Genomic DNA, 113324 nt, shown 5'->3' with positions numbered 1-113324 from the left:
TCTAGCATCCACGGCCGCACGCGTCGTCGAACGCCTCCCCGGCCCGGTCGACGTCGTGCTCACCGGCGGAGAAACCGCGCGGCTGGTGCTCGACGCGCTGGGCGTGCGCGCGCTGACCCCGGTCGGCCAGATCCACCACGGTGCCGTGCACAGCCGCACGCCCGCCGGTACGTCCGTGGTGACGCGCCCCGGCAGCTTCGGTGAGAGCGACAGCCTCGCAAGGATCGTCGAACACCTCCGTCCCGCTGGAATCGAAAGGTTGACGAAGTGAACAGTGCCTCCACCACCCCCGTGATCGCCGTGACGATGGGCGACGGCGCCGGTGTCGGACCCGAGGTCACCGTCGGGGCGCTCCTCGACGAGGCCACCACCGGCCGGTGCCGTCCCGTCGTCATCGGCGACGCCGAGCGGCTGCGGAAGGCCGCCGGCATCCTCGGTGTCGACGCCGAGGTGGTCGCGGTCGACTCCGTCGACGACGCGGTCTTCACCCCGGGCCGGATCAACGTCATCGACCTCGGTCTGCTGCCCGCCGATCTCCCGTGGGGCGCGGTGTCCCCGGTCGCCGGTGACGCCGCCTACCACTACGTCCGCGTGGCCAGCGAGCTGGCGACGAGCGGTGCGGCGCAGGCCATCTGCACCGCACCGCTGAACAAGGAGGCGCTGCACGCCGCCGGGCACGTCTTCCCCGGCCACACCGAGCTGCTCGCGCACCTGACCGGCACCGACGAGGTGTCGATGATGCTGGCGACCCCGGCGATGAAGGTCATCCACGTGACCACCCACATCGGACTGATCGACGCGGTCGCCGCGATCGAGCCCGGCATCGTCGAGCGCACCGTGCGCCGCGGTGACCGGACGCTGCGCGACTCGGGCGTCGAGTCCCCGCGCATCGGCGTCTGCGGCATCAACCCGCACGCCGGCGAGAACGGCCTGTTCGGCTACGGCGAGGAGGACGAGAAGATCGTCCCCGCGCTGGACAAGCTGCGCGCCGACGGCATCGACGCCCAGGGCCCGCTGCCCGCCGACACCGCGTTCTTCCTGGCCACGCGCGGCGAGTACGACCTCATCGTCGCGATGTACCACGACCAGGGCCACGGCCCGGTGAAGGTGCTCGGCATCGAGACCGGGGTGAACATCACCGTCGGCCTGCCCGTCATCCGGACCTCGGTCGACCACGGCACGGCCTTCGACATCGCGGGCACCGGCAAGGCGGGCACCGAGAGCATGGTCGAAGCCATCCGCCAGGCCGCGAACCTGTGCGCGTGAGCTGAACGGGAGGCGAAGCGATGCCCAGTGGTGCGCAGGAGCGCCGGGCCGCGATCCTGCGGCTGGCCGGCTCCTCCGGATTGACCAGCGTCGACGAGCTGTCGAGCACATTCGGGGTGACGACCTCGACGATCCGGCGCGACCTGGCGCAGCTGCAGGCCGCGGGCCGACTGGCCCGGACCTACGGCGGCGCGATGCCGCTGGCGCACGAAGCGCCGCTGCGGCAGCGCAACGGCGAGGCGACCGAGGCGAAGCAAGCCATCGCCCGCTGGGCCGCCGACCAGGTGCGGCCCGGCGAAACCGTGCTGCTCGACTCCGGCAGCACGACCACGGCTCTCGCCCGCGAGCTGTCGCACCGCAGCGACCTGACCGTCGTCACCACGGGGATCACGGTGCTCCACGAGCTCGCCCACGCGGATCTCCAGGTCGAATGCCTGGGCGGGGCGTTGCGGCAGCTCAGCCAGGGGCTGGTCGGCCCGCTGACCGAGGCCGCCCTGGAACGCCGGACGTTCGACCGCGCGTTCCTGGGCGCCGACGGCGTCACCGCCGAGCACGGCATCTGCGAGGCGGATCTGGAGCAGACCCGCCTCAAGGAGCTCATCGCACAGCGAGCCGACCACGTCTACGTCCTGGTGCACGCCGACAAGCTCGGCCAGCGACCCTTCCGGGCGCACACCCGGTTGAGCCCGCACTGGAGCCTCGTCACCGACGACTCGGCCGACCCGGTGATCACCGCTCACTTCCGAGCCCGGGGCCACGACGTGGTCGTCGCCGGAATCAGCTCAGCTTCGGGGTGAGCACCACCGGGAGGGTGCGCGGGGCGTGGACGTGGACGCTGCGGCGGTAGGTGAGCTCGGCCGGGTCGGCGACGACGCGCAGGTTCGGGTGGCGGCGGAACAGGGCTCCCAGGGCGACTTCGCCTTCCAGGCGCACCAGGGCCGCGCCGAGGCAGCGGTGGATGCCGTGCCCGAAGGCGAGGTGGCCGCCGGTGTCTCGGTCGGGGTCCAAGGTGTCCGGATCTGGGTAGTGGTCCGGGTCGCGGTTGGCCGCGCCGGTGGAGAGGGTCACCGATTCACCCCTGGCGATCTTCACGCCGCCGATCTCCACGTCTTCGGTGGCGAAGCGCAGCGAGGCGTTGAGCGCCGGTGACAGCCAGCGCAGCAGTTCCTCGACCAGCGAGGGCGCCTTCGCGGGGTCGGCGAGGCGGGCGCGGGCGGAGTCGTCGTCGACCAGCGCCCGGACGCTGTTGGTGATGAACACCGCGGTGGTCTCGTGGCCCGCCATCAGCAGCAGCATGGCCATCGCGACGATCTCCAGGTCGGAGAGCCGGTCGCCCTCGTCGGAGGCGGAGATCAGCGCGGACAGCAGGGCGTCGTCGGGCGCAGCCCGCTTGGCGGCGACCAGCCCTTCCAGGTAGGTGGCCATCTGCGCGGAGGCTCGGGCGAGCTCTTCGTTCGGGCACTCGTCGATGAGCACCGTGGACAGCCGGGCGAACTCGTCGCGGTCGATCTCCGGGACGCCGAGGAGTTCGCTGATCACCACCATCGGCAGCACGATCGCGAAGCGGGCCACCAGGTCGACGGGCTCGTCCTGCGGCAATTCCGCCAGCAGTTCCTCGGCGAGGGATTCGACGCGCGGACGCAGGGTGGCGATGCGGCGGGTGGTGAACGCCTGGGTGACCAGGCTGCGCAACCGGGTGTGCTCCGGCGGGTCGAGCGAGGTCAGCATGTGCGACATCGGGGCGGGAAGTCCGGGTGGGGCGGAGGCGCGCTCCTCGGCGGGCAGGCTGGAACGCCAGTCCTTGGCCAGGCGTTCGTCGGTGAGCCCCGCCTTCACCTCGTCGTAGCGGGTGACCAGCCAGCTGCGCCCGCCCTCGAAGTCGACCTCCTGGACGGGGCAGGTCCGGCGCGCTTCGGCGAAGGCCGCGTGCGGGTCCTGCCAGTAGTGCTCGGTGAAGGAATCCTTCTGCGTCGCACCGGTCATCGGGTTCTCCATTCCGTGAAGTGCCGCGGTCAGCGCAGGGCGTCGCGGTAGCGGCCGAGCGCGCGCAGCGCCATGCCCTGCGCCAGCGCCGGGTTGCTGTAGCGGCTGACGTGGCGGACGTACTCGTTGACGCTCTCCGAAGGCCAACCACCGCCGGGTTCGCGCTGGTCGAGCAGCCAGTTCAGCCCGTCGCGCACCGACTCCGGGGAGGCGCCGGCGGCGAGCAGCCCCGAGATCGCCCACCCGGTCTCCTCGACGGTGGCGGGCGCGCCGTGCCCGTCGCCCCACGAGCCGTCGTGGTCGCGGGCCTGCTCCAGCCAGGTCTTCGCGCGCCGCGCCGGTTCCTCCTCAGCGCGTCTGGCATTGGAGAAGGTTTCGAGCACGGCGGCGGTGGCCATCGTGTGGTGGCGGTACCAGACGGATTCGAAGGAGCCGTCCGGCAGCTGGGCCTTGGCGAGCCAGTTCAGGGCGCGCCGAACCCTGCTGTCGTCGGCCGGGATCCCGGAGTCCAGCAGCGCGTCGACGGCCTGCGCCGTGGTCATCGGGCACGGTCCGCTGTTGGCGACCTTGGTGTTGCGCACGCACAAACCCCACGAGCCGCGCGAGTCCTGCAGGCGGGTCAGCCAGTCCACGCCCAGCTCGACGGACCTCGCCTGCGCGTCGCCGGGCATCCGGCACAGCACGGACAGGATCTCGCTGGTCTCCAGCGTCGACGGCCAGCCCGCGGTCCCGGCCCAGCCCCAGTAGCCCGGCGGGCAGCCGAAGGCGAGGAACGGCCGGTGCTGCTGCAACCGCACGAACAGCTCGGTGGACGCCGCCAGCCTGGGGTCGTCGGCGTAGCCGGCCTCGGCGAGCCCGCGCGCGGCGTACATGGTCCACGCCGCGTCGAGCGGGCCGGTCTGCCACCAGCCGTCGGGGTCCATGGTCTTGCGGAACCACTTCACGGCGGCGTCGACGAGGTCCGGCGCCAGCTCCGCGCGGGCCAGCCCGGTGCACACCAGTCCGGTGACCCACGCGTTCTCGCACCAGGCCCCGGTCGAGCCCTCGTGCTCGTGCACCTGCCGGATCGCCTCGAGCGCGTTGGCCTCTCCGAGCCTGGCCAGCAGGCGGTGGAAACGGTTGAGCGGCTTGTGCCTGGCCTGGGCCAGCCCGAGCGCGAACGCCATCGGGATCCGCAGGTCGAACAGCCTGCGGTACAGGCTCGGAACGAGCGCCACTTCCAGCGGGAACCGGCGCATCTCCTCGTGCGACAGCCAGCCGACGAAGCCGTAGTACTGCCGGCACCAGGACACCACCTCGGGGTGCGGGATCGCGTCCAGGCCACCGAAGTCCGCCATCCACCGCTGACCGGAGCGCACGGCCTCGGCGCTGCCCTCCGGGTCGACCAGGTGCAGCACCGCCGAGCTCACCGCCGTCGGGCCGGCTTCGCTGTCCAGGCCCGGCACCATGGCCCAGCCGCCGTCGGCGTTCTGGGTGCGCCGCAGCCATCCGGCGCCGGCCTCGATCAGATCGGCGCTGCCCCGCGGGTCGGCGTGGTGCAGCGCGGACAGCGCGCCGACCGTGCCCAGCGTGGAGGTCAGGTTGTCCTCGCAGTAGTCGAACACGCCGTCGGCGCGCTGGGCCAGGAACAACGCCTCCGCGCCCTCGCTGATCGCCTGGTCGAGGGCGTCCGGCTCGGGCTGCACCGTCGTCATGCGGTTTCCTCCAGTCCGGCCGTGCGCTAACCGGGCACGGCCTCCTCCGCAAGGATGTCGCCGAATTCGCGGCTGCGGATCGACTGATGAGATTCGTTGCCCGCTGGCCCGTTTCGGCTGGCCGGACTCTACGCGAGCACATCGGGTTTGGACCACATCCGCAGAGGTTTCGCGTTGATTTCCGCGAGGTTCCGGCAAATTCCCGGTTAGCCGGTAAATTCTCGTCTCGTCCACAGTGAACCGTTCGGGCGTCTGCGGACGTGGTCAGCGGATTTACCGGTATTCCCTTGAATTGACCCGTCATCAGCCTTTTCTCAGCGGGAATTCGTTGACAGCGCGGGGATGAGGAATGAAGATCGTCCTCGTCAGGCCATCGGAGAGAAGGACGCACTTGGACCCGCTCGTCCATTCCGCCTGATTCCGGTCTTCCACGTTCCGCGTCGAGCCTGCGCGCTCGCCGGAGTGATGCGTGCGCACGTCATGAACGGAGATCAGCCTGTGCCCACCATTCGGCACCAGTTGTCCCTCAACGAGAACTTCGCGGCACCCCTGCCCGGCGTGCGCGAGGCCATCGTGCACAGCTCCGACCGGGTCAACCTGACGCTCGACGCGATGTCGGCTGGGCTGACGCGCGCCATCGCCGAGCACGTCGGGCTGGACTCCTCCGAGGTGTTCGTCGGCCCGGGTTCGGGGGCGCTGCTCCAGCAGTTCCTCACGACCTTCGCCGGTGGTGGCGAGAGCGTCCACGCCTGGCCCTCGTTCGAGATGTACCCGCTGCTGGTGCGGTGCGCGGGTGCGACACCGGTCGCGGTGCCGCTGCGCGATGACGCCCACGACCTGGCCGCGATGGCCGACGCGGTCACCGACCGCACCAAGATCGTGCTGCTGTGCAACCCGAACAACCCGACGGGCACTGTGTTCGCCGACGACGAGCTGCGCGCGTTCCTCGACCGGATCCCCTCGGGCGTGCGGGTTCTCATCGACGAGGCGTACGCCGACTTCGCCGAACGATCCGCGATCGCCCGCGGCATCCAGCTGACTGCCGAGGATCCCCGGGTGTCGGTGGTGCGCACGTTCTCCAAGTCCCACGGGCTGCTGGGGTTGCGGGTCGGTTATCTCGTCGCCAACGAGTCGGTGGTCACCGCGCTCACGCCGAACTCGTACTTCTTCCGGGTCAGCACCGTGGCGCAGGACGCCGCGCTGGCCGCCTTGCGCGCCGAGGACGTCATGCGCAAGCAGTGCGCCGAGGTCGCCGCCGAGCGCGACCGGGTGCGCACCGGGTTCGCCGAGCTGGGCCTCGACGTTCCCCGCAGCCACGGCAACTTCCACTGGCTGCGGTTCGGCGAGGACAACGACGCGTTCGTGCGGTTCTGCGACGAGTTCGGCGTGCAGGTGCGCACTCTCGCCGACGGCGCCGGGGTCCGGGTGACCGTCGGCACCGCCGAGGCCAACGACCTGGTGCTGGATCTGACCCGGCGCTTCCTCGCCGGTGACAGGGCAGGCGCCCCTCGGACGGATAGCGCGTGAGATGACCGACGACACCGGAATCGGCTCGCCGGAATGGGCGGAGCAGCTCAGCCGCGAGATGCGCAAGCGGTGGTCGGCGGTCGCCGATCGCACCGAGCAGATGGCCGGGCACGCCCTGCTGGCGCCCGGCAAGATGCTGCGGCCCGTGCTGCTGCTCAACTCCGCCGAGGCCACCGGCGGTGACAGCGCCCAGCTGCTCCCGGCCGCGCTGGCCGTGGAGTACCTGCACGTGGCCACCCTGGTGCACGACGACATCATCGACGACGACCGGCTGCGCCGTGGCCGTCCCACCGTGCACGCCGAGTACGGCATGGCCGACGCGCTGGTCACCGGCGACTTCCTGATCCTGAACATGGTCACCTCCCTGTCGGAGTGCACGGCCGTGCCGTCCGCTGCGGTGCTCGAAGCGGCCCGCGTGCTGGCCGGTGCGGGTTCCGACGTGTGCCGAGGTCAGGTCCGGGAAGCCGAGATGGCGGGCGACCTGAGCTGCCCGGTGAGCGACTACCAGGAGATGGCGGCGCTGAAGACGGGTGCGCTGTTCCGGGGTGCCTGCCGGGCGGGCGCGGTGCTGGCGGGAGCCACCGGCGAGCACGCCGACGCCGTCACGCGCTACGCCGAGCACCTGGGCGTGGGTTTCCAGATCTTCGACGATCTCCTTCCCTACCTGGGCGATTCGACCGGAAAACCGGCCACCAGCGATGTCGCCAACCTGCGCCCCACCCATCCGGTGCTGGTCGGCCACGAGGTCGCCGACGAGCGGGGCAGGAAGCGCTTCGCCGAAGCGCTGTCGGGCCGGTTGCCCGCCGAGGAGTCCCACGCGCTGATGCGCGAGCTGCTGATCACCACCGGGGCGTTGGAGCGGAGCAGGCAGCGCGCTGCCGAGGAGATCGCGGCGGCGCGGGACAGCCTGGACGGACTGCCGGGTGCGGTGGCGGTCGAGCAGATGCGCGCGATCGCCGACCTGGCCATCGACCGGAGCCGGTAGGCCGTGCACGGCCGCTGGGCGCGCACGCGCCGAACCCTCTGGGCGCACGTGCAGACCTTCCGCCCGTACACGCTGTGCTACCCGGTGCTGGTGGGCGTGGCGGGCGCGGGCGTGACCGGTGAGGCCGGGATCGCGGAGTTCGTCATCGCCGGGTTCGGCACGGCGTTCGGCTGGCTCGCCGCGCACTACCTCGGTGACTACTTCGACCGCGAGCTGGACCGGGTCGCCAAGCCGCAGCGGCCGATCCCGTCGGGCCGGCTGGCACCGGGCACCGCTCTCGCCTGCGGGATCGGCCTCGCGATCGCCGCCACCGCACTGCTGACCTGGGCGAACTTCCGGGCGCTGCCGCTGGTCGTGGTCGCGCTGTCGGGCGTGGTGGCCTACAGCCGGTTCTGCAAGGCCCGAGGGCTGTCGGGGAACCTGGTGCGCGGGCTGATCACCGCCACGGCGTTCCTCATCGGCGCGATGGTGACCGCTCCCCTGCCGGGGTGGACCGCGCTCGCGCTGTCGCTGGTCTTCCTGCTGCACGACACGGCGTCGAACCTGGTCGGCACGATGCGCGACGTCGACGGCGACCGCGCGGCCGGGTACCGGTCGGTGCCGGTCCAGCGGGGGCAGCGCTACGCCGCCCGGCTGTCGGTGCTGCTCTACGCCTCGGCGATCGGCCTCGCCGCGCTGGGGCTCGCGCTCCCGCACCGGACCGGGTACCCGGTGCTGCTGGCGGTGGCGGGCTGCGCCGGGCTGATCGCGGTGCTGCCGCTGCTGCGGCTCGCGCCGACGCTGAGCCAGGCCCGCGCGCTGCGGGCCCACGAGGTGCTGGTGGCCGAACGCCTGGTGCTCGCCGCGGCGATCCTCGCCCGCACCGTTCCCGCAGTCCCCGTGGTCGCGTCGCTGCTGCCGGTGCTGGTGTTCAGCGTCTGGACGCAGGCGGCGATGCGCTCGCGCCACGAGATCGCCGACGAGGAGGCCCTGCCGACATGAGCTCCCCTGCCGCAGAACGCGCGGACGTCGTGGTGTGCGGGGCGGGTGTGGGCGGCCTGGCCGCCGCGCACGCGCTCGGATCGCTGGGCCTGCGGGTCGTGGTCGCCGAGAAGCGCCCGACGGTCCCCAGGATCCCCAAGGGCGAGGTGCTGCAGCCCGGCGCGTTGCGGATCCTCGATGACTGGGGCATCAGCGAGGTCCTGGAAGACCGAGGTGCGGTTCGTCTTTCGTCGCTGGTCGCCGTGGAGGCCAGGGGCCGGATGGCGCTGGACTACGCGCAGCTGCCGGAAGGCGCGAACTGGCTGCTGTCGGCCGACCACGAGTCGATCCTGACGGCTCTGGCCGACCACCTGCCCGACACCGTCGACCTCCGCCGGGCAACCTCGGTGCAGGACGTGGTCCGCGACGACGACGGGCACGTGGCGGGCGTGGCGCTCAAGGGCTCGGGCGAGGTCCGCGCGCCGCTGGTGGTGGCGGCCGACGGCGTGTCCTCGCGGCTGCGCCGGGCCGCGGGCATCGAGGCCGACCGCGAGGACTACCCGCACCGGCTCGTCGCGCTGGAGATCCCCGACGTTCCCGACGCCGCCCGCGAGGTCGTCGCCCACACCACCTCGCGCGGCCTGCGGATGCACTACCCGCTGCCGGGCGACCGGGTTCGGCTCTACGTCCAGATCGAGCCGGACGAGTTCCGGGGCGTGGACCACGACGCGGTGCTGCACTGGACCGACGAGCTGATCGCCGAGCTGCCCGACCTGGCGGTCTTCGGGGACCGGCTCCGGGCGTGCGCGGCGGACCGGCAGACGCTGCCGGTCTCGCACTTCGAGGCCTCGGGGCTGTCGGCGCCGGGCATCGCGCTGGTCGGCGAATCGGCCCACTCGGTGCACCCGATGGCGGCGCAGGGCATGAACAGCGCCATCTACGACGCGCACGCCCTGAGCTCATGCCTCGCCACGGAGTCCGATGTGGACACCGCGCTGCGCGAGTACGAGTCCCTGCGACTGCCCGAGATCACCCAGATCGGCAAGATCAGCCACAACGCCGCGCGGATGCTCACCGACCTGTCGTGGGCGGGCCGCGCGATCGGACGGCGGGCGCTGCGCAACACCGGCGCCAACCAGCGGCTCAGCTTCACCGTCATGCACAACCTGTCCGGCCTGGGCCTGCACCCGCTCTCGCCGTTCGACCGGCTCTGCCAGCTCGGACTGCTGCCCGACCCCCGGTCGCGGCGCCGGCCTCGGTGGGCATGAGGACCGGCGCCGCGCACGCCTCACGGCCTGCCGCACTCCACGACGACGAGACCGCCCGGCCAGGTCCGGGTCTCGATCACCTTCAGGCCCGCCTCGCCGGCCAGCACATCGAAGTCGCCGACCGCGCGCTCCTGGCCGCCCAGCAGCACCAGCGACTGCAGGTCGAACGAGGTGTTCTGCTTGGCGTGGTCGTCGCCCGCGAGGACCTCCACGATGACGACGCGACCGTCACGGGCGGCCTCGGCGCAGCGGCGCAGGATCGCGGTCGCGTTCTCGTCGTTCCAGTCCGTGAGCACGCGGGAGACGAGGTAGACGTCCCGGCCCTCCGGCAGCGCGTCGAAGAAGCTGCCCGGGACGAACCTGGCCCGCTCCGCAACCCCGGCCTCCGCCAGGAACACGTCGGCTTCGGCGGCGACCGCGGGCAGGTCGAGGACCTCGCCGTCCAGGTGCGGGTTCGCCCGGACGATCTCGGACAGCAGCGCGCCCTGACCGCCACCGACGTCGATGACGGTCTTCACCGGAGCCCAGTCGAACTCCTCGGCCAGCACCGGGCCGGTCTGCCAGGCGTAGGCGGTCATGACGTCGCCGAAGAATCGCCGCAGGTCGTCGTTGCGCTGGTAGTCGTCCCAGAACGGGGTGCCGTGGACCGTGCCGTAGGCCGAGCTCCCGGTGCGGACGGAGTGCAACATCCCGCTGAAGGCCATGTCCATCCGGGCACCCGGCCCGTCCAGGACCAACCAGTCCTTGAGCCACTTGCCGTCCTCGGCCAGCAGCCGGCGCGACAGCGGCGTCAACCCGTAGGCGCCCTCACCGGTCTCGGCGAACAGGCCGATGCTGACGAGGTGGCGCAGCAGCCGTTCGAGGGATTCGCGGTGCGCGCCGGATTCGGTCGCGAGCGGGCCGATCTCGGTCGTGCCACCGGCGATCAGCTCCGGCAGCCGCAGCGTCACCGCGACTCGGATGGCGAAAGGTGTTGCCAGATCGATGAGCTTGGCGAGTTCGAGACTCGTCTCGCGCGATTCCTCGGGATCCATGGATCTCTGCTTTCTTCCGGATTGAAGACCCGTCCGCCTCCGTGCTTTTCATCCTTACCGACCGCCGAACACCGCGTCAACGACAGCGGCGAGAACAGGTCCGCACGCCGGGGAACCCGGCACGCGTTGGCGCGAGCCTGCCCGAAAACCGTTGAGCATCAATGGAAGTTGAGGTGGCCGTCCCATGACGAGCATCGACGTACGTCCCGCCTCCGGCGCGCTCGGCGCCGAGGTGCGCGGACTCGACCTGGAGTCGATGACCGAGGACTCCTTCGCGCAGCTGCACGCGCTGCTGGTGGAGAACCTGGTGCTGTTCTTCCCCGAGGCCGAGGAGCTCTCCCCCGAGGCGCACAAGGCGTTCGGCCAGTTCCTCGGCGAGCTGGAGGTGCACCCGTTCCTGCCCAAGCTGGAGGGGCACGACGAGATCGTCGTCCTCGACTCCGATCAGGGCGCGAAGGCCGATGTCTGGCACACCGACGTGACCTTCCAGTCGAGCCCGCCGATCGCCTCCGTCCTGCAGATCGTGCAGTGCCCGCCGCGCGGCGGCGACACGATGTGGAGCAACCAGCACCTCGCCTACGAGAACCTCTCGGCACCGCTGCGGGACTTCCTCGACGGGCTCACGGCCGTGCACGCCTTCACCCACCCCAACGGCACGGTCTTCGAGGCCGAGCACCCGGTGGTCCGCGCGCACCCGGTGACCGGCAGGCGATCCCTCTACGTCAACCGCATGTTCACTTTGCGCATCCCGCAGCTGCGCCGCGCCGAGAGCGACGCGCTGCTCGGCCACCTGTTCAGCTCGGCCGAACGCCCGGAGAACGTCTGCCGGTTCAGCTGGAAGCCCGGTGCGATCGCCATGTGGGACAACAGGGCGACCCAGCACTACGCGGTCAACGACTACGCCGAACGCCGCGTCGGCCGCCGGGTCACCGTCCTCGGCGACGTGCCGAAGGGCGAAGAGCCGCGCTGGCCGCGCCTCACGGATGCGACCACGGCAGCGGACTTCCGGAAGGACTCCTGACCCGCGCGCTCCCCGGGCTCCGCGCGCCCGGGGAGCACCCGCCGTGACCGGATCGGCGCATTGTCACGCTCACCCCAACACGGCTACGCTCGTCGCTTCTTCATCTGCCTTAGTGCGCAATGTGGGGATTGGGCTCATGAGCAGAACTCTCGCTCCGCTGAAGGACGACGGTCCGCCGTCCTTACCGCTGTTCCACGGGGTCGTGCAGGTCCTGGAACTCATCCGCGCGCTCTACGGGCGGCGGCACGAGCGGACCAGCAGCAGCGACAGCGGCGGTGGTCTGCCGATGCTGTGCCTGGTCCGGCCGCGGGAGCTGGAGGACCTGCTGCCGGCGATCGGTGAGCGGCTCAAGAGCGCCGAACCGCACCGGGTGCCGCACGCCTACATCCGCTTGGAGCCCTCCACGGCCGATCCCGGGGACGGCGACCGCGCGGCGCAGACCCCGCTGCCACCGCCCGAGGTCGACACCATCCGCGGACTGCTCGCCGACATCGCCGAGCAGCTCAACGGCCCGCTCAACGCCCAAGCCGGACGGATGCGCTTCCCCCGGTTGAGCCTGGCGCTGTGGTTGATGCGGCAGGACCTCTCCGGAACCGAGATCCCCAGGCGAGAAGCCGAGCTGCGCAAGCGCCTGTGGCGGCGCGACCCCGCGCAGCGGATCGCGGAGCTGATCAACACCGGCACCGCCGACGCCCCGGACCGGACGGTCTGGTCGGTCCTCAAGGTGCTCGCCCTCGTGCCGTGGCTGTGGTTCCAGCTCAAGATGCACTGGAGGCTGCCGCTGATCGGCGGCTACCGGTGGTTCCGTCGGCAGAGCTACCTGGCGCCCGAGGTGCCGGGGAACTTCCTCGGTTTCGCCGAGCGCCTCACCGAGAACGAGTGGAACAAGGAGGTTCCCGAGCAGGTCGCGAAGTTCCTGATCAACACGCTGCTGGAGGACCTGCGCGGTTCCTACCGCCGCTTTCCCTGGCGGCTGCGGGGCAAGTGGCGCACGACCTACACGACGGTGCTGCTGGACAACGTCACCCGCTCCAACGGCGGTTACGCGCTGCTCAAGCTGGTCAACGACATCCGCAACGAGACGGGCCTGGTCGATCCGCTGCTGCTGATCACCACGAGTTCGCTGGTCCCGCCGCACGCCGTCGAGCCGACGGTGGACAACGTCCAGGACGTCGTCTCCCAAGCGCACGAGGCCGACGAGCAGGGGTACCGCGCGTGGCGGCACAAGCTCGACGCGGCGCGGCGAGCGCGCACGGACATGACCTGGTACCTGCCGGTCGAGATTCCCCCGGCGGCGACCGGGGATTCCCGCAAGAGCGAGATCCGCCGCCACCTGGCCGCGGCGGACAAGTACACGCTGCCGCCCCCGCCGTGGTGGTCGCGGCGAACCCTGCCGGTCACGTTGCTGCTGGGGCTGGCAGGCGTGGGGATCTACGTGTACTCCTCGTTGAGCGTCGGCTATTGCGGCATCCTGTTCCAGCCGCCCTGGTACTGGCTCGGTGCCGCACCTGGGCTGACCAGTATGGAGAACAAGGCCGGTGAGTGCGTCGGCGTCACCGACGGCACCTTCCTCGCGGAGTTCATCGACGACGCACCACCCGGCCAGACCCAGCAGGCCGCGCAGGAGGCCGATCCGATCCTGACCGGCCTGCGCGCCATCGGTGACACGATCTCGCGGCAGAACCAGGCGGCGCTGGACAAGGCCGCGGAAACGGGCCGCCCGGTCCTCACCCTGGTCTACCTGGGCGATCTGTCCCCGGGAGCGGGCGCCTTCAACCTCTCGGCCCAGCACGAGACGCTCGCCGGTATCGCGGTGGCCCAGTACGACCAGAACTTCGAACCCAACACGCCGCTGGCCCGAGTGCTCATCGCCAACGGCGGCAAGGACATGGGCCACGGGGTGGAGGTCGTCGACCAGCAGATCGCCGAGCTCGCCAAGCGGGATCCGAGCATCATCGGCGTGATCGGCCTCAACTACAGCCGCGAGGAGACCTTCGAGGTCATCGAAAGGCTCGGTGCCGCAGGGCTTCCGACGGTCGCGTCGACGCTGTCCTACGACAACATCCCCGAACGCTCACCGCTGTACTTCCAGGTCTCGCCGCAGAACCTCACGCAGGCGCGGCGGGCCGTCGAGTTCGCGGGCGAGCAGGGCCGCACCGCCGGGGTCAAGATCTACAGCGACGGCGTCGACCCCTACAGCCGCAACCTCGGGAGCGACGTCGAGAACGAGTTCCGCCGGGTCCACCCCGGGGCGACGGTCCAGTGGCTCAACGAGGATCCGCACACCGCGGGCCGGGAAGCCTGCAAGACCGGGCAGGACGAGCTGGTGTACTACGCCGGGCGAGGAACCGAGTTCCGGGAGTTCCTGGACGGCGTGGGCAGCGGCTGCCCGACCGACGTCCCGCCCATGATCCTGGGCAGCGACGACGTGGCCAGCCACGTCGCCAACCGGGCGGCGCGCTTCGCCAAGATCGGCATCCCGTACTACTACCAATCGTTCGCGGTGGCCCCGAGCACGCCGGACCCGAACGACTCCGGGGAAACCGTGGTCGGCCCGGCGCTGGACTTCTACTGCACGCTCAACATCATCATCGCCGGGCACGATCCGGCGATGCCGCCCGACGAATGCCCGCCCAGGGAGGGGAACCTGTCCCTGGACGGGCACGCCGCGCTCGCCCACGATGCCGCGAGCGTCCTGCTCAGGGCGGCGAACCAGCTCGACCGGGGCGGCCCGATCCCGATCACCGCCGGGACCGTGTGGCGCCAGATCAACGCCAACCAGCACCAGACCGACGTCGACCTGCCGTCGAAGTACGGGCTGGTGACCGGCCAGATCGACTTCGGCAGCGACACCAACAACCGAGTCCCGAAGGACAAGTCGGTCTGGACCCTGCACGTAGACCAGGCAGGCCAGGTCTCGGTGCCTTAGCTCCTAGTCCCGGCGCTGGACGTAGAGGCGGTTGCCTCCGGGGCCGGTCCACTCCACGCGGACCACGCCCGGCACGGCGGCGTGCGGCAGGTTGTCGGGTTCGTGCCAGTGGCCCGCGACCGGGTTCCGGAAGAACGTCGCCCACAGCTGCCCGTCGGCGTCGACGAACAGGTTGTTGTGGCCCGCCCCGATGCCGGCGGTCCAGCGCTTCGAGTAGGGCCCTGCGAAGTGGTCCGAGACCGCGATGATCGCGTCGTACTGGTCCCGTTCACCGTCGGGCGTGTAGGCGTGGCGCGCGGTGTCGCCGCTGCCGGTGGTCTTGTTCCAGGCCGCGTGCACGAGGAAGTACTTGCCTCCGTGCTTGATCACGTGCGCACCTTCGAGGTAGGGCTCGGGCTCGTAGCGGGTCTGCTGGAACTTCGGGAGGTTCGTCTTCTGGACGATGTCCTCCATGTCGTCCTGGAACTCGGCGTAGAGGTCGTTGTGCAGCACCAGCCAGGCCTTGCCGTCTTCAGCGTAGAGGCCGCCGTCGATGTGGTAGTAGACGTTCGGATCGACGCCGTCGGGAGCACCGGGATTGAGCTCACCGAAGGGCTTTTCGAGGTTGCCCTCCACCACCCGGTACGGGCCCTCGACACCGCCCTCGCTCTTGAGCATGAACGAGCCGACCTTGCGCGACTGATCGCCCATGCACGCCACGACGTACCAGGTTCCGCGGAAGTGGTGCACCTCCGGCGCCCACACGTCCCCGCGCTTGTCAGCGCCCTCGCCCGCGTAGCGCTGCCACGACGCGACCACGGTCCGCCCTGGTTCGTTCTCGCCGACGAACTCCGGCGACCACACCTTGCCCTTCTCCGCGTCGGGCCGGATGCCGGTGGTGTCGGCCAGCTTCCACGGTCCGTCCAGGGAATCGGCGGTCCACACGAAGATGCCGTCGTTCCACGGCGACGCGGCAGGCAGGCCCGGGGCTCGAGTGGTGCCGGTGGCGACGTAGACCGGTTGGTCGTCGACGATGAAGCAGTTGACGTAGGTGTCGCGCATCCAGACCCGGCCCAGTTCCTCGTCCCGAGGACGGAGTTCGAGTTCGAGAACCCGGGAGTTGTCGTCCCTGGGCTCCAGGTCCACGCGGGTGTCGGCGGTTCCGTAGGGCTCCATCGGAGGCCAGTTCGGCGGATGTTCTTGCTGCGACGACGTTCCTCGACCCCATCCGGTGGCGGGCAGGAAGGTCGCCATCCCCAGTGCACCGGCGGCCCCGAGCAGGGACCGCCTGTTCAGATGCGAGCGGGTCTCGAAGTCGGACATCGGGATCTCCTCTTCGTAGCGCGCTGCTGACCGACATGCCCCCATCGGCCAGGTGATCGACGCTACCGGCTGATCGCCGTTCAGGAGCGCGTTTGGATCAGGGCGTGCGAGCCCGACGTCCGCCAGGGCTGTCCGCCCGCGTCCAGCGACGACGCGGTCGCGGGTTCCAGTCCGACGAGGACCTCGGACTTGAGGACGCGGAGCGCGGCCAGCGGCCCCGGGAAGTGCGACACCGCGTCCGCGAACGACCGCTCGACCGGCCAGTGGCGGTCACCGACGAGGCGGCGGTAGTTGAGGTCGCCCTTGAAGATCGTCACGGCGGCGGAGGCGAACTCGGCGCGCAGGTCGTCCGGCACGTCGCCGAACTCCAGCGGTGCGCAGAAGAAGGGATGCGCTCGAACCGCGATCTCCCCTGCTCGCAGGGCGTTCTCGACGCGGTCGCCGACCTGCGCGGCCTCACCTCCCAGACCGCAGAGGTGGTGCAGGACTTCCAGCACGTCGGTCGGGGTGGCGTCGGAGACGTAGTAGGGGCCGGGCTTGACGTGCAGGACGACCCGCTCGGCGCGCCCGGTGGTGAGCAGCCGGTCGATGAGCACGAGGTCGGCGGCGAGCTCACCCGCCGAGTTGTCGGCGACGAGGTGGACGACCCCGGGCTCGCCGAACAACGACCAGAACTCCTCGGGCGAGCCCGCGACCAGCCCCGAGGTGGCACCGCTCGCGTCGGTGGACAGCTGGAACGCCAGGTCGGCCTGGTTGCCCCACACCGCGGCCTGGACCACGGCGGCGTCCCGCTCGGCGTCGCTGAGATGCGGGAGCTCGTCGAGGGCCTTGAGCGTTTCGGCGGTGGCAGCGTTGTGCAGCTCGGCCCGCTTCATCGGCGCGAACGGGTCCACACCCCGCCACGGCCCCGGAGCGAAGAAGCCGGTCGCCGCCAGCAGCTTGCGGAAGAAGTAGCTCTCAGCCCACAGGAACGAGGTCTCCGCCCACGGCCGGCCGACCTGATCGGCGATCCACTCCGCCCACACCCCGTGGTCCGGCGCGTCGTCCTCCAGCGGCTCGACCACGCCCTCGGTCGACTCCCGCAACAGCGCGGACAACGCCTCCCGCACGTCGGGCCCGAACGGATGCGCGGCGCACAACCGCTCGATCATCACCGGATGCCGCTCGTGGAACACCCGCCACCCGAAGGACCCGACCTCACCGATCCCGATCAACGACGCGTCCACCGAACCGCCTCCACCAGAGCCGCAGGACCACCTCAACCGACCAGCGACCCTACCAACGCCCACCCCCACACCCCGGCAACCACCACACCCGACGAGGACCCCCGGTGCCGTTGCCGAGGGCCGCGGGGCAGAGGGCAGTTTTGGTCCGAACCATCCAGGATCAACGCCCGAGATGCCCGGTCAATTCAGACCAAAACCGCCCCCTGCTGCCACCTCATGCGGGTCAGAGGTCGGGGCGGTCCTCTTGGTCCAGGTGGGCCTCGATCCGGTAGTCGACCTGGATGTCGTGGTAGGTCACGTGCGCTCGGACCGGGTTCGGGAGGTTCGTGCGGTCGCTTCCGGAGGTGGAGCGGTCGTCGGTGTCCCCGGGGAAATCGACCCTGGTTTCGGGTACTTCGCCGAAGGTGATCTCGTCGGCGCGCACGGTGCTCGTGAAGGTCACGTCCGGTTCGTTCTCGGTCATCGGCGTCGTTCCCTCCTGGACGGACGCGATGTGCCCTCTCGGCTGCTGCGACGGGTGCCGCGCTCGGATTCCCCGGTCGTGCGGCGCCTTCGGGTCGGTTTTCTCTCGGATTCGCCCTCCTCGTCGGAACTTCCGTCGCCGACGACGTCGCGCGCTCCCCTGCCGACCTCTTCAGCCGTGCTCCCGACGTCCTCGACGGCCTCACCGGCGCCGCTCCCGACCTGCTCGGCAGCTTCACCGGCACCGCTCCCGACCTGCTCAGCGGCCTCACCGGTGCCTTCCCCGACGCTCTCGACGGCGCTGCCGGCTCCCGAGCCGACCTCCTCGGCGGCCGAGCCGGCGCCCTCGCCCACGCTCTGGACCGCACCACCGGCCCCGGAGCCGACATCCTTCACCGCCGAACCCGCGCCCTCACCCACGTTCTCCACCGCACCACCGGCACCAGCGCCGACGTCCTCGACCGCGGACCCGGCGCCCTCGCCGACGCTCTCCACGGCACTACCGGCTCCGGAGCCGACGTCCTTGACCGCCGAACGCGCACCTTCACCCACGTCCTCGACGGCTTCGCCGGCACCCGCGCCCACGTCCTTCACCGCGGAGCCTGCGCCTTCACCGACGTCCTCCACCGCGCGTCCCAGGCTCTTGGTGAGGTTCTCCAGGATCTGGGGGTTGCGGTCGATCGTCGTCAGGACCCGGTCGAGGACTTTGGCGACGTTGTCCAGCCGGACGTTGAGGTGTGCCTGCGCCTCCACGCCCTTGATCTGCAGCGCGACGCGGCCGAGCTCGGCGTCGACGCCGACGTTGAGCTTGAGCAGGTCGAGGACCTCGGCCTGCAAGGACACCCGCGCGCGGAGGTTCTCCACCTCCAAGCTGATCTCGTCGACCTTGACAATGGGGATGTCGAGGTAGACGTCCGGATATTCGTCCTTGTGCCGGTCACCTGAGGCGGACACCGGTTCCCCCTCGGTGCCGGCTTCCACCAGCTCCGCGCCGTGGCGGTCCTCTTCCGATCGCTCGTTCCTGTCGGCCATCATCGAATCCCCTCACTCCTGCACGGTCGGCAGGTGCGCTCTACGCTCGTTTCCAGCCTTAGTCGACGGGATTCTCGATGGAGAAGAGGCCTTCGACTCTACGCCCCGCAGCAGCCCGCTTCTAGCTACCTCTGCGAGCACCGGAGCCGGACGCACCGTCACGCTGATGCGGTTGACCAGTGCGAACGTCGTGACTGCTCAGGCCTGGACGATCACCGGCGTCGATGTGTGGACGCGCCGTTCCGGGGGTAAATCTGACTCAGGCTGCTGCTTCGCAGCCGGAGGATTTCATCGCTCCAGCAGGAGGTCGGGATGAAGCAGGGACCTCAAATCGCGACGGCGGTGGCGATCGGCTACGCCCTCGGTCGCAGCCGCAAAATGAAATTGGCGCTCATGATGGGCGGGGTCGTTCTCGGACAGCGCATGGGCGATCCCAAGGAGCTGCTGGCGAAGGCGGGCGGGACGGTGGCCCGCTCAGACGAAGTCGGCAAGCTCGGCAGCGTCCTCCGCGACCGCCTCGTCGACGCGGCCAAGACTGCGGCCGTCGCTGCGGCGAGCAACAAGCTCGATTCACTGGGCGACAACCTCTCCGAACGCGCCGCGAAAATCCGTTCTCCGCAGTCCGAATCATCGGAATCGGATGAGGAAGACCAGGAATCCGCTTCCTCGGGGCAGGAACCGGAGTCCTCAGACCAGCAGGCGAAGGAGTCGAAGACCCGGGAGCAGCGTTCCTCGACCGAGGATCAAGCTGCCCAGTCGGGCAAGCGAACTCGCGCACCGCGCAAGCCGTCGGCCCCTCGCGCCGCATCGACCGCCCCGAGGAAGAAAACAGCAGCGTCGTCCAGCGGCTCGAGGCGCAGGTCGGGTGGGAATGATGGCTGAGACCGACCAGCGCGACAAGGGACTGATGGACGAGCTCCCGCTCGACCACCTCAAAGAGGCCGGGCAGGAACTCCTCGAAGCCGTGGTCTCCCGAGCCGTCGGTTCGGTCACGGACAAAGTCACCGGCCTCACCGACAAGCTGACCAGCGTGGCCGACAACGGCGGGTCCGGCCTGACCGCAGCGCTCACCGGCGCCAAGGACCTGGCCGAGGGCAAGTCTCCGCTGAAGTCAGCGCTTAGCGCCGGGATGGCGGGCGCGAAGGACAAGGTCAAACAAGCCGTGGGTGGCGGCGGTAGTGGAGGGGGAGGCAGCGTGAAGGTCGTCAACATCATCGAGGAGTTCGACGTCGGTCTTCCGGTTCGCGTCGCGTACAACCAGTGGACCACGTTCGAGGACTACCCCAGTTTCACCAGGAAGGTCGAGAAGGTTGAGCAGGAGTCCGACGAGAAGCTCAACTGGCGGGCGCAGATCTTCTTCTCCCACCGCGATTGGGAGTCCACCATCGTCGAACAGGTTCCGGACGAACGGATCGTGTGGAAGTCGACCGGCGCCAAGGGCTACGTCGACGGCGCCGTGACCTTCCATGAGCTCGCCCCGACCATGACGCGCATACTGCTCGTCCTCGAGTACTACCCCCAGGGGTTCTTCGAGAAGACCGCTAACCTGTGGCGGGCGCAGGGACGACGTGTGCGGTCGGACTTCAAGCACATCAAGCGGCACATGATGACGCGCACCATCCTCGAACAGGACGAGACCGAGGGCTGGCGCGGCGAGATCCGGGACGAGGAGGTCGTCAAGACCCACGAGGAAGCGCTCGACGAAGAAGAAAAGGCGAAGAAGGAAGACGAGACAGACGAGCAAGACAAGACAGACGAGGAAGGCGAGGCAGACGAGGCAGACGAGGCAGACGAATTTGAGGACGAAGACGAGTCCGAAGACGAGGACGAGTCCGACGAGTTCGACGAGTTCGACGAGTTCGACGAGTTCGAAGACGAAGAAGAGGACGAGGAAGAGGAAGAGCGAGTACCCGCTCAGACCTCGCGGTCGAGGTGACCCGCTGCTCGTGATCAGGGCCACGTCGACTCCGCGCACGGCTGTGTCAACATCGTTGACGGAGTGACCCCGCCTGCGCAGGGTCCACGACCCGACCACGAGGAGTTGAGTGTGCAACTGAGCACCATCGGCCACGACGTCACCGACGGCGTACTCGTCGTCACGCTCAACCGCCCTGACCAGCTCAACGCCTTCACCCCCACGATGGCCGACGAGCTGGAGCAGACGTTCGTCGAGGTCAACGACGATGACTCCATCCGGGCGGTCGTCGTGACCGGCTCGGGCCGCGCGTTCTGCGCGGGGATGGACCTCAGCAGCGAGGGCAACGTCTTCGGCCTGGACGAGTCGCAGTCGCCCACGCTCGCCGACATGCAGGACCTCTCCTCCCCCGAGCTCCGCCGCGTCCGCGACACCGGCGGCCGGGTCACGCTGGCCATCCACGACTGCCGCAAGCCGGTCATCGCCGCCATCAACGGCGCAGCGGTGGGCATCGGCGCGACGATGACGCTGGCCATGGACGCGCGCCTGATGTCGAGCAAGGCCCGGTTCGGCCTGGTCTTCGGCCGGCTCGGCATCGTGCCCGAGGCCGCTTCGACGTGGTTCCTCCCGCGCATCGTCGGCATGCCGAAGGCCCTCGACCTCGTCTACCGCGCCGACATCCTCGACTCCGCCACCACCGCGGAGGCCGGTCTCGCCGACGCCGTCTACCCGCCCGAATCCCTGCTGGACGCCGCGCTGGAGCTCGCCGACGCCTGGACCAAGGGCAAGTCACCGGTCGCCACGGCGCTGACCCGCCAGATGATGCGCCGCAACAGCGCGCTCGACCACCCCCGCGACGCGCACCGGATCGATTCGCTGGCGATGTTCTACACGAGCATCGGCGACGGCGCCGAAGGCGTCGCAGCCTTCACCGAGAAGCGCGACCCGCAGTTCCGCGGCCAAGCCTCGGACCTGCCCGCCTTCTACGACGAGTGGCTGCACGACGACCGCTGATCGAACGTTCCCAGGTCGTTCAACGGGATCCCCCTATCTTCTCAATTCGGTTGCGGGCTGGGTGAGATCGCCCTAGCGTTGATCGAACGTCGATTTTCTGGGGGATGTTCGATGAGCGATCAACGATGGCGCCGAGTGTCCGCGGCGATCCTCGCCGCGGGCCTGGGCATGAGTGCACCCGCTGCTGCCTCGGCCGAGCCGGCCGCTGCGGATTCCAAACCGGTTCTGCTGGTCCACGGCTACAACGAGGGCGCCGACGCGGACTGCGAAGATCTGTGGGGCAGCGCCCGCGCCGAGTTCGACGGGCGCTCGGTGCGCACGATCGGCTACTACGCGGGCGATGAAGGCTGCAACGAGTACGTCGGCGGCCGGGGCGACAACGACAACGACACACCGATCCAGGACATCGCGAAGGAGTTCGCCAACCACATCTACTCCGACTACACGAGCAAGGGCCGGTCGGTGGACGTCGTGGCCCACTCGATGGGCGGCCTGGTCACCCGAGTCGCGGTGCTCGGAACGCGTGAGGGCTGGGACGGTTTCCCGCCGAAGGTCGACGTCGACGACGTCGTCACGCTGGGCACACCGCACGGCGGGATCACCAAGGACCCGTGCTCGGATCCGGCCGACTGCTCGCACCAGTGGTGGCAGATGACGCGCGCGCAGGACGGCGGCTCGGGGTTCATCAGCAAGCTCCACGAGTCCGCGGACGGTGCGAAGGACCGGGGCTTCGACGACCCGTGGGCCGAGGGGATCGACTGGAGCCTGGTCGGTTCCGAGGAGGACACGACCGTCGACTACGACCGCGCCATCGACAAGGGCTACTGGGCCCACCAGAAGTACGGTTTCGACGAGGACCTGAACAACAACGGCGATCCCGACTGCACGAGCCCGGACAACATCGACCACCAGGCGATCCGGCTGGTGCGCGACGGCGACTTCTGCCTCAGGTACTGGCACCACGGCAACGACGGCGGCCCGTTCACCACTGACAAGGGCTGGGCCCCGCTGGAGATCGCCCGCAACGCGATCAACCACAAGGGCGACAACCTCCCCCGCTGAGGTTCCAGCCCTCGCCGTGGTGTCACCACTGGGATGACGCCACGGCGAGGACTGCTGTGATCATGCCCGCGCCGATGAGGGCCGTTGCCAGCCGGACTCTGCGGAACTTCGTCGCGCCGAGCCGGGAGATGGTCAGCAGCTGCTGGCGGTACCAGCGTTGCGGGTCCCCGATGATCCGCTCGACGAAGCCCGTCATCTCCTCGTCGGTCATCCGTCTGCTGTTGTGAAACCCGCTGCCGCGCAGTTGCGGTCGCACCACGGCGAGCAGCAGGAGGACGGCCAGCAACATCAGCACGAGCGCGCCCCACAGCGCCATCCGTCCGGCCGCGGGCAGAGGGATGCGCTGGACCGCCGCCGCGCCGACCGTCACGATCGGTCCGAAGACCGCGAGCAGCACGCTCGCCTTCGTGTCGGTGCGGGCGATCGCGACGTCCGCCCGCGCCAGCTCCGCCCGCAGCACTTCGAGCGCGGCATCGCCGGTGTCCCGCTCCTCACCGTCAACCACAGCGCCACCCACGTTCACACCCCGTTCCGATCACCGCCGGTCCGGCTGTGGACCACCGCACGGCGACGATACGGCGAGGAACCGCCCGGGGTGCGGGGTTTCCAATTTCGCGCGAAATTCGAAACCCCGGCACCGCCGAGGAGGGGACTGGGTCCTGTTTAGGAATGCGGCGGTGCCGCTGTTTCAGGTGCGGGACTCAGCTCGCACCGCCGCGGGGTCTGAGGTGGTTCTCCTGTGAGGACGTGTCGATGTGGTGTATTGGCATACATGAGTCGGCGCGCCCGGAGCAGGAGGGCCGCCTCAGGTTCCGCTACCCGCACCGCCAAGCAAAGTGATTCCTCAACAGCTCTTACGCGTTCAGGTCGGCGCCGCGGGGTTCGCGGACCATGGTGACGGCGATGATCGAGATGACGCTGAGCACCATGATGTACGCGCCGACCGCGTAGGCGCTGCCCGTGGCCTGGGTCAGCGCCTCGGCGATGGTGGGCGCGAAGGCCCCGCCGAGGATGGCGCCGAAGGCGTATCCGATGGACACGCCGGAGTAGCGCACCTTGGCGGGGAACATCTCGGCGTACATCGCCGACATCGGCCCGTAGGACAGCCCGATGCCGAACGACAGCACCACGATGGCCAGCGCGAACAGCACGCCGCTGCCCGTTCCCATCATGAGGAACATCGGCAGCATCCACACGAACACGGCCGCGTAGCCGATCTGGAACGTGCGCACCCGCCCGATCCGGTCGGACAGCCCACCGGAGTAGACGGTGAACACCAGCCATCCGACGGCTCCGACGATCGTCGCCAGCAGCACGGTCGGCCGGGACAGCCCGAGGGTCTTGCCGTAGCTGAGGAAGTAGGCGATGACCAGGTAGCCGGCGGCGTTGTTGGCGACGAAGATCAGCGCGGCCAGCACGACGTTGCGGGTGTTGCTGCGGAACAGCTCCTGCAGCGGCGCCGAGGAGTGGGCCTTGCGCTCCAGCATCTCCTGGAACACCGGGCTCTCCTCGACCATGCGGCGCACCAGGTAGCCGAACACGATGAGCACGACCGACAGCAGGAACGGGATCCGCCAGCCCCAGGCGAGGAACTGCTCCTCGCTGGTCGACGAGCTGATCACCCACAGCACCCCGGTGGCCAGGATCAACCCGAGCGGCACGCCGGTCTGCGGGTAGGAGCCGAAGTAACCGCGCTTGCCGAGCGGCGCGTGCTCGACGGCCATCAGCGCCGCACCACCCCATTCCCCGCCCGCGGAGAAGCCCTGCACGATGCGCAGCACGATGAGCAGGATCGGCGCCGCGACCCCGATCTGGGCGTAGATGGGCAGCAGCCCGATCAGCGCGGTCGCCGCACCCATCATGATCAGCGTCATGACCAGCATCGCCTTGCGACCGAGCCGGTCCCCGAACCGCCCGGCGACGACCGCTCCGAGCGGCCGGAACAGGAAGCTGATGCCGATGGTCGCCAGCGACAGCAGGCTGGCCACCCCCGGTGCGTCCGCGCTCAGGGGCTTGAAGAAGTGCGGTGCGAACACCAGGCTCGCCGCCTGGGCGTAGATGAAGAAGTCGTACCACTCGATGGTCGTCCCGACGAGCGTGCTGGCGAGCAACCGCTTCTCATCCCGGGTGCGACCAGCGCCCGCGACGTGCTGCACGGAGTCCGACATGGCTGAACCTCGTTGTTCCGTCGTCCTTGTGTTGGGTGTCTGTCTAGTCGGGACGACGCGCCAGGTCGAGTGCTCGAACGCAACGATTCACGGCGAATCCGATGCCACGCCCACCGCCCGGAAGGCCCGCTTCAGGCGAAATGGCTTTCCGTAGTCGGATGTGCACGTTCCGTAGGAGTACGGGCACGGTCGACGCACCGTGCCCGCAGCGCCTCAAAGCGAGAACCGGTCGCCCTTCACCGCGTCGATGAACGCCGCCCACTGCGACGGTGTCGCCGTGAAGTACCCCGCGTCCGGCACCTTCGAGTCACGCACCGCAGCGTGCCCGGATAAGTCCCCCACCTCGATGCACTCGCCGTTGGGATGGCTGAAGCTCGACTTCCGCCAGCCGACCACGCGACCAACCTCCACGCAGTTCCCATTCGGTTGACTGCGGGACGACTTGCGCCAACCAGCCACGACCTCGTCCATCACTGCTCCTTGCCTTTCAAGAGACCCTTGATCAGCTTGATACTCGCACCAGCACCGAGCGCGACCTTACGGATTCCGGAGATGGCCTGGCGATAGGCGAGCACGTCGTCGGCATCGGGGACGAAAGCACCCGAGCTGAAGTGCTCAAAGTGCAATACGGGTGGGGCATCCGGGAAGTCGTAGAGCACAAACGGCCCAGCATGCCCGGGATGCCAGCCAATGCGGGGTTTGACCACCTGGATCGTGACGTTCTCCCTTTCGGAGAGAACCAGAAGATGGCGCAGCTGATCCTCCATGACTCCTGATGTACCGATCTTGTCCTTGAGCGCATCCTCGCCGATCAGCGCGATGAGTTCGACCGGATTCCGCTTGGTGAGCGCTTCGCGTCGGGCAATCCGCAGGGTGACTCTCTGCTCGATCTCGCTTGCGGGAAGGCCGCTCGCCACAGCGAGAGCCCTTGCGTAGTCAGCTGTCTGGAGCAGCCCAGGAAGCCCGAGCGGCGCCCATTCGACGATCGCCGAGGCGGAGCGCTCACACTCAACCGCTCCGGCCAACTGTTGCGGAATGCCCGGCATGCCAACAGTGAGCCAGTTCGGCTCGCTGGCATCCCGAGCCAACTCGATCAACCGTTGCTTCTCCCGGCCTTTTACGCCGGCAGCGGTCAGGAACGACGCCACATCTTCTGGAGTCGGCACTCGGCGTCCGGTCTCCCAGTGCGAAATCGTCCCGTGGCTCATCCCCAGACGTCGGCTCAGCTCACGCCCACTCACACCGGATTGCTCTCTGATGGTCCTGATAGCCGCTGCCAACGCGCGTGCGCGTGGCGTCATCAGATTGGTGTCTACAGGCATGAGACAGATCGTAGTTATGTCGTCTGAACAGCACAGTCATGCAATCGGGTAATTGATCAGTGTCTACAAGACAGACATGCTGGTTCGCGCCAACCAAACTATCTGGGGGTTGCGATGTACAAATTCCACTGGGTTCCGGCGAACGCAGCACGCCACGCGAGCACTGACCGCCGACCGGAAGGCGCGCTGGTCTATCCGAGCGGAACCGGGGTCACGACGTTGTGCGGCAAGGTCGATCAGGTCGCGGACAACTCCGAGATCGCATGGCTGTGGTCGACGTGTCCGGAGTGCTACGAAGCGGCCCTGCGGATAGCGAGGGCAGCAGACGGATGACGACACGTCCCTGAGTCAGGAACCGCTCGGCTGACTCACCCGCCGAGATACCGGTTCCAGGTCGGCCGGTGCGCCTTCCCCTCCCCGGCACCGGCCGACCACCCCTCAAGACAGAACGCCCGCTACGCGCCCAGCGCGCTGGTGGTGGGCGCTCCGATGATGACGACCAGGAAGAAGAGGAGGATCATCGCCGACGCCGCCAGGACCACGTACCCCAGCACCAGTCCGGCGATCGCCATGCCGTACCCGGACTGCGGCGGGTTCTTCCTGATGTCGCGCACGGCGATGTGACCGAAGATCACCGCCAGCGGTGCGACCCCGAGAATGCCCAGGACCAGCGCGGCCACCGACATGCCGTTGGTGGGCGCTGGGAACGCCATCGCGGGAGGCACCGGTCGCGGGTACGGCTGTTCGGCGGTCATGTTCGGATCCCCTCAGGCTGCTGTCCGGCTCTAGTACGGAAGGGTCCCGGCGGATCTTCCCGGCAGGCAGGGGCGAAAGGCCCGGCCGCAGGCAGTGCGCGCTGCCGACTCGCCTCACCAGCCACGACGCAGGCCGATCGTGTCGGCCGCATGGCCGATTTCACTTCGAGAACTGGCGTCGTTCCCGCGCCGATCCCCGCTGGTCGATCGGCGATCCCGACCGGTCGGCTCCCGCTGGACCCGCTCTGGACCCCCGACTAGGACTGCCCGGCGGGTTCGCGCTGCTGCTCCGGCCTGCGGAGCAGGCGATGGCCGCGCAGGCCGAGCCAGGTGAGCAGGGCCAGCACCGCCACGACCAGGTATTCGATCAGCGGGATGCGCACGATCTCGTCGAGCTCGGTGAGCGACCGGGTCGAGTACACCGCGATCGCCGCGCCGAGGTAGAGGACGACCAGCGCCCAGCGGGTGCCCTTCGCCAGGCCCAGGCCGTGCATCTGGGAGATGACGAAGACCCCCAGGAAACCGAAGAGGAACATCGGCCACATGCCGTCGGGTCCGGAGTTCATCACCGCGACCAGGGTTCCGTGCACCGCCACCAGCAGTTCCAGGGTCAGAGTCCACCAGCGGTTGGTGTGGGCTCGGGTGAAGAACAGACTTCCCTGCAGCAGCAGGAGGAACATGTAGACGAAGCCGATCAGGTGTCCGCTCGTGGTTTCCATCGGGTGGTACCAGAACGTGTAGACCGCGGCCCAGCTGAACAGGTAACCGTGGTACTTGCGGAAGAACCGCGTGATCTCCGCGGAGATCGGGGCGGGACGACCGAAGAACATGCCCCTGCGGCGGTTCTCCATGATCAGCACGACGATCAGCAGCACGATCACCGAGCCCTGCGAGCTGAAGATCGAAACGTCCTGCGCCAGTCCGTCGTAGAAGACCTGCGTCTGCACCTCGTGCAGCACGATGAATCCGAGGTTGGCCACCAGCGCGACCACGTTCACCGGATGCAACCCACCTGTGTAGGTCCGGACGTGCCGCTGCGCGTAGAAGATGAGTCCCCAGCTGACCAGCTGGTGCGCGGCGTAGCCGGCCCACGCCGATGCCCTGGTCCAGAACGTGGGCTCGGGGAGCTTCCAGTAGTACCAGGAAGCCCCCTGGTCGGGCAGCAGCGCGACGTCACCGAGCCAGCAGCCGCCCGCCCACACTCCCGCGGTGAGCATCAGGCACACCGCCACTCCCGCGCCGAGCACGGTGCGCACGTCGGTCAGCATGCCGACCATTATCGCCCGCCCCGACACCACTCCACCGTCCCGGGTTTCCCGCTGAGATCGGGTGTCGGATTTCCATTGAGACTCGGTGCTCGGGGCCGGGGGCGAGGTAGTCCGCTCTTGACCTGGTGTGATCGGGGTCGTAGCTTGCCTAGCAAGCGCTTGGTTCGGCGAAGGAAGTGGTGTCAGTGGCGATGCCGGGATCGGTTCCCGTTGCGGAGGCGGTGGACCGTCGCCAGGTGCGGAAGGTGGCGTTGTCCGGGCTGCTGGGCACCGTCATCGAGTACTACGACTTCCTGCTCTACTCGACGATGACCGCGCTGGTGTTCGGGACGCTGTACTTCCCCGGGTCGAACCCCGCCGTGTCCACCATCGCCGCGTTCGGGACGTTGGCCGCGGGCTACGTCGCGCGGCCGCTCGGCGGGTTGATCTTCGGGCACTTCGGCGACAAGCTCGGACGCAAGTCCGCGCTGGTCATGAGCATGGTGCTGATGGGTGTGGCGAGCGTGCTCATCGGCGTGCTGCCGACGTACTCGTCGATCGGGTTGACCGCGCCGGTCCTGCTGGTGCTGCTGCGCTGCGTGCAGGGGATCGCGGTGGGCGGCGAGTACGGCGGTGCGGCGCTGATGGTCATCGAGCACGCCGATTCGCGTCGCCGGGGAGCGTGGGTCGGCATCATGCAGGCGGGTTCGCCGCTCGGATCGCTGCTGTCGAACGGGGCCGTCGCGCTGGTGACGTTGCTGCCTCGGGAGGACTTCGTGTCCTGGGGTTGGCGGATTCCGTTCCTGGCCAGCGCGATCCTGCTGATCATCGGCCTGTACGTCCGGTTGAGCGTGGTGGAGAGCCCGCTGTTCCGGCAGGCGATGGCCGAGGCCGGTGAGCGGGAGTCGTTGCCGCTGCTGCGGGTGCTGCGGCGTCCGCGGGCGGTGCTGCTGGCGTGCGCTGCGGGGATCGGGCCGTTCGCGATGACGGCGCTGATCGGCTCGCACAGCGTCGCCTACGCCAAGGGGCTCGGTTACGACCTGCCGGACATCATGCGCGCGCACCTGCTGATCAGCCTCACCGGGCTGATCGGGATCCCGATCTTCTCCGCGCTCTCCGACCGCATCGGCCGGCGCCGGGTGCTGCTGATCGGCGCGTCCGGGGCGGTCCTGTTCGCGTTCCCGATGTACGCGCTGCTGGAGTTGCGGACCGTGCCGGCGATGATCGCGGCGCTGGTGGTCGCGCAGATCTTCCAGAACCTCATGTACGCGCCGCTGGCACCGATGCTCTCGGAGATGTTCGGGACCCGCGTGCGCTACACCGGGGTGTCGCTGGGCTACCAGATGGCGAGCCTGCTCGGAGCGGGTTTCACCCCGATGATCGCCGCCACGCTGGTGGCCGGCACCGGCGGGTCGAGCCTGCCGTTGAGCTGCATCATCGTGGGTGCGGCTGGTGTTTCGATCGTCTCGGTGCTGCTGATCTCCGAGACCCGGGGCCGGGATCTCGGGGAGGAGCGGTGAGCACGTTCGCCGAGATCGTCCGCTCGCGGGCCCGCGACGAGCGGATCGGGCTGTGCTTCGAGGAGCGGTCGTGGACGTGGGCGCAGGTCGTCGCCGAAGGATCGCGGCGTGCGGCCTGGCTTCGCCGGACGGGTGTTCGGCACGTCGGCTTGCTGCTGGAGAACGTCCCTGACCACGTGTTCTGGATCGTCGCCGCCGCGCTGGAGGGCGCGGTCGTGGTGGGCATCAACCCGACCCGGCGGGGCGCAGGGCTCGCCCGCGACATCCGGCACACCGACTGCGAGGTCGTCGTCACCGAGACGCGCCTGTCGGGATTGCTCGACGGGATCGACCACGGGGCGTCGGTGCTCAACGTCGACAGCGACCTCGACCGGCTTCCCGACCACGCCGAACTGCCGCCGGTTTCACCGGAACCGGGCCGAACGTTGTTGCTGCTGTTCAGCTCTGGTTCGACCGGGGCGCCGAAGGCGGTGATCTGCTCGCAGGGCCGGTTGGGCGCGCTCGCGGAGTCGCTGGCCGTGCGCACCGAACTCACGCGGGACTCGGTGTCGTACCTGTGCATGCCGCTGTTCCACGGCAACTCGGCGATGATGAACCTGGCGCCGGCGATGCACGTCGGGTCGACGGTGTGCCTGGCCCGCAAGTTCTCCGCGTCCGGATTCGCGCCCGACATCCACCGCTACGGCGTCACTTTCGTCAACTACGTCGGGCGCACCCTCGCCTACGTCCTCGCGCGGCCGGAGACCGAGGCCGACCGGCGCAGCACGCTGCGGCTCGCCGTCGGCACCGAAGCCTCACCGGACGACGCCGAACGGTTCGCCGAGCGCTTCGGCTGCCGGGTTTCCGAGGGGTACGGGATGAGCGAGGGCGTGCTGCGGATCAACCGGACCGCCGAGAGCCCACCGGACTCGCTCGGCCTGCCCGTGGGCGGACTGGACGTCCGGGTGCTGCGGGAGGACACCGCGACCGAATGCCCGCCCGCGGTGTTCGACGAGCACGGGCGGTTGAGCAACGCCGAGGAGGCCATCGGGCAGATCGTCGCCCTCGGGAAGGCCGACGCGTTCGAGGGCTACTACAACAACCCCGAAGCTCAGGCGGAACGCGTGCGCGGCGAGGACTTCTGGACCGGCGACCTCGCCTACCGCGACGCCCACGGGTTCTTCTACTTCGCCGGGCGCACCGCCGACCGGATCCGCGTCGACGGCGAGAACTTCGCCGCGGCATCGGTGGAACGAATCCTCCAGCGCTGGGAGCCGGTCGAAGCGGTGGCGGTCTACCCGGTGCCGGATCCGCGCACCGGCGACCAGGTCATGTGCGCCCTCCGCCTGCGGGACGATTTCGACCCGGCAGCCTTCGCGGACTTCCTCGCCGCTCAGCCCGATCTCGGCACCAAGTGGCTCCCCCGATTCGTCCGCATCACCGCCGAAATACCCCTCACGGCCAGCAACAAGACGGCGAAAACCCCCTTGCGCCAGGCGGCCTGGCGCACCGAAGACCCCGTCTACCACCGCCCGACCGCCGAGCTGGAGTACCACCGCTTCGCAGCGGCCGACCTGCACCGCTGGGAGAGCACCTTCGCCACCCGCGCTCGCGCAGCGCTGCTGCCACCGGAGCACGACTCACGACGCCGCTGAGGGCGGATCTGCTCAGGGCAGCGCGGGGCTCCGCGAGCGGGGTTCCGGCGGCATGGTCGGGTCATGGCCGATGACGAGAAGCAGCCGATGTTCGACCACCGGCTTCGCGAGAGGTTCTACGACCAGCGGGTCCTGGTGCTCGACGGTCCGCTCGAAGACGACAACGGGACGGTGCTGATCACGCAGATGCTGTCCCTCGCCCACTCCGATCCCGGCAAGGACATCGCGCTGTGGATCCACTCCCCCGGCGGCTCGGTGCCATCGATGCTGGCGATCCGCGACGTGATGCGGCTCCTCCCGTGCGACGTGTCCACGCTCGCGCTCGGACTCGCGTGCAGCGCGGGCCAGTTCCTGCTGTCGGCGGGCACTCAGGGCAAGCGCTTCGCGCTGCCGCACGCGCGAATCCTGATGCACCAGGGTTCGGCCGGGATCAGCGGTTCGGCCGTCGAGGTGGAGGTGCAGGCCGACGACCTGCGCTACACGCGGGACACGGTGCTGGGCATCATCGCCGAGGACACCGGCCAGCCTGTCGAGCGGGTCTTCGCCGACTCGCTGCACGACCGCTGGTTCAGCAGCGAGCAGGCCCGCGAGTACGGGTTCGTCGACCACATCGTCGACGGCCTGGGCCAGGTGATGCCGACGCGCACGCCCATGGGCCTCGGCGCGGAGACGGGGGTTCGGGCATGACCAGCTACACGATTCCCAACGTCATCACCCGCAGCACCAACGGCGAGCGGATCATGGACGTCTACTCGCACCTGCTCGCCGAACGCATCGTCTACCTCGGAACCCCGATCGACTCCGGTGTCGCGAACGCGCTGATCGCCCAACTGCTGCACCTGGAGGCCGACAGCCCCGATCGGGAGATCAACCTCTACATCAACTCCGAGGGCGGCGACCCGTCCGCGATGCTCGCGCTCTACGACACCGTCCGCTACATCAAGGCCCCGGTCGCCACGACCTGCGTCGGTCAGGCGGTCGCGGCCAGCGCGGTGCTGCTCGCGGCAGGAGCACCCGGTCATCGCGCGGTGCTGCCGCACACGCGGGTGGTGCTGCACCAGCCGGCCGCGCAGGGCCGGGGCACGATCCCGGACCTGATCCTGCAGGCGGACGAGGTGGTCCGGGTCCGCACCCAGCTGGAGGAGATCCTGTCCCGGCACACCGGTCGGGACGTGCCGACGCTGCGGCACGACACCGACCGCGACCGCGTCTTCGACGCGCAGGAGGCGGTCGCCTACGGCCTCGCGGACCACGTCCTGGACGAGCGGAGCTAGGCCGCCATCAGCAGCGGTCCGGCCGGGCGGCCGACCGGAGCGGGCGCCGCGGGCCTGCTGCGTCGGACCTGCCCGGCGATGCTGCCGAGCAGATCGGCCAGGTCGATGCCGAGCGCTCCGGTGACGGCGGCGATCATCTCGCTGGAGGGTTCCTTGCGGCCCCGCTCGATCTCGGAGAGGTACTGCGGTGACAGACCGGCTCGCTCGGCGACGTCGACGAGCCGGTCACCGCGGTCCTCCCGGGTCGCACGCAGGCTGCGGCCGAGCTCCTCGCGCCACAGCGGCTCGGGCTCGGCCTTGCGCTTGCGCTTGCGCTGGAAGTCAAGAACGTCCGCCATGCGCCCATCCTGACACCGGTCGAGCGCCCGGGATCGCGGTTCCGCTGACGGCGGAACCGATCAGCCCGGGCTCAACTCGCTGCCGTGCTCAGGGAGGAAGGGGATCACGAGTTCTGCTCGGCGGGGTCGTGGGTCTTCAAAAACTCCTCGAGCGCGGTGAGGTGATCGGTGTTGATCTGGTCGACGTCGGCGTCGACCAGTTCGCGCCAGACCGCTTCCCGAGCGCCGGGTTCGGTGTCCGGGGTGGCCCAGAACCGCACCTCGTAGCCCCCGGCGTGGGCGCGATCGACGAGCTCGTGCAACTTCTGCCGTTCGTCCTCCGGCATGCGGCCGACGCCTTGCCAGGTGAACAACCGGGTCCAGTTGTCGGAGAGGACCACGAGGTCGGCGCTGGTGGCACCGGCCGGGGGCGGAGTGACGATGCGGCCGTCTCCGGACGCCCAGCGGACCGGGTCGTCGAAGGTCTGGTTGGCCAGCTGGCCGGAGACGACGACCTCGACGGCACGGGTGGTCTCGCGATCGTTCGCCCACGAGCTGACCAGCTGCGGGCGGTCGTTGAGCTGGTCGGCGAGTACGTCCCACACCGCCTGGCCGCCGTCCTTGACGTCGACGTAGAGGCGCAGCGGCTCGGTGGATTCGTCGTAGATCTCGCCGCCGTTGGCACCGGCGATCTCGGCCAGGGGCTCGAGGTAGAGCGACTCCAGGGTGCGGCTGCAGTCGGGCGCGTCGTGGCCGATGCACAGCTCGCCGTTCACCAGCCAGACATCCGCCTCGACACTCCGGAAACCGTGCGAGAGCGCGTCGAACAACGGCCGCTGATGCTCGTAGTCGTTATGAGCGTGGGCGCGCTCCAACGGCTGCACCCCATCGGTGGGGCCGGGCACCGGCTCCGCGTGGGCATTGGTGGGCACGATGATGAGCGCGAGAGCGGTCTGGGCGGTCAGGAAGAATGTCCGAGATGCACGCATGCGCGCTATACGAGCAGCGCTAGCGGGCGCCGAGGTGGACTACCGGTAGCGGATGGGCCGCGCCTGGTCGACAACTCCACCACCGGAGGTTCGCGGACGATCAGTCCTGGACGAGTCGGCGGGTGTAACCGGCGGCCAGCAGGCGGCGGTAGGCCGCTTCGACCTCGGCGGGCACGTCCTGCGGGATCGCGAAACCGCGTTCGGCGTAGAGGGTGATGCGCTGGGTGTCGCCGACGAGCATGTCGATGACGCGGTCGGCGTCGCCGATGGCGCGGACGTAGTCGTCCAGCGGGGTGCGCTGCGAGCTGCAGACGATGTCGACCTCGGGCCAGATCTTCTTCGCCGTGGCGAAGGCGCGTCGCTGTTGGTAGGGCTTGGACACCAGCAGCAGGGACTCGACCTCGCGGTCAGCCAAGGCCTGGCGGGTGAACTCGATGTTCTCGGCGGTGTTGGTGGCCTTCGGCTCGACGACGATCGCCGCGTCCGGAACGCCGCGCCCGATCGCGTGCTCGCGGTAGTGCACGGCCTCGCCGCGCGGGAAGCGCTCCACGGTCGTCGGTGCGTTGGCGCCTGTGAACACGACCAGCGGGAACCACCCGCCGCCGTAGAGCTCGACGACGTGGTCGGCGACGCCGAGATCGTGGCTGCCGAGCCCGACTCCGACGTCGCAAGGCCGCAGCTCGTGCCCCATGTCGTGGTAGTTCCACAACAGCTCCGCGTCGGCGCGGTGCTCCTCCGGAACGACCGTGCTGATCCCCATCGGCGCCTCACCTCACGAGCCGAGCTGACCCCGCGAACCTATCGTCCGGTCAGGCCGCCGCGTCCTGGAGCTCGGTGGGTTCCGCGATGACGTCGACCATCGCGCCGTTGCGGGTGACGGTGATCTGCAAGGGCTTGCCGATGGCTTCGGCGAACATGAGCCGTTGCAGTCCCTGGGCGTTGCGGACCGGCTCGCCCGCGGCGGTCAGCACGAGATCGCCGGGGTGGAGGCCGGCGCGATCGGCCGGGCTGCGGCGCACGACGTCGACGACCCGCAGACCGGTGCGCTGGTCGATGCGCCGGGCCAGCTCCTCCGGAAGCGGGGCGGGCGTGGTGACCAGACCGAGGTAGGCGCGGCGAACCCGCCCGGTGCGCATCAGCGAGTAGATGATCCGGCGGGTCGTCGAGTTGATCGGAATCGCCAGTCCCACACCGATCCCGGCCACGGCCGTGTTGATCCCGACCACGACGCCTCGCGCGTCGACGAGGGCGCCACCGGAGTTGCCGGGGTTGAGCGCGGCGTCGGTCTGGATGACGTCCTCGATCATCCGAGCGGCGTGACCGCCGCCCGAGGGCATCGATCGTCCGAGGCCGCTGACCACCCCTGCCGTGACCGATCCGGTCAAGCCGAGCGGATTGCCCACGGCCACCACCAGCTGGCCCACGACGAGCTCGTCGCTGTCGCCGAGCTCCACCGGTTTGGGCGTCTGCCCGTCGACGCGAACGACCGCCAGGTCCGACAGCGGGTCGGCTCCCACCAGGGACATCTCGGCGCTGGTGCCGTCGGCGAAGTAGGCGGTCCCGCCGCGCGAATCGCCGAGGACGTGCGCGTTGGTCAGCATGAAGCCGTCGGCGGTGAACACCACCGCCGACCCCTTGGCCTCGCCCCAGGCTCCGCGAGTGCGCAGGCTCGCCACGCTCGGCGTGATCTCCGCGGCCACCGAAGTCACGGTGCGCGAATAGGCATCCATCGCCCCCGCGCCGGACGATTCGGGAGCTCCGTGCTCAGCCATCTCGACCTCCCCGCCTCAAGCCGTTGCCGGGATAACACCGCCCCACCACCAGGACATTCCCGAAACGCGCGGGGTGCGACCCGAACGGTCAGCGGTAGGCGCGGAGGAAGGCGTCGCTGCCAGGCGCTGACCGGCGGCGGGGTCACGGCTGGTGGGCCGCCGGGCGGGTGACCAGACCGCGCGCGACGATCTCCAGCACGGCCGCGATCGCCACCGCCTCCACCGCCAGCAGCCCCACCAGCACGAACAGCTGCACGGCACCGGCCTGAAGCGGGCTGGCACCGCCGAGCAGCATGCCGACGAACGCGCCGGGCAGGGTCACCATGCCCACGGTGCGGGTCTGGTCGAGCGCGGGCACCAGCGCCGTTCCGGCCACGGGACGGGCGATTTCGAGCCGCGAGTCGCGTTCGGACAGACCCAGCGACAACGCCGCCTCGACCTCGCCGCTGCGCTGCGCCAGCTCGTCGAGGAGCCGGCGACCGGCCAGCGCCGTGGCGGTCAGCGCTCCCCCGATCAGCTGGCCGATCAGCGGGATCAGCACCAGCCCGGTCAGCGGCACGGCCCGCGTCGCCAGCAGCACTCCCGCGACCGGTGCCACACCGGCGGCGATGGGAACGGCCGCCCACCACCACGTGCGGTTGCCGGTGATGCGCCGCCCCGCCGTGCGCGCCGCGATCGCGAACATCACCACGATGAACGCCGCCACCAGCCACGACCAGCGCACCACGGAGGTGATGATCAACGACACCAGCAGCAGCTGCGCGGCCCCGCGCAACCCGGCGGTGATCACGGCCCAGTGCCGCGCGAACCCGCCGAGGCGCACCACCGCGGCGGCCGCGACCAGCAGCAGCACGACGACGGCACCGAGCACCGGCGTCACCGGGATCGTCCCAGAACCCACCCGGCGACCTTACGGACGCGGCCCGTCGGATCCCGGTTGCCGGGGAGCGGCGGTGGACCCGCGCGGGATGAGAGTCGGGGCGCTCACCAGGGTTTCGCCGGTCCCCGAGCCGTCGTCGAGCAGCAGGCGCAGGGCGTCGGCGGCGATCTGCCGGAACGGCACCCGCACCGTGGTGAGCGGCACCGGCAGCCTGCTGACCACCGGGATGTCGTTGTAGCCGACGATCGACACGTCCCGGGGGACTTCCAGGCCCAGCGCGTGCGCGGCGGCGAGCACGCCGATCGCCGTGTTGTCGTTGACCGCGAACACGGCGCTCGGCGGGTCTGAACGATCCAGCAGCTGACGCCCGGCGACCTCACCGGCCTCGATCGAGAACGCGTCACCGGCGACCAGTGCCGGGTCGAAGCCGAGCCCGCCACTTTCCAGCGCTTCCCGGTAGCCCGCTGCGCGCCCTCGCGCGCTCGAGGCGTGCGCGGGTCCACCGACCAGGCCGATCCTGCGGTGTCCGAGGTCGATGAGGTGCCGGGTCGCCAGCTGCGCTCCGAGGCGGTCGTCGCCGATGGCGGCCGGGCTGCTGCCGTCGGTGCGCAGGGCCAGCGCGTAGGGGGTCTTGCCGACGTCGACCGGTTCGCCCACGCGGGCCGTGGTGAGGATGAGCCCGTCGACCCTGCGCCGCCGCAGCGACTGCACCGCCTTGTCCTGCACTTCCGGCAGGTCTTCGGTGGTCGCCACGACCGTGAACAGGTCGCGTCCGGCCGCGGCCTCGGTGATCGCCTCGTAGAGCATCGCCATGACCGTGTCGGTGAGCCTGGGAACGATCACGCCCACCGTGCTGGTTCCGGAACGGCGCAGGCCGGATGCGAGCGGGTCGCGGACGTAGCCGAGCTCGGCCGCGACCTCGCGAACACGCTCGGCCGTCGCGTTGGTGGAGCGCGGGAGGCGCTCGTCGAGCACGCGGGAGACCGTGGACTTGCTGACCCCGGCCGCTCGGGCCACATCGAGAATCGTCACCACACCCGGAGCCTACCGGAGGATGGGAACCTTCCCGGGATCGGTCTTGACAGTCGGCGAGTCGTGGCGCATCGTTCTGGGAACGTTCCCGCGACCGTTCCCAGAAATGGAGTCCCAGGCATGTCTCTCGATCTCCGCGGCCTCAACCCCGCTCCGGTCACGCCGTTCACGCCGGACGGCGAGGTCGACCACCAGGCGATGGCCAAGCTCGGCCAGTGGCTGGCCGGTCACGACGGCGTCAAGAGCCTCGTAGTGCTCGGCCACGCCGGCGAAGGCACCTTCCTGACCCAGGACGAGCAGGTGGCCACCATCTCCCAGCTGGTCGACTCCGTCGACGTCCCGGTCATCGCCGGGATCACCGGCGAAGGCACGCACGTGGCGGTCGAGGAGGCCAAGCGCGCGGTCGCCGCCGGTGCCGAGGCCGCGCTGGTGTACCCCTCGCACGGCTGGCTGCGGTTCGGCTACCAGCAGGGCGCGCCGCAAGAGCGCTACCGCGCGATCTACGAGGAGGCGGGCCTGCCCTGCATCCTCTTCCAGTACCCGGACGTCACCAAGGCGAACTACGACCTCGACACCCAGCTCGAGATCGCCGCCCAACCGGGCGTTTTCGCCACCAAGAACGGCGTGCGGAACATGCGTCGCTGGGACACCGAGATCCCCGTCCTGAGGCGGGAGAACCCGGATCTGCAGATCCTGTCGTGCCACGACGAGTACCTGCTGCACACCATGTTCGACGTGGACGGCCTGCTGGTCGGGTACGGCAACATCGCCCCCGAACCGCTGCTCGAACTCATCGCGGCCGGAAAGGCCCAGGACTACGCAGCGGCCCGCGCCGTGCACGACCGCCTGCTGCCGGTCACCAAGGCCGTCTACCACCGCGGTTCGCACATGGAGGGCACCGTGGCCCTCAAGCTCGCGCTCAAGGCGCTCGGGGTGCTGGAGGACGCGACCGTGCGCTCTCCCCTGATCGACCTCTCCGCCGAGGCCGAGGAAGAGATCGTCCAGGCGCTGCGCAGCGCGAAGCTCATCTGAGCCGACCTGCGGGCCGGGTGCGCGAGCGCATCCGGCCCTTGCCGGCCACCCGGCCGGTCCGGTGACAATGCCGTCCCCGAACGACCCCGCGACAATGCCGCGTGGGGGTGAGGAAGCACCATGTCCGACGCAGCACCCGCCCGGTTGAACAACGGGCCCAACGACACCTCCGGTTCCGCTCCGGTCGGCAGAGGCCGCCGAGTCCTGCGGATGCTCGCCCTGATGGGGCCTGCCTTCATCGTCGGCGCCTGGCAGTTCGGGCCCGGCAACCTCACCTCGGCGGTGCAGGCCGGGAGCCGCTTCGGCTACTCCCTGATCTGGGTCATCGCCGTCTCCACCGTGCTGATGCTCATCTACGCCGACATGAGCATCCGCATCGCACTCGTGTCGAAGGGCTCGGTCGTCCAGACGATCAAGGAGCACCTCGGCCGCTGGGTCGGCGGGCTCGCCGGGTTCGGCGTCTTCGCCATCACCCTGATGTTCTCCGTCGGCAACGCCGTCGGCTCGGGCCTGGGCCTGTCCCTGGTGTTCGGCGGCTCGCCCATGTGGTGGACGCTGGCGTGCACGACCGTCGTCGTCGGCATCCTCTTCGCACGGCGGCTCTACACGCTCATCGAGAAGCTCGTGCTGGTCATCGTCGCGGTCATGGCGGCATCGTTCGTCGCCACCGCGATCGTCACCCGGCCCGACTGGGGAGCCGCCGCCGTCGGGTCCGTGGTCCCGGTCGTGCCCGCAGGAGTCGGTCTGCTGATCGTCGCCCTGGTGGGCACGAACTTCTCCGTCAACGCCGCGTTCTACGCCGGCTACGCCTCGCGCGAGCGCGGACTTCGCCGCGAGCAGTACCGCGAAACCACCATCGCCGACACCATTCCCGGCATCGTCGCGCCCGGGATCATGACCGCACTGGTCATCATGGCCGCAGCGGCGGTCCTGCCCGGCGTCGGCGGCGAGGACGGCGCCACGCTCAAGCAGTTCTCCACCGTCCTCACCCCGATCGCCGGTGACATCGGGCGGACCATCTTCTCGCTCGGCTTCACCGGTGCCGCTCTCTCAGCGATGATCGCCAACGCCACCGCAGGCGGCACGCTGCTCTCCGACGGCCTCGGCTTCGGCAACAGGCTCGCCTCGTGGCGGGTCCGCGCCGGGATCCTGGGCGTGCTCGGCTTCGGCGCCCTGGTCACCGTTCTGGCCCGGGGCGAGTCGCCGGTCCAGCTCATCATCGCGGCGCAGGCGTTGACGGTCGTCGTCGCTCCCGTCCTGGCGGTGTTGCTGCTCGTCCTGGCAAACCGGCGCGGCCTGATGGGCGACCTGCGCAACAGGTGGTGGCAGAACGTCCTGGCCGCCATCGGGCTCGTCGCGATCGCCGCCGTCTGCTACCAGCTGGCGGTCACCAGCTTCTCCTAGCCGAGGAGTTCGCGACGTGCGGCCTGCGCCATGTCCGCCGCGTGGTGCAGGCCGCTCTCGGTGAAGCGAGCGTGGAGGCCCAGGAGCGCCTGATCGGTTTCAGCGGGCGGGGCCCCTCGCCGGGCTCGGCTCTTGACGAGGCCGAGGCGGGCGAGGGCCTCGCCGCGCGGTTCCGAGATGCGGGTGAACTCCTCGACTGTGTCGCGGTAGACGCGCTCGGCTTCGGCGTAGCGGCCCGCCCGGTAGAGGACGTTGCCGCGCATCTTGTGGTTGTAGGCCAGAGCCGCTTCCAAGCGCATGTCCCGGCAGGTGCGCTCGGCGTCGGCCAGCAGGTCCAGGGCCTCGTCGGGTTCGCCGCGCAGCGAGGTGAGGTCGGCGATGCCGCGCAGCGCCCAGGCCCGCCCCCGCTGGTCGTCGCCGTCGGTGGCGATCTGGCAGGCTTCGGTGAACATGGCCAGCGCGGTGTCGTGGTCGCCGTGGTGCCGGTGGATCTGCGCGATCCCCTCCAGCGCCCACACGACGTGCCTCGGCTGACCGATCTGCCGCGCCTCGTCCAGCAGCTGCTCGTGGAGTCGCAGGGTTCCGGCGAAATCTCCCTGCACGCGGCCGGTTTCGGCCAGTCCCGCCAGCGCGTACCCCCGAGCCATGGGATCGGTGCCGCGTTCGGCGGCCTCGACCGCGTGAGTCAGCAGGCGGTGCGCCAGCACGTAGCGACCGCGCTGCCGGGCGAGGGTGCCGCCGCTCCACAGCGCCCAGGCCATCGCGTCCTGGTCGACGGCCTCTCGTGCGGTGCGGTAGCTGGCGCGCCAGGCGCGTTCAGCGCGTTCCACCCTGCCCAGCCGCCTGCACGCCTCGGCGATGGCCAGCAGCGCGCCCGCGCGTTCACCCGGCGTGGTCGCCGCCGCGTCGTGCCGTTCGGCCTCTTCGAGCACCTCGTCCAGCGACGCGTTCACCGACAACGCCGCGAGGCCACCCCGGTACTCGTCCGCCTTGGCGTGCATGGAACTCCCTCCAGTAGGCGGATCACCCGGCCCTCCGAGGAGAACCGGATGATCATGTCCACTGGAGAAATTACGGTCGCGACGACCGCATGGCCTCAGGCCAAATCCCCGAAATGCGATGCGGAAACCCTGACCCCATCCCGTAAGACCAAAGTCGTAGGCCCCTGAGAGGCCGTGGCTCGTGGGGACGATCAGCCGAAGAGCTGCTGGCCCCAGAAGCCTCCTGGTTCCACTCCGGGCGGGCACGCGAACAGGGCGGAGCCGTTGTGCTCCAGGTATTCCATCATCGTGTCGTCACGAGCCAGCGCGCGCTGCATCGGGACGAACTGCCGATGGGGGTCGCGGTTGAAACAGACGAAGAACAATCCCGCGTCGAGCCTGCCGAGACCGTCGGAGCCGTCGGTGAAGTTGTAGCCGCGACGCAGGATCCGAGCGCCGGTGTTCTCGGCCGAAGCCAGCCGGATGTGACTCTCCTCCGGGATCGCGCGAAAGTCGACCGGGGCGAACTCGTCGGCGGCACCCAGCGGAGCACCACTTCCCTTGCTGCGTCCGACGATCTGCTCCTGCTCGGCCAGCGAGGTCCGGTCCCACGTCTCGATGTGCATCCGGATCCGGCGGGCCACCAGGTAGCTCCCGCCCACCATCCACTCCGGACCGTCGGCCCGGCGAACCCAGACGTGCTCGTCGAGCGCCGCGCCATCCTCGGATTTGATGTTGTTGGTGCCGTCCTTGAAGCCGAACAGGTTGCGCGGTGTGGCCTGGTCGCGCGACGTGCTGGAGGTGCGGCCGAACCCGAGCTGCGACCACCGGACGGACACCGTCCCGAAACCGAGGCGGGCCAGGTTGCGGATCGCGTGCACGGCGACCTGCGGATCGTTCGCGCACGCCTGCACGCACAGGTCTCCCCCGCACCTCGCCGGATCAAGGTTGTCCTGCGAGAAGTGCGGCAGTTCGGTGAGCGCGGCGGGGCGTTGCGGGGCGAGCCCGAACCGCCCGTCGAACAGCGATGGCCCGAAACCGATGGTGAGCGTCAACGCGGACGGCGGTAGTCCGAGCGCTTCGCCGGTGTCACCGGGCGGTTCCTGCTCTGCACCACCGGTCGCTCCGTGCTCGACCGCTTCCCGACCTGCCGTCATCCGCTCGGCCGCGCGGGTCCAGTCCTGCAGCAGGCGCACGAGTTCCGCGCGGTCGGAGGTCGTCACGTCGAAGGCGACGAAGTGCATGCGGTCCTGCGCCGGTGTGGTGATCCCCGCCTGGTTCGAACCGTGGAACGGCACCTGCTCGGCACCCGGCCCCTGCACGTCCCCACCACCGGAGACGGCCGCACCAACCCCGCCCCCGGCGCCGGCGATCGCCACGCCGGCGCCGGTGAGCCCGAAGAGCTTCCGACGAGAGACCGTCACCGCGCCACGACCCCCGCGGTCTTGCTCAGCGGCTCGCCGAGCGAGTTCACCGCCGTCGACAGCTCCTTGACCTGCTCCGGGGCCAGCTCCTGGTAGAGCTTGAAGCCATCTCCGGCCCGGTAGCGGTCCAGCAGGGACTGCACGGACCCGAAGTTGCGGTCGAGCTCGGCCAACAACGCCGGGTCCTTCGCCGACAGCACCGGGCGCAGCGAGTCGACGACCTGCTTCGCGCCGTCGACGTTGGCCTGGAAGTCCCACAGGTCGGTGTGCGAGAAGATCTCCTCCTCGCCGGTGACCTTGCCGGTGGCGACCTCGTCGAGCAGTTCCTTGGCCCCGTTTGCGGTGTCGGCCGGGGTGAGCTCGACGCCGCGCGCCATCGTCACGAGCTGGTCGACGTCGGCGACCAGCTGGTCGGCGATGGCAGGGGTGTCGGGCTGCGGTCCGGTCACCCACAGGTCCTTCTCCAGGCGGTGATAGCCGGTGAACGGCTGGCCGGGTTCGAGGTCGGCCTCCCGCCCGTCGATCTTCGGGTCGAGGTCGCCGAAGCTCTCCGCGACCGGTTCGATGCGTTCCCAAGGGAGTCGGGCCTTGGGGTACAAGACCTTGGCCTGCTCCACATCACCGGACTTGACCGCTTGGGCGAACTTCTCGGTCTCCGCCTTGAGCAGGTCGGCCTGCTGGTCCACGTAGGACTTGTAGGCGGCCACGGCCTGAGCGGACTCCGGGCTGGTCACCGCCTGCGCCGAGCCGGTCACGGTGAACTCGCCCCGGATGCCGTCGCCCTGCATGCCGGGTTTGCAGGCGGTGGTGTACTTGCCGCCCTGCGACACCTGCGCCACCAGCTGCCGGTTCATCCCGGGGCCGATGTTCTCCACCTCGCTGACGATCTTGTCGCCGTCGCCCAGCAGGTAGAACTCGGTGACCTGAGAGCCGACGTTGCGCACGTCGAAGGTGATCGTCCCGGCCGGTGCCGACGTGCTGGACACCTTGCAGGCGTCGTCGCCTGCTTCGACGCTGATCGCGCCGGGCGCTGCTCCCGGGCCGGCCTGCTGGCCGCACGAGGCGAGCAGCAGCAGGGACAGCGGAAGGGCGGTTCGCACGAGGGTTCTCACGACATCTCTCCTGTCGGGGTGGGGGCGGCGGCCCGCTTCGGCCGCAGGAACAAGGCGAGGACGGTCGCCACGTAGCCGATCCAGACGATCGCCTCGAAGACGGTGGTCTGCGGCGAGAAGTTGAAGATTCCCTTGAGCAGCGTCCCGTACCAGGACGACGGGGGGATCTGCTCGCTGACGTCGAAGGCCAGCACGTGCAGGCCGGGCAGCACGGCCGCCTCCTGCAGGTCGTGCACCCCGTAGGCGAGAACACCGGCGGCGACGAAGACCAGCAGCACGCCGGTCGCGGTGAAGAACTTGCCGAGGTCGACCTTGATCGCACCGAGGTACAGCAGCCAGCCGAGCGCCACGGAGGCGGCGATGCCGATCAGGAAACCGGCCAGCGGCAGGACCGTTCCGCCGCCGGCGGACTGGACGCTGGAGAAGAAGAACACCGCGGTCTCCAGCCCTTCTCGCGCCACCGCGAGGAACCCGACGGTGATCACCGACCAACCGCCCAGCTGCAACGCTTCGTCCATCTGCCCGCGCAGCTGCGCGGCAAGGGTGCGCGCGGTGTTGCGCATCCAGAAGATCATGGTCGTCACGAAGACCACGGCCAGGATCGACATCCCGCCGCCGAACATCTCCTGCTGCTCGAAGGACATCGTCGCCGAGGTGTAGGTCAGCAACGCGCCGACTCCCACCGACAGGGCCACCGCGGCGGCGACCCCGGCCCACACCAGGCGCAGTGCCCATCGGTGCTGACCACGCACCAGGAATGCGATCAGGATGCTCACCACGAGGACGGCTTCCAGTCCCTCGCGCAGCCCGATCAACGCATTGCCGATCAGCACGGGATCTCCTTTCCACCAACGTCTCTTCCAGACGCGTGGAAGGACCATAGGCATGCCTAACCTCAGGAGCAAAGATCTGTGCTTGCAGTCACCTGAGAATGAGGCGGATCCGGGACTGAAACTGTATTCGGCGACCACCGCGGAAGGCGTGTTCACCTGCCCGAACACCGGTTCCACCATTCTTCGAGAATCGATTGGGAAACATTCGGAGAGCTAATTTCCGCTTCCTTGAAATGTGCGGCAAATTGGGACAGAGCGACCAAAAGATCACTTCTCGGAATATTCCGGACATTTTCGCGCGCGATTCTCAGGAACGGAGATGAGGACGTGCCGATGAAGCCGATCCGCGCCCGAGATCGTTCGGGAAGAGGATCTCGTCGTCCTGCCCGAGCACGTGGACCGCGCGGTAGCCGACCGAGGGCATGGGACACCGACCGCGGCGACTCGGCCACAGCCGTCACCGCCCCTCGTCCGCGGCGGCCAGGACTGCTCCGCGCCAGCACGTTCTCGGAAGCGCGTTCGGGACCTGGTGGATCAGGATTGCGCCGTGGCAGCGAGGCCTTCGGGAGAGGAACGAGATCGATGAGGGAAGCGGTGCTCGCGCTGAGCGCGGTGTTCTTCGCCGGGATGGGGCTGTGCGCGCTGGTGGCACCCGCCGCGCTGGTGCGCCCGTTCGGACTGGTCGCATCGAGCGCTGTGAGTCGATCCGAGGTGCGCGCGGTGTACGGCGGTTTCGGCCTGGCGGTGGCCGGGGTGCTCGCCTGGTGCGCGACGGACGACGACGCGGTGCGGAACGGGGCGGCAACGGCGGTCGGCGTCGCGATGGCAGGCATGGCCGCCGGGCGGGTGATCTCCCGGCTGGTGGACGCTCCGGCCGCGTTCTACCCGATCTGGTTCTACTGCCTGGTCGAGGCCGTCGCGGGCGGACTGCTCCTCGGCGTCGTGCGAGCATGACCTCTGTGGCCGGCGAACGCGGGAAGCTCTGGTTGTGGCCGGGACAGGCCACCTACCTGGGAGCACCGCTGCTGTGGGACCAGCACTCGACACCGGTGCACTGCCTCGCGGTCGGCGTCGACGACGCCTTCGTCGTCCACTCGTCGGACGGTTCCTGGCGCCGCCGCAGCGCTCTGATACCGGCGCGCACCCGGCACCGGATCGAGGCCGGTTCGGGCCGGGTGCTGTTCCACTACCTCGATTCCGCGTCGACGCGCACCGATGACGTGCACAGCCTCATGACCGAGGCGTTGGGGGCGATCACCGCCACGCACCGCGACGAGGCGGCCGTGCTCGATCACCTGCACGACCCCGGCGAGGCCCGCAGGCTCCTCCTGGGCGACGCGTCGGGCGAGTTCGTCGACCCGCGGATCCGGGCGGCGATGAACTCGCTTCTCGCGGAACCGGAACGAGAGCGGGACGCCAGCACCGTCGCCGCGGAGGCGGGCTTGTCCACGTCCCGGTTCCTCCACCTGTTCTCCGAGCAGGCGGGAACGAGCTTCCGGCGGTTCCGGGTCTGGGCGCGGTTGCTGCGCGTGGGAGCAGCCGTCGAGGCGGGTGCGAACCTCACGACAGCGGCCACAGACGCGGGCTTCGCCTCCGCCAGCCACTTCAGCGATACCTTCCGGCGCATGTTCGGCCTGTCCGCGACGGCACTGCTGGCGAGCGGCGCCGAGATCACCACCGTGCAGGCGCACCCGATCGGGAGAAGCGCTCCAGCACAGCGGCGGTGAGGGCGGAGCGCTGCAGCATGCCGGTGACGGTGGCGTGCTCGCTGCGGGCGTGAGCGCCCGCGCCCACGGCGCCGAGGCCGTCGAGGACGGGAATCCCGGCGGCCTGCGCGAAGTTCCCATCGCTGGCTCCGCCGACGGCGGTTTCGCGGAGGTCGAGTCCGAGCGGGCGGGCGCAGTCGCGCCCCACCTCGTACAGGGCCACCACCTCCGGCGTGCGTTCGAAGACCGGCCGGTTCCAGCCACCGGTGACGGTGACCCGGGTCTTCGGATCGACGGGCTCCAGCGATGCCAGCGCGGCGTCGATGCGCTCGGCCTCGGCGGCGCTGGCGACGCGGACGTCGAGGTCGGCGACCGCACTGCCCGCCGTGACGTTCGCCCTGGTCCCACCGCGCACCACACCGACGTTCACCGAGGTCCCGGCGTCGAGGTCGGTGAGCGCCCGGCAGCGCAACACCTGGTGCGCGACCTCCACCACCGCGCTCGCGCCCGCGGTCGGGTCGAGCCCGGCGTGCGCCTCCTCGCCGGTGACGGTCACGGTGAACAGTCCGACGCCCTTGCGCGCGGTCTTGACCGCGCCGTCCGCGCTCGCCTCGAAGACCAGTGTCGCCCTGGACTTCCTGGCCTCCTCCGCGATGACATCGGAGGAGGCCAGGCTGCCGGTCTCCTCGTCACCGTTGAGCAGCAACGTCACCGGCGGCCTCGGCAATCCGAGCGCGTCGAGAGCCCGCATCGCCCAGACCGCTTGCACCAGACCCGCTTTCATGTCGAACACGCCGGGACCGCTGATCCGGTCCCCGTCCACGCGGAACGGCCAGTCGGCCAGCGTGCCGGTCGACCAGACCGTGTCGTAGTGCGCGAGCAGCAGGACCGGGTCGCCCCCGCTGCCGGGGTAGCGGCGGATGACGACGTCACCGGCATCGGCCCTGGTCAACCGCTCGTGCCCGGACGGCGGGCCGAGGCGCGAATCGAGCCAGTCGCACACCCACCGCAGGCATTCGTCCAGCGCGGAGAGATCGTCGCTGGAGCTCTCGTGGTTCACGTACTCGGCGAGATCGGCGATCATCTCGTCCCTGTGCTGCGACAGCCACGCGTGCGCGGCCGGGGCGGTCACACCAGGCTCCCGGCGATGCGGTCCAGCTCGTCGATCCGCTGCTCGGACATCGATCCGGGATCGTCTTCGAGCTCGCGCAGGCCCGCCATCACCGCCCGGAGCACGGGTGTCCCGATGCCCAGGCGGTCCGCCTCGGCGAGAACGGTGTCGTAGTGCGTGGTGACCTCGACCTCGCGGCGACGAACGGCGAGGTCGCGCCAGATCCCGCTGCGGTTCTTGGGCTGCGTGCGCAGCCACGCCGTGAGCCGGTCGACCGCCTGGGCGAGTTCGTCCCGGTCGGAGCCGCGCACGAACGCGTCGGGGTTGAACGCGTCGAACGGTTCCAGCCTGATGCCGAGGGCGTGCGCGACGTCGAACACCTCCCCCGCCAGCGCGCGCATCGCGGGGCGGTGGCGGTCGATGAGATCGGCCATCGCCTCGTCGGCGAGCGCGGTCGCGGCGAGCATCGCGCCGAACCCGGCCTTCGCCCACAGGAAACCCTCGACGTTGTCGCTGGCCTGCGCAGGGCCCCATGCCTGGAGGTCGTCGACGAGCAGTCGCACCCGCTCGGACACCGGTTCGCCTCCGGGCTCGCCGATCACGAGCGCTCCAGGCCCGCCGTCGGCGATGACGCCGGGCTCGGTGCGGTCGGCGAAGATGTTGACGAACGCCGCGAGGGTGCGCTCCCAACCGAGATGGTCGGCGAGCACGGGTTCGTTGAACCCGTTCTGCACCGACACCACGTAGCCGTCCGGGCCCAGCCGCGGAGCGAGCCAGCGGGCCGCTGACTCCGTGGCCTGGGCCTTCACCGCGAGCAGCACCCGGTCGAGCGGGCCGCTGAAGGCGTCCGGGACCGCTGCCGACAGCCGGACCGATTCGGGGGAACCGGCGCGGTCGAGGATCAAGCCGTGCTCGTTGATCGCAGCCACGTGGGCCGGGTCGGCGTCGACCACGGTGACGTGGTGACCGGCGCGCGCGAGGTGGAACGCGAGGGTGCCCCCGATCGCTCCGCCACCGACCACCGCGTAGCTCGTGGAACTCATGCGTTGCGTCCTTTCCGGACCGTGTTCGGCCACAACCGCGGCAGGTGGGAGGCGCCGGCGCTGGAACCGCCGTCGACGCGCAGGATCTCGCCGGTGATCCAGGAGGCGTTGTCGCTCGCCAACCAGCGCACCGCGCGGGCGACGTCGGAAGGCTCACCGGGCCTGCCGAGCGGATTGACCGACACGGCGGCGGCGTAGTCCTCGGCGACCGGGTTGCACTCGCTGTCCACGGCGACGAAGCCGGGGCTGACGGCGTTGACCCGGATTCCGCGTTCGCCGAGCTCCAACGCCGCTGCGCGGGTGGCCATCTCGAGCGCGGCCTTGGAGCTCGCGTAGGGTCCGCCGCCGGGCCGGGCGCGCAGCGCGGCTCCGGAGGAGATGTTGACGACCGCACCGCTCCGCCCGCGGTGCGCGAACGCGGCCGTGGTCAGCACGGGTGCGCGCAGGTTGAGGGCGAAGATCCGGTCCCAGGTCTCGGCGTCGACGTCGATCATGTCCACCGACGGGTAGATCCCGGCGGCGTTGACGAGCACGTCCAGCGGGGCCGTCCGCCACGCCTGTTCCACCACGGACTCGCACGTCTCGGGTTCGGTGAGGTCCGCGGTGATCCGCACGGCTTGAACGGGTGTTTCCGCGAGCCGTGCTCGGTCGACGTCCACCAAGGTGAGCGCCACGTCCTCGTGCTCTGCGAAGTCCTCCGCGATGGCGCGGCCGAGCCCACTGGCTGCTCCGGTCACCAGCACGTGCCGCATCAGGCGAACTCCTTGTCCTTGGTCTCCGGCATCGTCAGGTAGACGATCAGCGAGATCAGCGCGGAGCCCGAGACGTAGAGCCACAGCAGGTCGCCGTGCCCGATGTCGTTGAGCCAGGTCGTGATGTACGGCGCGGTTCCGCCGAACAGCGCCACCGCCAGGGCGTAGGGCAAGGCGATGCCGGTCGCGCGCACCTCGGGCGGGAACTGCTCGGCCATGATCACCGCGCAGTTCGCCGAGTAGCCGAGCACCAGGATCATCCCGGTCAGCTGGACCAGGAACAGGCTCAGGAAGCTGTTGCCGAGGAGGTTCAGCAGCGGCCACGCCAGCAGCACGAACCCGCCCGCGAACACGCCCAGCGTGGTCTTGCGCCCCACCCGGTCCGACAGCGCGCCCACGAACGGCAGCGCCACCACGAACACGACCAGGCAGAGGGTCTGCGACAGCAGCGCCTGCGACAGCGGGATTCCGGTGGTGAGGTTGGCGTAGGTGGGCAGGTAGTTTACCCAGATGTAGTAGGTGAGCGTCCCGGCGATGGTGATGCCGGCGACCCGCAGCGCGGCGCCGGGGTGTTCGAAGATCATCGCCTTGAGCGGGTTCGTCCTGGTCTGGCCGCCGGCGCGCGCCTTGGTGAACGATTCGGTGTCCTCCACCGACACCCGGAGCCACAGGCCCACGAGACCGAGCAGGCCGCCGATGATGAACGCCGCGCGCCAGCCCCACGAGTGCAGCGCCGCGTCGGACAGCGACGAGGTCGTGATCGTGCCGAGCAGCGAGGCGATCAGCACTCCGCCGCCGACCGAGACCTGTTGCCACGAACCGGCGAACGCGCGCCTGCCCGCTGCGGCGGATTCGACGAGGAAGGCCGAGGACGACCCGAACTCGCCACCCGCCGAGAAGCCCTGCAACAACCGCGCCACCAGTAGCACCAGCGGCGCGAAGAGTCCGATCGCGTCGTAGGTCGGTGTCAGCGCGATGACGAACGAGGCCCCTGCCATCAGCCCGATGGTGAGGGTGAGTCCCTTCTTGCGGCCGTGGCGATCGGCGTAACCGCCGAGCACAGCGGCGCCGATCGGGCGCATCACGAACCCGACGGCGAACACCGCGAGGGTCGACAGCAGGGCCGCGGTCTCGTCGCCTGCGGGGAAGAACTCCTGGGAGATGATCTTCGCGAAGATCGAGTAGAGCGCCCAGTCCACCCATTCGACCGTGTTGCCGATGGTGCCGGCGACGATCGCCTTGCGCTGCGCCCGGGTCAGCTTCCCGCTGCTCACCGTGTCCGTTCTCATGAGGTCGCTCCTGCGGTGTCGAGCCGGGTCGCCTCGGCGCGCGCGGCGCCGGCGAGTTCGGCGTGGGTCGCGAACCAGACGTCGCCGTGCGCCCGGATGTGATCGAGCAGTTCCCGCAGCACGACCAGTCGCGAGCGGTGGCCGATGACGTGCGGGTGCATGGTCAGCTGGAAGACACCGCCGGCCCGGTAGGCGGCGTCGAACTCGTCGATCCAGATCTCCAGCACGTCGCGCGGGCGGGTGTGGGGCCGCACCGAGCCGTAGCGGTCCATCGTGAAGTACGGGGCGTCGTCGCGGATCCAGTCGACGGGGATCTCCACCAGGCCGGTGGGCGAGCCGTTCGCGACGATCTCGTAGGGCTCGTCGTCGGCCATCAGCGAGGAGTCGTAGGCGAAACCGAGTTCGCGAATGGTGTCCAAAGTGGAGTCGGAGAAGTCCCACGAGGGAGTGCGGATCCCGGTCGGCCGGACGCCGGTGATCTCGGCGAGCGATTCCCGCGCCCGGGAGATCAGCTCCCGCTCGTCCTCCTCGGCCAGCAAGGTGTTCCGCTCGTGGATCCACCCGTGCACGCCGATCTCGTGCGGTTCGCTCGCGTAGTCCTTCGCCTCGCCCGGGTGCAGCAGGGCCGACACCGCGGGCATGAAGAACGTCGCGGGGACGCGGTGCTCGGCGAGCAGTTCGAGCACCCGACCGGCGCCGACGCGCGCGCCGTACTCGCCCTGCGCGAGACGTCCGGGGCTGGTCTCGCCGTCGCGCAAGGGGATCGTCTCGTGGTCGGAGTCGAAGGAGATCGCGACCGCGACGCGCGCACCGCCCGGCCACCGCGACGGCACGAGACGCCGTCCCGCGCGCACGGCCTCGACGTGGCGGCGCCAAGTCGCCTCCGGCCACTGCCACGGCTCGTGAGGTGGATCAGCTGCGGACATGTTTCCTCCCGTGCGGTTTCAGCGGAAGCGGTCCACCCGGGTCCACGCGCGCTTGAGCGTGGCCAGGTGCAAGGTGACGTCCGAGGCGTTGAGCCCGGGCAGCGTGCCGATGACCTCGGCGGTGTAGCCGAACAGGTCGGCCTTCGCGGGCAACACCATCTGCCCGACCAGGTTGAACCGGCCAGTCGCGGCGGCCAGGAACTTCGTGCCGGGATGCGCGGCGAGCCGCCGTCCGGCTTCGTCGAGGTGCCCGGGGTGGATCGACAGCCACAGCATGAACTCGACCCCGTAGCCGAGCAGTTCCGGCTCCACGAGCGTCCGGAACTGCAGTCCGCCGCGGGAGACCATGCGGTCCATCGCCCGGGCGACGCTGGATTCGCTGGTGCGGAGCTTGCGCGCGATCGCGCTCACCGGCAGCCGCCCGTCCACCGCGAGTTCCTCCGCGACTGCGCGTTCGAGCTCACCCGGCGCCTTGGGCGGCGCGCCCCAGTCGGCCCGGTCGTACGGCCGCGCATGCGTCGGCCGCAATTCGGCGGCGGCTTCGGGCGGCAGCAGGCCGGTGTCCCATCCCGGAGCCGAGGCGAAAGTGCGGATCACCGCGACGCTCTCGGTTCCCGCGATCAGGTCTGCGCCGGGCAGGTCTGTGAACAGCAGGCGCAACAGCTCGTCGTTGTCGTGCGCCACGAAATCGACGATCAGGTCGGCGGTCCCGGTGACCACCGCGAGGAACCGGGCCTCCGGACGCGCCGTCAGCTGCTCGGCGAGATCCCAGCCCCTCCCGGGCCGCGCCTGCACCCTGATCAGCATCGACGACCCGGCCGCGGTGCGGTCCAGGTCGATGACGCCGACCACGTGCACCAGTCCGCGCTCGTGCAGCGCGGTGAACCGCCGTTGCACCGTGGTCTCGCTGACCCCGGCCCACCGCGCGACCGCGCTCCACGGCGCACGCCCGTTGAGCTGGAGCGCCGCGATGATGCGGCGATCCACCTCGTCCAGCGCCTCCAGACCCAGCCCCGCGGTCATGGCCGGGGACGCTAACCACCGGAACGAACCCGGTCAACGCTGGAATCCTGCAAATCAGCAGGTGAACGCGGTGTTTCCAGCCGCGTGGAGCCGTCCGCCGCCGGAAATCACCACGCCACCCGGCACGTCCCCGGACACGAGAACACGCCGGATCCCCTCAAAAAGATCTTGAAACTCCCCTCATGCGGCGGGTTCGAGGAGCTTTCGGATGAGGTCGGGCAGATCGTCGGCCGTGGCGTCCGCCGGGTCGAAGGTCGGGTTGTAGCGGCCTTCGAGGCGGCTGACCCAGCCCGTCCGCAGGCCGGCTCGCTTGGCGCCGTGGCAGTCCCAGGCGTGGGCGGCCACGAGCGCGACCTGTTCCGGGGCGAGCTCCAGCCAGGTCGTGGCGTAGCGGTACGCGGCGGGGGCGGGCTTCCACGCCCCAACGTCGGCGCAGGACAGGACCGCCTCGACGTGATCGGACAGTCCGCTGCGGGCGAAGAATCCGCTGATGACCTCGGCGGATCCGGTGGTCAGTCCGATGACGCGCACGCCGGCCGCGCGGAGTTCTTCCAGCGCGGGGGTCACGTCGTCGTGCGCCGGGAAGCGGTCCCACCCGCCCAGCACGTGGTCGATCGTCGCCTGGCCGACGTCCTCGCCGGTGATGTCGCGCAACGCCGCGGCGCAGATCTCGTCGAAGGTGCGGTAGCCGCCGGCGGCGGCGAGCGCCATGCCGTCGCGCACCGCGCGGGTGAACCACGGGTCGAAGAGGCTTGCGGGATAACCGCATTCGGCCAGGCGGCCCGGCACCTCCTCCAGCGACATCAGGGTTTCGACGACGTCGAACGCGACGGCCTTGAGCTCGGGCACGGCCCCTCCTACAGCAGAACGATCGTTCTAGGTAGAACGACCGTTACACTAGTCCCGTGATGGCGAAACCGGCAACCCCGGCGCGGGAGCGCCTGCTCGCGGCGGCGGACGAGCTCTTCTACGCGCGGGGCATCAACGCCACCGGCATCGACGCGATCGTCGAGCGCGCGGGCGTGGCGCTGGCGACCTGCTACAAGCACTTCGGCGGCAAGGACAAGCTCGTCACCGCCTACCTCTCCCAGCGCGATGAGCAGTGGCGGGCCGACTGGGAAGCGGCCATCGCCGATGCCGACGAACCCCTGCTGGCCCTGTTCGACGCCCTGGAGCGGTGGTGGACCACCACCGGTCACCGCCGCGGTTGCGCGCACGTGGACGCGGCGGTGGAGCTCACCGACCCGGATCACCCAGCGCTCGCCGTCGTCGCCGAGCACAAGCGCCACCTGCTCCACCGGCTCACCGAAATCGCCGCCGCCGAGGGCTTTTCAGCGCCCGGAGAGATCGCCGCAGACCTCCTCCTGATCTACGAGGGCACCCTCAGCGCACTCCTGCTGAACATCACCCCCGACCCGTTCACCCAGGCCCGGCGCCTCGCCGCAGCACGCACCTCGCGCTGAGGCGACGCGGATTCCTACCGGCTCCTCACCCGGACACACGCGTGACCAAATTATTGAAAACGGTTATCGTTGTTACTTGAGAGGTCGTACCCGGATGAGGAGGACGTCGAGATGGAGTCCGTGACCAGTGCGGTGGGATTCACCGCGGTGCTGTGCGACGACTGCCAGGGGCTTCCGGCTCTCGATGCGCTGCGGGAGACCGTGCGCCGGACTCCGCACGGAGTGCTGGTGCGCGCGCCTTGTCAGCTCGGGAAGCTCTGGTGCAGTGCGCGGACCAAGGCGTCCGGGGCCAGCGGGACGGTCGTCCTGGTGCAGCCGTGCGACGTGGAGCGGCGGCCCACCGGACCCGTGATCCCCGTCGGCCCGATCCGAACCCGGACCGACCTGGCGGCGCTCACCGGCTGGATGACGGCCACGCCGCTCACCGCGGACTCGCTGCCCGCGCGGCTGCGCACGCGCGTTCCCAGTGCTCGAGCCCGGAACAACTAAGGGGAGGGGACGGCATCGATCCGACGCCGTCCCCTCCCCCGTTTCGCGTCAGTGACCCGCCAGGGGCGTGGCGATCTCGTTCGGCGCATGGGGGAGCGCGCCCGTCGCGGTCTTCTGGCCGGAAGCGATGTCGATCGCGTGGATCTCCCGCTTGGCCGGATCGGTCACGTATGCCGTGCCGTCGCGGACGAACAGCGCCGGGCGCGGCTGCTGCCACTCCAGCGGCTCCTCCCACTGGCCGATCACCGGGATGCTGCGAACCACGCGGGCCTGGAGCGGGTCGATCACGTGCAGCTGACCGTCGGTGCCCAGCACCAGCGCCTCACCGGCCGGGCCGCGCCCCAGCGAGCGGAAGGTGTAGCTGGTGCCGAGGTCGACCAGCTTCAGCGAGGAGTTCGCGGTGTCGACCAGTGCGATCTGCTGCGGACGTTCGAGTTCCGCGTGCTCGTCCTGCTTGTAGTCGCCGAGCACGACCGACGAGTGCTCGCTGCCCGCCTGGTTGCCGATCCGCCCGTACGGCGTCGGGCTGGTGATCTTGGTGATCGCGCCGTCGCGGTAGACCAGCGCGCCGTTCTCGCAGCCGATGACCACGGCCTCGCCCTGCGCGACGGCCTCGCCGTGGACGCCGGGGCAGTCCTCGTTCCGGGTGATCTCGTGGCGGTGCTCGTCGAGGACCGCGATGCCGGTGCGGTCCTCCTCGTTGCCCAGCGACAGCACCATCTGGCCGTTGGACAGCTCGATCGCGACGCCGTGGTGGGCTTCGGCGGCCGTGTGCTTGTCGGTGGCCGGCTTTCCAGCAGCGAGCTCGGCGGTGTCGAACGAGGTCACCTCGCCGGTCCCGTCGGCGAACAGCACCGTGCGACCGGCGTTGCGCACCACGTGACCCGGCTTGGGCGCCGGGAACTGCACGTCGGTGAGCTGGGCGCGCACGGCGTTGAGCGCCTGGAAACCCGTCGAGGTCGACACCATGACGTGCTCGGCGTCGCCGGCCGGGTTCAGCCGGTTGAAGCCCGGCAGCGGAATGTCCTCGGCCACGGCCAAGGTCTTCCCGTCGAGCACCAGGACACCGCCGTCGTAGGTGGTCACGATCGGGTCGGGCACGGCGGGGCCGGGCGCGGCGGCCTGCTGAGCGCCGGAACCGCACGCGGTCAGGGCCAGCGCCATCGTGGCGACGGCCACCGGTAAGCGAACCGGTTTCAACATGGTTTTCTCTCCTTCTCCGAGGGTGATCAAGCGCCGAGCCCGGAGGCGATGGCCTCGGTGTTCGCGCGGGTCATCTCCAGGTAGGTGGCGGCGCCCCCGCCCGGCTCGCTCAGCGATTCGGTGAACAGCGGTGTCACGCGGACGTCGAGGCCGGCCTGCTCGGCCAGCACCCGCGCCAGCCGGTCCGGCTGCGAGGAATCGGCGAAGATCGTGCGCACGTTCGCGCGACGGACGGCGTCGGCCAGCGACGACAGGTCGGAGGCGCTGGGCGAGGCCAGCGTCGTGCCGCTGGGGATCACGGCCCCGATCACCTCGAACCCGTAGCGGTGGGCGAGGTAGCCGAACACGTGGTGGTTGGTGACGAGCTTGCGCCGCTCGGGCGGGATGCGCTCGAACCGTTGCGCCGCCTCGGATTCGACCGCCAGCACCTGCTGCCGGTACTGCGCGGCGCGGGTCCTCACCGCCGCCGCGTCGATGCCGTCGACGTGGGCCACGACCTGGTCGGCGATCAGGTCGACGGCGCGGGCGACTCGCGACGGGTCGGTCCAGAAGTGCGGATCCGGTTGGGAGTCCGGTCCGGCGATCTTCAGCGGGTCGACGTGCTCGGCGACCGCGAAGGCCGGAGCGCCTTCCGCGACCGCGGCCTGGACGTTGTGCTGCACGCCCTCTTCCAGGCCGAGTCCGTTGTGCACCACGAGGTCGGCCTGTTCGAGTTCGGCGGCCTGTTGCGCGGAGATCCCGAACGAGTGCGGGTCGGCTCCGGGCGTCATCAGCACCGACACCGGCACTCCGGCGCCGACGATCTGCCGCGTGATGTCGCCGAGGATGTTGGTCGTCACGACCACGCTGGGCCGCTGCTGCGCCCCGGCGGAGCAGGCGGTGAGGGTCAGCAGTGCGGTGATCAGCGCGAGGACCGCGCGCGTTGCGGTGCGCTTCATCGGCCGGTCTCCACCACGTGCGCGGCCTGTCCGCCCAGCCGGAAGCTGCGGGCGATGCGCAAGCCGTCGTTGTAGTCGATCTCGTGCACCGTTCCCGCGGCCACGTCGTTGACGTACGCCCGCGACGTGTCGACCTGGATGCTCGGCGGCGGACCGCCGGGCGGGATGATCTGGTTGCGCGCGGTCTCCGTGCCGTCCTCCCGGTAGGCGCGCATCGTCCCGTCGGTGCCGACGGCCAGCAGCGAACCGCCCGCACCGACGGCGTTGACCGCCGCCACCGGTCCCGTGGGCACGTGCTTCCAGGACCGCTTCGACAGGTCCAGCAGCCACGCGCCGTCCTCGCCCGCCAGCGCGGCCAGGGTGTCGCTGCCGGGACGCTGGTGGAACTCGCCGGCGCGAGGTGCCGCGCCCGGCGGGTAGGCGATCTTCTCGCCGCGGAACGGTCCGTCGTCGGCGGTGACGAGCAGCGCTCCGTCGGCGCACCCGAACACCGCGCCGCGACGCGTCACCGCGGTTCCGGCGGGTTCGGGGCACGACTCGGGGATCCGGGCGGTTTCGGCGCCGGCGCGATCCAGGACGCGCACCGCGTCACCGGACGTGGCGAGGACGTGCTGCTCGAAGGGCACGGCGACGGTCCCCGGTTCGACGCGCAGGTCGGCCGCGCGCTCGATCCGGCCCTTCTCCAGCGGTTCTCGGTTCAGCAGCACCGTCGCGCCGTCGGCGCCGGACAGCGCGACCACCGCCTTGTCGCTCTGCGCCTGCACCGGTGTGGCGAGCGGGACCTCCCCCAGCTCGCGGATCTCCGCGCGGTAGTGGTGGATGTGGTCGCCGTGATCGACCGTCCACGCGCCGCTGTCGACGACGTGCACCGAATCCGCGTCCGACACGAAGCCGAAGCGGCCGTCGGTGACGACGTCCCGGATTCCCGGAACGGGTTGGAGGTCCCGGGTTTCCTCGGTCAGCAGGTCCAGCACGCGCAGCGCTCCCCCGCTCTCCGCGACGATCAGCCGGGACTGCGCTTCGGCGGTCTCCTCTGCACCTTCGACGTAGCCGTGCGGCACCGGTGGTGGCGGTGGTGGTGGCTGCGAGCAGGCACCGAGCGCGAGCGCGCCCAGTGCGATCGAGAACAGTTGTAATCGGCGATGTTTCACGCGACCGGCTCCTCCGTCTTCGAGACGTTCTCTGTTCGGGTGGTCAGCGCCCGTCCCCGGTCGCGCAGCGCGGACAGCAGGGCGGACAGGAAGAACAGCGCGACCGAGGTGGCGGCGATGCTGGCCCCGGCGGCGGTCCCCCAGTGCCACGAGGCGAGCAGCCCGAGCACCGTCGAGGCGGCGCCGAAAGCCGCGGCACCGGCCATCACCAGCGGAACCCGGTCGGCCCACAGGGTCGCGGCGGCGGGCGGGGCGATCAGCAGGCCGAAGACCAGCAGGGTGCCGACGACCTGGAAGCACATCACCATCGCCAGCGTCACCAGCCCGGTCATCAGCAGACCGGCCAGGCGCGGGCGCATTCCCAGCGTGTGGGCCTTGCGCGGGTCGAATGTCAGCGCCAGGAGAGGACGGTAGGCGGCGACCGACACCACGACCGCGACCACCAGGGCGACCGCCAGCCGCACCAGGTCGCCGTCGGTCACGGCGAGCACGTCGCCGAACAGGAAGCCGGTCAGGTCCACGGCGAAGGACTTCGAGTGCGACACGACGATCACACCGGTCGCCAGCATGCCCACGAACAGCAGCCCGATGCCGGTGTCGCGCGACAGCCACCGCGACCGGTCCAGCACCGACACCCCGGCGGCCATCGCGCCGGCGCTCAACGCGGCTCCCAGCAGCAGGTCTCCGCCCAGCACGGACGCGATCGCCACGCCCGGCAACATGCCGTGGGACATCGCGTCGGTCAGGAAGGCCATGCCCCGCAGCACGACCCAGGTCCCGGCCAGGGCGCAGATCACCGACACGAGCACACCGGCCCACAGCGCCCGCTCCACGAAGGAGACCCCGAACGGGACCAATAGCCAATCCATGACGGACAACCTATAATGGAAATGATTGTCGTTCTCAACCTCGTGGCGTGACTTCGCCCACTGCCCCGGAGAGGAAATCGTGAGCAGCGTGCCGCGAACCGCCGTCGCACTCCGCCATTTGAAAGCCGGCCACCAGGGAAAACAGGTGCTCGACATCGAGTCGGCGGAGATCCCGGCCGCCCGGTGGACCGCCGTGGTGGGCCCCAACGGCGCGGGCAAGTCCACACTGCTGGCCGCGCTCGCCGGCACGTTGCCCAGCAGCGGTGCGCAGCGCAACGACTACGAGGGGCGACCGGCGTTCGTGCCGCAGCACAGCGCGATCCCGGAAGCCCTGCCCTGCACGGTCTTCGACGCCGTGGCGATGGGCCGGTGGGCCGAGCGCGGACCGTGGCGCAGGCTCAACGCGGCGGACCGCGCGGCCATCGATGAGGCGATGGACCGACTGGAGGTGAGGTGTCTGGCCAAGCAACGCATGAGCGCGCTCTCCGGCGGTCAGCGGCAGCGCGTCCTGGTCGCGCAAGGACTCGCCCAGCACGCGGAACTGCTGCTGCTCGACGAACCCGACGCGGGCGCCGACCCGAAGGCCCGCGGTCTCATCACCGACGCCGTCCGGGCCGAAACGCGATCCGGCCGCACGGTCGTCCAGGTGTCGCACGACCTCGCCGAAGCGCGCCAGGCCGACCACTGCGTCCTGCTGCACCGAGGCCGCGTCCACGCGGCGGGAACCCCGGACGACGTCCTCACCCCCGCCACGATCAACGAGGTCTGGTCGCCCTCCTGAGCAGTGCGCACCGCCGAGCCGAGCGGCCGCGGACGACGATCAAGACTTCTGGGCGCGTGTGAAGTCCTCCAGCCAGGCGTAGTTGGGGGCGGCCTCACCGTTGGGTTCGGACTGCACGGTCGCGGAGGCGTAGAGGCTGTTGAGCAGCCACGGGGTGCTCTTCGCGTCGAAATCGTCGCCGGACATGGCGGCGTCCTGGCCGATTCCGTAGGTGGCCACGGCGAGCTTCCCGGTGGCGCGGAACTTCGCCATCTGCTCGCTGAGGTAGTGCTTGTTGTCCTCGAACCACGGGCTTTCGCGCAGCAGGTCGTACCAGCGCTGCTTCGGGAAGGGCTGCTTCAGCGCGTTGCGGATGACCTGCCAGACCTCGGTGCCCGCCGGAACCCCGTACTTCTCGGCGTAGGCGGCCGGGATCTTATCGGTGAGGTGGTTCTTCCACAGCTGCACCAGGGAGAACTCGGTGACGAGGAACTTCTTGTCGCCGAGCTTGGGCAGCACGTAGTCGAGGTACGCCTGGGCGCCGTTGGGCTCGTCGACGTGCGGGTGGATGTCGGTGCCCTCGATCTCGGGCGTGTCGCGGACGTACTTCATCCAGCGGTCGGTACCGCTGTTGATCCACTCGTCGGGCTGGTCGAGGTGGTTCAGCGAACCCATGTAGAGGACCGTCTTGCACCCGTCGGGGAAGTTCTTCGCCCGGTAGTCGATGACGTGCTCGGCCACGGTCTCGTAGAAGTCGTTGATCGCGCCGTTGGTCCAATCAGCCTTCGGGCATTCGATGAACGGCTCGTTGCCGATGACGAGAACGTCGACCTCGCCCATCACCTCGGGCAGCACCTTGTCGACCCTGGCCAGGTCCTTTTTCATCTCCTCGGTGCCCGGGCGGGGAATTCTGTCGTGCGAGCGCGGAAAATAGGGGAACTTCAGCGAGAGCACGACACCGTACTTGCGATCCACCGCATCCAGCAGGGTTTTGATCGCACGGTTGTCGGCCGGGGTCCCCTCGTCGAGGTCGGGCATGGCCGCGAAGCCGCGCACCCAGGTCGCCTCGGCGCGCTCCAGCCCTGCCCAGCTCATGATGCTCGGGTCACCGTTGAAGTTCGCCCCGAGAACACCGGTGGGAGAGCTCAACCGCGCGGCGCCGGCGGCCTGGTCGGTGGCCGGCCGCGCGCTGCAGGACGCGGCGCCGAGAGCGGCGGCACCGGCCGCTGCCGACAATTGGAGCAGTCGCCGTCGCGAAAAGGAACTCATGCGTCCACGTATACGCGACGTCCACTTCGCTCACTCGCCATTCCGAAAAGCGCAGGCATGATCGATACCACGTCGACTTGACGATCGAATGCCGCCGAAGCAGGATTCCCGATCACCATCCGAAATCGAACACAGGAGTTGACTCGGGTGAAACTGCATCGTTCAAGCAGCGTGCTGGGCGCCGCGCTGCTGGTCACCGCGGGCGCGGTCGTGCCCGTCGCGGGCGCCGCCCCGGCCGAGCCGCCTCCGCGCTGCGCGAGCGACGACACGTGGGAGATGTCGACCGACCGGTTCGACCCCGCCTACACCGCGCACGCCTTCGTGGGCAACGGATACCTCTCGCAACGCGTGCCGCCCACCGGGGCCGGCTACGCCGCCACCGGCGAGAAGACCGGGTTCCCGCTCGAAACCCCTCGCTACGACGGCGCTTTCGTCACCGGCCTCTACGGCGAAGGGCCCAGTTCGCAGACCGACGTGCCCAGGCACGCCATCGCGGCCATCCCGACCTGGTCGTCGCTGACCGTCCGCGCGGGCGAGCACACCTTCACGCCGCAGACGCCGCCGGAGCAGATCTCCCACTTCCGCCAGTCGCTGAACGTCCAGTGCGGTGTCGTGTCGACGTCGCTGACCTGGACCGCGCCGGACGGAAAGGTCACCGACCTCACCTACGACGTCGTGGCCGACCGGACCAACCCGCACGTCGGAGCCGTCCGCGCGCGGGTCGCTCCGCGCTGGTCGGGACAGGTCGAGGTGGCCGGCGCGATCGAGGGCACGGGCGCCCGCCGGATGCACCCGACCGCGGGCAAGGCCGAGGGCGAGACCGTGCGCGTCGGTTTCGAGACCGACGGCGTCGGCGCTCGCGGCACCGTCGCGTCCACGCTGGTCGGACCCGATGACGTGCGCACGACCTCCCAGCAGCGCGTCGACGGACTCGACGCCGAGCAGAAGGTCGGCTTCGAGGCGCAGCGGGGCGAGACCTACGAGTTCGGCAAGTTCGTCGGCGTCGACACCGCGCTGACCACGCCGGATCACGAGGCCGCCGCCGTCAGGGCCTCGCAGGAAGCCGCCGAGCGCGGTTGGGACGACCTCTTCGACGCCCACACCGCGGCGTGGAACGAGCTGTGGGAGAGCGACATCCGCGTCCCGGACCGCCCGGACCTGCAGAAGTCGTTGCGCTCCAGCAAGTACGCGATCCTGTCGAGCATCCGCGAAGGGCAGGACACCAGCGTCGCCCCCGCCGGGCTGAGCAGCGACAACTACGCGGGCCTGAACTTCTGGGACACCGAGCTGTGGATGTACCCGAGCCTGCTGCTGCAGCACCCCGACATCGCCAAGTCGGTGGTGGCCTACCGCGAGAAGACGCTGCCCGCCGCGCGTGCCAACGCGCGGTCCATCGGCCAGCAGGGCGCGTTCTACCCGTGGACCAGCGCCGACAGCGGTGACCTGCAGAAGGACTGCCACAGCTGGGATCCGCCGCACTGCCTGACCCAGAACCACCTGCAGAGCGACGTCGCGCTGTCCACCTGGCAGTACTACCTGGCCACCGGCGACCGGGCGTGGCTGCGGGAGCACGGCTGGCCGGTGTTGCGCGGCGTGGCCGAGTACTGGGCCGGGCGCGTGACCCCCAACGCCGACGGCACCTTCTCGATCAACAACGTCGCGGGCCCGGACGAGTACAGCAACGGCGTCAACGACGGGGTGTTCACCAACGCGGGCGCGGCCACCGCGCTGCGGCACGCCACCGAGGCCGCTCAGGTCCTCGGCGAACCCGCTCCCCCGGAGTGGAACGCCATCGCCGACTCGGTGCGGATGCCCTTCGACCAGCAGGCGCAGGTGTTCCGGCAGTACGACGGGTACGCGGGGCAGCGGATCAAGCAGGCCGACGCGGTGCTGCTGCAGTACCCGCTGGAGTGGCCGATGCCCGAGCACGTCGCGCAGAACACGCTCGACTACTACGCGCCGCGCACCGACCCCGACGGCCCGGCGATGACCGACTCCGCGCACGCCATCGACGCCGCCGCCATCGGCGAACCCGGCTGCGCGACCAACACCTACCTCGACCGGTCGATCCGGCCGTTCGAGAAGGACCCGTTCGCCCAGTTCTCCGAGGCGCGCGGCGAGCGGGCCGGTGAAGGGGCGGGCGCTCCGACGTTCAACTTCCTCACCGGTGCCGGCGGCTACACGCAGGTCTTCACCCACGGGCTGACGGGCATGCGCTGGCGCGGCGACAAGGTCGTCCTCGACCCGACCCTGCCGCCGCAGCTCGGCGAGGGCGTCGAGCTGACCGGGCTGAAGTGGCAGGGCCGCACGTTCGACGTCCGCATCGGCGGTCACCAGACGACGGTGCTCCTGCGCAGCGGTGACCCGTTCACCGTGCAGGCCCCGGACGGCGAGCACGTGGTCAGCGAGGCGCAGCCGCTGATGCTCAAGACCCGCAGGCCGGACCTGACGCCGACCGACAACCTGGCGCGCTGCAAGTCGGCGGAGGCCACCAGCGAGGAGCCCGGTCGCTACGCCGAAGCAGCCGTCGACGGCAACGCGGCCACACCGTGGCACCTCAACGGCCCGCAAGGCTCGGCCACCGTCGACCTCGGTGCAGCGCAGCGGATCTCGCAGATCACGCCGCGCTGGAGCGAGATCGCCCCGAGCTCGCACCGCCTGCTGACCTCGGTCGACGGCCGCACGTTCACCGAGGTCCCGGCGGAGCTGCCGGAGGGCCACCTGGCCCGCTACGTCCGAGTCGAGCTCACCGGCCCGGAGAGCCCGGAGCACACCGGAGTCTCGGAACTCGAGGTGCGCTGAGCGCGGACCCACCCCGTGGTGCCACCGGCGGCGGCCTCCGCCGGTGGCACCACGAACAGCCCGCGCGCGGCCGTGCACGAATTGGCGAGGAGGAGTGCGCGGATTGGTGATCGGGTGGGCTGTTCAGGCGGTTGTACTGGCCGTGACGACGGAGTCACGGAGGTATCAATGCCGATCACCACCCGCACATCCATCATTCGCCAAGTGCCCGGGACCTACGAGACGGTCGAGGTCGAGCTCGACGATCCGAGGCAGGGCGAAGTGACCGTCAAGCTGGCGGCGTCGGGGTTGTGCCACTCCGACGACCACGTCGCCACCGGTGACGTGCCGGTCGGCGTCCACCCCTACGCGGGCGGGCACGAGGGCGCCGGGGTCGTGACCGCGGTCGGGCCGAACACCCCCGCTTTCGAGGTCGGCGACCACGTCGTGTTCTCCTTCCTGCCCGCCTGCGGCAGGTGCGAGTTCTGCGCACGCGGACTGTCGAACCTGTGCGACCTGGGCGCATCGCTGCTCACCGGTGCGCGCGCCGACGATCCGTCGAGCTTCCGGATGCACCTCGACGGCGAACCGGTCGGCCAGCAGTGCGGCATCTCGACGTTCAGCGAGCACACCACGGTGTCGATCGACTCCGTGGTGAAGATCGACAAGAGCATCCCGCTGCGCTCCGCCGCGCTGGTCGGCTGCGGTGTGCCCACCGGCTGGGGGTCGGCGGTGCGGTCGGCGAACACCCAACCCGGCGACACCGTGATCGTGATGGGCATCGGCGGCATCGGCGTCAACGCGCTGCAGGGCGCGGCGCACTCCGGGGCGACGACGATCATCGCCGTGGATCCGGTTGCCGCCAAGGCGGATTGGGCCAAGCAGTTCGGTGCCACCCACTTCTTCACCGGCATCGACGAGGCCGCGGAGCACGCTCGGTCGGTCACCAACGGCCAGGGAGCCGATGCCACCATCATCACCATCGGCGTCGTGCGCGGCGAGCACGTCGGCGAGGCGCTGGCCTCGATCCGGAAGGCGGGCACGGTCGTGGTGACCGGGCTCGGCGACATCACCGCCGTCGGTGCGCCCATCGCGCTCGGCGACCTGACGCTGATGCAGAAGCGGCTGCAGGGATCGCTGTTCGGCGAGTCCAACCCGCGCCGCGACATCCCGAACCTGCTGCGCATGTACCAGAACGGCCAGCTCAAGCTCGACGAACTGGTGACCAAGACCTACGCGCTCGACCAGGTCGCCGAGGCGTACGAGGACATGCACGCGGGCCGGAACCTGCGCGGCGTCATCGTCTTCGACTGAAAGCCCTTCTGATGAGCGGCTTGCTCGGCGGTGCGGGTAGCGGAACCTCAGCGGCCCTCTGGGTCCCGCACCTGGAAACAGCCAGCACCGCCGCAGACTGAGACGAATGAGAATTTCCGAGGAGTTCCCCTTGCGCACTGACATGTTCATCAACGGGAAGTGGACCGACAGCGACGGCACCACCTTCCCCACCCGCAACCCCGCGACCGGCGAGGTCATCGCCGAGCTGCCGGAGGCAACGGCGTCCGATGTGGACACCGCGGTCGAGGCCGCCCGGGCGGCGTTCGACTCGCCCGAGTGGGCCGGGCTGCTGCCCGCCCAACGCGCCCGGCTGCTGTTCAAGGCCGCTGACCTGCTCGAAGAGCGGGCCACCGAGTTCGCCCGGCTGGAGACCACCGACCAGGGCCAGCCGCTGGCGATCAGCGCCGGGTTCTCGGTGCCCAACGCCGTGGAGCACCTGCGGTACTACGCGGGCTGGACCACCAAGATCACCGGGGTCACCACTCCCCTGTCGGTCCCCGACGTCGACCACCGCACCCGGCGCGAACCCCTGGGCGTGTGCGGGCTGATCACGCCGTGGAACTTCCCGCTGATGATCCTGGTCTGGAAGCTCGCCCCGGCCCTGGCCACCGGCAACACCGTGGTCGTCAAACCCGCCGAGCAGACCCCGCTGACCACCCTGCTGCTGGCGGAAGTCCTGGAGCAGGCCGGATTCCCGGCGGGCGTGGTCAACGTCGTCACCGGCGGCCCGGAGGCGGGCAAGGCGCTGGTGCGCCACCCCGGGGTCGCCAAGATCTCCTTCACCGGATCCACCGCCGTCGGCCGCGAGATCGGCGCGGAGGCCGGCCGCGCGTTGAAGAAGGTGTCCCTGGAACTGGGTGGCAAGGCGCCGAGCATCATCGCCGCCGACGCCGACATCGACGCGGTCATCGAGGGCAACCTGATGTCCGGCCTGCTCAACTCCGGTCAGGTGTGCGCGGCCGCGACCCGCTACTACGTCGACAGCAGCCGCGCCGACGAGTTCGCGGAGAAGATGGCCGGCGCAGCCGGATCCATGCAGCTGGGGCCCGGGCTCAACGAGTCGACGCAGCTGGGCCCGGTGGCGTCGCTGGAGCAGCTGGAGCAGATCCAGCGCTACGTGGACATCGGCAAGTCCGAGGGCGCGCGGCTGCTCACCGGTGGTAGTCGCGCCGACGGGCACCTGGCCAACGGCTACTTCTTCGAGCCGACGGTGTTCGGCGGGGTCAGCCAGGACATGCGGATCGCCCGCGAGGAGATCTTCGGGCCGGTGCTCACAGTGCTGCCCTACGACGACCCCGAAGAGCTGGCGCCGCGCGCCAACGACACCGAGTACGGGCTCGCCGCCTACATCTGGAGCCGCGACATCGGCACCGCGAACCGGCTCGCGCACCAGGTCAAGGCGGGCACGGTGTGGATCAACATGCCGCCGCTGCTGGACGCGGGTGCCCCGTGGGGCGGGATGAAGTCCTCCGGCTCCGGCCGGGAGATGGGCTGGGACGCGATCGAGGCCTTCACCGAGGTCAAGAGCATCTGGACCAGCCTGGCGTGAGGGGGTGTCCGGCGGGCGGCTACCGCGTCGCCCGCCGGATCTCCGCGGCGGTCAACCCGAACTCGGCCTTGAGCGCACGGCTGAGGTGGGTGGCGTCGAGGACGCCCCAGCGGGCGGCGATCGCGGCGGCGGTGCGGTCGGCCAGCGCCGGGTCGGCGAGGTCGCGGCGGATGCGTTCCAACCGCTGCCTGCGGATCCACGCCGACAGCGTCATCGACCGCCCGGCGAACAGCTTGTGCAGGTAGCGCACGGAAACGTGATGTGCGCGCGCTACGGATTCCACCGTGAGACCCGGTTCGGCGAGGCGCGCGAGGCAGTGCGCCAGCACGCGGTCGGCGACGTCCTCGCCGGGCTCCGGGCGCAGTTCGGCGAGCTCGGAGATCACCATCGACACCAGCGCGTCCGTGAGGTGCCTGCCCGCGTCTCCGCTGAAACCGGCGGTGTCCTCGCCGAGCACGTCGGTCATGGTGCGGAAGAACCCGCCGACCACTCGCTGCACGCCGCGCGAGGTGGGCACCGCGACGGCGCTGCGCGTGGCGAGGGTGTCGACGTGCCCGCCGAGCAGGGACTTCGGGACGGCGACCACGGTGATGTCGTAGGGGTCGGGGAAGTTCAGCTGGTAGGGCCGGTCGGTGTCGTAGTTGACCAGGTCGCCGGGCGTGAGCACGCAGCGCCTGCCGTCCTGCTCGACCTCGCCGCGGCCCGCGGTGAGCATGGTGACCTTCACCAGCTCGCGGTCGCCCGAGCCGATCAGCCGGGGCGTGCGCCGCACCTGGCAGGGCGCGCACTTGATGCGGGTGACGGCCACGTCACCCGCGGAGGTGGCGCGCAGCGAGCTCCGGAACGGTCCCGGCCGCAGCGGCCGGATGCGCAACGGGGCGAAGACCGTCGAGGCGGAGGCCTCGAACGACTCGATTTCCTCGTCCAAGCTGACCGACGCCATTGTCCGTCCTTACCGATCGTTCAGTAACGGCAAACCATACGTCCCGACCAGCACCGATCGCAACGATTCCCCACTCCGAGTCCCGGTCGCGGCAGTACGCCGAGTCCGGAGGCGGGGGCCTGGGGGACCCGGAAAACTCCAGTAATCGGGGACCGGAATACGGGAGTAATCCGTCACCTCGGTCGGGAACCGGCACTGGCGGGAGACCGATCCGAGCTGGTTTAGTACCTGCCTCCGAACTGCGTGCGTGGCGACGCATCAGGAGGCGGATGGCGTCTCAGGGGCCGCCACCCGCACCATCGCGCAAGACGACTTCGGAGACATTCCCTCGACGTCGAGGAGGCGCTCATGGCTTTGCCGCCGGTCGCGTTCGCGACTGAATCCGTGCTGGCGTGGCAGCGGGTGGTGTCGTCCTCGTTCGTGCCGCTGGTCGTCGACGACCTCAGCGACGGCCGGTTCGCCGCCACCATCCGGGGCAGGGTCATCGACGGGGTGTTCTTCTCCCGCCTGAAGGTCACCCCACACGAGGTGCACCGGACTCCGGCGCTCATCGACGCCTCGCACAGGCTGTTCTACAAGGTGACGCTGATGCTGGAGGGCACCGCCGAGCTCGTGCAGGACGCCCGGACGGCGCAGATGCCGCCCGGCAGCGTCAGCGTCTACGACACCGCCCGGCCCTACGACCTGCGCTTCCCCGACCCGATCGACGCCGTGGTGCTCATGCTCCCGCGCGATCTGATCGACCCCAGCCCCGAGCACGTCCGCGCGATCACGGCGACCTCGCTGGGCCCGGAGGAGTCGCTGACCAGGCTCGTCACGCCCCTGCTGACCGAGATCTCCAGCGACTTCACCTCCTTGGAGGGACCGGCCTCGGCGCGGGTGGTGCGCACCGCTGTGGAGCTGATCTCCGCGCTGCTGAGCACCGCCGCGCTCGCGCGCACCGACGACCACGACCGGGAGCACCTGTCGCTGATGCTGCGCATCCGCGAGCACATCCTCAACAGCCTCGGCGACAGCGAGCTCAGCCCGGACAGCGTCGCGCGCGCCGTGTTCATCTCCACCAGGCACCTGCACGGGCTGTTCCAGCAGCAGGGCACCACCGTGTCGGCGTGGATCCGCGAACAGCGGCTGGCAGCGATCCGCCGGGAGCTGAGCGATCCCCTGCACGCGCACCGACCGATCTCGGAGATCGCGACCTGCTGGGGTTACCCGGACGCCTCGCACTTCTCGCGCACCTTCCGCCAGCACGTCGGCGTGGCGCCCAGCGCCTTTCGCCGCGCCGCGCTGGAACGGGCGCGGCGCGGCAGCGCGGATCAGCGGCTGACGACCGGGTAGTCGAGCACGACGGCGCCGCCGGTGGCGTAGTTCGGCACGTCGGCCTGCACGGCCTCGCCTTCCGGCGACGCCAGCGCCGCTGCCATCGCCTCGGCATCGGGGAAGTCGGCCTCGAACACCGCGAAGTACGGGCTCTCCGGCTCGGCGTGGACGTTCAACGAGTACCGGAAGTCCAGCATTCCCGGCAGCTTCGCCGCCAGCGGGATGTGCGTGCCCTCGTAGTGGGCCTCGAACGCCGCCGGATCGGTCGGGTGCGGGTAGAGGACCAGAAGTTTGTGCATCAGGAGGCCTTTCCATCGGTGGGGTCGGTGCCGAGCGCGGCGTGCCGGGCGATCGCGGCGTCCACGCGTTCCGGGGTGGCGACCATGTCGCCGTTGCGGTGCGGGTAGCTGAAGTTCTCGGTGAACTCGTCGCACAGCGTGCGCATCTGCGACATCGCGCCGAGCAGCTTCTGCAGGTGCGGCGGCGTCGGTGTGGCGATCATGGTGTTGACCCAGGTGCTGAGGCCGTCGACGCGTTCGCGACGGCGCAGCGCGACCTTCTGCGCGAAGCGCTCGTCGACCACCCCGTCCTCGATGATGGCGTCGGCCGCGACCTGCGCTTCGAACGAGGCCGAGTTGGCGCCCTGCCCGGTCACCGGATCCACGGTGGAGTGCGCGTCTCCCAGCGCCAGCACCACGGTTCCGTCCGGCAGCAACCGGTAGTCCTCGCGGACCACCGGGCGGACCGCGCCTTGCAGGACGTCCCCCGGGCGCATCAGCTTGAACCGCGCCTCGTCGATGCGCTCGTGAACCGTCGGGTGGTGCTCCTTGAGCTTGTCCAGCGTCAGCCGGCGGTAGGCCTCGGGATCGTCGGCTTCCTTCTGCGTCATCAGCGCTTCCAGGTCGCCGCCCGGGACGTTCTCGCACAGCAGCGCGCTGGCCCAGCCGTCGAAGGTGGTGATCGGCAGGTCCAGGAGTTCGCCGTGGCCGGGCGAGATGCTCATCGTGACCGCGCGCGGTTCGGTCTGCGCGACGCCGTCCCAGAAGCCCACTGCCAGGTGCCGCTGCGGCTTGGCGTAGGGCGACACGTCCGGGCGTTCGCCGAAGTACTCGGCGAAGGAGCGCTTCCCGGCGGCGACCACGATCAGGTCGTGGTGGCGGGCGAGCTGCTCGAAGTCGCCGGGTTCGACGGAGCGCTGCTCGATGGTGCCGCCGCGCTCCTCGTACTCGGCCATCAGGCGCGGCAGGTAGATCCGGTAGTCCAGGACGCGCGAGGGCCGCAGGAAGTCACCGCGGAACACCGGCGGACCGTCCGGGACGTTGAGGTGGTGGTAGTGGACCTGGTAGCCGTACTCCTCGACCGGCCAGAAGTTCACGCCCATCGCGTTCTCGCGGGCGATGGTGGGCGCGTGGTGCGAGACGCTGTTCTGCGGCCGCCCCGACGCCATCTGCTCGGCGGTCTGATTGGTGTAGATCCGGGTGGTGACCCCGGCCTGCTGGAGCAGCAGGGCGAGGTGCAGGCCCGCGGTCCCTGCTCCGATGATTCCGATGTTCGGCATCTGCGTCTCCTCGTTGAGGCGTGCCCGGTCCCGGTCATCGTGGCCCGCCGCGGGCGGTCGCGGGTGGTGCCGCGAGCCGGTGTTCGCTGAGGTGCAGGTCTGCTGCGCTGAGGGTCAAGTGCCCGCCCCGACACTGCCGGAGGAGGGCTGCGCGGCGCTGTCCACCGAGCGCACGGCTCTGTGCAGCCGGAGCACGGCGTCGTGCGGCCGTTGCTGGTGCTCCGGGCCGATCCTAACGTCGATCGGTACCGGAGCGGCTCGTTCCGCGACGCCGATGTCCAGGAGCGACGCGGGAGTCCGCACCGCCGAGCAGAGCGACCACGCACCAGTTATCAGGGGAGCGATCGACGATGACCGCAGCTTCGGCCCAGTCCCGGAACCAGGTGTTGCGCGGTTGCCTGGGGCGGTTCGCCACCGGCGTCGCCGTGGTGACCTTCGACGGCGTCGCCGACGGGACGGCGAAGCGGCACGGGCTGACGATCAACTCCTTCACCTCGGTATCGCTGGACCCGCCGCTGGTGCTGGTCGCGATCCAGCGCTCGGTCCGGGCGCACGCGTTGCTGCACGGGCGGCCGTTCGCCGTCAACGTCCTCGGAGCCGAGCAGCGCCGTCTCGCCACGCACTTCGCGGGCAGGCCCCACGCCGACCCCGACTGGGTCGAGGGCGCGCACGCACCTCGCCTCGCCGGGTCGGTCTCCTGGTTCGAGTGCACCCCGTGGAGCGAGCACGACGGCGGCGACCACACCCTCTTCCTCGGCAAGGTCGAGCGCTTCGGCCACCGTCCGGGTCCCTGCCTCGGCTTCGCCGACGGCTCCTTCATCACCATCCCGGAAACCACCCCCTGACCGACCCTCCCGCTCCGGAGGTCCCCGATTTCCACTGAAGTCGGGGACCGGATTTCAGCGGAAGTCAGGTGTCCGATTTCCACTGAAATCCGGTTCAGGGTGACGGGACCGCCCGTTCGCGGTGCGTCGTCGGGTGACGTGTGACGATGGCGTTGAAGAACGCGGCCAGGTCGTCGCGGGCGTTGAGGGGCAGGACGTGGGAGACGTAGTGGTCCGGGCGGACCACGACGAGCGCTCCTCCCCGGTTGATGTTCCGGGCGGTGAAGATGTCGTCCGCCGGGTCGGCCGCGTAGACCTTCTCGTAGTCGATGATCTCGAAGGGGCCGACCTCGGGCTTGTAGGCGGCGGGGACCCGGCCGAGGTCGATCTCGGTGTGCGGCTGCTGGTAGACGACCTTGACGTCGAAGCAGGCGTCGACGTCGCGGTCCGCCGGGGTGTGGGACAGCACGGGCGAGTCCGGATCCGTGGTGATCCACTCGGCGAAGTCGGTGACCTGGGACGGCTCTCCCGGGCCGGGCCGGTCGGCGAAGACGTAGATGCGCCAGCGGCCGTCGGCCCGGTGGTGGTGGCCGAGGTGGACCGGGTTGCCGTCGCAGACCCGGGTCACGGGGTGGGACTTGAACCGCTTGCCGATCGGGAATCCCGCGGCCAAGTCCTGGTGCGCGGCCTCGGCGGTGATCATCGACGGCTGGTACTGCGTCATGAGACCGGCCGGGAACTCCGCGGTCTTGACGTAGAAGTCCTCCAGCTCGGTCGGGTCAGAGAGCTCCTCGGGCTTGGCGGCCATCAGCTTCGACCAGCGGCGGTCGAAGTCGATGAGGTTCTGGGCGATGACCTGGCGCTCGGCGGAGTAGGTGTCCAGCAGCGCGAGGTCCGCGCGGCCGTCGAGGACGTGCGCGACCTTCCAGGCGATGTTCCAGCCGTCCTGCATCGAGACGTTCATGCCCTGACCGGCTTTGGCGCTGTGGGTGTGGCAGGCGTCGCCGGTGATGAACACGCGCGGGTGCCGCACGCCCACGAGTTCGGCGGGCACGTCGTCGAACTTGTCGGTCAACCGGTGCCCGACCTCGTAGACGCTGCGCCACGCCACGTGCTTCACCGTCAGCGTGTACGGGTGCAGGATCCGGTTGGCGCGCGCCTCGACCTCCTCCTGCGTGGTCTCGCGGACCTTGCCGTGATCGGCCTCCGAGATCTCGCCGAGGTCGACGTACATCCGGAACAGGTGGTTGCCCTCGCGCGGGATGTGCAGGATGCTGCCGCCGTCGTGGGACTGGATGGCGCACTTGGTGCGGATGTCGGGGAAGTCGGTCTCGGCCAGCACGTCCATCACGCCCCAGGCGTGGTTGGCCCGGTCACCGACCAGTTCCCGACCGATCGACTCCCGCACACCGCTGCGCGCGCCGTCGCACCCGATCACGTACTGGGCGCGGACGGTGCGTTCGGACCCCTCGTCGGGCCCGGCCGTCCGGCGCAGCCGCACGTTCACGCCGTCGTCGTCTACGTCGAGACCGATGAACTCCCACCCGTAGTCCGGTTCCAACCGACCGGGGGCGTTGCGGGCGGCCTCGGCGAAGTAGTCCAGCACGCGGGCCTGGTTGACGATCAGGTGCGGGAACTCGCTGATCCCGGTCGGGTCGTCGGGCGCACGCGCGGCGCGCACGATGTTCTCCGGGTGCTCCGGATCGGGCTTCCAGAAGGCCATTTCGGTGATCCGGTAGGCCTCCTCGGTGATCCGCCCGGCGAAGCCGAACGCCTGGAAGGTCTCGACGCTGCGAGCCTGGATGCCGTCGGCCTGACCGACTTCCAGCCGGCCCGGCCGGCGTTCGACCAGCCGGGCCGTGATGTTCGGGAACTGCGCCAGCTGCGCGGCCGCGATCATGCCTGCCGGGCCGCTGCCCACGATGAGAACGTCGACCTCGCCCGGCAGCTCCTCGGGGCGGTTGAGACCCACGCCGGCTGCGGGCTGAACTCGCGGGTCACCGGAAACGTATCCATGGTGGTGGAACTGCAACGCGCTCTCCTCACTCCGTCGTGAGCTCAGCGGCTTCCCCGCTCAGAGCGAGGTGCCGAGTTTGAATCCCTTGTCCTCGTCGTCCTTGCGCGTGTAGGAGAAGCCGTCGGCGCCGACGGTGACGGCCATCTCGCTGCTGTCGGTGCGCTCCTGGAGGGGCTGGGGGTTGCCGTCGAGGTCCAGGACCGGGGAGGCCTCTGTGTACCAGGACGGGACGACCGGGTTGCCCCACCAGTCGCGGCGCTGGTTGTCGTGGACGTCCCAGGTCACGACGGGGTTGTCGGGGTCGCCGGTGTAGTAGTCCTGGGTGTAGATCTCGACCCGGTGGCCGTCGGGGTCGCGGATGTAGAGGTAGAAGGCGTTGGACACGCCGTGGCGGCCGGGGCCGCGCTCGATGACGTCGGACAGGCGCAGCGCGCCGAGCTTGTCGCAGATCGACAGGATGTTGTGCTTCTCGTGGGTGGCGAAGGCGATGTGGTGCAGCCTCGGTCCGTCGCCGCCGGTCAGGGCGGTGTCGTGGACGGTGTCCTTGCGCCGCAGCCAGGCCGCGTAGGTGGTGCCCTTGTCGTCCTTGATGTCCTCGGTGACGCGGAAGCCCAGGTCCTCCAGGTATTCCCGGCCCTTCGGCACGTCGGGGGTGACCTGGTTGAAGTGGTCCAGGCGCACCAGCGCGCCCGGGGTGTGGAGGTCGTAGCGCCAGGCCAGCCGCTCGACGTGGGCGACCTCGTGGAAGAATTCGTAGGGGAACCCGAGCGGGTCGGTGACCCGGACCGAGTCACCGATGCCCTTGGCGAATCCGTTTCCGCGGCGTTCGGTGCGGCAGCCGCGCGCGGCGAACCACTCCTCGGCCCGGTCGACGTCCTGCGGGGTCCGCACGCGGTAGGCGAAGGCCGCCGCGGCGGCCACCGGTCCCTCGCGCAGGACGAGGTTGTGGTGGATGAACTCCTCCAGCGTGCGGAGGTAGATCGTCTCGTCGTCCTCCTCGGTGACCACCAGGCCGAGGACGTCGACGTAGAACTCCCGCGCCCTGGCCAGGTCGGTGACCACCAGGTCGAGGTACGCGCAGCGCAGGATGTCCGGCGGGGTGAGGTCGGCACTCATCGTTGAACGCTCCTTCACTTCAGTCGTCAGGCGCCGAACTTCGGGGTGTGGACGGGGGCCAGCGAGATGTGCATGGCCTGCTGGTCGGAGTAGAAGTCCAGCGACCGGTAACCGCCCTCGTGGCCGAGCCCGGAGGCCTTCACGCCGCCGAAGGGGGTGCGCAGGTCGCGGACGTTGTGCGAGTTCAGCCAGACCATCCCGGCGTCCACGCGCTGCCCGAAGGTGTGCGCGCGCTCCAGGTTCGCCGTCCACACGTAGGCGGCGAGCCCGTACTTGACGTCGTTGGCCAGTCGCAGCGCTTCCTCGTCGGTGTCGAACGGGGTGATCGCCACGACCGGGCCGAAGATCTCCTCCTGGAAGATCCGCGCGGTGGGCGGCACGTCGACGAAGACCGTCGGCGCCACGTAGTTGCCCGAGTCCAGGCCCTCCGGGCGTCCGCCACCGGCGGCGAGCGTCGCCTCGGTCTTGCCGATCTCGATGTAGCCGGTGACCTTCTCGTAGTGCTCGGGGTGCACCAGCGCACCGACCTCGGTGGCCGGATCGTGCGGATCGCCCACCTTGACGTTCTTCGCCCGCGCCACGTAGCGGCGCACGAACTCGTCGTAGATGCCGCGCTCCACCAGGATTCGGCTCCCGGCGGTGCAGCGCTCGCCGTTGAGCGAGAACACGCCGAACACCGTCGAGTCGATCGCGGCGTCCAGGTCGGCGTCGGCGAACACGACCGCCGGGCTCTTGCCGCCGAGCTCCATCGACAGCGCCTTGAGGGTCGGGGCGGCGTTGGCGAAGATCAGCTTGCCGGTGGCCGATTCGCCGGTGAAGGAGATCAGCTGCACGTCGGTGTGCTTGACCAGCGCGTCCCCGGCCTCCTCGCCGAGCCCGTTGACGATGTTGAACACCCCGTCGGGAACCCCGGCCTCGCGGAAGATCTCGGGCCACAGCCCGGCCGACAGCGGCGTGAACTCGGCGGGTTTGAGCACCACCGTGCACCCGGAGGCCAGCGCCGGGGCCAGCTTCCAGCTCTCCAGCATGAACGGGGTGTTCCACGGCGTGATCAGCCCGGCCACGCCCTTGGGCTTGCGGTTGACGTAGTTGACCTGCTTGCCCGGCACCTTGTAGGTGTCATCGGCCTGGGCGACGATCAGGTCGGCGAAGAACCGGAAGTTCTCCGCCGCCCGCTTCGCCTGACCCAACGCCTGGGTGATCGGCAAACCGGTGTCGAAGGTCTCCAGCTCCGCCAGCCGCTCGTTGCGGGTCTCGACGATGTCGGCGATCTTGTTCAGGATCCGAGCGCGTTCGCGCGGCAGCATCCCCGGCCACGGGCCCTCGTCGAAGGCCTTGCGGGCGGCCGAGACCGCGCGGTCGATGTCGGCCTGCTTGCCCGACGAGGCCTCCAGGTACGGCTTGTTCGACACCGGGTCGAGGACCTCGAAGGTGTCCCCGTCGAGGCTGTCGACGAACTCGCCGTCGATGAAGTGCTGGATGCGCTTGGGCAGGTCGGCCGGCACGTGCTGGATCGTCATGTCAGTTCCCTCCCGCGATGGTGTCGCCGTCCTCGACCGGCGACAGGAAGTCGGCGCCCTCGGCGAGCAGCGCGCGGATCTTGTCCTTGCCCGCGTCGGTCGGCGTGATCAGCGGCGGCCGGACGTGCTCGGAGCGGATCAGGCCGCGCTGGGCCAGCACCCACTTCACCGGCGCCGGGTTGGTCTCCACGAAGATCAGGTCCACCAGCGGGTGCAGCCCGTAGTGGATGTCCAGCGCCTCGTCCATTTCTCCGGCGTGGAAGGCCTCGTACATCCGCTTCGTCGCACCGGGCGCGATGTTGGCCGTGGCGCTGACGAAACCCGTGCCGCCCAGCGCCAGCAGCGGCAGGCACAGCAGCTCGATCCCGGACCACACCAGCAGATCCCGGCCCGCGGCCTTGATCACCCGCGAGAAGTGCTCGAAGTCCTTGGTGGTCTCCTTGATGCCCACGAAGTTCGGCACATCGCGGTGCAGCCGCGCCACCGTCTCCGGCGCGATCTCCACCGCGGTCCGGGTCGGCACGTTGTAGGCGATGATCGGCAGGTCCGGGTACTCCTTCGCGACCGTGGAGTACCAGACGTAGAGCGCTTCCTGGGTCGGCTTGGCGTAGTACGGCGTGATGATCAGCGCCGCGTCCACTCCCGCGTCGTGGGCCGCGCCGGTGAGCTCGATCGTCTCGTCCAGCTTCGCCGAACCGGTTCCCGGCACGACGGGGGCGCGGCCGTCGACGGTCTTGAGCACGGTGCGGATCGCATCGGCGCGCTCATCGATGGTCTGCGCGCTGGGCTCGCCGGTGGAACCACCGATGGAGATCCCGTCGGAGCCCTGCTTGAGCTGCCAGTTCACCAGGTTGGCCAGCGATTCGTGGTCCACCGCGCCGTCAGCGGTGAACGGGGTGATCACCGGAGCGATCGACCCGGTCAGCTCTTCGGGGCGGGTCCGCCAGTTCGTCATCGTGTTCCTTCCTGGTCGCGCTCCGCCTCGTAGCGGCGTCGCCATTCACCGGTCAGCGGGTACAGCCCGTCCACGGCCGCGCCTTCGGCGACGCGGGCGGCGATCCACTCCTCCTCGGCCTCCTGCTCGATCGCGGCGTCGAGCACCTGGTCGAGCAGCGCGGGCGGGATGACCAGCACGCCGTCGTCGTCGCCGACGATGACGTCGCCGGGCTGCACGGTCGCCCCGCCGCAGGCCACGGTGATGTCGTTGTCCCACGGCACGTGCCTGCGCCCGAGCACCGCCGGGTGCGGACCGCCGGAGAAGGTGGGGATGTCGAGCTCCTTGACCGCGCTGTGGTCGCGCACTCCCCCGTCGGTGACGATCCCGGCCGCGCCCAGCACCTGCGCGCGCAGCGCGAGGATGTCGCCGACGGTCCCACTGCCGCGCTCACCGCGCGCCTCGACCACCAGCACGTCTCCGGGCTTCAGCGAGTCGAAGGTGCGCTTCTGCGCGTTGTACCCGCCGCCGTGGCTGCGGAACAGGTCTTCGCGCGCGGGCACGAAGCGCAACGTCCGGGCCCGGCCGATGATCTTGCTGCCGGGCTTGTCGGTGCGCACGCCGTCGATGGAGAGCTGGTTGTAGTCGTGCTTGCGCAGCTGCGCCGACAGCGTCGCGACCGCCACCTGGCGGAGCTTGGCGATGCGGTCCTCGGTGAGTTCGAACGGCGGCTCCAGCCCCGCGGCGTCGCGGCTGCCCCAGGCCTCGGCCCGCTGGACGTCGTCGACCGACGGTTGCGCGCTGAACTCCGGCAGCGGCCGGGTGCCTTCGGCGACGCTGGTGCGCAGCCGTCCGGTGCTGTGCTCGGTGCCGGGAACGTCGACCTCGACCTCGACGACGTCACCGGGCTCGACCACCGACGACCCGGCCGGGGTGCCGGTGAGCACGACGTCGCCGGGTTCGAGGGTGATCAGCTGGGAGAGGTCGGCGACCAGCTCGCCGAACGGGAAGACCACGGTCGCCGAGGAGTCGTCCTGGGCGAGTTCGCCGTTGACCCAGGTGCGCACGCGCAGCGATGCCGGATCGACCTGGTCGGCCGGGATGCTCGCCGGGCCCAGCGGGGTGTAGCCGTCGCCGCCCTTGGAGCGCAGGTTGGCGCCCTTGTCGGCGGAGCGGAGGTCGTAGACGCCGAGGTCGTTGGCGGCGGTCACGGCGGCGACGTGCGACCAGCCGTCCTCGCGCGCGACCCTGCGGGCGGTCGTGCCGATGACCAGCGCGATCTCGCCTTCGAAGGCCAGCAGCTCGGTGCCGGGCGGTCGCTCGACGGTCTGGCCGGTGGTCGCCAGCGACGTCACCGGCTTGAGGAAGTACGAGGGTCTCGACGGTGCCCGGCCGCGCTGGGCGATGCGCGACGGGTAGTTCAGGTGCAGCGCGATGACCTTGCCCGGCCGCCCGACGAGCGGGTGGTGCGCGAGGTCGTCAGCCGTTGAACGAGCGGCATCGGTCGTCATGACCGAGGATCGTATACGATGCCATATCTGATTACAATGCGGAGCGCGGCAGGCGCCGGAAGCGGATCGCGCCTCGGGCAAGATGGACAGCCACGTCAGCGAATCGAGGAGCGATGACCACCGAAGCAGCGGACGACCGCACCGCCACCAGCAAGTCCCAACTGGCCTACGAGTGGCTCCGCGACCGGATCGTCTCGCACCGCTTCACCCCCGGCTACCGCTTGGTGCTCAGCCAGCTCGCCGCCGAACTCGGCGTGAGCACGGTTCCGGTCCGCGAAGCCATCCGCCGGCTGGAGGCCGAGGGTCTGGTCACCTACGAGAAGAACGTCGGCGCGCAGGTCGCCCTGGTCGACGAGGGCGAGTACGTGACCACCATGCAGACCCTCGCCGTGGTCGAGGGCGCCGCGACCGGGTTCTCCGCTCCCCTGCTCACCGCCGAGGACCTCGCCAAGGCGCGCGCGATCAACCAGCGCATGCGCGACACGCTCGAGCACTTCGATCCGCGCCGGTTCACCGAGCTCAACGAGGAGTTCCACGCGGTGCTGTTCCTGCGCTGCCCCAACGAGCACATGACCGACCTGGTCCGCCGGGGCTGGAGCAGGCTGCGCATGCTCCGCGACTCCACCTTCGGCTTCGTGCCCGGCCGCGCGGTCCAGTCGGTGGAAGAGCACGACCACCTGATCCACCTGATCGAAACCGGAGCCGACTCCATCGAGATCGAGCTCGCGGCGCGGCAGCACCGCACCGCCACCCTCGACGCGTTCCTCACCTCCCAGCACGCGCCGCGCCGCCCCTGAACGCCGGACCGGCGGGAGATCAACCGGGTCAACCGCGGACGGGAGCGATGCTGGGGCGGATCACCAGCTCGCTCGGGAGCCGCTTCTCCCTGCGGCGCAGGCGTTCCGCGGAGTTCAACCGCGTGTGGAGCATCTCGACCGCGCACTTCGCCAGGTCGTCGAGCTGATGACGGACCACGGTCAGCGGCGGCGAGGTCAACGCCGTCCACTCCGCGTCGTGGAAGACGATGACCGAAAGGTCCTGGGGCACCGAGATTCCCGCGGAGCGCAGGTGCGTGATGACGCTCGCGGACACGGCCGTGTTGCCGACGATCAAGGCCGTCGGCGGCTGCGGCAGCGCGAGGACTCCGGACAGCGCGGTCTCGGCTTCGACGTGGCGGAAGGCGAGCTCGACGACCAAGGCCGGGTCTTCGGCGATGCCGTGCTCCTGGAGCGCCCGCCGGTGGCCTGCGATGCGCTCACGACCGGTCGAGGTCTCACTCGACCCGCTGACCAGCGCGATCCGCCGGTGCCCTCGTTCGATGAGCGCCGTGGTCGCCGAGTGCGAGGCGTGCTCGTTGTTCATGCCGACCACGTCGATGCCCGGGATGCGGTCGATGAAGCGGTCCACGAAGGTGAGCTCGACACCGGTCTCGCGCATGTGCCGCCACGCCGCGGCGTTCTCCGTGCCCGGTGCCGCGATGACACCGCCCACGCGCTTCTGCAGCAGCAGCTCGATGCTCTTGAGCTCCATCGCCGGATCTTCCTGCGTGGTGGTCAGCAGCACGCCCAGCCCGGCGTCCGCCGCGTGCCGCACGATGTGGTCGGCCAGCTGTGAGAAGAACGGGTTGGCCACGTCGGCCAGCACCAGGCCGATCGTGTTGGTGGTGCGGGTGCGCAGTTCGCGCGCGGCGCTGTGCGGGCGGTAGCCGAGCTCCGCGATGGAGGCCAGCACCCGCTCCCGGGTCAGCTCGGCCACCGAGCCGTTGGCGTTGACCACGCGGGACACCACGCCGGGCGAAACGCCCGCGTGCTCCGCCACGTCCTTGACCGTGGGTTCGCGACCTCGCGCCATGTTCCCCTCTCTCGTCGGGCGCTCTGCGGGTTGACAGCGGAGCGACCGGATGACACAAAGTACAACGTTACACCCGGAGTATAACGTTATACATGACTGACGAAGGAGTCAGCATGAACGGCATCGGAGTCACCCGAACCCCCGCGATGGCCCACGAACTCGGGACAACGGAGGTGCGGAGATGAGCACGCAGGACGCCGGCTTGCCCGCAGAGCAGGCACGATTGCCCGAAGTACCACCGGAACTGGCCAAACGACGCCTCAGCCTCGGCACGATCGTCAAGTTCTTCGGCCCCGGCGCCATCATCGCCTCGCTAACCGTGGGCAGCGGCGAAACCGTCCTCGCGTCGCGGATGGGCGCGGTGTTCGGGTTCGCGGTGCTGTGGGTGGTCGTCGTGGGTGCCGTGGCCAAGGCGGCGGTGATCTACTCCTCGAACCGCTACATCGTGCTCACCGGCGAACACCCGATGCGCGGCATGGCGCGGGTGATCCCGGGACCGCGCGGCTGGTTCCCGATGCTCATCGGCGCGCTCGCGGTCCTGTCGTTCCCGTTCGTGGCCAGCGCGCTGGCCTCGGGAATCGGCGGCTACCTCAACCGAGTCGCGGGCGGCCCGGCCATCGCCTGGGGTCTGGTCCTGCTCGTGCTGGCCGCGGCGATCGCCTGGTTCGGGTGGTACGCGCTGCTGGAACGCGCGCAGATCGCGATCGTCGCGCTCAAGGTCAGCCTGGTCGTCGTCGCGGTGTTCGCGGCGAATCCGCAGTGGCTCGACGTGCTGGCGGGATTCGTCCCGCAGCCCTTCGCCTACGAGCCCTTCGTGCACGTCGAATACCCGGACATCGCCGCCGAGTCGGCGTGGGTGGAGGCCGTGGTGTTCATGGGCGGCCTCGGCGGCGGCATGTACGACTACATCGGCTACGCGGGCCTGATGCGCGAGAAGCGCTGGGGCGCGCTCGGTTTGCCCGGTCGCGGGGACGACGTCCCGGTCGTGGAGCCGCTCGCGCTGCCCGACACCGACCAGGAGCGACGCCGGGCGCGGGGATGGGCTCGCGCGCCGCTGGGCGACATCGTGCTCAGCTTCGCCACGATGGCGCTGACCGCGGTCGCGTTCATCATCACCGGCAAGGAGATCCTCGGAGCAGCGCACAACGTGCCCAGCGGCAACGACGTCCTGACCTACCAGGGCGACGTGCTGGGCGTGATCCACCCGCTCTTCCGGTACTTCTACATCGTCGCGATCATCATGGTCTTCCTCGGCACGATGTACGCGATCTGGGAGGTCTACACCCGCACCACGCACGAGTCGCTGTCCGCGGTGTCCAAGCGCGTGCACGCCGGCGGCGTGGGCCGAACGCGGCGCTGGGTCTACGGCTACGTGCTGCTCGGCGGCATCGCCCTCATCCTCACCGGCGGCGACCTCGTGAAGCTGATCAGCCCGGCCAACATCGTCGGCGGAACGGTGGCGGTGGGCGCCTACGGCTTCGGCCTGCTCGCCCTGGAGAAGCGGGTGCTCCCGGCGAGCTTCCGGATCAGCCGCGCGGGCAGGGCGCTCATCTGGGCGTCGTCGCTCGTCCTGCTGGGCTCCGGCCTCATCGCGCTCGCCCAGTACGTGGGGCTGGTCCAATGAGGACGATCACGCCGGGGTACGCGATCGGAACGGGCTGCTTCCTGCTGCTCGCCGGCTACCGGCTGACCGAAGGCCGGTGGGTGTGGGCGCTGGTGTTCGCCCTCGCCGCGGCCTGCCAGGTCTACTTGGGACTGCGCGCCGCCCCGGCCACCACGACGCAGGAGACGCCCACGCCCACCGACCGCGAACGGCGCAACTGGCGAGCGCTGGCCATCTCCTCGTGCGCCCTGACCGCCGGGCTCCTGGTCCTGCAACCGGTCCTCAGCCCGGTCGCCGCAGGTGTCGGGATGTACTGCCTGTGGAGGCTCGGACGCCGCCGTCCCGCATGAGCCCACGACAACGCGATTTCAGTGGAATTCGGGGTTCCGATTTCAATGGAAATCGGAACCCCGAATTCAGTGGAAGTCGCGTCCGGGTCAGAGCTGTCCCTTGGTCTGGTGCCCGCACGGCAGCGCGGACATCGTCACCACCTCCGGGGGCGACTGGAGCAGTCCGGCCGCTTCGGCGTTGAGGCGGGCGACCGCGTCGGCGCGCTGGTGAGCGTCCAGGAGTTCGCGGGATTCCCACTTCTCGATGAACACCAGGGTGTTCTCATCCGCCTCGTGGAGGGCGTAGAGCAGACAACCGGGCTCCTCGTGCACGTCCGGGATGACCGACTTCAGGACCGCTTCCAACGCTTCGCGCTTGCCCGGAACGAGGTGGAAAACCGCGGTGACGACGACTTCTTGCGACATTGCGCTCCTCTCGGTGGTGCCTACCCCGTTCGGGGTTCGGCGGTGCTCGAACGTTCCAGGAACTCCGCCGCCACGCGCACCTGGCGCGGACCGGGCGGCAGCTTCTGCCTCATCCGCGCGTGCACCAGATCCACCGAGTGCAGCGCGAGCATGTCGATGGGCTGGCGGACGGCGGTCAGCGGCGGTCGGATCAGCTCGGTCCACGGGTTGTCGTCGAAGACCACGACCGACAAGTCCTCCGGGATGGACACCCGGCCCTGCGCGAGCATCCGCAGCACGACCCGCACCTGAGCGGTGTTGGCGACGACCACCGCTGTCGGTGGTTCGTCCAACGCGAGCATCTGGGCCATCACGTCGGCGCCGCTCTCCCCCCGGAACGGCACCGGCCGCACCAACCGGTCGTCGCGGACGACGCCGCGTTCGGCCAAGGCCCGTTCGTAACCGCGGACGCGCTCGATGCCGGTGGTGGTGTCCAGCGGCCCGGGGACGAGCCCGATGCGCCGGTGACCGCGGTCGAGGAGATGGCCGGTCGCGGTGGCCGCCGATTCGGCGTTCTCGATGCTGACGACGTCGACCTGGTCGAGACCTTCGATGGCCCGGTCGACGAAGACCACGGGCATCTCCAGGTTCGCGAGCTTCTCCCAGTGCTCGACGTTGTGACCGGTCGGCGTGCCGATCACGCCGCCGACCGAGCGGTCCAGCAGGGTGCGCAGGGCCTGCTCCTCCAGGTGCGGGTCCTCCTGCGTGGTCATCAGCACGACCTGCAGCTCGCGGGAACGGGCTTCGGCGACGACGCGGTCGGCCAGGCGGGCGAAGAACGGGTTCGCGAGGTCGGCGAGCAGCAGCCCGATGGTGTCGGGTCGATCCTGGCTCAGCTGGCGGGCGGCGGCCTTCGGCCGGTAGCCGAGCTGCTCGATCGCCGCCAGCACCTGAGCGCGCTTGGTCGGCGCCACCGGGCCGGTGTCGTTGAGGACGCGCGACACCACGGACACCGACACGCCCGCGTGTGCCGCGACGTCTCGAATGGTGGCCGCCTTCTTCATCGCGTCTCCTCTCCGGACTGCGTCGGACCCTAATCGACGGCTGGTTGGAGTGATCGGGGCGTTGACGCCGCTGAAACCGCAGTGGTACAAAACTGGAACCGTTACCACATGATACCAGCTGGGAGTTTCCGGTGAACTTGCACGATTTGCTGCTGGCCCGCGAGAACGACGGCAAGCCGATTCGCGTCGGTGTCATCGGCGCCGGCCGGTACGGGACGATGTTCCTCGCCCAGGTCCGGAACACCCCGGGCATCCGGGTCGCGGCCATCGCCGACATCAACCTGGACCGGGCTCGGCAAGCGCTCAAGCTGATCGACTGGCCGCAGGACGCGGTCACCGACGACGTGGACGAAGCGTGCTCCGCCGACCGCACGGCCGTGGTCGCCGACGCCACCGCGCTCTTCCGCGGGGACATCGACGTGATCGTGGAGGCCACCGGGAATCCCATCGCCGGTGCCTCACATGCCTTGCGCGCCTTCGACTCCGGCCAGCACGTGATCATGGTGACGGTCGAGGGCGACGCGCTCGCCGGCCCGGCACTGGCCAAGCGGGCGGCCGAACGCGGGCTGGTGTACTCGATGGCCTACGGCGACCAGCCCGCGCTGATCATGGAACTGGTGGATTGGGCACGCACCTCGGGCTTCGACGTGGTGTGCGCGGGCAAGGGCGCCAAGTACCTCCCCCACTACCACGAGATGAACCCCGACAACGTCTGGGAGCACTGGGAGTTCTCCCAGGAGCTCACCGATTCCGGCCAGCTCAACCCCTACATGCACACCGCGTTCCGGGATGGCACGAAGGCCGCCATCGAGATGGCGGCCGTCGCCAACGCAGCGGGACTGACTCCCTCGGACGAAGGACTCACGTTCACCCCCGGGGACCTCGAGGAGATCGCCACCGTCTGCCGCCCGAAGGCGGTCGGCGGCGTGCTCGCGCACGAGGGCTCGGTGGACGTGATGTCGAGCGTGACCCGCGAGGGCGAGTGGATTCCGCACAACACCCAGGAAGGCGTGTTCGTCGTGGTCAAAGCCACCAACGACTACGTCTCCGGCTGCTTCGCCGAATACCCGTGGCACCCGGACCCGTCCCAGAACTACGCCGCGCTCTACCGCCCCTACCACTACGTCGGTCTCGAACTGGGGATCTCCATCGCCAACGCCGTGCTGCGCGGCATTCCGACCGGCGCGCCCAAGGGGTTCTACGGCGACGTGGTCGCCACCGCGAAGAAGGACCTGCGCGCCGGTGAGGAGCTCGACGGCGAGGGCGGCTACTCGGTGTGGGGCAAGCTCGTCTCGGCACGCGCGTCGGTGGAACGCGGCGCGCTGCCGATCGCGCTGGCCCACCACGTGAGGCTGCGCCGCGACATCCCGAAGGGCGCCACCCCGACCCTCGACGACGTCGAACTCGACGAGCGGTTCGACCAGGTGCTGGAGCTGCGCGGGGAGACCGTGGAGCTGCTCCGCCGATGATTCCGTCCGATGGGGTGTCGTTGCTCGGGCTCGGCCCGATGGGTGAACCGATGGCGGCCAACCTGATCCGCGAACTGGGCTCGCTGACGGTGTGGAACCGGACGCCCGAACGCGCTGAGCGGGTCGTCTCGCTCGGCGCCCGGCAGGCCACGTCGCCCGCCGAGGCCGCCGGCGCTGTCGTGCTCACCGTGCTTCCGGACCTGCCGCAGATCGAGGCGCTGCTGCCCGGGACCGACGGGCTGCTGGCCGGGTGGCGCACCAACGGGGTCGAACGCCCGGTGCTGGTCGTGCACGGCACCGTGTCTCCGGTGGCGGTGCGGGAGTTCGCCTCCCGCCTCGCCTCCGAGCACGGGGTGCGGGTGGTGGACGCTCCGATGAGCGGCGGCGTCCCCGGAGCCGAACGCGGCGCGCTGAGCTTGATGGTCGGCGGCGATCAGCCCACCGTCGAAGCCCTGCGGCCGGTGTTCGACGCCGTGGCGCGGACAGCGGTGCGGATGGGCGAGGCGGGATCCGGCCAACTCGCCAAGGCGTGCAACCAGATCGTGGTGGCGGGAACCATCGCCGCGCTCTGCGAGGCGTTGACCCTGGCAGAGCGGCACGGCTTGTCCCGGGCCGACCTGCTGACCGCGCTGGGCGACGGCCTGGCCGGGTCGGAGGTGCTGCGGCAGAAGTCCGAGCGCTGGCTGACCGGGGACTACAGCGGTGGCGGGAGCGCCCGCAACCAGCTCAAGGACCTCGTCTTCGCCCGCGACGCGGCGGAGGACGCCGGAGCTCCCTCCGACGTCGTCGACCTGGTCCTCTCCCAGTTCGACAGCATGGTCCGCGCCGGCGACGGCGACCTCGACCACTCCGGCCTGCTCAGGACGATCACCCACCCCTGACCACGCCAGGACACCGGCCCTCCCGCGAGGTGGTCTGGCGCGCCTGCGACGACCCGTGACCGGATTTCAGTGGAAATCAGAACCCCGACTTCAGTGGAGTTCAGAACCCCGATTTCAGTGGAAGTCCGTCCACGATTTCCACTGAAATCCGGTGGGTGGGGTGCGGGGGCGCAGCCGCGGGCGGGTCAGGGGGTGTAGAAGTCGGGGCGTTCGGCGAGGTCCACTTCTGCTCTGGTGCCGGTGGTTTGGGCCTCCACGCCTGCTTCGCAGGCTGCTGCGGCGGCGTAGCCGTCCCAGGTGGTGGCTGCGTTGGGGTCGATGCCGCCACGGTGGGCAGCATCGGCCCAGCGCTGGAACTCCCGGTCGAAGGCGGCGCCGAAGCGGTCGCGGAAGTCGTCGCTGATCGTGCCGCCCCAGTGGCCCGAGCGGTGCACGAGAGGGCCGCCGTCCGCGCCGATGAGGGCGGTGCCCCGCTCACCGACGGCCTCGCAGCGGACCTGGTAGCCGAAGCCGCAGTTGACGAAGATCTCGACGTCGACCAGTGCGCCGCCGGTGGTTTCGATGGTGACCATCTGCGGGTCCAGCAGCCCGTCCGGGGCCGCCGAGCTCGACTTCGGAGCGCGGACGGTGACCGCCGTGATCTCGCTGCCGAGCAGCCAGCGGGCCGTGTCGAACTCGTGCACCACCGAGTCGTAGATCATCATCTCGCTGGTGAATCCGGGCGGGGTGGCCGCGTTGCGGTGCACGCAGTGCAACATCAGCGGTGCGCCCAGCTCGCCGGCGTCGAGCAGCCGTTTGAGCTGTGCGTACTCGGCGTCGAAGCGGCGCATGAACCCGACCTGCACGAGGTGCTTTCCGCGCGCCTCCTCGGCTTCCACCACGCGCAGCGAGGACTTCGCGTCGGGTGTCAGCGGCTTCTCGCACAGCACCGGCACACCGCGTTCGATGGCCGCGAGCAGCAGCGGCTCGTGCGCGGAGCCGGGCGAGGCGATCACCAGGGCGTCCACGGCGGAGTCGTCGATCACCTCGAAGGCGTCGGCCGTGGCGCGGGCGCCGAAACCACCCGCGACCTGCTGCGCCCGGTCGAGGTCGGGATCGGCGATCGCCGCCAGCCGCACTCCGCTGATGCGTTCGTGGAGCCGGAGCGCGTGGTCGGCACCCATCCTGCCCGCGCCGATGAGCCCGACGCGAAGTTGCTGTTCCTGCACGGGAAATTCCCTTCCTCTGATGTCTTTCAGCGCTTGAGCTCGCGGGTGATCCGGTCGAGCATGAACTTCGACGACTCCACGGCGCGGTCCTCCCACGCGAACACGCATGCCGTGGCGATCCCGTCGAAGTTCAACTCGCGGAGCGTGGCGAAGAAGGCGTCCCAGTCGACTTCCCCCTGGCCGACGTCCAGGTGCTGGTGGATGCGCGCAGGAGTGCCGGGCGGGTTGAGGATGTAGCGCAGCCCGGAGGACGCCTTGTGGTTGAAGGTGTCGGCGATGTGCACGTGGGTGAGCTTGTCGCCGGCGTAGCGCAGCATCGCGGGGATGTCAGCGCCGGTGTCCTCGCCGGAGAGGTGGAAGGTGTGCGGCGCGCAGTACAGGTAGTTCACCCACGGCTCGTTGATCGCCCGCACCAGGTCCACCGCAGGGGCGTTGACCTCGCAGAAGTCGTCGGGGTGGGCCTCCAGGTTCAGCGCGATTCCCTCGCGCTCGAACACCGGCAGCAGCTCCTCCATCGATCGCCAGAACGCGGCCTCGCTCTCGGCGGGGAGTTCGGGGCGTCCGTTGAACTCGGAGTTCATCTGGGTGCAGCCGAGTTCGGCGGTCACCTCGATCATGCGCTTCCAGTAGCGCACCGCCGCCTGGCGCTCGGTCTCGTCGGGACCGGACCAGCGGTAGAGCGGCAGCACGCTGGCCAGCTGCACACCGGTCTCGCGCAGCGCCGACTTGAGCTCGGCGACCCGCTCGTCATCGGCGCGCGGGTGCACGAAGAAGGGCATGAAGTCGTCCCGCGGGGACAGCTCGATGTGCTCGTACCCGATCTCGGCCACGGTGCGCACCATCTCCCCGATCGGGAGCGTGCGGAACATGTGCGGATCGATTGCGATCTTCATGACGGGTCCTCAGTGGAGTTTCAGGAGTAGCGGACGCGCAGCTCGGTTTCCAGTGTTTCCAGCGACTTCCCACGCGTCTCCGGGACGAACTTGGCCACGAACGCGATGGCGAGCACGCCGACGGCGACGAACACCAGGAACGTGGTGGCGATGCCCAGCGCGTCGACCAGGATCGGGAAGGTCAGTCCCACGGTGAAGTTCGCCGCCCACAGCATCAGGCTCGCCAGACCGAAGGCGAAACCGCGCATCTTCAGCGGGAAGATCTCCGAGAGCATCAGCCAGGTGACCGGCGAGGTCGCGCCCTGCTGGAACGCCAGGAACGTCACGGTCAGCGCCAGCACCAGCACGCCGCGCAGCAGCCCTTCGGGCACCGTCATCGACACCAGCGCGACCAGCAGCAGGGCGATCGCCGTGCCCGCCTGACCGACCAGCAGCATGGGCCTGCGGTTGACCCGGCCGAGCAGGTAGATGCCCACGAACGTGGCCAGCACCGAGATGACGCCGTTGGCGATGTTGGCGACGATGGCCCCGTTGGCGGAGAAACCGGAGCTCTTCAGGATCTGCGTGCCGTAGTACATGATCGTGTTCACGCCGCTGACCTGCTGCACGACGGCGATGCCGATCCCGACGATCAGCAGCCGCCGCACCCACGGCACCTTCAGGTCGGCCCAGCCCCCGGCGCGCTGCTGCTGGTCCTGCTCCGCGAGCCGCTGCACCTCGGCGAGCTCGGACTCCGCGCGCTGCGCGGTGCGGACCTGCCGCAGCACCTCCAGGGCCTCGCCGAGACGGCCCCGGGAGGCCAGCCAGCGAGGGCTCTCGGGCATCACGAGCATGCCGAACCACAGCACCACGGCGGGCAACGAGGCGATGACCAGCATGTATCGCCAGACGTGCGCGGATTCGCCGAGCGCCCCGGCGATCGCGGCGTTGAAGGTGAAGGCCGCGAGCTGGCCGCTGACGATCATCAGCTCGTTCTGCGTGACCAACCGGCCCCGCCGCTCGGCGGGCGAGACCTCGGCGAGATAGGTCGGCACGGTCACCGAGGCACCGCCGACGGCTAAGCCGAGCACGAAGCGGGCGATGACCATGATCGTGGCGCTGGGCGCGAACGTGCAGGCCAGAGCGCCGACGAGGAAGATCCCCGCGAGCCAGAGGATGGTGCGCCGGCGGCCTCGCGCGTCGGCCAGCCTGCCGGCGACGAAAGCGCCGATCGCCGCGCCGAACAGCAGCGAGCTGGTGACCAGTCCCTCGGTGAGCGGGGTCAGCCCCAGGTCCTCCTGCATGTAGGGCAGGGCGCCGTTGATGACGCCGGTGTCGTAGCCGAACAGCAGTCCGCCGAAGGTCGCCACGACGGTGATGACCTTCAACCTGCGGGACTGGGGACCGGTTCTCGGTTCGGCGGGGGCGGGCACGTCACTGTGCACTTCGGACATTCGTACGGTCTCCTTCGTGGTGCGCTCTGCGGGCGCGCTGCGGATCCCCAGGGGTGGTGGTCACCGGGTCTGCGGGCGCCGGGTTCCGCTCAGGCCGCATGCGCCGAGGTATTCCCGGGTGCGCACGGCGATGGGCAGCGGCACGTCCGGTGCGCACGGGTAGAGGTCCTGCTCCACGATCACGAACAGCTCCGCGTCCAAGGTGGACAGCTCGCGCACGATCTCGCCCGGGTCGGGCACACCGGCCGGGGGTTCGACGCACACGCCGCGCTTGACGGCCTCGCCGAACGACAGGTCCTCGGCGGAGACCTGCGCGAGCACGTCGGGGTCCATCTGCTTGATGTGCACGTAGCCGATGCGCTCGGCGAAGCGCCGGATCAGGTCGAGGTTGTCGCCGCCGCCGTAGGCCACGTGCCCGGTGTCCAGGCAGAGGTTGGCGTAGCGGGAGTCGGTGGCGTCCAGGAAGCGCTCGATCTCCGGCTGGGTCTGGACGTGGCTGTCGGCGTGCGGGTGCAGGCACAGCCGGACGTCGTGCTCCTCCAGCAGGATCTTGCCGAGCTCGTTGGCGGCCGACCCGAGCGCGCGCCACTGGTCGGCGCTCAGCTGGGGGGATTCGGTGAAGGCCCCGGTCTTCTCGTCCCGGAACATCGGCGGGATGAACACCAGGTGGTGCGCGCCGACGGCGGCGGTCAGCTCGGCGACCTTGCCGACCTCGGCGAGCATCCGCTCCCACTCCTCCGGCCGGTGCAGCGCGCCGAAGGTCGTGCCGCCGGAGACCTGCAGACCCCGCGAGCCGACCTCGTCGGCGAGCCGCTGCGGGTCCAGCGGCAGGTACCCGGGCGGGCCGAGCTCCAGCCAGCCGTAGCCGGATTCGACGAGCTCGTCGAGGAAGCGCGTGTAGGGAACCTGGTGCTCGTCCTCGGGGAACCACACGCCCCACGAGTCGGGCGCCGAGCCCAGGCAGAGATTTCCCGCCACGGTGCGCGGGGCGGTCTCGGACGTCGTGGTCATCGAACCCTCCTCGGTTCCCGGCGTGCCCGCCGGTGGGTGTCGATCGCCGGAATCGGCGAGAAGTCGGCCCTGGCGCGCCGACTAGCGCGCTCTAGTCCCGAACACTATGTTGGCGGTCACATCAATATGTCAAGACGTTCTGCCAAAGTCATCTGCGGTGGGGATGAGGAAGGATCGGCGACGTGATCGACGACTCCACACGCCCTGACGGCACCAACGGTCGCCGGCCGACCATGGCCGACGTCGCCCGCGCCGCAGGGGTTTCCCGCGCGCTGGTCTCGCTGGTGTTCCGCAACAAGCCCGGAGCGGGCGAGGAGACCAGGCAGCGCGTGCTGCAGGCCGCGGACCGGCTCGGCTACCAGCCGGACACCGCGGCCCGGATGCTGGCCAGCCACCGCAGCCGCACGCTCGGCGTGATGCTCACCGTGCACCAGCCGTTCCAGGCCGACCTCGTCGAGGTGATCTACCCGGAGGCCGAGCGGCTCGGCTACGAGGTGCTGCTGTCGGCCACCGCACCGTCGCGCGACGAGCGGAAGGCGGTGGAGGCTCTGCTCAGCCACCGCTGCGAGGCGCTGATCCTGCTCGGGCCGCGCGCCGAGGCGGACCTGCTCGACGAGCTGGGTCGGCGGGCCGTGGTCACCGCGATCAACGCGCGCGAGGAGGCGACCCGGATCGACAACGTGCGCACCGCCGACGAAGCGGGGATGCGGCAGGCCGTCGATCACCTCGTCGACCTGGGCCATCGCGAGCTCGTGCACGTCGACGGCGGCGACGAGCCCGGATCAGCCGGGCGCCGCGAGGCCTACCTGCGCGCGATGGACGCCCACGGGCTCGGCTCGCGCGCGCGGGTGCTCCCGGGCGCGCACACCGAGCAGGCGGGGCAGGACTCGGCCCGCCGACTGCTCGACGAGGCGGTCCTGCCGACCGCCGTGCTGGCGGGCAACGACCGCTGCGCGCTCGGACTGCTGCGCGTGTTCGCGCTGGCCGGCGTCGACGTCCCCGAGGCGATCTCCATCGTCGGCTACGACGACAGCCACGTCTCGCACCTCGCACCGGTGGCGCTGACCACCATCCGCCAGGACGCCGAGCAGATGGCCCGGCACGCCGTGCGATTGGCGGTCGAGCGCCTGGAGGACGCCTCGCGGAACCCGCAGGAGGTGGTGCTGGACCCCAGGCTGGTGTCCCGGGGCAGCACCGCACCCCCGCGCTGTGCGCTCAAAACCTGTTCCTCAACTCAACGTGCGTGGCGGTGCGGGTAGCGGAACCTGAGACGCCGTCCGGACTCCGTGCGCCACTCCTGATGCATGCCAATGCACGGCGTCGCGGCGTGCTCGCCGGACGACGTCTCAGAACCCGCGGCGGTGCCAGTCGCTGGGGTGGGGCCAGGAGAAGGCGGCTCCGCCGCCTGCAAAGGGCATTTCAGCTGTTGCTGGGGAAGCCGAGGTCGACGCCGCCGTCGCTGGGGTCGGGCCAGCGGGTGGTGATGACCTTGCCCCGGGTGTAGAAGTGCACGCCGTCGTTGCCGTAGATGTGGTGGTCGCCGAACAGCGAGTCCTTCCAGCCGCCGAAGGAGTGGTAGCCCACCGGCACCGGGATCGGCACGTTCACGCCGACCATTCCCGCCCGCACCTCCATCTGGAAGCGTCGGGCCGCGCCGCCGTCGCGGGTGAAGATGGCGGTGCCGTTGCCCCAGCGGGATCGGTTGATCAGCGTCAGCGCCTCCTGGTAGTTCTTTGCCCGCACGACCGCCAGCACCGGGCCGAAGATCTCGTCGGCGTAGACGTCCATCTCCGGGGTGACCTGGTCGACGAGACTGACCCCGGTGAAGAACCCGCCCTCGTGGCCCTCGACGACCAGGCCGGTCCCGTCCACCACGACCTCGGCGCCCTGCTCGCGGGCCCTGGGCACGTAGGAGGCGACCTTGTCGCGGTGCTCCGCGGTGATCAGCGGGCCCATCTCGGACGCCGGGTCGTTGCCCGGTCCGATGGTCAGCGCGCGGGCGCGGTCGGCGATCTTGCCGACGAGCTCGTCGCCGATCGGGTCGACCGCCACGACCACCGACACGGCCATGCAGCGCTCCCCCGCACTGCCGTAAGCGGCGGAAACGGCCGCGTCGGCCGCCTGGTCCAGGTCGGCGTCGGGGAGCACGAGCATGTGGTTCTTCGCTCCGCCCAACGCCTGCACCCGCTTGCCGTGCGCGCCCGCGGTGTCGTGGACGTGCTTGGCGATCGGGGTGGACCCGACGAAGCTCACGGCGTCGACGTCCGGGTGCTCCAGCAGCCGGTCCACCGCGGTCTTGTCGCCGTGCACGACGTTGAGGACGCCGTCCGGAACGCCTGCCTCGTGGGCGAGTTCCACCAGCCGCAGCGTCGCCGACGGGTCCTTCTCGCTGGGCTTGAGCACGAAGGTGTTACCGCAGGCCAGGGCCACCGGGAACATCCACATCGGCACCATCGCCGGGAAGTTGAACGGGGTGATGCCCGCGACGACGCCGACCGGCTGGCGGATCGACTCCACGTCCACGCGGGTCGAGACCTGGGTGGAGGTCTCGCCCTTGAGCAGCTGCGGGATGCCGCAGGCCAGCTCGACGATCTCCAGTCCGCGCGCGATCTCGCCGAGCGCGTCGGAGTGCACCTTGCCGTGCTGGGCGGTGATCAGCTCGGCGATCTCGTCGCGGTGGGCGTTGACCAGCTCGCGGTACTGGAACATCACCTGGGTGCGCTTGGCCAGCGAGGCGGTGCCCCAGCTCTCGAAGGCCTTGGCAGCCGCTGAGACTGCGGTGTCGACTTCGGGGACCGAGGCGAGCGGGACCTGCCCGGTGGCCTCGCCGGTGGCCGGGTCGGTGACCGTGCCATGACGGCCGGAGGTGCCGTCGGCGTGCTTGCCGTCGATGAAGTGCTGGATGGTCTTCACTGCTTCCTCTCACAGGTGGTGTCGGCGCGCGGCTACCTGGTCCTCGTAGCGCTTGCGGGCCTCGCGGGTCGATTCACGGGTGGCGATCTCGGCGACCGGGACGTCCCACCACGCTTCGGGTGGCAGCTGCGCCTTGGCGGGGTCGGTTTCGACGTAGACCGCCGTGGGCCGGGGGTCCTCCCGGGCGTCGCGGAGGGCTCGTCGCAGTTCGTCGTTGGTCTCGGCGCGCAGCACGCGCATGCCGAGGCTCGCCGCGTTGGCGGCCAGGTCCACCGGCAGCGGTTCGCCGGTGAAGGTGCCGTCGCCGGTGCGGTAGCGGTAGGCGGTGCCGAAGCGCTCGCCTCCGACCTTCTCCGAGAGCCCGCCGATGGAGGCGTAGCCGTGGTTCTGCACCAGCACCAGGTTGATCTTGATGCCTTCCTGCACCGCGGTGACCAGCTCGGTCGGCATCATCAGGTAGGTGCCGTCGCCGACCAGCGCGAACACCTCGCGCGAGGGGTCGGCCATGCGGGCGCCGATCGCGGCCGGGATCTCGTAACCCATGCAGGAGTAGCCGTATTCGACGTGGTACTGCTGAGGGTCCTTGGCGCGCCACAGCTTGTTGAGGTCCTCCGGCAGCGAACCGGCCGCGTTGATGACCACGTCCCGTTCCCCGAGGACCTCGTCGAGAACACCGATGACCTCGGCCTGGCCCGGTCGTTCCGCACCGGCGCCGCGCGTGACCGAGTCGATGACCTCGGCCCAGCGGCGAGCACCCGACCTGGCCCGCTCGGCGTGGTCGTCGGCGACGCGGTGCCCGGACAAGGCCTGCGACAGCTGCCGCAGGGTGGTGCGCGCGTCGCCGATGACCGGGGTGGCGGCCTGCTTGTGCGCGTCGATCGAGGCGATGTTGACGTTGACGAACCGCACGTCCGGGTCCGCGAACAGCGTGCGCGACGCCGTGGTGAAGTCCGAGTAGCGGGTGCCGACACCGATGATCAGGTCGGCCTCGCGGGCGAGGTCGTCGGACACCTCGGTGCCGGTGTGCCCGATCGAGCCCATCGCGCACGGGTGGTCGTGGCGCAGCGAACCGCGCCCGGCCTGCGTCTCGGCCACCGGGATGCCCGTGCGCTCGGCGAGGTCGGACAGTTCCCGCTCGGCTCCGCTGTGGTGCACTCCCCCACCTGCGATGATCAGCGGACGGCGCGCTCCCCGGATCGCCTCGACGGCGTCCGACACCGACTCCGGGTCGGCCACCGGGCGGTGCACCCGCCAGACGCGCTCGGCGAAGAACTCCTCCGGCCAGTCGAACGCCTCGGCCTGCACGTCCTGCGGCAGCGCCAGGGTCACCGCGCCGGTCTCCACCGGGTCGGTGAGCACCCGCATCGCCTCCAGCGCGGAGGGGATGAGCGCCTCGGGCCGCCAGATGCGGTCGAAGTAGCGCGAGACCGGACGCAGGCAATCGTTGACCGAAACATCGCGCGCGTGCGGCACTTCCAGCTGCTGCAGGACCGGATCGGCCGGTCGGGTGGCGAACACGTCGCCGGGCAGCAGCAGCACCGGCAGGTGGTTGATGGTGGCCAGCGCCGCGCCGGTGACCAGGTTCGTCGCGCCCGGACCGATGGAGGTGGTGACCGCGTAGGTCGACATCCGGTTGCGCTGCCGGGCGAACCCGACCGCCGCGTGCACCATCGACTGCTCGTTGCGCCCCTGCAGGTAGGGCATCCGGTCGCCGGATTCCAGCAGCGCCTGGCCCACACCGGCGACGTTGCCGTGCCCGAAGATCCCCCAGCACCCTTCGACCAGCCGGTGCCGCACCCCGTCGCGCTCGGTGTGCTGCTGGGCCAGGAACCGCACCAGGGCCTGCGCGACGGTCAGCCTCCGCGTCGTCATCGTGCCTCCACTTCGGACGGAGCCGGGTAGAACGGCAGCCGGGCGTCGACCGGCTGGTCGGCCCAGGTGCCGCGCACCCACGCGTGCGCGGGGTCGTCGCAGATCAGCCAGGCGCGGTCCGGCGAGGGTCCGGCCATGACGTTGAGGTAGTACATGTCGTAGCCGGGCACCGCCATCGACGGTCCGTGCCAGCCGTCCGGGATCAGCACGACGTCGCCGCTGCGCACCTCGGCGAGCACGTCGGTGGCGCTGTCCGGGCCCGACGGGTACACGCGCTGGTAGCCGACACCGGGAGTGCCGTGCGCATCGGCGATCTCGAAGTAGTAGATCTCCTCCAGCCGCGACTCGCCCTCGCGGTCCTCGTCGTGCTTGTGCGGCGGGAACGAGGACCAGTTGCCCGCCGGGGTCAGCACCTCCACCGCGATCAGCCGGTCGGCCTCGAACACGTGCGCCGCGCCGAAGTTGTTGACCTGCCTGCTGGCCTGGCCCGCACCCCGCAGTTCCACCGGCACGCCCGAGGCCGGTCCGTAGCGCGCGGGAAGCCGGTTCTCGCAGCGCGCACCGGTCAGCGCGAACCGCCCGCCGCGGCCGCTCTCGACGCGCACCGAGGCATCCCTGGGCACGTAGGCGAAGTCGGTGACGCCCGCGAAGACGCTCGCACGGCCCGCGAGCTCGAAGACCTCGCCGTCGCAGGACACCGTGCAGGAACCGCTGAGCGGCAGCACGATCCACTCGCTCTCACCGGTGTCGAACTCGCGCGACTCACCGGCCGCCAGCTCCAGCACTCGCAGCGAGGAATACCCCCAGCCGGCCGAGTCCGGGTCGACGAAGGTGCGGTACCCGGCACGCGCGGAATCCCCGTCGGCGAGGTGAAAACCCTTGTTGCTCACCACTTCTCCCTCTCTACAGCAGTGCGACCGCGGCGTCGACCGCGCCCGCGACGTCGTCGTCGTGCGGGTACAGCAGACTCCGGCCCACGACCAGCCCGCGCACGTTGGGCAGCTGCAGCGCCTTGTGCCACCGCTCCTGGGTGGCGGCCGGATCGTCGGGCACCTCGCCGCCCAGCAGCACCGTGGGCAGCGTGGTGGTCTCCAGCGCCCGGCCGATCTCGTCGAGCTCGTCGACCACCGGCACCTTCAGCCAGGTGTAGGCCGAGGTCCCTCCCAGCCCCGAGGCGATCGCGATGGAGCGCGCCACCGCCTCGGCCGAGATGTCGTTGCGCACCTTGCCCTCCACGCGCCGGGACAGGAACGGCTCGACCATCGCGATCAGCCCGCGCTCGGCGAGCTCGTTGATGGCGTTGGCCGCTCCCTGCATGGTGTTCAGCGACCCCGGGTCGTTCAGGTCCAGCCGCAGCAGCAGCTTCCCCGCGTCGAAGCGCATCCGGTGCAGGTCCTCGGCGCGGTGACCGGTGAACCGGTCGTCGAGCTCGAACGCCGAGCCCGCCAGGCCGCCCCGGTTCATCGAGCCGATGACGACCTTGTCCTCCAGCGCGCCGAGCATCAGCAGGTCCTCCAGCACGTCGGCGGTGCCCAGCACCCCGTCCACGCCCGGTCGCTGCAGCGCGGTGCACAGCCGGTCCAGCAGGTCCGCGCGGTTGGCCATCGCCAGCGGATTCCCACCCGCTGCCAGCGCACCGCGCGCGGGGTGGTCGGCGGCGACGATCATCATGCGACCGGACTCGCCGAGCAGCGGCCGTCTCACGCGCAGCGCGGCGGCCTCGGCGATGGCCTCAGGACGCGTCGCGCGCACCTCGAACAGTTCGGTGATGCTCAATGGGGACACCCGGATCTCACTTTCCGCCGTGCTCATGCGCGCAGCGCCGAGCCGGAGTTCGTCGACAGCGTCTCCTCGACCTCGTGCGCGTAGGGCATCGCCGAGGAGCACGCGAGGCGGCCGGCGACCAGGGCGCCGGCCGCGTTGGCGAAGCGCATGGTCCGCTCCAGCGCCCAGCCGTGCAGCAGTCCGTGGCACAGCGCGCCGCCGAAGGCGTCCCCGGCTCCCAGCCCGTTGACGACGTCGACCGGGACCGGTGGCGCCACCGTCCTCTCCTCGCGCGTGCGCGCGAGGACGCCGTTCGGCCCCTGCTTGACCACCGCCAGCACCACGCCGAGCTCCAGCAGCCGCTCGGCGGCCTCCTCCGGGTCACGGGTGCCGACCGCGGTCTCGACCTCGTCGAGGTTGCCGACCGCGACCGTGACGTGGGCGAGCGCCTCCTGGTACCAGCGGCGTGCCTCGGCCTGGTCCGGCCAGAACATCGGTCGCCAGTCCAGGTCGAAGACCGTGGTGCCGCGCTTGGCCCGGTGCCGCAGCGCCGCGAGCGTCGCCGAGCGGCTCGGCTCCTCGGCCAGTCCGGTACCGGTCATCCAGAAGATGCGGGCGTCCTCGATAGCCTGCAGGTCCAGTTCGTCGACGTGGATCTCCAGGTCGGGGGCCTTGGGTCGGCGGTAGAAGTACAGCGGGAAGTCGTCCGGCGGGAACAGCTCGCAGAAGGTGACCGGGGTCTGGTACTGCTCGACGGCGCTCACCCACCGATCGTCGACGTCGAAACCGCGCAGCGCCTGGTGGATGTACTCGCCGAACGGATCGGCCCCGGTCCGGCTGATGACCGCGCTGCGGCGGCCGAGCCGGGCGGCGGCGACGGCCACGTTGGTGGCGGTGCCGCCGAGGTACTTGCCGAACGTCTCCACCTGCGGCAGCGGCACACCGGTCTGCAGCGGGTAGATGTCGACCCCGATCCGGCCGATCGTGATCACGTCGAACCGATCCCTCATGGCAGAAGCCCCTCCAACGGACGCGGCCGCTCGTTGCGGCCGGTGCACGGACGTCCCTTTGTCTACGTGGGCGCCACATCGCTGTCAAGACTTTGTCAGCACATACGGACTTATTTACGTCGTGTGTTCTTGATATCGTGAGCGGCGTGACCGCCATGCGACACCGATCCCAGGACCCCCGGTGGGATCCAGCCAGGCAGATCTCGGTCGACCACCGCAGCCCCGTCCCGCTGTACTTCCAGGTGGCGAGCCAGATCGAGGAGGCCATCACCTCCGGAGCGCTGCCCGTCGGCGCGCGCCTGGACAACGAGATCGAGCTGGCGGGCAACCTCGGGCTGTCCCGCCCCACCATCCGGCAGGCGATCGGGTCGCTGGTCGACAAGGGGCTCGTGGTGCGCAAGCGCGGCGCGGGCACGCAGGTCGTGTTCAACCACGTCAAGCGCTCGCTGGAGCTGAGCAGCCTCCACGACGACCTCACCGGCATCGAGGCGCACCCCACGACGCGCGTGCTGGTCAACGAGATCTGCCACCCGCCCGAAGAGGCCGCCCGCGCGCTCGGACTGTCCGAACAGGACGAGGTGCTGCACCTGGAGCGCGTCCGCAGCGCGCGCGGCGAGCCGATCGCCCGGATGCGCAACTACCTCCCGGCCGCGCTGATCCGGCCCAGCGACGAGGACCTGAGCGAACGCGGCCTCTACCGGCTCCTGCGCGCGGCGGGCGTCCGCCTGCACGCCGCCCAGCAGACCATCGGCGCCCGCACCGCCACCGACGAGGAAGCCGCCCTGCTCGACGAGCCGCGGGGGGCCGCGCTGCTGACCGCGCAGCGCATCACCCACGACCACACCGGCGCCATCGTCGAGTACGGCACGCACGTCTACCGCGCCTCCCGCTACACCTTCGACCTCACCCTCCGCGGCGACACGTGACCCGCGAGACCTGCCGTCACTGCGAACGCACTAACGTGCTGGGCGTGATGCACGCTCGCCGAAGCCGTGATTCGTGAGGTTGCCGTGACCGAAGTACCCGAGGGGGGACCGCGCGTTCCGCTGCGCGATCAGGTCCACGACGAGCTGCAGGCCCGGATCAGCGACGGGCGACTGCGGCCCGGCGACCGGATCTTCGAGCAGGAACTGGCCATCGAGTTCGGCATCTCCCGCGTCCCGGTGCGGGAGGCGATCCGGATGCTGCAGAGCGCGGGCATGGTCGAGGTCCGGCCGCGCCGGCGCGGCGTGTTCGTCCGCAGCCTCGACCGGCAGCAGCTCGAAGAGCTCTTCGACGTGCGCGAAGCCCTCGAAGCGCTGGCCGCGCGGCTCGCCGCCGAGCGCAGCGACTCCGCCGACGTGGAACGGCTGGGCGAGCTGGCGACCCGCGCCCGCGAGGCGCTGGACTCCTCCGACACCGACGCGATGTCGGAGGCCAACACCGAGTTCCACGACAAGCTCGTGGCGGTCTCCCGCAACGAGCTGCTGGCATCGATGCTCGAACCGCTGCACGGACGGCTGGCCGCCCTGTTCCGGCTGAACCTGGAGCCGGAGCGCGTCTGCGCCGAGCACGCGGAGCTCTACGCGGCCATAGCAGCCGGTGACGCCGAGCGGGCGTCGGAGATCGCCCGCAAGCACGTGCGCGCGAGCCGCGCGATGGTGCTCGAGCGCATGGTGCACTGAAACCCCGCTCGCCTCCCTTGACTGGCGCAACCAGCTCGCCATAGTTTACGTATACGTTCAAATATACTTTCGTATCGCGAAACTCGATCCCTCGTGATCGATGTTCGAGGGAGGTGCCGCGTTGGTCCGCTCAACAACGCCGTTCGACCTGGTCTTCCTGGCGCAGCGACTCATCGGCCCGCACGGTGAGACGTCCGGCAGCGTCGGCATCCGGGACGGCCGCATCGCCGCCGTCGAACCGCTCGACGCCGAGCTGCAGGGCGACCGGATCGTCGAACTCGCCGACGACGAGGTGCTGCTGCCCGGACTCGTCGACACCCACGTGCACGTCAACGACCCCGGCCGCACCGAGTGGGAGGGCTTCGACACCGCCACCCGCGCGGCGGCCGCCGGTGGGGTCACCACCATCGTCGACATGCCGCTCAACAGCCTCCCGCCGACGGTCGACACCGACGCGCTGGAGGTCAAGCGCAAGACCGCTCGGGAGAAGGCGCACGTCGACATCGGCTTCTGGGGCGGCGCGATCCCCGGCAAGCTCGACGAGCTGCGCGGCCTGCACGAGGCCGGCGTGTTCGGCTTCAAGTGCTTCCTGCTGCACTCCGGCGTCGACGAGTTCCCGCCGCTGGACTCCGCCCAGCTCGACACCGCGCTGCGCGAACTGGCCGGGTTCGACGCGATGATGATCGTGCACGCCGAGGACTCCGACGCGATCGACGAGGCCCCGACCCCGCACGGCGAGGACTACGGGGATTTCCTCGCCTCCCGCCCCAAGGGCGCGGAGAACGTCGCGATCGCGCAGGTCATCGAGCTGGCCCGGCGCATCGGAGCCCGGGTGCACATCCTGCACCTGGCCTCGTCCGACGCCTTGCCGCTGATCGCCTCGGCCCGCGCCGAGGGCGTGCGGGTGACCGTCGAGACCTGCCCGCACTACCTGAGCTTCACCGCCGAGGAGATCCCCGACGGCGCCACCCAGTTCAAGTGCTGCCCGCCCATCCGCGAGGCCGCCAACCGCGAACTGCTGTGGAAGGCCCTCGCCGACGGCACGATCGACTGCATCGTCAGCGACCACTCCCCCTGCACGCCGGAGCTCAAGCGCTTCGACACCGGCGACTTCGGCGTCGCGTGGGGCGGGGTCTCCAGCCTGCAGCTGGGCCTGTCGGCCATCTGGACCCAGGCGCGCCAGCGCGGGTACGACCTGTCCGACGTGGTGACCTGGATGGCCCGCAAGCCCGCCGAGCTCGCCGGGATGCGCAGCAAGGGCTCGATCGCGGTGGGCAACGACGCGGACCTGTGCGTGTTCGCGCCGGACGACGCGTTCGTCGTCGACGTCGCCAAGCTCCAGCACCGCAACCCGGTCTCGGCCTACCACGGCCGTCCGCTGGCCGGCGTCGTGCGCGAGACCTGGCTGCGCGGAACCCAGATCGCCGGTGACGGCGCGGACACCTCGCAGCGGCACGGCAAGCTGCTCACCCGCGGCGAGGTCTGAGCCGCGGGTGGTCCTGGTCCGAACCGACCCGGCAAGAGCGACATCGACGCCGGGCGGTTCGGACCAGAACCGCCACCATGCATGGCAGAAGCCGGGCCTCCACGTCGGAGGCCCGGCTTTCGTGGTTTCACACCATCACACCGGCGGCCAGTTCTTCATCTCCTTCGGGCGCGGCGGGGCGTAGGTGCGCACCTTCGAGGTCTTCAGGCCGAGCCGGACGAGCGACTCCGCGATCGTCACCGCCGCCGTCACGCCGTCGATCACCGGAACGCCGGTGCGATCCACGACCCGCTCGGCGAGTCCGGCCATGCCGCCGCAGCCCAGGCAGATCGCCTCCGCCCGGTCGTCGCGCACCGCGCTGACCGCCTGCTCCACGATGGCGTCCACGGCCGCCTGCGGATCGCGTTCCAGGTCCAGCACCGGCAGCCCGCTCGCGCGCACCGACGCGCAGCGGGCGCTGAGACCGGCCGCGTGCAACCGGTCCTCGATCAGCGGCACCGTGCGATCCAGGCTGGTCACCACCGAGTAGCTGCGACCCACGAACTGCGCCGTGCTCGCCGCCGCCTCGGTGATGTCCACGACCGGGACGTCGAGGAGCTCCTGCAGCCCCTCGCGGCCGTGCTCGCCGTACCCGGCCTGGATGACCGCGTCGAACGGTTCCGGGTAGGCCCGCACGGCCTCCATCACGGCGACCGCCGCGAGGTAGCTCTCGTAGTTGCCCTCCACCGACTCCGCCCCGAAAGACGGTGTCAGCGGGACGATCTCGGTCCCGGGCGAGGCGACCGAGGCGGCCTGCTCACCGATGGAATCGGTGATGGACTTGGTCGTGTTGACGTTCACGACGAGAATGCGCATGAAACCGACTTTCTCCGAAAACCTTGATCCGCGGTCTCATTCCGCGGCGACGGCGATGGTCTCCCCGTCCACGTCCCGCGCGTCCGGTTTGCGGTCGCCGATGACCGCGTAGATGATCGCGCCGAGGATCGCGCCGATGAACCAGGAGAACCCGCCGACCGAGCTGAAGGCCGGCACCAGCGCCAGCACCACGGCGATCGCCGCGGCCGGGATGAACGCCCAGACCGCCTTCGGATTGTATCCGCGCGTGTAGTGGTACTCGCCGTTGCTGTCCTCGGTGTAGAGCTCGGGGACGTTCACCCGCGTCTTCCGGATCAGCCAGTAGTCGGCCATGATCACGCCGAACAGCGGGCCGAGCAGCGCGCCCAGACCGCCCAGGAAGTAGTTGACCACCACCGGGCTGTCGTAGAGGTTCCACGGCAGGATGACCAGGCCGATCACCGCGCTCACCAGTCCCGCGCGGCGGAAGTTCAGCCGCTTCGGGAAGAGGTTGACCAGCACGTAGATCGGGGCGACGAAGTTGGCCAGCAGGTTGACCGCGATCGTCAGCACGATCAGCGCGAGCGAGGCCAGCGCCAGCAGGTAGGTGTTGGGGATCGTCTGCACGATGTCGGTCGGGCTGGTGATCACCCGGCCGTTGATCTTGAACTGCGCCCCGCTGAGGACGACCACGATTCCGGCGAAGAACAGCATGTTCACCGGGATGCCGACCAGGTTGCCCAGCACGATCGACTGGCGGCTCTTGGCGGAACGGGTGAAGTCGCAGAAGTTCAGCACGAACGTGCCGTAGATGACCACCCACAGCGCGGCGCCCTGCAGGATCTGCAACCACATCGCCCCGCCGGTCAGCGGCTGGGCCGTGGACATCGAGATCGAGAAGTCCGCGCGGGCGAACATCCAGGCCGCGAGGCCCAGCATGGTGATCAGCGTGGTCGGCGCGGCCACCGCCATGTACCTGCGGATGACGTGCATGCCGTAGCTGACGATGAGGACCTGGACCGCCCACAGCGCCAGGAAGGTGATCCAGCCGAGCAGCGAAAGACCCAGCAACGACTGGTCTTCCAGTGACCTCAGCCCGGGGAAGATCGCGACCAGCAGCGCGTCGAGCACCGAGGAGGCGAGGTAGGTCTGGATGCCGAACCAGGCGATGGCCACGACCCCGCGCACGGCCGCCGGGATCTGCGCGCCCTTGGTGCCGAACGCGATCCGGCTCATCACCGGGAAGGGCACGCCCGCCTTGTGCCCCATGTAGCCCGACATCGTCAGCAGCAGGAACAGCAGCGCCGAGGCCAGCACGAACGCGGCCAGGATGCCCCAGACGTTGAGCCCGAGCGCGAACAGGCCGATCGCGAAGGCGTAGTTGCCGAGGCTGTGCACGTCGTTGGCCCAGAGCGTGAAGACGTTGTAGGCGCCCCAGCGGCGCCCCTCCTTCTTCGTGGGAGCCAGGTCGTAGCTGTACAGCCGCTCACTTGAGGCGGGCGGGAGGTCCACATCGGATTGGTCGTTCGTGGCAGTCACTGGCCGCCTCCAAGCTCCACCCCGCCACTCTGCGAGATGGGTCATTTCCGCGATGCGAAAGTATACGTGCGAGTTGGAGAAGACGGTAAGGCGCGCGCAGGCGTCCGTCAATACTGTCCGGTAGCCGAGTCCGATGTGATCTCGGCGGCGGACGCGGGGGCTTCCGCATCGGGCCGAGGTTGCCTATCCTGCTCCTCAGGCGCCCTTTTGTATACATGAATTTCGCAGGTCACGGGCGTACGCTAGGTCGGGTTTCCCGTCGAGGAGGAGTCAGCTTGAACACGCCGTCGTACTTCGCTCCTACCGGTGGTCTGCCGCCGCAGACCGATCTGCTCACCGACCGGGCGATCGTCACCGAGGCCTACACCGTGATCCCGCGCGGCGTGTTGCGCGACATCGTCACCAGCAACTTCCCCGGCTGGACCCGCACCCGCGCCTGGGTGCTGGCCAAGCCCGTCCAGGGCTTCGCCACCACCTTCGCCCAGTACCTCGTCGAGATCGCCCCCGAAGGCGGCAGCGGCAACCCCGAACCCGAACCCGGCGTCGAATCCGTCGTGTTCCTCATGACCGGCGAACTGGAGCTGACCATCGCCGGCACCCGCCACCACCTCGAACCCGGCGGCTACGCCTACCTGCCCGCCGGAGCCGACTGGTCGGTCAGCAACCCGGGCCACTCCCCCGCGACGTTCTCCTGGGTGCGCAAGCCCTACGAGTTCGTCGACGGCATCTCCGCGCCCGAGCCGTTCGTGACCCGCGAGCAGGACATCGCGCCGACCCCGATGCCCGACACCAACGGCGCCTGGGCGACCACCCGCTTCGTCGACCCCGACGACCTCGCCCACGACATGCACGTCAACATCGTCACCTTCCAGCCCGGCGGCGTGATCCCCTTCGCCGAAACCCACGTCATGGAGCACGGCCTCTACGTCCTGGAGGGCAAGGCCGTGTACCGCCTCAACGGCGACTGGGTCGAAGTCCAGGAGGGCGACTTCATGTGGCTGCGGGCCTTCTGCCCCCAAGCCTGCTACGCGGGAGGACCCGGTCCCTTCCGCTACCTCCTCTACAAGGACGTCAACCGCCAGATCCGCCTCACCTGACGGCGGTCCCCACGGGAACCCGGATTACCGCAGTAATCATGTCCCCGAATGCTGCGGTAATCCTGATACCCGAATACCGCAGTAATCCGGTGCCCGAATACGGGAGTTTTCCGGGGTTCGGTCACGTGGGTGTGGGGTTGAAGGCTTCGGTGCGGGGTGTGCCGTCGTAGTGGGTGGTGGGGAGGCCGAAGAGGGTGGCGAGGGTGGGGGCTACGTCCATCGTGGTCGCCGGCGCCGGGGTCGTGTTGCCCCGGCGGACTGCGGGGTGGCCTCCCGTGATGAAGAACGGGATCGGTTCCGTGACCGGGTGCCCGTGGTTGCCCGGGATGGGGTTGGAGACCAGCTCCGGGTCGGTGAAGCGCCAGCCCTCCTCGCAGTAGGCGACGAGGTCGCCCGCTTCGGGCCCCAGGCGGAGTTCGGCGGGGTCATGGACGGACAGCACGCCCTCGGTGGCCTCCGCCAGCTCGCGCATCCGCTGCACGGCCGCGGGGCGCTCGGCGTCGGGGCCGGTGAAGTACAGCAGTTCCGCGCCACCGTTCTGGGCGATCTCGGTGCGGCCCGCCAACGCAGGGTCGGAGTCGAGGACCGGGCGCAGCGAGATCACGCGATGCGGCAGCGACCAGTCCATCGAGTGGTCTGCGAGGATCAGCAGCACGCTGGACTCCCAGCGCCCCGTGCTGCGCAGGTGGTCGACGAAGCGGCCCACCTGGGCGTCGGCGGAGGCCAGCGCCGCCGCGCGGGCCGCGTGCAGCGTGGTGCCGGTCAGGTCGGTGTGGCCGACGCGGTCGACGTCGCCGAAGTTCGCGAACACCAGGTCCGGATCCGCGCTGTCCACGATGGACAACAACGCCTCCGCGGTGAACGCGTCCGGTGCGTGGCCGCTGATCGGCACGATCGGCTCCGGCTCCCAGCGGACGGTCGCCCGGGTGCCGAAGATGCCGTGGAGGTACTCCTTGCTCAGCACGCTGCCGGTGACCTTGCCGTGGCCGCGCAAGAGCTCCAGCAGCGTCTCGGCTCGCAGGTCGGAGGCGCGGTCGAGGGTCCGGACCTGGCCCTCGGCGCGGTCGAACACCGAGTTGGCCGGGACGCCGGTGCGGTCCGGGCGCACGCCGCTCATCATCATCACGTGGTTCGGGATCGTCTCCATCACCGGCAGCGATCGCGCCGATGGGAACGACGTCCCGCTCTCGCGGAGCTCGTGCAGCCGAGGGGTGAGCACCGGACTGATCTCCTCGGGCCGGCACCCGTCGACGACCAGCGCGTAGGCGCGCAGCTGCTTGGCGTCCGCCGCCCAGGCGGCGGGGGACGATGCCGACAGCAGCACACCGGCACCTGCGGCGCGCAGGAAGCTGCGGCGGTTCAGCGGATTCACCGGATTCACCGGATTCCCTCCGAAACCTGGTGCACCTGCTGACTTCCCGCGGGCACCTCGAACGAGACGGTGCGCTGGGCACCGGTGGACGGCTGTGTGCGGTCGTCCAGCGCGAACCAGTCCATCTGGACGCGTTCCGCGGTGACGTCCAGGACCGAGAAGCCGTGCGAGTCGAAGTCCAGGTGCTTCACGTGCGGGTTGTTGGCCCGGATCGCGGCCTCCACGGCCAGCGAGGCGGTGCGCGGCGGGACGCGCAGGATGTCGTCGAGGTTGTCACTGGTCACGGATGTGCACACGAGTTCGGTGCCCACCGAGTTGCGGTCCAGCGGGTAGGTCGCGGGCGAGAAGGGCAGTTCGGCCGCCCACGCCGAGTGGATGTCGCCGGTGAGGAAGACGGTGTCGGTGATCCCCCGCTCGTGCAGCACGCCCAGGACCTCGTCGCGGTCGGCGGTGTATCCGTCCCACTGGTCGACGTTGTAGGGCAGCCCCTCGATCTCCGGGGTGCCTGTGAGCTCGCCGATCGCGCGGCGTTCCTCGATCGACAGCGTCGAGGGGAACCGCACGGGTGCGATCATCACCGGGTTGCCGATCAGCTTCCACTGGGCCGTGGAGTCCGCGAGACCGCCGGTCAGCCAGCGCATCTGCTCTGCGCCGGTGATGGTGCGCGCCGGATCGCCGATGCCCGGGTCCAGCGGCGTGGAGACCTGCTGACTCCGGTGGCTGCGGAGGTCCAACATGGACAGTTCGGCCAGCGTGCCGAACCGCAGCCGCCGGTGCAGGACGCCACCGGGTTCGTAGCGCACCGGCATCCACTCGGCGTAGGCGCGCTGCGAGGCCGACCTGCGGTCGGTCCAGGAACCTTCGGCGCCCTCGGTGTGGTTCTCGGCTCCGCCGGACCACGCGTCGTTGGCGGACTCGTGGTCGTCCCAGGTGACCACGAACGGAACCGAGGCGTGCAGGTCGGCCAGGTCGGGGTCGGTCTTGTACTGGGCGTGGCGGCGCCGGTAGTGCTCCAGGGTCGTCATCTCCACCGGCGGATCGTGCGGGCGCACCACGACGTCGCGGGCCTGGAACTCGCCCGGCGCGTACTCGTACAGGTAGTCACCGAGGTGGAGCACCGCGTCGAGGTCGCCGCGCGCCGCGAGGTGGCGGTAGGCGGCGAAGTGGCCGGCCTGCCAGTTCGAGCAGGACACCACTCCGACTCGCAGCCGCCGCAGCGGCGCGTCCGCCGCTGGCGCGGTGCGGGTGCGGCCAGACCGGGACACCTCGCCCAGCGCCCGGAAGCGGTACCAGAGCCGCTGCCCGGCGGGAAGACCGGCGACGTCGACCTTGACCGTGTGGTCGCGCCACGCCCCGGTGATCAGCGAACCGCGCGCCACCACGTTCCCGAAACCCTCGTCGGCGGCGACCTCCCAGTCGACCGCGCAGGCCGCGCCGACTCCGGAACCGGGCAGTGCTTCCGGTTCCGGAGTGACCCGCGTCCACAGCACCACGCCGTCGGCGGTCGGGTCGCCGGAGGCGATGCCGTGCGCGAAAACCGGCCCGGAGGCGGATGCGGTGGTGGCCAGCCCACCGATGCTCATCGCACCGGCGAGCACCCCACCGGCCTTGATCAACGACCGACGGCGGATCTGCGACATGATCCGAAAAATGTCACCCCGACGAGTGCGTGTACACCCGTTCGGAGGAACGTTACCGACCTGTTCACAGACCAGCCGCTTGATCGACAACTCCCGGGCCGCCCCACCGCCGGGAGCCCGCCGCGTCAGCGACCGACAGCGCCAGCGGAAGCCCCACCTCCACTTTGCGGCGGCGTTTGCGCGACGAAAACACCTGTTCACAGGCCCCGAGGAGCGGCCATCTCGCCAGGTGAACGCAAACGCTTGCGCATGAGACTCAGGCCACAGTACATTCCTCGCGATCTGGACAGCGGATCGATCGAGGGAGGGCGAGTGGTCGGCATCGAGGAGGTCGCGCGGCGAGCCGGCGTCTCGCCGTCGACGGTGTCGCGCGCGCTGCGGGGACGCTCCGGGGTATCGGAACGGACGCGGCAGCGCATCGCCGAGCTGGCCGACGAACTCGACTACTCGATCTCCCGCTCGGCGTCCGGACTGGCGACCGGGCGCACGCTCTGCATCGGAGTCGTCGTCCCGTTCGTGTGGCGGTGGTTCTTCGGGCAGATCATCGGTGGCGCCGAGCAGGTCCTGCGGGCCGCCGGTTACGACCTGATGCTCTACACCGCCGGAGACGTCGAGTCCCGCGAGCGGTTCTTCCGGGAACTGCCGTTGCGCGGGCGGGTGGACGCCGTGCTGGTGCTCTCGATGGACCTCACCGAGCGGGAAGCCGACCGGCTGCGCGGGTTGGACGTACCGCTGGGCCTGGTCGGCCACGAGGCCGAGGGATTCAGTTCCGTGCACATCGACGACCGGCTCGGCACCCGGCTGGCCGTGCAGCACCTGATCAACCTCGGGCATCGCGACATCGCGATGATCCAGGGACTGGAACCGAAACCGCTGGGCGCCGTCGCACCGGTCGTCCGCCGCGAGGCGTTCCTGAAAACCCTCCACGACAACGGCGTCGAACAGCGCCCCGAGTGGATGGTCCCCGGCGAGTTCTCCATCGCGGGCGGCGAGCGCGCGATGGACCGGCTGCTCGCCGAAAGCCACCAGCCCACAGCCGTTTTCGCCTACGCCGACGAGATCGCCATGGGCGCGTTGCGCTCGCTGCGCAGGCACGGCAGGTCGACGCCGGAGGACATGTCGATCGTCGGTTTCGACGACCACGAGATGAGCGAGTACGTGGACCTGACCACCGTGGCCCAGCCGGTGCGCGCGCAGGGAGCCACGGCCGCGCAGTTGTTGATCGACCAATTGAACTCGAATTCTCGCGCGAGCACCGTCGTGCCGATTCCGATCGAATTGGTGGTGCGAGGTTCAACGGCTCCTCCGCGGAGAAGCGCGGAACTGTGAGGAGATGAAGGAGGCTGGTAAGCGCAGGTGAGAACCTGCCGTTCGCTGGCGATCTGAAAGCGGGCGCATCGCGCCCGGCGCAATTCGACGAATCGAATACCGAACGACCGCACGATGCCACTGGATCGATCCGGTGCATCGCGCGGCGGAGACCCCGTGCGCTCGATGAGTCCTCAATGGAGAGTGACATGAGACAGAGAAACCGGTTAGCGATCGCCGCGGTGCTGACGTGCACCGCCGCACTGACCGCCGGCTGCGGCGGTTCGGCCACCAACGAGCCATCGGCTGCGCTCGAAGGCCGGGGCCCGATCACCTTCGTGGCGGGCAAGGACGAGGAGAGCGTCAACCCCAAGATCGTCGAGGCGTGGAACAAGGCGCACCCCGACGAGCAGGTCCGCTTCATCGAGCTCTCCTCCTCGGCCGATGACCAGCGCCAGCAGATGGTGCAGAACGCGCAGACCAAGTCCGACGCGTTCACCGTGCTCGACCTCGACAACGTCTGGACCGCGGAGTTCGCCGCGAACCGCTGGATCACCGCACTTCCCCAGGAGCAGTTCGGCATCAACGAGTTCGTGCCGACCACCGTCGAGACCTCGCTGTACCGCGACCGGCTCTACGGCGTCCCCGCCACCTCCGACGGCGCGATGCTCTACTTCCGCAAGGACCTGCTGACCAAGGCCGGTGTGCAGCCCCCGACGACGTGGGACGAGATGCGGCAGGCCTGCGACAAGGTACTCGCCCTGCCGGAGGCCGCCGGGATGTCCTGCTTCGCGGGGCAGTACGAGAAGTACGAGGGGCTCACGGTCAACTTCGCCGAGGCGGTGCACGGCGCCGGCGGCGTGATCACCGACCCGAACGGCAAGCCCAACGTCAACACGCCCGAGGCCAAGCGCGGTCTGGACGCGCTCGTCGAGGGCTTCCGCTCCGGGACCATCCCCCGCGATGCCATCACGTTCAAGGAGACCGAGACGCGGCGCGCCTTCATGGAAGGCAAGATCCTGTTCAGCCGCGCCTGGCCGAACCAGTACTCGCACGCGGCCAAGACCGACGGTTCTTCCGGCGTGGCGGGCAAGTTCGACGTCGCGCCGCTGCCCGGCGTAGCGGGTCCCGGCGTGTCCAGCCTCGGCGGGCACAGCCTGGCGATCTCCTCGTTCGCCAAGAACAAGGCGACCGCGGTCGACTTCATCAAATTCGCCACCGCCCCCGAGCAGCAGCGGCTGCGGCTGGACCAGGGCTCGCTGGCCCCGACCCGCATCTCGCTCTACGACGACCCGTCGATGCAGGCCAAGTACCCGTACCTGCCGCTGCTGAAGAGGTCCATCGAGGGCGCCGAGCCGCGCCCCCGGGTGGTCAAGTACGGCGAGGTGACCGACGTGATCCAGGAGCACGCCTACGCGGCGCTGCGCGGTGAGAAGTCCTCCGAGCAGGCATTGGCCGATCTGCAGGCCCGGCTCCAGGAGCTGACCGGACAGCAGTGAGCGCGCGGGGCGGCGCCGGTTCGCGGCGCCGCCCCGGGACTCGCGGGGAGGTAGATGATGACGACAGAAGTGGAATCCGCCGCCGTGCCCTCGTCCGGGCGCCTCGCGGCGCGCGATCGCCGCAGGCGGAGATCGCCCCAGGCCGCCGCCGTCGCGCGACTGGCCGGGATGCTCGTGTCGCCGACGTTGTTGGTGCTCGGTCTGGTGGTGGTCTACCCGATCGTCGCGGCGCTGCGGCAGTCGCTGTTCACCGAGGGCCAAGGCGTCGACGCCGAAGGGTTCGTGGTCGAGGGCGAGCAGTTCGCCGGACTCGGCAACTACGCCGAGATCTTCACCGGTCCCGCCGCCGCGCGGTTCTGGAACGCCATGTGGAACACCACCTTCTTCACCACGACGACGGTGGTCCTGGAGGCGGCGCTCGGCGTGGTGATGGCGCTGATCATGCACCGGGCGTTCCGCGGGCGCGGCCTGGTGCGCGCGAGCGTGCTGGTGCCGTGGGCGATTCCGACCGCGGTCTCGGCGCTGCTGTGGCGGTGGATCTTCGCCTCCGACGGCGTGGTCAACGCGATGCTCGGAACGCAGGTGCTCTGGAGCGCCGACGGCGGACCGGCGAAGCTGGCCGTGATCGTGGCCGAGGTGTGGAAGACCGCACCGTTCGTGGGCCTGCTGGTGCTGGCGGGTCTGCAGGTGATCCCGCGCGACGTCTTCGAGGCCGCGCGGGTCGACGGCGCCACCGCCTGGCAGCGGTTCGCGCACATCACGCTCCCCCTCGTGCGTCCGGCGCTGCTGGTGGCGGTGCTGTTCCGGATGCTCGACTCGCTGCGCATGTTCGACCTGCCGTTCGTGCTGATCGGGCAGCAGAAGGAATCGGTGGAGACCCTGTCGATGCTGGCCTGGCAGGAGGCCACCAACGTGCAGTACGGGCCCGCCGCGGCCTACGCGACGATCATGTTCTGCTACGTCGCCGTCGTGGCCTTCGCCTTCGTCAAGCTGCTGGGCGCGGACCTGCTGGGTGAAGCCCGCTCGCAGGTGAAAGCCGCGCGGAGAACCCGAAAGGCGGTGGCGTGATGGCCGCTTCGTCCTCGGCCCGATCGTGGAAGCGCTGGTTGCCGCACGCGGGTGTCGCGGTGATCGTGCTGTACTGCCTGGCCCCGTTCTACTGGATGGCGGCCACGGCGTTCCGGCGCCCGTCCGACCAGTTCGACCTCAGCCCGCTGCCCGCGGTGTGGTCGCTGGAGAACTTCCGCGCCGTCTTCGCCCCCGACGTGGGGTTCGGCTGGGCGCTGCTGAACAGCTTCGTGGTCGCCTCGGTGACCACGCTGCTGACCCTGGTGATCGGCATGACGACCGCCTACGCGCTGGCGCGGCTGCAGTTCCGCGGCAAGAACGCCGTGCTGGCGCTGATCATCGCCTGCTCGATGTTCCCGGGCATCTCGCTGATCGTGCCGCTGCTCAAGCTGTTCACCGACATCGGCTGGATCAACACCTACCAGGCGATGGTGCTGCCGAGCCTGTCGTTCGCGCTGCCGCTGGCGGTGTGGAACCTGACGACCTTCTTCCGCCAGATGCCGGTGGAGCTGGAGCAGGCGGCGATGGTGGACGGGTGCACGCCCGGTCAGGCCTTCCGCAAGGTGATCGTCCCGCTGGCGGCGCCCGGCGTGTTCACCACGGCGATCCTGACCTTCATCATGGCGTGGAACGAGTTCATCATCGCGCTGAGCATGGTCAACGAGAAGGAGATGCAGACCGTCACGGTCGCCATCTCGAAGTTCGTTGGCGCGCAGGGGCACGAGCAGCCCTTCGGCACCCAGATGGCGGCGGGCGTGATCGTCACCGTCCCACTGGTCATCGCCGTGCTCATCTTCCAGCGCCGCATCATCGCCGGCCTGACCTCGGGCGGGCTCAAATGACCGAAGTGGACTCGTTCGAAGCGGGAGAAACGTTGCAGTACAACCGCTCTGATGAAATTCCGTGGTGGCGCGACGCGGTGATCTACCAGGTCTACATCCGCAGCTTCGCCGACGGCGACGGCGACGGGATGGGCGACATCGAGGGCATCCGGTCGAAGTTGCCCTACCTGCGGGTTCTGGGCGTCGACGCGTTGTGGATCAACCCGTGGTACCGCTCGCCGCAGGCGGACGCGGGCTACGACGTGGCCGACTTCCGCGACATCGATCCGCGCTTCGGCAGCCTCGCCGACGCGGAGAAGCTGATCGCCGACGCGCACGAGCACGGGCTGCGCATCATCCCGGACATCGTGCCCAACCACACCTCCGATCAGCACCGGTGGTTCCAGGCCGCGCTGTCGGCCGGGCCCGGCTCTCGGGAGCGGCAGCGCTTCGTCTTCCGGCCCGGCCTGGGCGCCGACGGTGAGCGGCCGCCGAACAACTGGCGGTCGGTGTTCGGCGGTCCGGCGTGGACCCGGGTGGCCGACGGGGAGTGGTACCTGCACCTGTTCGCCCCCGAACAACCCGACCTGAACTGGGCGAACCCCGAGGTCCACGACGAGTTCGCCGACGTCCTGCGGTTCTGGTTCGACCGCGGCGTGGACGGGTTCCGCATCGACGTCGCCCACGGCCTGGTCAAGGACCCGGAGCTGCCGGACCTGACCGGCGAGCCGGACGAGCGCCTCGCGCACCCCCACTGGGACCGCGACGAGGTGCACGAGATCTACCGCCGGTGGCGCCGCATCGCCGACGAGTACCCGGGCGAGCGCAAGTTCGTCGCCGAGGCCTGGGCGCCGTCACCGGAACGACTCGCCCGGTACCTGCGGCCGGGTGGTCTGCACACCGCGTTCAACTTCGACTTCCTGAAGTGCCCGTGGAGCCCGGAGCGGATGCGCGAGGTCATCGACTCGACGATGGCGAGCTTGACCGCCGTGGGGGCGCCGCCGACGTGGGTGCTGTCCAACCACGACGTGCCCCGGCACGTGACCCGGTACGGCAGGGAGACGGCGTGGGTGCCGCACGACCAGCGCGCGATCGGCGAGGACGAGCTGGTCCTCGACGAACCGGACCTGGCCCGCGGGACCCGCCGGGCGCGCGCGGCGGCGCTGCTGATGCTCGCGCTGCCGGGCGGCGCCTACGTCTACCAGGGAGAGGAGCTCGGGCTCCCGGAGGTCGAAGACCTCCCCGAGGAGGCCCTGCAGGACCCGATGTGGGAGCGCTCGGGTCGCACCGAGCGGGGTCGCGACGGCTGCCGGGTACCGCTGCCGTGGTCGGGTTCGACCCCGCCGTTCGGCTTCGGCCCCGGCGGGTCCGCGGAGTCCTGGCTCCCCCAGCCGGGTGACTGGCGAGACCTCACCGCCGAGGCGCAGGACGGCGATGCGGCCTCGATGCTGGAGCTCTACCGCGGGGCGCTGCGCCTGCGGCGCGAGCTCGACGCGCTGGGCGAAGGCGGGATGCGCT

The 113324-nt window shown here is 70.0% G+C and carries 104 protein-coding genes (2 of these 104 cut by a window edge); 45 read left to right on the top strand and 59 right to left on the bottom strand.

From position 1 onward, the window contains the following. The 3 genes in view from AB0J78_RS06070 to AB0J78_RS06060 are tightly spaced (at most 20 nt apart) and all read left to right on the top strand, a layout consistent with a single transcriptional unit that may run on beyond the window. Nucleotides 1–271, top strand: partial view of a four-carbon acid sugar kinase family protein gene (locus AB0J78_RS06070; RefSeq protein WP_363787516.1) — the 3' end only. The gene continues 1100 nt to the left of window position 1, outside the view; only the last 271 of its 1371 coding nucleotides appear in the window; its start codon lies beyond the left edge, outside the window; it ends in the stop codon at nt 269–271. After that, nucleotides 268–1266: a 4-hydroxythreonine-4-phosphate dehydrogenase PdxA gene (gene pdxA / locus AB0J78_RS06065; protein WP_363787514.1), complete on the top strand. Its 999-nt coding sequence runs from the start codon at nt 268–270 to the stop codon at nt 1264–1266. The genes AB0J78_RS06070 and pdxA overlap by 4 nt, the downstream gene beginning before the upstream one ends. A 20-nt stretch (nt 1267–1286) precedes the next feature. Next, complete coding sequence (locus tag AB0J78_RS06060) at nt 1287–2063, top strand: DeoR/GlpR family DNA-binding transcription regulator (protein ID WP_363787512.1); 777 nt, start codon at nt 1287–1289, stop codon at nt 2061–2063. Here AB0J78_RS06060 and AB0J78_RS06055 read toward each other — a convergent pair. Both AB0J78_RS06055 and AB0J78_RS06050 read right to left on the bottom strand, forming a co-directional pair. Then, nucleotides 2044–3249, bottom strand: coding sequence for a cytochrome P450 (locus AB0J78_RS06055; RefSeq protein ID WP_363787510.1), 1206 nt, complete (start codon nt 3247–3249; stop codon nt 2044–2046). The genes AB0J78_RS06060 and AB0J78_RS06055 overlap by 20 nt on opposite strands. 29 nt (nt 3250–3278) lie before the next feature. Next, entirely contained in the window at nt 3279–4943 is a 1665-nt protein-coding gene (locus tag AB0J78_RS06050) for a prenyltransferase/squalene oxidase repeat-containing protein (protein ID WP_363787508.1), read from the bottom strand. Nucleotides 4944–5441: 498 nt separating this feature from the next. On the opposite strand from AB0J78_RS06050, the gene AB0J78_RS06045 reads away from it, so the two are divergent. From AB0J78_RS06045 to AB0J78_RS06030, 4 genes are read left to right on the top strand one after another with little or no spacing between them, the layout of a single operon-like run. Then, entirely contained in the window at nt 5442–6470 is a 1029-nt protein-coding gene (locus tag AB0J78_RS06045; RefSeq protein ID WP_363787506.1) for an aminotransferase class I/II-fold pyridoxal phosphate-dependent enzyme, read from the top strand. A 1-nt stretch (nt 6471) separates the two neighbouring features. Then, nucleotides 6472–7455 (top strand): polyprenyl synthetase family protein, encoded by a 984-nt coding sequence (locus tag AB0J78_RS06040; protein ID WP_363787504.1) that lies wholly within the window; start codon nt 6472–6474, stop codon nt 7453–7455. A 3-nt stretch (nt 7456–7458) separates the two neighbouring features. Further along, nucleotides 7459–8436 (top strand): UbiA family prenyltransferase, encoded by a 978-nt coding sequence (locus AB0J78_RS06035; protein WP_363787502.1) that lies wholly within the window; start codon nt 7459–7461, stop codon nt 8434–8436. Next, a complete protein-coding gene (locus tag AB0J78_RS06030) occupies nt 8433–9683 on the top strand; it encodes an NAD(P)/FAD-dependent oxidoreductase (RefSeq protein WP_363787500.1) in 1251 nt (416 codons plus the stop codon). The genes AB0J78_RS06035 and AB0J78_RS06030 overlap by 4 nt, the downstream gene beginning before the upstream one ends. Before the next feature lie 20 nt (nt 9684–9703). On the opposite strand, the gene AB0J78_RS06025 is transcribed toward AB0J78_RS06030, so the two are convergent. Then, the gene (locus AB0J78_RS06025) at nt 9704–10717 is read right to left on the bottom strand and encodes a methyltransferase (RefSeq protein WP_363787498.1); all 1014 of its coding nucleotides are present in this window, start codon (nt 10715–10717) and stop codon (nt 9704–9706) included. A 184-nt stretch (nt 10718–10901) separates the two neighbouring features. On the opposite strand from AB0J78_RS06025, the gene AB0J78_RS06020 reads away from it, so the two are divergent. Next, nucleotides 10902–11738 (top strand): TauD/TfdA family dioxygenase, encoded by an 837-nt coding sequence (locus AB0J78_RS06020; protein WP_363787496.1) that lies wholly within the window; start codon nt 10902–10904, stop codon nt 11736–11738. A gap of 136 nt (nt 11739–11874) precedes the next feature. After that, nucleotides 11875–14667, top strand: a complete 2793-nt coding sequence (locus tag AB0J78_RS06015; protein ID WP_363787494.1) for a hypothetical protein — start codon at nt 11875–11877, stop codon at nt 14665–14667. Between the two features lie 3 nt (nt 14668–14670). On the opposite strand, the gene AB0J78_RS06010 is transcribed toward AB0J78_RS06015, so the two are convergent. The 4 genes from AB0J78_RS06010 to AB0J78_RS05995 all read right to left on the bottom strand — a co-directional run bounded on the left by AB0J78_RS06010 (nt 14671) and on the right by AB0J78_RS05995 (nt 18689). Then, the gene (locus tag AB0J78_RS06010; protein WP_363787492.1) at nt 14671–15969 is read right to left on the bottom strand and encodes a family 43 glycosylhydrolase; all 1299 of its coding nucleotides are present in this window, start codon (nt 15967–15969) and stop codon (nt 14671–14673) included. Between the two features lie 80 nt (nt 15970–16049). Further along, complete coding sequence (locus AB0J78_RS06005) at nt 16050–17195, bottom strand: damage-control phosphatase ARMT1 family protein (RefSeq protein ID WP_363787490.1); 1146 nt, start codon at nt 17193–17195, stop codon at nt 16050–16052. A 223-nt stretch (nt 17196–17418) separates the two neighbouring features. Beyond that, a complete protein-coding gene (locus AB0J78_RS06000; protein WP_363787488.1) occupies nt 17419–17658 on the bottom strand; it encodes a hypothetical protein in 240 nt (79 codons plus the stop codon). Further along, the gene (locus AB0J78_RS05995) at nt 17655–18689 is read right to left on the bottom strand and encodes a hypothetical protein (RefSeq protein ID WP_363787486.1); all 1035 of its coding nucleotides are present in this window, start codon (nt 18687–18689) and stop codon (nt 17655–17657) included. The genes AB0J78_RS06000 and AB0J78_RS05995 overlap by 4 nt, the downstream gene beginning before the upstream one ends. Before the next feature lie 312 nt (nt 18690–19001). Here AB0J78_RS05995 and AB0J78_RS05990 point away from each other — a divergent pair, with 312 nt between their 5' ends. The 4 genes from AB0J78_RS05990 to AB0J78_RS05975 all read left to right on the top strand — a co-directional run bounded on the left by AB0J78_RS05990 (nt 19002) and on the right by AB0J78_RS05975 (nt 22680). Further along, nucleotides 19002–19571 (top strand): hypothetical protein, encoded by a 570-nt coding sequence (locus AB0J78_RS05990; RefSeq protein ID WP_363787484.1) that lies wholly within the window; start codon nt 19002–19004, stop codon nt 19569–19571. A gap of 25 nt (nt 19572–19596) precedes the next feature. Then, the gene (locus AB0J78_RS05985) at nt 19597–20625 is read left to right on the top strand and encodes an SRPBCC family protein (protein WP_363787482.1); all 1029 of its coding nucleotides are present in this window, start codon (nt 19597–19599) and stop codon (nt 20623–20625) included. 111 nt (nt 20626–20736) lie between these two features. Then, nucleotides 20737–21618 carry a crotonase/enoyl-CoA hydratase family protein gene (locus AB0J78_RS05980; RefSeq protein WP_363787480.1) on the top strand — a complete coding sequence of 294 codons (882 nt, stop codon included), beginning with the start codon at nt 20737–20739 and terminating at the stop codon, nt 21616–21618. A 111-nt stretch (nt 21619–21729) separates the two neighbouring features. Beyond that, nucleotides 21730–22680, top strand: coding sequence for a hypothetical protein (locus tag AB0J78_RS05975; protein WP_363787478.1), 951 nt, complete (start codon nt 21730–21732; stop codon nt 22678–22680). Nucleotides 22681–22702: 22 nt separating this feature from the next. Here the strand turns inward: AB0J78_RS05975 and AB0J78_RS05970 are convergent, their stop codons facing one another. The 4 genes from AB0J78_RS05970 to AB0J78_RS05955 form a co-directional block, all read right to left on the bottom strand. Next, a complete protein-coding gene (locus tag AB0J78_RS05970) occupies nt 22703–23197 on the bottom strand; it encodes a Pycsar system effector family protein (protein WP_363787476.1) in 495 nt (164 codons plus the stop codon). Between the two features lie 337 nt (nt 23198–23534). After that, the gene (locus AB0J78_RS05965) at nt 23535–24848 is read right to left on the bottom strand and encodes an MFS transporter (protein ID WP_363787474.1); all 1314 of its coding nucleotides are present in this window, start codon (nt 24846–24848) and stop codon (nt 23535–23537) included. A 213-nt stretch (nt 24849–25061) separates the two neighbouring features. After that, nucleotides 25062–25319, bottom strand: a complete 258-nt coding sequence (locus AB0J78_RS05960; protein ID WP_363787472.1) for a DUF397 domain-containing protein — start codon at nt 25317–25319, stop codon at nt 25062–25064. Beyond that, a complete protein-coding gene (locus AB0J78_RS05955; RefSeq protein ID WP_363787470.1) occupies nt 25319–26170 on the bottom strand; it encodes a helix-turn-helix transcriptional regulator in 852 nt (283 codons plus the stop codon). Before AB0J78_RS05955 ends, AB0J78_RS05960 begins: the two co-directional genes overlap by 1 nt. A gap of 114 nt (nt 26171–26284) precedes the next feature. Here AB0J78_RS05955 and AB0J78_RS05950 point away from each other — a divergent pair, with 114 nt between their 5' ends. Then, nucleotides 26285–26503, top strand: coding sequence for a zinc finger protein (locus AB0J78_RS05950; protein WP_363787468.1), 219 nt, complete (start codon nt 26285–26287; stop codon nt 26501–26503). A 122-nt stretch (nt 26504–26625) separates the two neighbouring features. Here AB0J78_RS05950 and AB0J78_RS05945 read toward each other — a convergent pair whose 3' ends face one another. Together AB0J78_RS05945 and AB0J78_RS05940 are read right to left on the bottom strand one after the other, a co-directional pair. After that, the gene (locus tag AB0J78_RS05945; protein ID WP_363787466.1) at nt 26626–26925 is read right to left on the bottom strand and encodes a DUF4190 domain-containing protein; all 300 of its coding nucleotides are present in this window, start codon (nt 26923–26925) and stop codon (nt 26626–26628) included. A 257-nt stretch (nt 26926–27182) separates the two neighbouring features. After that, complete coding sequence (locus AB0J78_RS05940) at nt 27183–28193, bottom strand: hypothetical protein (RefSeq protein ID WP_363787464.1); 1011 nt, start codon at nt 28191–28193, stop codon at nt 27183–27185. A 236-nt stretch (nt 28194–28429) separates the two neighbouring features. Between AB0J78_RS05940 and AB0J78_RS05935 the strand changes: the two genes are divergently transcribed. The 4 genes from AB0J78_RS05935 to AB0J78_RS05920 all read left to right on the top strand — a co-directional run bounded on the left by AB0J78_RS05935 (nt 28430) and on the right by AB0J78_RS05920 (nt 32600). After that, nucleotides 28430–29692: an MFS transporter gene (locus AB0J78_RS05935; RefSeq protein WP_363787462.1), complete on the top strand. Its 1263-nt coding sequence runs from the start codon at nt 28430–28432 to the stop codon at nt 29690–29692. After that, nucleotides 29689–31326 (top strand): AMP-binding protein, encoded by a 1638-nt coding sequence (locus AB0J78_RS05930; RefSeq protein WP_363787460.1) that lies wholly within the window; start codon nt 29689–29691, stop codon nt 31324–31326. Before AB0J78_RS05935 ends, AB0J78_RS05930 begins: the two co-directional genes overlap by 4 nt. A gap of 63 nt (nt 31327–31389) precedes the next feature. Then, nucleotides 31390–32013, top strand: a complete 624-nt coding sequence (locus AB0J78_RS05925) for an ATP-dependent Clp protease proteolytic subunit (RefSeq protein WP_363787458.1) — start codon at nt 31390–31392, stop codon at nt 32011–32013. Further along, nucleotides 32010–32600: an ATP-dependent Clp protease proteolytic subunit gene (locus AB0J78_RS05920; protein WP_363787455.1), complete on the top strand. Its 591-nt coding sequence runs from the start codon at nt 32010–32012 to the stop codon at nt 32598–32600. Before AB0J78_RS05925 ends, AB0J78_RS05920 begins: the two co-directional genes overlap by 4 nt. Here the strand turns inward: AB0J78_RS05920 and AB0J78_RS05915 are convergent. The 6 genes from AB0J78_RS05915 to AB0J78_RS05890 form a co-directional block, all read right to left on the bottom strand. Further along, complete coding sequence (locus AB0J78_RS05915; RefSeq protein WP_363787453.1) at nt 32597–32938, bottom strand: helix-turn-helix transcriptional regulator; 342 nt, start codon at nt 32936–32938, stop codon at nt 32597–32599. The genes AB0J78_RS05920 and AB0J78_RS05915 overlap by 4 nt on opposite strands. 104 nt (nt 32939–33042) lie before the next feature. Further along, entirely contained in the window at nt 33043–33906 is an 864-nt protein-coding gene (locus tag AB0J78_RS05910) for a hypothetical protein (RefSeq protein ID WP_363787450.1), read from the bottom strand. A gap of 100 nt (nt 33907–34006) precedes the next feature. After that, a complete protein-coding gene (locus AB0J78_RS05905; RefSeq protein WP_363787448.1) occupies nt 34007–34666 on the bottom strand; it encodes a YdcF family protein in 660 nt (219 codons plus the stop codon). Between the two features lie 49 nt (nt 34667–34715). Next, a complete protein-coding gene (locus AB0J78_RS05900) occupies nt 34716–35678 on the bottom strand; it encodes a trypsin-like peptidase domain-containing protein (RefSeq protein ID WP_363787446.1) in 963 nt (320 codons plus the stop codon). Between the two features lie 142 nt (nt 35679–35820). After that, the gene (locus AB0J78_RS05895; protein ID WP_363787444.1) at nt 35821–36579 is read right to left on the bottom strand and encodes an ABC transporter permease; all 759 of its coding nucleotides are present in this window, start codon (nt 36577–36579) and stop codon (nt 35821–35823) included. A gap of 9 nt (nt 36580–36588) precedes the next feature. Continuing rightward, nucleotides 36589–37590: a LacI family DNA-binding transcriptional regulator gene (locus AB0J78_RS05890; RefSeq protein ID WP_363787442.1), complete on the bottom strand. Its 1002-nt coding sequence runs from the start codon at nt 37588–37590 to the stop codon at nt 36589–36591. 120 nt (nt 37591–37710) lie between these two features. Here AB0J78_RS05890 and AB0J78_RS05885 point away from each other — a divergent pair, with 120 nt between their 5' ends. Next, nucleotides 37711–38622: a dihydrodipicolinate synthase family protein gene (locus AB0J78_RS05885; protein WP_363787439.1), complete on the top strand. Its 912-nt coding sequence runs from the start codon at nt 37711–37713 to the stop codon at nt 38620–38622. A 120-nt stretch (nt 38623–38742) separates the two neighbouring features. Then, nucleotides 38743–40026, top strand: coding sequence for an Nramp family divalent metal transporter (locus tag AB0J78_RS05880; protein ID WP_363787437.1), 1284 nt, complete (start codon nt 38743–38745; stop codon nt 40024–40026). Here the strand turns inward: AB0J78_RS05880 and AB0J78_RS05875 are convergent. From AB0J78_RS05875 to efeU, 4 genes are all read right to left on the bottom strand, one after another. Next, a complete protein-coding gene (locus AB0J78_RS05875) occupies nt 40023–41027 on the bottom strand; it encodes a tetratricopeptide repeat protein (RefSeq protein ID WP_363787435.1) in 1005 nt (334 codons plus the stop codon). The genes AB0J78_RS05880 and AB0J78_RS05875 overlap by 4 nt on opposite strands. Nucleotides 41028–41218: 191 nt before the next feature. After that, on the bottom strand, nt 41219–42430 hold the full coding sequence (gene efeB / locus AB0J78_RS05870; protein ID WP_363787433.1) for an iron uptake transporter deferrochelatase/peroxidase subunit: 1212 nt from the start codon (nt 42428–42430) through the stop codon (nt 41219–41221). After that, nucleotides 42427–43542, bottom strand: a complete 1116-nt coding sequence (gene efeO, locus AB0J78_RS05865) for an iron uptake system protein EfeO (protein ID WP_363787431.1) — start codon at nt 43540–43542, stop codon at nt 42427–42429. Before efeO ends, efeB begins: the two co-directional genes overlap by 4 nt. After that, complete coding sequence (gene efeU, locus AB0J78_RS05860) at nt 43539–44375, bottom strand: iron uptake transporter permease EfeU (protein WP_363787428.1); 837 nt, start codon at nt 44373–44375, stop codon at nt 43539–43541. Before efeU ends, efeO begins: the two co-directional genes overlap by 4 nt. A 582-nt stretch (nt 44376–44957) precedes the next feature. Here efeU and AB0J78_RS05855 point away from each other — a divergent pair. Together AB0J78_RS05855 and AB0J78_RS05850 are read left to right on the top strand one after the other, a co-directional pair. Then, nucleotides 44958–45329, top strand: coding sequence for a DUF4345 domain-containing protein (locus AB0J78_RS05855; RefSeq protein ID WP_363787426.1), 372 nt, complete (start codon nt 44958–44960; stop codon nt 45327–45329). Further along, entirely contained in the window at nt 45326–46102 is a 777-nt protein-coding gene (locus AB0J78_RS05850) for a helix-turn-helix domain-containing protein (protein WP_363787423.1), read from the top strand. Before AB0J78_RS05855 ends, AB0J78_RS05850 begins: the two co-directional genes overlap by 4 nt. Here AB0J78_RS05850 and AB0J78_RS05845 read toward each other — a convergent pair. The 7 genes from AB0J78_RS05845 to AB0J78_RS05815 form a co-directional block, all read right to left on the bottom strand. Next, nucleotides 46047–47213: a M20 family metallopeptidase gene (locus AB0J78_RS05845; protein WP_363787421.1), complete on the bottom strand. Its 1167-nt coding sequence runs from the start codon at nt 47211–47213 to the stop codon at nt 46047–46049. The two genes, AB0J78_RS05850 and AB0J78_RS05845, sit on opposite strands and share 56 nt — an antisense overlap. Further along, a complete protein-coding gene (locus tag AB0J78_RS05840) occupies nt 47210–48235 on the bottom strand; it encodes a 2-dehydropantoate 2-reductase (RefSeq protein WP_363787419.1) in 1026 nt (341 codons plus the stop codon). Before AB0J78_RS05840 ends, AB0J78_RS05845 begins: the two co-directional genes overlap by 4 nt. Then, nucleotides 48232–48987 carry an SDR family oxidoreductase gene (locus tag AB0J78_RS05835; protein ID WP_363787416.1) on the bottom strand — a complete coding sequence of 252 codons (756 nt, stop codon included), beginning with the start codon at nt 48985–48987 and terminating at the stop codon, nt 48232–48234. Before AB0J78_RS05835 ends, AB0J78_RS05840 begins: the two co-directional genes overlap by 4 nt. After that, nucleotides 48987–50276, bottom strand: coding sequence for an MFS transporter (locus AB0J78_RS05830; RefSeq protein WP_363787414.1), 1290 nt, complete (start codon nt 50274–50276; stop codon nt 48987–48989). The genes AB0J78_RS05835 and AB0J78_RS05830 overlap by 1 nt, the downstream gene beginning before the upstream one ends. Beyond that, nucleotides 50273–51202: a polysaccharide deacetylase gene (locus AB0J78_RS05825; protein WP_363787412.1), complete on the bottom strand. Its 930-nt coding sequence runs from the start codon at nt 51200–51202 to the stop codon at nt 50273–50275. The genes AB0J78_RS05830 and AB0J78_RS05825 overlap by 4 nt, the downstream gene beginning before the upstream one ends. 18 nt (nt 51203–51220) lie before the next feature. Then, entirely contained in the window at nt 51221–52225 is a 1005-nt protein-coding gene (locus AB0J78_RS05820; RefSeq protein WP_363787410.1) for an Lrp/AsnC family transcriptional regulator, read from the bottom strand. Between the two features lie 180 nt (nt 52226–52405). After that, nucleotides 52406–53074, bottom strand: coding sequence for a haloacid dehalogenase type II (locus AB0J78_RS05815; RefSeq protein ID WP_363787407.1), 669 nt, complete (start codon nt 53072–53074; stop codon nt 52406–52408). A gap of 59 nt (nt 53075–53133) precedes the next feature. Between AB0J78_RS05815 and AB0J78_RS05810 the strand changes: the two genes are divergently transcribed. Both AB0J78_RS05810 and AB0J78_RS05805 read left to right on the top strand, forming a co-directional pair. Further along, a complete protein-coding gene (locus AB0J78_RS05810) occupies nt 53134–53688 on the top strand; it encodes a TetR/AcrR family transcriptional regulator (protein WP_363787405.1) in 555 nt (184 codons plus the stop codon). 111 nt (nt 53689–53799) lie between these two features. Beyond that, entirely contained in the window at nt 53800–54177 is a 378-nt protein-coding gene (locus AB0J78_RS05805) for a hypothetical protein (RefSeq protein ID WP_363787403.1), read from the top strand. A gap of 48 nt (nt 54178–54225) precedes the next feature. Here the strand turns inward: AB0J78_RS05805 and aztD are convergent, their stop codons facing one another. Genes aztD through aztB form a run of 4 tightly spaced genes read right to left on the bottom strand, consistent with a single transcriptional unit; the run spans nt 54226 to nt 58338 of the window. Continuing rightward, nucleotides 54226–55380: a zinc metallochaperone AztD gene (gene aztD, locus AB0J78_RS05800; RefSeq protein WP_363787401.1), complete on the bottom strand. Its 1155-nt coding sequence runs from the start codon at nt 55378–55380 to the stop codon at nt 54226–54228. Between the two features lie 26 nt (nt 55381–55406). Then, nucleotides 55407–56318 (bottom strand): zinc ABC transporter substrate-binding protein AztC, encoded by a 912-nt coding sequence (gene aztC / locus AB0J78_RS05795; protein ID WP_363787399.1) that lies wholly within the window; start codon nt 56316–56318, stop codon nt 55407–55409. Then, a complete protein-coding gene (locus AB0J78_RS05790) occupies nt 56315–57469 on the bottom strand; it encodes a hypothetical protein (protein ID WP_363787397.1) in 1155 nt (384 codons plus the stop codon). Before AB0J78_RS05790 ends, aztC begins: the two co-directional genes overlap by 4 nt. Next, nucleotides 57466–58338, bottom strand: a complete 873-nt coding sequence (gene aztB, locus AB0J78_RS05785) for a zinc ABC transporter permease AztB (protein ID WP_363787395.1) — start codon at nt 58336–58338, stop codon at nt 57466–57468. The genes AB0J78_RS05790 and aztB overlap by 4 nt, the downstream gene beginning before the upstream one ends. Nucleotides 58339–58417: 79 nt before the next feature. On the opposite strand from aztB, the gene aztA reads away from it, so the two are divergent. Next, nucleotides 58418–59119 carry a zinc ABC transporter ATP-binding protein AztA gene (gene aztA, locus AB0J78_RS05780; RefSeq protein ID WP_363787393.1) on the top strand — a complete coding sequence of 234 codons (702 nt, stop codon included), beginning with the start codon at nt 58418–58420 and terminating at the stop codon, nt 59117–59119. 39 nt (nt 59120–59158) lie between these two features. Here the strand turns inward: aztA and AB0J78_RS05775 are convergent, their stop codons facing one another. Beyond that, on the bottom strand, nt 59159–60367 hold the full coding sequence (locus AB0J78_RS05775) for a hypothetical protein (protein WP_363787391.1): 1209 nt from the start codon (nt 60365–60367) through the stop codon (nt 59159–59161). Nucleotides 60368–60514: 147 nt separating this feature from the next. On the opposite strand from AB0J78_RS05775, the gene AB0J78_RS05770 reads away from it, so the two are divergent. The 3 genes from AB0J78_RS05770 to AB0J78_RS05760 all read left to right on the top strand — a co-directional run bounded on the left by AB0J78_RS05770 (nt 60515) and on the right by AB0J78_RS05760 (nt 66032). Continuing rightward, nucleotides 60515–63169, top strand: a complete 2655-nt coding sequence (locus AB0J78_RS05770; protein ID WP_363787389.1) for a glycosyl hydrolase family 65 protein — start codon at nt 60515–60517, stop codon at nt 63167–63169. 168 nt (nt 63170–63337) lie between these two features. Then, entirely contained in the window at nt 63338–64462 is a 1125-nt protein-coding gene (locus AB0J78_RS05765) for an NDMA-dependent alcohol dehydrogenase (protein WP_363787387.1), read from the top strand. 130 nt (nt 64463–64592) lie between these two features. Further along, on the top strand, nt 64593–66032 hold the full coding sequence (locus AB0J78_RS05760) for an aldehyde dehydrogenase family protein (protein WP_363787385.1): 1440 nt from the start codon (nt 64593–64595) through the stop codon (nt 66030–66032). Nucleotides 66033–66051: 19 nt separating this feature from the next. On the opposite strand, the gene AB0J78_RS05755 is transcribed toward AB0J78_RS05760, so the two are convergent. Then, complete coding sequence (locus AB0J78_RS05755) at nt 66052–66975, bottom strand: helix-turn-helix domain-containing protein (protein WP_363787383.1); 924 nt, start codon at nt 66973–66975, stop codon at nt 66052–66054. 348 nt (nt 66976–67323) lie between these two features. On the opposite strand from AB0J78_RS05755, the gene AB0J78_RS05750 reads away from it, so the two are divergent. Beyond that, a complete protein-coding gene (locus AB0J78_RS05750; protein WP_363787381.1) occupies nt 67324–68310 on the top strand; it encodes a helix-turn-helix domain-containing protein in 987 nt (328 codons plus the stop codon). On the opposite strand, the gene AB0J78_RS05745 is transcribed toward AB0J78_RS05750, so the two are convergent. Further along, nucleotides 68289–68591, bottom strand: a complete 303-nt coding sequence (locus AB0J78_RS05745) for an EthD family reductase (RefSeq protein ID WP_363787379.1) — start codon at nt 68589–68591, stop codon at nt 68289–68291. The two genes, AB0J78_RS05750 and AB0J78_RS05745, sit on opposite strands and share 22 nt — an antisense overlap. Then, entirely contained in the window at nt 68591–69850 is a 1260-nt protein-coding gene (locus tag AB0J78_RS05740) for a styrene monooxygenase/indole monooxygenase family protein (RefSeq protein WP_363787377.1), read from the bottom strand. The genes AB0J78_RS05745 and AB0J78_RS05740 overlap by 1 nt, the downstream gene beginning before the upstream one ends. Nucleotides 69851–70200: 350 nt before the next feature. Here AB0J78_RS05740 and AB0J78_RS05735 point away from each other — a divergent pair, with 350 nt between their 5' ends. After that, a complete protein-coding gene (locus AB0J78_RS05735) occupies nt 70201–70695 on the top strand; it encodes a flavin reductase family protein (protein WP_363787375.1) in 495 nt (164 codons plus the stop codon). A 94-nt stretch (nt 70696–70789) separates the two neighbouring features. Here AB0J78_RS05735 and AB0J78_RS05730 read toward each other — a convergent pair whose 3' ends face one another. Genes AB0J78_RS05730 through AB0J78_RS05710 form a run of 5 tightly spaced genes read right to left on the bottom strand, consistent with a single transcriptional unit; the run spans nt 70790 to nt 77772 of the window. Next, entirely contained in the window at nt 70790–72706 is a 1917-nt protein-coding gene (locus AB0J78_RS05730; protein WP_363787373.1) for an FAD-binding monooxygenase, read from the bottom strand. 42 nt (nt 72707–72748) lie between these two features. After that, nucleotides 72749–73807, bottom strand: coding sequence for a 3,4-dihydroxyphenylacetate 2,3-dioxygenase (gene hpaD / locus AB0J78_RS05725; RefSeq protein WP_363787371.1), 1059 nt, complete (start codon nt 73805–73807; stop codon nt 72749–72751). A gap of 26 nt (nt 73808–73833) precedes the next feature. Beyond that, the gene (gene hpaE / locus AB0J78_RS05720; RefSeq protein WP_363787369.1) at nt 73834–75327 is read right to left on the bottom strand and encodes a 5-carboxymethyl-2-hydroxymuconate semialdehyde dehydrogenase; all 1494 of its coding nucleotides are present in this window, start codon (nt 75325–75327) and stop codon (nt 73834–73836) included. A 1-nt stretch (nt 75328) separates the two neighbouring features. Further along, on the bottom strand, nt 75329–76282 hold the full coding sequence (gene dapA / locus AB0J78_RS05715) for a 4-hydroxy-tetrahydrodipicolinate synthase (RefSeq protein ID WP_363787367.1): 954 nt from the start codon (nt 76280–76282) through the stop codon (nt 75329–75331). Next, entirely contained in the window at nt 76279–77772 is a 1494-nt protein-coding gene (locus tag AB0J78_RS05710; protein ID WP_363787365.1) for a fumarylacetoacetate hydrolase family protein, read from the bottom strand. Before AB0J78_RS05710 ends, dapA begins: the two co-directional genes overlap by 4 nt. A 113-nt stretch (nt 77773–77885) precedes the next feature. On the opposite strand from AB0J78_RS05710, the gene AB0J78_RS05705 reads away from it, so the two are divergent. After that, nucleotides 77886–78569 carry a GntR family transcriptional regulator gene (locus AB0J78_RS05705; protein ID WP_363787363.1) on the top strand — a complete coding sequence of 228 codons (684 nt, stop codon included), beginning with the start codon at nt 77886–77888 and terminating at the stop codon, nt 78567–78569. A 28-nt stretch (nt 78570–78597) separates the two neighbouring features. Here the strand turns inward: AB0J78_RS05705 and AB0J78_RS05700 are convergent, their stop codons facing one another. Beyond that, nucleotides 78598–79623 carry a LacI family DNA-binding transcriptional regulator gene (locus tag AB0J78_RS05700; protein WP_363787361.1) on the bottom strand — a complete coding sequence of 342 codons (1026 nt, stop codon included), beginning with the start codon at nt 79621–79623 and terminating at the stop codon, nt 78598–78600. Between the two features lie 181 nt (nt 79624–79804). Here AB0J78_RS05700 and AB0J78_RS05695 point away from each other — a divergent pair, with 181 nt between their 5' ends. Together AB0J78_RS05695 and AB0J78_RS05690 are read left to right on the top strand one after the other, a co-directional pair. Continuing rightward, the gene (locus AB0J78_RS05695) at nt 79805–81247 is read left to right on the top strand and encodes an Nramp family divalent metal transporter (RefSeq protein WP_363787359.1); all 1443 of its coding nucleotides are present in this window, start codon (nt 79805–79807) and stop codon (nt 81245–81247) included. Next, a complete protein-coding gene (locus AB0J78_RS05690) occupies nt 81244–81576 on the top strand; it encodes a hypothetical protein (protein WP_363787357.1) in 333 nt (110 codons plus the stop codon). The genes AB0J78_RS05695 and AB0J78_RS05690 overlap by 4 nt, the downstream gene beginning before the upstream one ends. A gap of 87 nt (nt 81577–81663) precedes the next feature. Here the strand turns inward: AB0J78_RS05690 and AB0J78_RS05685 are convergent, their stop codons facing one another. Together AB0J78_RS05685 and AB0J78_RS05680 are read right to left on the bottom strand one after the other, a co-directional pair. Next, a complete protein-coding gene (locus AB0J78_RS05685) occupies nt 81664–81981 on the bottom strand; it encodes a putative quinol monooxygenase (protein ID WP_363787355.1) in 318 nt (105 codons plus the stop codon). A 20-nt stretch (nt 81982–82001) separates the two neighbouring features. Then, complete coding sequence (locus tag AB0J78_RS05680; protein WP_363787353.1) at nt 82002–83024, bottom strand: substrate-binding domain-containing protein; 1023 nt, start codon at nt 83022–83024, stop codon at nt 82002–82004. Nucleotides 83025–83155: 131 nt separating this feature from the next. Here AB0J78_RS05680 and AB0J78_RS05675 point away from each other — a divergent pair, with 131 nt between their 5' ends. Both AB0J78_RS05675 and AB0J78_RS05670 read left to right on the top strand, forming a co-directional pair. Continuing rightward, nucleotides 83156–84493 carry a Gfo/Idh/MocA family oxidoreductase gene (locus AB0J78_RS05675; RefSeq protein ID WP_363787351.1) on the top strand — a complete coding sequence of 446 codons (1338 nt, stop codon included), beginning with the start codon at nt 83156–83158 and terminating at the stop codon, nt 84491–84493. Beyond that, complete coding sequence (locus AB0J78_RS05670; RefSeq protein ID WP_363787348.1) at nt 84490–85374, top strand: NAD(P)-dependent oxidoreductase; 885 nt, start codon at nt 84490–84492, stop codon at nt 85372–85374. Before AB0J78_RS05675 ends, AB0J78_RS05670 begins: the two co-directional genes overlap by 4 nt. Nucleotides 85375–85559: 185 nt before the next feature. On the opposite strand, the gene AB0J78_RS05665 is transcribed toward AB0J78_RS05670, so the two are convergent. The 4 genes from AB0J78_RS05665 to AB0J78_RS05650 are packed head-to-tail and all read right to left on the bottom strand — an operon-like array spanning nt 85560 to nt 89919. Further along, nucleotides 85560–86582, bottom strand: coding sequence for a Gfo/Idh/MocA family oxidoreductase (locus tag AB0J78_RS05665; protein WP_363787346.1), 1023 nt, complete (start codon nt 86580–86582; stop codon nt 85560–85562). 26 nt (nt 86583–86608) lie between these two features. Further along, on the bottom strand, nt 86609–87475 hold the full coding sequence (locus AB0J78_RS05660; RefSeq protein ID WP_363787344.1) for a sugar phosphate isomerase/epimerase: 867 nt from the start codon (nt 87473–87475) through the stop codon (nt 86609–86611). 20 nt (nt 87476–87495) lie between these two features. Further along, nucleotides 87496–88908 carry a sugar porter family MFS transporter gene (locus tag AB0J78_RS05655; RefSeq protein WP_363787342.1) on the bottom strand — a complete coding sequence of 471 codons (1413 nt, stop codon included), beginning with the start codon at nt 88906–88908 and terminating at the stop codon, nt 87496–87498. A gap of 60 nt (nt 88909–88968) precedes the next feature. Beyond that, complete coding sequence (locus tag AB0J78_RS05650; RefSeq protein WP_363787340.1) at nt 88969–89919, bottom strand: TIM barrel protein; 951 nt, start codon at nt 89917–89919, stop codon at nt 88969–88971. A 182-nt stretch (nt 89920–90101) separates the two neighbouring features. On the opposite strand from AB0J78_RS05650, the gene AB0J78_RS05645 reads away from it, so the two are divergent. Continuing rightward, nucleotides 90102–91178: a LacI family DNA-binding transcriptional regulator gene (locus tag AB0J78_RS05645; protein WP_363787338.1), complete on the top strand. Its 1077-nt coding sequence runs from the start codon at nt 90102–90104 to the stop codon at nt 91176–91178. 160 nt (nt 91179–91338) lie between these two features. Here the strand turns inward: AB0J78_RS05645 and AB0J78_RS05640 are convergent, their stop codons facing one another. The 5 genes from AB0J78_RS05640 to iolC are packed head-to-tail and all read right to left on the bottom strand — an operon-like array spanning nt 91339 to nt 97478. Beyond that, nucleotides 91339–92832 carry a CoA-acylating methylmalonate-semialdehyde dehydrogenase gene (locus AB0J78_RS05640; protein WP_363787336.1) on the bottom strand — a complete coding sequence of 498 codons (1494 nt, stop codon included), beginning with the start codon at nt 92830–92832 and terminating at the stop codon, nt 91339–91341. A 9-nt stretch (nt 92833–92841) separates the two neighbouring features. Then, nucleotides 92842–94704 carry a 3D-(3,5/4)-trihydroxycyclohexane-1,2-dione acylhydrolase (decyclizing) gene (iolD, locus tag AB0J78_RS05635; protein ID WP_363787334.1) on the bottom strand — a complete coding sequence of 621 codons (1863 nt, stop codon included), beginning with the start codon at nt 94702–94704 and terminating at the stop codon, nt 92842–92844. Then, a complete protein-coding gene (iolB, locus tag AB0J78_RS05630) occupies nt 94701–95597 on the bottom strand; it encodes a 5-deoxy-glucuronate isomerase (protein WP_363787332.1) in 897 nt (298 codons plus the stop codon). The genes iolD and iolB overlap by 4 nt, the downstream gene beginning before the upstream one ends. A gap of 10 nt (nt 95598–95607) precedes the next feature. Further along, nucleotides 95608–96489, bottom strand: a complete 882-nt coding sequence (locus AB0J78_RS05625) for a deoxyribose-phosphate aldolase (RefSeq protein ID WP_363787330.1) — start codon at nt 96487–96489, stop codon at nt 95608–95610. A gap of 23 nt (nt 96490–96512) precedes the next feature. Continuing rightward, nucleotides 96513–97478 (bottom strand): 5-dehydro-2-deoxygluconokinase, encoded by a 966-nt coding sequence (iolC, locus tag AB0J78_RS05620; protein ID WP_363787328.1) that lies wholly within the window; start codon nt 97476–97478, stop codon nt 96513–96515. A gap of 155 nt (nt 97479–97633) precedes the next feature. Here iolC and AB0J78_RS05615 point away from each other — a divergent pair, with 155 nt between their 5' ends. The 3 genes from AB0J78_RS05615 (at nt 97634) to allB (ending at nt 100628) form a co-directional block, all read left to right on the top strand. Next, the gene (locus AB0J78_RS05615; protein ID WP_363787549.1) at nt 97634–98404 is read left to right on the top strand and encodes a GntR family transcriptional regulator; all 771 of its coding nucleotides are present in this window, start codon (nt 97634–97636) and stop codon (nt 98402–98404) included. 84 nt (nt 98405–98488) lie between these two features. Further along, nucleotides 98489–99142, top strand: a complete 654-nt coding sequence (locus AB0J78_RS05610; protein WP_363787326.1) for a GntR family transcriptional regulator — start codon at nt 98489–98491, stop codon at nt 99140–99142. Nucleotides 99143–99299: 157 nt separating this feature from the next. Further along, a complete protein-coding gene (allB, locus tag AB0J78_RS05605) occupies nt 99300–100628 on the top strand; it encodes an allantoinase AllB (RefSeq protein WP_363787548.1) in 1329 nt (442 codons plus the stop codon). Between the two features lie 135 nt (nt 100629–100763). On the opposite strand, the gene AB0J78_RS05600 is transcribed toward allB, so the two are convergent. After that, nucleotides 100764–101483, bottom strand: coding sequence for an aspartate/glutamate racemase family protein (locus AB0J78_RS05600; RefSeq protein ID WP_363787323.1), 720 nt, complete (start codon nt 101481–101483; stop codon nt 100764–100766). Between the two features lie 36 nt (nt 101484–101519). Continuing rightward, nucleotides 101520–103001: an NCS1 family nucleobase:cation symporter-1 gene (locus tag AB0J78_RS05595; RefSeq protein ID WP_363787321.1), complete on the bottom strand. Its 1482-nt coding sequence runs from the start codon at nt 102999–103001 to the stop codon at nt 101520–101522. A gap of 275 nt (nt 103002–103276) precedes the next feature. Here AB0J78_RS05595 and AB0J78_RS05590 point away from each other — a divergent pair, with 275 nt between their 5' ends. Further along, nucleotides 103277–104098, top strand: coding sequence for a bifunctional allantoicase/(S)-ureidoglycine aminohydrolase (locus AB0J78_RS05590; RefSeq protein WP_363787319.1), 822 nt, complete (start codon nt 103277–103279; stop codon nt 104096–104098). Nucleotides 104099–104219: 121 nt separating this feature from the next. Here the strand turns inward: AB0J78_RS05590 and AB0J78_RS05585 are convergent, their stop codons facing one another. Together AB0J78_RS05585 and AB0J78_RS05580 are read right to left on the bottom strand one after the other, a co-directional pair. Further along, nucleotides 104220–105470 carry an alkaline phosphatase family protein gene (locus AB0J78_RS05585; RefSeq protein ID WP_363787317.1) on the bottom strand — a complete coding sequence of 417 codons (1251 nt, stop codon included), beginning with the start codon at nt 105468–105470 and terminating at the stop codon, nt 104220–104222. A gap of 5 nt (nt 105471–105475) precedes the next feature. Then, on the bottom strand, nt 105476–107110 hold the full coding sequence (locus AB0J78_RS05580; RefSeq protein WP_363787315.1) for an alkaline phosphatase D family protein: 1635 nt from the start codon (nt 107108–107110) through the stop codon (nt 105476–105478). Nucleotides 107111–107422: 312 nt separating this feature from the next. Here AB0J78_RS05580 and AB0J78_RS05575 point away from each other — a divergent pair, with 312 nt between their 5' ends. From AB0J78_RS05575 to AB0J78_RS05555, 5 genes are all read left to right on the top strand, one after another. Next, on the top strand, nt 107423–108439 hold the full coding sequence (locus AB0J78_RS05575) for a LacI family DNA-binding transcriptional regulator (RefSeq protein WP_363787312.1): 1017 nt from the start codon (nt 107423–107425) through the stop codon (nt 108437–108439). A 188-nt stretch (nt 108440–108627) separates the two neighbouring features. Continuing rightward, entirely contained in the window at nt 108628–109917 is a 1290-nt protein-coding gene (locus tag AB0J78_RS05570) for an ABC transporter substrate-binding protein (RefSeq protein WP_363787310.1), read from the top strand. Between the two features lie 57 nt (nt 109918–109974). Beyond that, nucleotides 109975–110985, top strand: coding sequence for a sugar ABC transporter permease (locus AB0J78_RS05565; RefSeq protein ID WP_363787308.1), 1011 nt, complete (start codon nt 109975–109977; stop codon nt 110983–110985). Next, nucleotides 110985–111827 (top strand): carbohydrate ABC transporter permease, encoded by an 843-nt coding sequence (locus tag AB0J78_RS05560; RefSeq protein ID WP_363787306.1) that lies wholly within the window; start codon nt 110985–110987, stop codon nt 111825–111827. The genes AB0J78_RS05565 and AB0J78_RS05560 overlap by 1 nt, the downstream gene beginning before the upstream one ends. Further along, nucleotides 111824–113324, top strand: the 5' portion of a protein-coding gene (locus AB0J78_RS05555) for a glycoside hydrolase family 13 protein (protein WP_363787304.1). It continues 176 nt past the right edge of the window; only the first 1501 of its 1677 coding nucleotides appear in the window; the start codon lies at nt 111824–111826; its stop codon lies off the right edge, out of view. Before AB0J78_RS05560 ends, AB0J78_RS05555 begins: the two co-directional genes overlap by 4 nt.

This window comes from Saccharopolyspora sp. NPDC049426, from assembly GCF_040676935.1.
Taxonomy (GTDB): domain Bacteria; phylum Actinomycetota; class Actinomycetes; order Mycobacteriales; family Pseudonocardiaceae; genus Saccharopolyspora.
This window is presented reverse-complemented; position numbering and strand designations above follow the sequence as displayed.

Bases quoted from the DNA above. Each gene is read 5' to 3' on its own strand.
- AB0J78_RS06060 (WP_363787512.1), top strand. From the start codon at position 1,287: ATGCCCAGTGGTGCGCAGGAGCGCCGGGCCGCGATCCTGCGGCTGGCC.
- AB0J78_RS06055 (WP_363787510.1), bottom strand. From the start codon at position 3,249: ATGACCGGTGCGACGCAGAAGGATTCCTTCACCGAGCACTACTGGCAG.
- AB0J78_RS06050 (WP_363787508.1), bottom strand. From the start codon at position 4,943: ATGACGACGGTGCAGCCCGAGCCGGACGCCCTCGACCAGGCGATCAGC.
- AB0J78_RS06040 (WP_363787504.1), top strand. From the start codon at position 6,472: ATGACCGACGACACCGGAATCGGCTCGCCGGAATGGGCGGAGCAGCTC.
- AB0J78_RS06030 (WP_363787500.1), top strand. From the start codon at position 8,433: ATGAGCTCCCCTGCCGCAGAACGCGCGGACGTCGTGGTGTGCGGGGCG.
- AB0J78_RS06025 (WP_363787498.1), bottom strand. From the start codon at position 10,717: ATGGATCCCGAGGAATCGCGCGAGACGAGTCTCGAACTCGCCAAGCTC.
- AB0J78_RS06020 (WP_363787496.1), top strand. From the start codon at position 10,902: ATGACGAGCATCGACGTACGTCCCGCCTCCGGCGCGCTCGGCGCCGAG.
- AB0J78_RS06015 (WP_363787494.1), top strand. From the start codon at position 11,875: ATGAGCAGAACTCTCGCTCCGCTGAAGGACGACGGTCCGCCGTCCTTA.
- AB0J78_RS06010 (WP_363787492.1), bottom strand. From the start codon at position 15,969: ATGTCCGACTTCGAGACCCGCTCGCATCTGAACAGGCGGTCCCTGCTC.
- AB0J78_RS06000 (WP_363787488.1), bottom strand. From the start codon at position 17,658: ATGACCGAGAACGAACCGGACGTGACCTTCACGAGCACCGTGCGCGCC.
- AB0J78_RS05995 (WP_363787486.1), bottom strand. From the start codon at position 18,689: ATGGCCGACAGGAACGAGCGATCGGAAGAGGACCGCCACGGCGCGGAG.
- AB0J78_RS05990 (WP_363787484.1), top strand. From the start codon at position 19,002: ATGAAGCAGGGACCTCAAATCGCGACGGCGGTGGCGATCGGCTACGCC.
- AB0J78_RS05985 (WP_363787482.1), top strand. From the start codon at position 19,597: ATGGACGAGCTCCCGCTCGACCACCTCAAAGAGGCCGGGCAGGAACTC.
- AB0J78_RS05975 (WP_363787478.1), top strand. From the start codon at position 21,730: ATGAGCGATCAACGATGGCGCCGAGTGTCCGCGGCGATCCTCGCCGCG.
- AB0J78_RS05965 (WP_363787474.1), bottom strand. From the start codon at position 24,848: ATGTCGGACTCCGTGCAGCACGTCGCGGGCGCTGGTCGCACCCGGGAT.
- AB0J78_RS05960 (WP_363787472.1), bottom strand. From the start codon at position 25,319: ATGGACGAGGTCGTGGCTGGTTGGCGCAAGTCGTCCCGCAGTCAACCG.
- AB0J78_RS05955 (WP_363787470.1), bottom strand. From the start codon at position 26,170: ATGCCTGTAGACACCAATCTGATGACGCCACGCGCACGCGCGTTGGCA.
- AB0J78_RS05950 (WP_363787468.1), top strand. From the start codon at position 26,285: ATGTACAAATTCCACTGGGTTCCGGCGAACGCAGCACGCCACGCGAGC.
- AB0J78_RS05945 (WP_363787466.1), bottom strand. From the start codon at position 26,925: ATGACCGCCGAACAGCCGTACCCGCGACCGGTGCCTCCCGCGATGGCG.
- AB0J78_RS05940 (WP_363787464.1), bottom strand. From the start codon at position 28,193: ATGCTGACCGACGTGCGCACCGTGCTCGGCGCGGGAGTGGCGGTGTGC.
- AB0J78_RS05925 (WP_363787458.1), top strand. From the start codon at position 31,390: ATGGCCGATGACGAGAAGCAGCCGATGTTCGACCACCGGCTTCGCGAG.
- AB0J78_RS05920 (WP_363787455.1), top strand. From the start codon at position 32,010: ATGACCAGCTACACGATTCCCAACGTCATCACCCGCAGCACCAACGGC.
- AB0J78_RS05915 (WP_363787453.1), bottom strand. From the start codon at position 32,938: ATGGCGGACGTTCTTGACTTCCAGCGCAAGCGCAAGCGCAAGGCCGAG.
- AB0J78_RS05910 (WP_363787450.1), bottom strand. From the start codon at position 33,906: ATGCGTGCATCTCGGACATTCTTCCTGACCGCCCAGACCGCTCTCGCG.
- AB0J78_RS05905 (WP_363787448.1), bottom strand. From the start codon at position 34,666: ATGGGGATCAGCACGGTCGTTCCGGAGGAGCACCGCGCCGACGCGGAG.
- AB0J78_RS05900 (WP_363787446.1), bottom strand. From the start codon at position 35,678: ATGGCTGAGCACGGAGCTCCCGAATCGTCCGGCGCGGGGGCGATGGAT.
- AB0J78_RS05885 (WP_363787439.1), top strand. From the start codon at position 37,711: ATGTCTCTCGATCTCCGCGGCCTCAACCCCGCTCCGGTCACGCCGTTC.
- AB0J78_RS05880 (WP_363787437.1), top strand. From the start codon at position 38,743: ATGTCCGACGCAGCACCCGCCCGGTTGAACAACGGGCCCAACGACACC.
- AB0J78_RS05875 (WP_363787435.1), bottom strand. From the start codon at position 41,027: ATGCACGCCAAGGCGGACGAGTACCGGGGTGGCCTCGCGGCGTTGTCG.
- AB0J78_RS05855 (WP_363787426.1), top strand. From the start codon at position 44,958: ATGAGGGAAGCGGTGCTCGCGCTGAGCGCGGTGTTCTTCGCCGGGATG.
- AB0J78_RS05850 (WP_363787423.1), top strand. From the start codon at position 45,326: ATGACCTCTGTGGCCGGCGAACGCGGGAAGCTCTGGTTGTGGCCGGGA.
- AB0J78_RS05840 (WP_363787419.1), bottom strand. From the start codon at position 48,235: ATGAGTTCCACGAGCTACGCGGTGGTCGGTGGCGGAGCGATCGGGGGC.
- AB0J78_RS05835 (WP_363787416.1), bottom strand. From the start codon at position 48,987: ATGCGGCACGTGCTGGTGACCGGAGCAGCCAGTGGGCTCGGCCGCGCC.
- AB0J78_RS05830 (WP_363787414.1), bottom strand. From the start codon at position 50,276: ATGAGAACGGACACGGTGAGCAGCGGGAAGCTGACCCGGGCGCAGCGC.
- AB0J78_RS05825 (WP_363787412.1), bottom strand. From the start codon at position 51,202: ATGTCCGCAGCTGATCCACCTCACGAGCCGTGGCAGTGGCCGGAGGCG.
- AB0J78_RS05820 (WP_363787410.1), bottom strand. From the start codon at position 52,225: ATGACCGCGGGGCTGGGTCTGGAGGCGCTGGACGAGGTGGATCGCCGC.
- AB0J78_RS05810 (WP_363787405.1), top strand. From the start codon at position 53,134: ATGGCGAAACCGGCAACCCCGGCGCGGGAGCGCCTGCTCGCGGCGGCG.
- AB0J78_RS05805 (WP_363787403.1), top strand. From the start codon at position 53,800: ATGGAGTCCGTGACCAGTGCGGTGGGATTCACCGCGGTGCTGTGCGAC.
- aztD (WP_363787401.1), bottom strand. From the start codon at position 55,380: ATGTTGAAACCGGTTCGCTTACCGGTGGCCGTCGCCACGATGGCGCTG.
- aztC (WP_363787399.1), bottom strand. From the start codon at position 56,318: ATGAAGCGCACCGCAACGCGCGCGGTCCTCGCGCTGATCACCGCACTG.
- aztB (WP_363787395.1), bottom strand. From the start codon at position 58,338: ATGGATTGGCTATTGGTCCCGTTCGGGGTCTCCTTCGTGGAGCGGGCG.
- AB0J78_RS05775 (WP_363787391.1), bottom strand. From the start codon at position 60,367: ATGAGTTCCTTTTCGCGACGGCGACTGCTCCAATTGTCGGCAGCGGCC.
- AB0J78_RS05765 (WP_363787387.1), top strand. From the start codon at position 63,338: ATGCCGATCACCACCCGCACATCCATCATTCGCCAAGTGCCCGGGACC.
- AB0J78_RS05755 (WP_363787383.1), bottom strand. From the start codon at position 66,975: ATGGCGTCGGTCAGCTTGGACGAGGAAATCGAGTCGTTCGAGGCCTCC.
- AB0J78_RS05750 (WP_363787381.1), top strand. From the start codon at position 67,324: ATGGCTTTGCCGCCGGTCGCGTTCGCGACTGAATCCGTGCTGGCGTGG.
- AB0J78_RS05745 (WP_363787379.1), bottom strand. From the start codon at position 68,591: ATGCACAAACTTCTGGTCCTCTACCCGCACCCGACCGATCCGGCGGCG.
- AB0J78_RS05740 (WP_363787377.1), bottom strand. From the start codon at position 69,850: ATGCCGAACATCGGAATCATCGGAGCAGGGACCGCGGGCCTGCACCTC.
- AB0J78_RS05735 (WP_363787375.1), top strand. From the start codon at position 70,201: ATGACCGCAGCTTCGGCCCAGTCCCGGAACCAGGTGTTGCGCGGTTGC.
- hpaD (WP_363787371.1), bottom strand. From the start codon at position 73,807: ATGAGTGCCGACCTCACCCCGCCGGACATCCTGCGCTGCGCGTACCTC.
- hpaE (WP_363787369.1), bottom strand. From the start codon at position 75,327: ATGACGATCCAGCACGTGCCGGCCGACCTGCCCAAGCGCATCCAGCAC.
- dapA (WP_363787367.1), bottom strand. From the start codon at position 76,282: ATGACGAACTGGCGGACCCGCCCCGAAGAGCTGACCGGGTCGATCGCT.
- AB0J78_RS05710 (WP_363787365.1), bottom strand. From the start codon at position 77,772: ATGACGACCGATGCCGCTCGTTCAACGGCTGACGACCTCGCGCACCAC.
- AB0J78_RS05705 (WP_363787363.1), top strand. From the start codon at position 77,886: ATGACCACCGAAGCAGCGGACGACCGCACCGCCACCAGCAAGTCCCAA.
- AB0J78_RS05700 (WP_363787361.1), bottom strand. From the start codon at position 79,623: ATGGCGCGAGGTCGCGAACCCACGGTCAAGGACGTGGCGGAGCACGCG.
- AB0J78_RS05695 (WP_363787359.1), top strand. From the start codon at position 79,805: ATGAGCACGCAGGACGCCGGCTTGCCCGCAGAGCAGGCACGATTGCCC.
- AB0J78_RS05690 (WP_363787357.1), top strand. From the start codon at position 81,244: ATGAGGACGATCACGCCGGGGTACGCGATCGGAACGGGCTGCTTCCTG.
- AB0J78_RS05685 (WP_363787355.1), bottom strand. From the start codon at position 81,981: ATGTCGCAAGAAGTCGTCGTCACCGCGGTTTTCCACCTCGTTCCGGGC.
- AB0J78_RS05680 (WP_363787353.1), bottom strand. From the start codon at position 83,024: ATGAAGAAGGCGGCCACCATTCGAGACGTCGCGGCACACGCGGGCGTG.
- AB0J78_RS05670 (WP_363787348.1), top strand. From the start codon at position 84,490: ATGATTCCGTCCGATGGGGTGTCGTTGCTCGGGCTCGGCCCGATGGGT.
- AB0J78_RS05660 (WP_363787344.1), bottom strand. From the start codon at position 87,475: ATGAAGATCGCAATCGATCCGCACATGTTCCGCACGCTCCCGATCGGG.
- AB0J78_RS05655 (WP_363787342.1), bottom strand. From the start codon at position 88,908: ATGTCCGAAGTGCACAGTGACGTGCCCGCCCCCGCCGAACCGAGAACC.
- AB0J78_RS05650 (WP_363787340.1), bottom strand. From the start codon at position 89,919: ATGACCACGACGTCCGAGACCGCCCCGCGCACCGTGGCGGGAAATCTC.
- iolD (WP_363787334.1), bottom strand. From the start codon at position 94,704: ATGACGACGCGGAGGCTGACCGTCGCGCAGGCCCTGGTGCGGTTCCTG.
- iolC (WP_363787328.1), bottom strand. From the start codon at position 97,478: ATGAGGGATCGGTTCGACGTGATCACGATCGGCCGGATCGGGGTCGAC.
- AB0J78_RS05615 (WP_363787549.1), top strand. From the start codon at position 97,634: ATGCGACACCGATCCCAGGACCCCCGGTGGGATCCAGCCAGGCAGATC.
- AB0J78_RS05600 (WP_363787323.1), bottom strand. From the start codon at position 101,483: ATGCGCATTCTCGTCGTGAACGTCAACACGACCAAGTCCATCACCGAT.
- AB0J78_RS05580 (WP_363787315.1), bottom strand. From the start codon at position 107,110: ATGTCGCAGATCCGCCGTCGGTCGTTGATCAAGGCCGGTGGGGTGCTC.
- AB0J78_RS05570 (WP_363787310.1), top strand. From the start codon at position 108,628: ATGAGACAGAGAAACCGGTTAGCGATCGCCGCGGTGCTGACGTGCACC.
- AB0J78_RS05565 (WP_363787308.1), top strand. From the start codon at position 109,975: ATGACGACAGAAGTGGAATCCGCCGCCGTGCCCTCGTCCGGGCGCCTC.
- AB0J78_RS05560 (WP_363787306.1), top strand. From the start codon at position 110,985: ATGGCCGCTTCGTCCTCGGCCCGATCGTGGAAGCGCTGGTTGCCGCAC.